Annotated in this window: 143 protein-coding genes and 2 pseudogenes (1 of these 145 cut by a window edge); 131 read left to right on the forward strand and 14 right to left on the reverse strand. The window is 42.3% G+C overall.

Going from position 1 to position 113,074, the window contains the following annotated elements; all coding sequences use genetic code 11:
* A protein-coding gene (gene sufB / locus NSQ91_RS08765) for a Fe-S cluster assembly protein SufB (protein ID WP_036684335.1) crosses the window boundary here: on the forward strand, positions 1–723 show its 3' portion. It extends 675 nt beyond the left edge of the window; only the last 723 of its 1,398 coding nucleotides appear in the window; its start codon lies off the left edge, out of view; it ends in the stop codon at positions 721–723.
* A 63-nt stretch (positions 724–786) separates the two neighbouring features.
* Here sufB and NSQ91_RS08770 read toward each other — a convergent pair whose 3' ends face one another.
* The 3 genes from NSQ91_RS08770 to NSQ91_RS08780 form a co-directional block, all read right to left on the reverse strand.
* Positions 787–1,935, reverse strand: a complete 1,149-nt coding sequence (locus NSQ91_RS08770) for a tyrosine-type recombinase/integrase (protein WP_076104490.1) — start codon at positions 1,933–1,935, stop codon at positions 787–789.
* A 13-nt stretch (positions 1,936–1,948) separates the two neighbouring features.
* Complete coding sequence (locus NSQ91_RS08775) at positions 1,949–2,833, reverse strand: ImmA/IrrE family metallo-endopeptidase (protein ID WP_076303882.1); 885 nt, start codon at positions 2,831–2,833, stop codon at positions 1,949–1,951.
* A 75-nt stretch (positions 2,834–2,908) separates the two neighbouring features.
* Complete coding sequence (locus tag NSQ91_RS08780) at positions 2,909–3,283, reverse strand: helix-turn-helix domain-containing protein (protein ID WP_081391804.1); 375 nt, start codon at positions 3,281–3,283, stop codon at positions 2,909–2,911.
* Between the two features lie 175 nt (positions 3,284–3,458).
* Here NSQ91_RS08780 and NSQ91_RS08785 point away from each other — a divergent pair, with 175 nt between their 5' ends.
* The 73 genes from NSQ91_RS08785 to NSQ91_RS09145 all read left to right on the forward strand — a co-directional run bounded on the left by NSQ91_RS08785 (position 3,459) and on the right by NSQ91_RS09145 (position 47,192).
* Complete coding sequence (locus NSQ91_RS08785) at positions 3,459–3,734, forward strand: helix-turn-helix transcriptional regulator (protein WP_218641820.1); 276 nt, start codon at positions 3,459–3,461, stop codon at positions 3,732–3,734.
* A gap of 1 nt (position 3,735) precedes the next feature.
* A complete protein-coding gene (locus NSQ91_RS08790; protein ID WP_036684541.1) occupies positions 3,736–4,002 on the forward strand; it encodes a group-specific protein in 267 nt (88 codons plus the stop codon).
* Between the two features lie 249 nt (positions 4,003–4,251).
* Positions 4,252–4,527 (forward strand): hypothetical protein, encoded by a 276-nt coding sequence (locus NSQ91_RS08795; RefSeq protein ID WP_076303885.1) that lies wholly within the window; start codon positions 4,252–4,254, stop codon positions 4,525–4,527.
* 6 nt (positions 4,528–4,533) lie between these two features.
* Entirely contained in the window at positions 4,534–5,229 is a 696-nt protein-coding gene (locus NSQ91_RS08800) for a Rha family transcriptional regulator (protein ID WP_076303886.1), read from the forward strand.
* 25 nt (positions 5,230–5,254) lie between these two features.
* Positions 5,255–5,563, forward strand: coding sequence for a hypothetical protein (locus NSQ91_RS08805; RefSeq protein WP_076303887.1), 309 nt, complete (start codon positions 5,255–5,257; stop codon positions 5,561–5,563).
* Positions 5,553–6,026, forward strand: a complete 474-nt coding sequence (locus tag NSQ91_RS08810; protein ID WP_076303888.1) for a hypothetical protein — start codon at positions 5,553–5,555, stop codon at positions 6,024–6,026. The genes NSQ91_RS08805 and NSQ91_RS08810 overlap by 11 nt, the downstream gene beginning before the upstream one ends.
* Entirely contained in the window at positions 6,016–6,414 is a 399-nt protein-coding gene (locus NSQ91_RS08815) for a hypothetical protein (RefSeq protein WP_036684313.1), read from the forward strand. The genes NSQ91_RS08810 and NSQ91_RS08815 overlap by 11 nt, the downstream gene beginning before the upstream one ends.
* On the forward strand, positions 6,414–6,764 hold the full coding sequence (locus NSQ91_RS08820) for a hypothetical protein (RefSeq protein WP_076144253.1): 351 nt from the start codon (positions 6,414–6,416) through the stop codon (positions 6,762–6,764). The genes NSQ91_RS08815 and NSQ91_RS08820 overlap by 1 nt, the downstream gene beginning before the upstream one ends.
* A gap of 18 nt (positions 6,765–6,782) precedes the next feature.
* The gene (locus NSQ91_RS08825) at positions 6,783–7,775 is read left to right on the forward strand and encodes a Lin1244/Lin1753 domain-containing protein (RefSeq protein ID WP_076303889.1); all 993 of its coding nucleotides are present in this window, start codon (positions 6,783–6,785) and stop codon (positions 7,773–7,775) included.
* A complete protein-coding gene (locus tag NSQ91_RS08830) occupies positions 7,772–7,939 on the forward strand; it encodes a hypothetical protein (RefSeq protein WP_155986576.1) in 168 nt (55 codons plus the stop codon). Before NSQ91_RS08825 ends, NSQ91_RS08830 begins: the two co-directional genes overlap by 4 nt.
* A 2-nt stretch (positions 7,940–7,941) precedes the next feature.
* On the forward strand, positions 7,942–8,202 hold the full coding sequence (locus NSQ91_RS08835; RefSeq protein ID WP_076303890.1) for a hypothetical protein: 261 nt from the start codon (positions 7,942–7,944) through the stop codon (positions 8,200–8,202).
* Positions 8,199–8,357 (forward strand): hypothetical protein, encoded by a 159-nt coding sequence (locus NSQ91_RS08840; protein ID WP_175618927.1) that lies wholly within the window; start codon positions 8,199–8,201, stop codon positions 8,355–8,357. Before NSQ91_RS08835 ends, NSQ91_RS08840 begins: the two co-directional genes overlap by 4 nt.
* Entirely contained in the window at positions 8,341–8,874 is a 534-nt protein-coding gene (locus tag NSQ91_RS08845) for a Holliday junction resolvase RecU (protein ID WP_076303891.1), read from the forward strand. Before NSQ91_RS08840 ends, NSQ91_RS08845 begins: the two co-directional genes overlap by 17 nt.
* Positions 8,867–9,169 (forward strand): hypothetical protein, encoded by a 303-nt coding sequence (locus tag NSQ91_RS08850; RefSeq protein ID WP_036684300.1) that lies wholly within the window; start codon positions 8,867–8,869, stop codon positions 9,167–9,169. The genes NSQ91_RS08845 and NSQ91_RS08850 overlap by 8 nt, the downstream gene beginning before the upstream one ends.
* 140 nt (positions 9,170–9,309) lie before the next feature.
* The gene (locus tag NSQ91_RS08855; protein ID WP_256716476.1) at positions 9,310–9,987 is read left to right on the forward strand and encodes an HNH endonuclease; all 678 of its coding nucleotides are present in this window, start codon (positions 9,310–9,312) and stop codon (positions 9,985–9,987) included.
* Positions 9,988–10,022: 35 nt separating this feature from the next.
* Positions 10,023–10,289: a hypothetical protein gene (locus NSQ91_RS08860; RefSeq protein WP_076219416.1), complete on the forward strand. Its 267-nt coding sequence runs from the start codon at positions 10,023–10,025 to the stop codon at positions 10,287–10,289.
* Positions 10,290–10,327: 38 nt separating this feature from the next.
* Positions 10,328–11,503, forward strand: a complete 1,176-nt coding sequence (locus NSQ91_RS08865) for a hypothetical protein (protein WP_081391805.1) — start codon at positions 10,328–10,330, stop codon at positions 11,501–11,503.
* A gap of 58 nt (positions 11,504–11,561) precedes the next feature.
* A complete protein-coding gene (locus NSQ91_RS08870; protein WP_076303892.1) occupies positions 11,562–12,161 on the forward strand; it encodes a dUTP diphosphatase in 600 nt (199 codons plus the stop codon).
* A 160-nt stretch (positions 12,162–12,321) separates the two neighbouring features.
* The gene (locus tag NSQ91_RS08875; RefSeq protein WP_076303893.1) at positions 12,322–12,858 is read left to right on the forward strand and encodes a hypothetical protein; all 537 of its coding nucleotides are present in this window, start codon (positions 12,322–12,324) and stop codon (positions 12,856–12,858) included.
* Positions 12,855–13,073: a hypothetical protein gene (locus NSQ91_RS08880; RefSeq protein WP_076303894.1), complete on the forward strand. Its 219-nt coding sequence runs from the start codon at positions 12,855–12,857 to the stop codon at positions 13,071–13,073. Before NSQ91_RS08875 ends, NSQ91_RS08880 begins: the two co-directional genes overlap by 4 nt.
* Positions 13,070–13,429 carry a hypothetical protein gene (locus NSQ91_RS08885; RefSeq protein WP_076303895.1) on the forward strand — a complete coding sequence of 120 codons (360 nt, stop codon included), beginning with the start codon at positions 13,070–13,072 and terminating at the stop codon, positions 13,427–13,429. The genes NSQ91_RS08880 and NSQ91_RS08885 overlap by 4 nt, the downstream gene beginning before the upstream one ends.
* 4 nt (positions 13,430–13,433) lie before the next feature.
* Positions 13,434–14,618: a phosphoadenosine phosphosulfate reductase domain-containing protein gene (locus tag NSQ91_RS08890; protein WP_076303896.1), complete on the forward strand. Its 1,185-nt coding sequence runs from the start codon at positions 13,434–13,436 to the stop codon at positions 14,616–14,618.
* Positions 14,615–15,766, forward strand: coding sequence for a DNA cytosine methyltransferase (locus NSQ91_RS08895; protein ID WP_076303897.1), 1,152 nt, complete (start codon positions 14,615–14,617; stop codon positions 15,764–15,766). The genes NSQ91_RS08890 and NSQ91_RS08895 overlap by 4 nt, the downstream gene beginning before the upstream one ends.
* Before the next feature lie 119 nt (positions 15,767–15,885).
* On the forward strand, positions 15,886–16,050 hold the full coding sequence (locus NSQ91_RS08900; protein WP_179088146.1) for a hypothetical protein: 165 nt from the start codon (positions 15,886–15,888) through the stop codon (positions 16,048–16,050).
* A 66-nt stretch (positions 16,051–16,116) separates the two neighbouring features.
* Complete coding sequence (locus NSQ91_RS08905) at positions 16,117–16,404, forward strand: hypothetical protein (protein ID WP_076303898.1); 288 nt, start codon at positions 16,117–16,119, stop codon at positions 16,402–16,404.
* Positions 16,401–16,736 (forward strand): hypothetical protein, encoded by a 336-nt coding sequence (locus NSQ91_RS08910; protein WP_076303899.1) that lies wholly within the window; start codon positions 16,401–16,403, stop codon positions 16,734–16,736. The genes NSQ91_RS08905 and NSQ91_RS08910 overlap by 4 nt, the downstream gene beginning before the upstream one ends.
* Positions 16,733–16,993 carry a hypothetical protein gene (locus NSQ91_RS08915; RefSeq protein ID WP_370510748.1) on the forward strand — a complete coding sequence of 87 codons (261 nt, stop codon included), beginning with the start codon at positions 16,733–16,735 and terminating at the stop codon, positions 16,991–16,993. Before NSQ91_RS08910 ends, NSQ91_RS08915 begins: the two co-directional genes overlap by 4 nt.
* Positions 16,990–17,268: a hypothetical protein gene (locus NSQ91_RS08920; protein ID WP_076303901.1), complete on the forward strand. Its 279-nt coding sequence runs from the start codon at positions 16,990–16,992 to the stop codon at positions 17,266–17,268. The genes NSQ91_RS08915 and NSQ91_RS08920 overlap by 4 nt, the downstream gene beginning before the upstream one ends.
* Complete coding sequence (locus tag NSQ91_RS08925; RefSeq protein WP_076303902.1) at positions 17,265–17,681, forward strand: hypothetical protein; 417 nt, start codon at positions 17,265–17,267, stop codon at positions 17,679–17,681. Before NSQ91_RS08920 ends, NSQ91_RS08925 begins: the two co-directional genes overlap by 4 nt.
* Before the next feature lie 245 nt (positions 17,682–17,926).
* Positions 17,927–18,340, forward strand: a complete 414-nt coding sequence (locus NSQ91_RS08930) for a YopX family protein (RefSeq protein WP_076303904.1) — start codon at positions 17,927–17,929, stop codon at positions 18,338–18,340.
* Positions 18,341–18,355: 15 nt separating this feature from the next.
* Positions 18,356–18,577, forward strand: coding sequence for a hypothetical protein (locus tag NSQ91_RS08935; protein WP_076303905.1), 222 nt, complete (start codon positions 18,356–18,358; stop codon positions 18,575–18,577).
* 44 nt (positions 18,578–18,621) lie between these two features.
* Entirely contained in the window at positions 18,622–19,143 is a 522-nt protein-coding gene (locus NSQ91_RS08940) for a sigma factor-like helix-turn-helix DNA-binding protein (RefSeq protein ID WP_305953685.1), read from the forward strand.
* Between the two features lie 154 nt (positions 19,144–19,297).
* Positions 19,298–19,519 carry a hypothetical protein gene (locus tag NSQ91_RS08945; protein WP_076104517.1) on the forward strand — a complete coding sequence of 74 codons (222 nt, stop codon included), beginning with the start codon at positions 19,298–19,300 and terminating at the stop codon, positions 19,517–19,519.
* 93 nt (positions 19,520–19,612) lie between these two features.
* Positions 19,613–19,822: a hypothetical protein gene (locus NSQ91_RS08950; protein WP_076303907.1), complete on the forward strand. Its 210-nt coding sequence runs from the start codon at positions 19,613–19,615 to the stop codon at positions 19,820–19,822.
* A gap of 172 nt (positions 19,823–19,994) precedes the next feature.
* Positions 19,995–20,342: a hypothetical protein gene (locus NSQ91_RS08955; protein WP_076303908.1), complete on the forward strand. Its 348-nt coding sequence runs from the start codon at positions 19,995–19,997 to the stop codon at positions 20,340–20,342.
* A gap of 53 nt (positions 20,343–20,395) precedes the next feature.
* Positions 20,396–20,893 carry a terminase small subunit gene (locus tag NSQ91_RS08960; protein WP_076303909.1) on the forward strand — a complete coding sequence of 166 codons (498 nt, stop codon included), beginning with the start codon at positions 20,396–20,398 and terminating at the stop codon, positions 20,891–20,893.
* Positions 20,886–22,142, forward strand: coding sequence for a PBSX family phage terminase large subunit (locus NSQ91_RS08965; protein ID WP_076303910.1), 1,257 nt, complete (start codon positions 20,886–20,888; stop codon positions 22,140–22,142). The genes NSQ91_RS08960 and NSQ91_RS08965 overlap by 8 nt, the downstream gene beginning before the upstream one ends.
* A 19-nt stretch (positions 22,143–22,161) precedes the next feature.
* The gene (locus NSQ91_RS08970) at positions 22,162–23,658 is read left to right on the forward strand and encodes a phage portal protein (RefSeq protein WP_076303911.1); all 1,497 of its coding nucleotides are present in this window, start codon (positions 22,162–22,164) and stop codon (positions 23,656–23,658) included.
* Positions 23,655–25,415: a minor capsid protein gene (locus tag NSQ91_RS08975; RefSeq protein WP_076303912.1), complete on the forward strand. Its 1,761-nt coding sequence runs from the start codon at positions 23,655–23,657 to the stop codon at positions 25,413–25,415. The genes NSQ91_RS08970 and NSQ91_RS08975 overlap by 4 nt, the downstream gene beginning before the upstream one ends.
* A 5-nt stretch (positions 25,416–25,420) precedes the next feature.
* The gene (locus tag NSQ91_RS08980; RefSeq protein WP_143763850.1) at positions 25,421–25,669 is read left to right on the forward strand and encodes a hypothetical protein; all 249 of its coding nucleotides are present in this window, start codon (positions 25,421–25,423) and stop codon (positions 25,667–25,669) included.
* 9 nt (positions 25,670–25,678) lie between these two features.
* The gene (locus NSQ91_RS08985) at positions 25,679–25,840 is read left to right on the forward strand and encodes a hypothetical protein (RefSeq protein ID WP_179088147.1); all 162 of its coding nucleotides are present in this window, start codon (positions 25,679–25,681) and stop codon (positions 25,838–25,840) included.
* 143 nt (positions 25,841–25,983) lie between these two features.
* Positions 25,984–26,598 carry a phage scaffolding protein gene (locus NSQ91_RS08990; protein WP_340917439.1) on the forward strand — a complete coding sequence of 205 codons (615 nt, stop codon included), beginning with the start codon at positions 25,984–25,986 and terminating at the stop codon, positions 26,596–26,598.
* Positions 26,595–26,951, forward strand: coding sequence for a hypothetical protein (locus NSQ91_RS08995; RefSeq protein WP_076303915.1), 357 nt, complete (start codon positions 26,595–26,597; stop codon positions 26,949–26,951). The genes NSQ91_RS08990 and NSQ91_RS08995 overlap by 4 nt, the downstream gene beginning before the upstream one ends.
* A gap of 26 nt (positions 26,952–26,977) precedes the next feature.
* Positions 26,978–27,970, forward strand: a complete 993-nt coding sequence (locus NSQ91_RS09000; protein WP_076303916.1) for a major capsid protein — start codon at positions 26,978–26,980, stop codon at positions 27,968–27,970.
* 19 nt (positions 27,971–27,989) lie between these two features.
* Positions 27,990–28,268, forward strand: a complete 279-nt coding sequence (locus NSQ91_RS09005) for a hypothetical protein (protein ID WP_076303917.1) — start codon at positions 27,990–27,992, stop codon at positions 28,266–28,268.
* Positions 28,252–28,620 carry a phage head-tail connector protein gene (locus NSQ91_RS09010; RefSeq protein WP_076303918.1) on the forward strand — a complete coding sequence of 123 codons (369 nt, stop codon included), beginning with the start codon at positions 28,252–28,254 and terminating at the stop codon, positions 28,618–28,620. The genes NSQ91_RS09005 and NSQ91_RS09010 overlap by 17 nt, the downstream gene beginning before the upstream one ends.
* Before the next feature lies 1 nt (position 28,621).
* Complete coding sequence (locus tag NSQ91_RS09015; RefSeq protein WP_076303919.1) at positions 28,622–28,996, forward strand: hypothetical protein; 375 nt, start codon at positions 28,622–28,624, stop codon at positions 28,994–28,996.
* Complete coding sequence (locus NSQ91_RS09020) at positions 28,993–29,397, forward strand: HK97 gp10 family phage protein (RefSeq protein WP_076303920.1); 405 nt, start codon at positions 28,993–28,995, stop codon at positions 29,395–29,397. Before NSQ91_RS09015 ends, NSQ91_RS09020 begins: the two co-directional genes overlap by 4 nt.
* 2 nt (positions 29,398–29,399) lie before the next feature.
* Positions 29,400–29,822 carry a phage tail terminator family protein gene (locus NSQ91_RS09025; RefSeq protein WP_076303921.1) on the forward strand — a complete coding sequence of 141 codons (423 nt, stop codon included), beginning with the start codon at positions 29,400–29,402 and terminating at the stop codon, positions 29,820–29,822.
* Entirely contained in the window at positions 29,819–30,013 is a 195-nt protein-coding gene (locus tag NSQ91_RS09030; protein WP_076303922.1) for a hypothetical protein, read from the forward strand. Before NSQ91_RS09025 ends, NSQ91_RS09030 begins: the two co-directional genes overlap by 4 nt.
* A gap of 3 nt (positions 30,014–30,016) precedes the next feature.
* Positions 30,017–31,333: a phage tail sheath family protein gene (locus NSQ91_RS09035; RefSeq protein WP_076303923.1), complete on the forward strand. Its 1,317-nt coding sequence runs from the start codon at positions 30,017–30,019 to the stop codon at positions 31,331–31,333.
* Position 31,334: 1 nt separating this feature from the next.
* On the forward strand, positions 31,335–31,796 hold the full coding sequence (locus NSQ91_RS09040; RefSeq protein ID WP_076104535.1) for a phage tail tube protein: 462 nt from the start codon (positions 31,335–31,337) through the stop codon (positions 31,794–31,796).
* Between the two features lie 26 nt (positions 31,797–31,822).
* A complete protein-coding gene (locus NSQ91_RS09045) occupies positions 31,823–32,245 on the forward strand; it encodes a phage tail assembly chaperone (RefSeq protein ID WP_036684221.1) in 423 nt (140 codons plus the stop codon).
* A 245-nt stretch (positions 32,246–32,490) separates the two neighbouring features.
* Positions 32,491–33,135, forward strand: coding sequence for a hypothetical protein (locus NSQ91_RS09050; protein ID WP_076303925.1), 645 nt, complete (start codon positions 32,491–32,493; stop codon positions 33,133–33,135).
* A gap of 61 nt (positions 33,136–33,196) precedes the next feature.
* A complete protein-coding gene (locus NSQ91_RS09055) occupies positions 33,197–35,635 on the forward strand; it encodes a tape measure protein (protein ID WP_179088149.1) in 2,439 nt (812 codons plus the stop codon).
* Positions 35,636–35,648: 13 nt separating this feature from the next.
* Positions 35,649–36,347, forward strand: coding sequence for a LysM peptidoglycan-binding domain-containing protein (locus tag NSQ91_RS09060; RefSeq protein WP_076303927.1), 699 nt, complete (start codon positions 35,649–35,651; stop codon positions 36,345–36,347).
* 6 nt (positions 36,348–36,353) lie between these two features.
* A complete protein-coding gene (locus NSQ91_RS09065; RefSeq protein ID WP_340917451.1) occupies positions 36,354–37,319 on the forward strand; it encodes an XkdQ/YqbQ family protein in 966 nt (321 codons plus the stop codon).
* 2 nt (positions 37,320–37,321) lie between these two features.
* On the forward strand, positions 37,322–37,615 hold the full coding sequence (locus NSQ91_RS09070; protein ID WP_076303929.1) for a DUF2577 domain-containing protein: 294 nt from the start codon (positions 37,322–37,324) through the stop codon (positions 37,613–37,615).
* Positions 37,612–38,025, forward strand: a complete 414-nt coding sequence (locus NSQ91_RS09075; protein WP_036684205.1) for a DUF2634 domain-containing protein — start codon at positions 37,612–37,614, stop codon at positions 38,023–38,025. Before NSQ91_RS09070 ends, NSQ91_RS09075 begins: the two co-directional genes overlap by 4 nt.
* The gene (locus NSQ91_RS09080; protein WP_305953686.1) at positions 38,012–39,076 is read left to right on the forward strand and encodes a baseplate J/gp47 family protein; all 1,065 of its coding nucleotides are present in this window, start codon (positions 38,012–38,014) and stop codon (positions 39,074–39,076) included. The genes NSQ91_RS09075 and NSQ91_RS09080 overlap by 14 nt, the downstream gene beginning before the upstream one ends.
* 1 nt (position 39,077) lies before the next feature.
* Positions 39,078–39,491, forward strand: coding sequence for a phosphoglucomutase (locus tag NSQ91_RS09085; RefSeq protein WP_076303931.1), 414 nt, complete (start codon positions 39,078–39,080; stop codon positions 39,489–39,491).
* A gap of 1 nt (position 39,492) precedes the next feature.
* Positions 39,493–40,515: a DUF2793 domain-containing protein gene (locus tag NSQ91_RS09090; protein ID WP_076303932.1), complete on the forward strand. Its 1,023-nt coding sequence runs from the start codon at positions 39,493–39,495 to the stop codon at positions 40,513–40,515.
* Positions 40,516–40,526: 11 nt separating this feature from the next.
* Positions 40,527–40,865: a hyaluronate lyase N-terminal domain-containing protein gene (locus tag NSQ91_RS09095; protein WP_076303933.1), complete on the forward strand. Its 339-nt coding sequence runs from the start codon at positions 40,527–40,529 to the stop codon at positions 40,863–40,865.
* A gap of 3 nt (positions 40,866–40,868) precedes the next feature.
* Positions 40,869–41,477 (forward strand): putative phage tail protein, encoded by a 609-nt coding sequence (locus tag NSQ91_RS09100; protein ID WP_076144338.1) that lies wholly within the window; start codon positions 40,869–40,871, stop codon positions 41,475–41,477.
* 11 nt (positions 41,478–41,488) lie between these two features.
* A complete protein-coding gene (locus tag NSQ91_RS09105; RefSeq protein WP_340917461.1) occupies positions 41,489–43,276 on the forward strand; it encodes a hypothetical protein in 1,788 nt (595 codons plus the stop codon).
* A gap of 12 nt (positions 43,277–43,288) precedes the next feature.
* A complete protein-coding gene (locus NSQ91_RS09110; RefSeq protein WP_076303935.1) occupies positions 43,289–43,774 on the forward strand; it encodes an XkdW family protein in 486 nt (161 codons plus the stop codon).
* A complete protein-coding gene (locus NSQ91_RS09115; protein WP_076138696.1) occupies positions 43,775–43,906 on the forward strand; it encodes an XkdX family protein in 132 nt (43 codons plus the stop codon). It begins immediately after the preceding gene.
* A gap of 78 nt (positions 43,907–43,984) precedes the next feature.
* Positions 43,985–44,383, forward strand: a complete 399-nt coding sequence (locus tag NSQ91_RS09120) for a hypothetical protein (protein WP_076297422.1) — start codon at positions 43,985–43,987, stop codon at positions 44,381–44,383.
* Between the two features lie 2 nt (positions 44,384–44,385).
* On the forward strand, positions 44,386–45,243 hold the full coding sequence (locus NSQ91_RS09125) for a M15 family metallopeptidase (protein ID WP_076303936.1): 858 nt from the start codon (positions 44,386–44,388) through the stop codon (positions 45,241–45,243).
* A gap of 3 nt (positions 45,244–45,246) precedes the next feature.
* Positions 45,247–45,525, forward strand: coding sequence for a holin (locus NSQ91_RS09130; protein WP_076303937.1), 279 nt, complete (start codon positions 45,247–45,249; stop codon positions 45,523–45,525).
* 319 nt (positions 45,526–45,844) lie between these two features.
* Positions 45,845–46,282: a hypothetical protein gene (locus tag NSQ91_RS09135; RefSeq protein WP_076303938.1), complete on the forward strand. Its 438-nt coding sequence runs from the start codon at positions 45,845–45,847 to the stop codon at positions 46,280–46,282.
* Positions 46,272–46,895 (forward strand): hypothetical protein, encoded by a 624-nt coding sequence (locus NSQ91_RS09140; protein WP_076303939.1) that lies wholly within the window; start codon positions 46,272–46,274, stop codon positions 46,893–46,895. Before NSQ91_RS09135 ends, NSQ91_RS09140 begins: the two co-directional genes overlap by 11 nt.
* Positions 46,896–46,901: 6 nt before the next feature.
* Entirely contained in the window at positions 46,902–47,192 is a 291-nt protein-coding gene (locus tag NSQ91_RS09145; protein WP_076303940.1) for a hypothetical protein, read from the forward strand.
* Positions 47,193–48,113: 921 nt separating this feature from the next.
* Here NSQ91_RS09145 and NSQ91_RS09150 read toward each other — a convergent pair.
* On the reverse strand, positions 48,114–48,479 hold the full coding sequence (locus tag NSQ91_RS09150) for a hypothetical protein (RefSeq protein ID WP_076220718.1): 366 nt from the start codon (positions 48,477–48,479) through the stop codon (positions 48,114–48,116).
* Between the two features lie 127 nt (positions 48,480–48,606).
* Between NSQ91_RS09150 and NSQ91_RS09155 the strand changes: the two genes are divergently transcribed.
* From NSQ91_RS09155 to NSQ91_RS09185, 7 genes are all read left to right on the forward strand, one after another.
* Entirely contained in the window at positions 48,607–49,404 is a 798-nt protein-coding gene (locus NSQ91_RS09155) for a hypothetical protein (RefSeq protein ID WP_076303942.1), read from the forward strand.
* Positions 49,405–49,717: 313 nt separating this feature from the next.
* Positions 49,718–49,909: a hypothetical protein gene (locus NSQ91_RS09160; protein WP_076303973.1), complete on the forward strand. Its 192-nt coding sequence runs from the start codon at positions 49,718–49,720 to the stop codon at positions 49,907–49,909.
* Positions 49,906–50,151 (forward strand): LexA family protein, encoded by a 246-nt coding sequence (locus tag NSQ91_RS09165; RefSeq protein WP_076303943.1) that lies wholly within the window; start codon positions 49,906–49,908, stop codon positions 50,149–50,151. Before NSQ91_RS09160 ends, NSQ91_RS09165 begins: the two co-directional genes overlap by 4 nt.
* Positions 50,132–50,476: a YolD-like family protein gene (locus NSQ91_RS09170; RefSeq protein ID WP_076303944.1), complete on the forward strand. Its 345-nt coding sequence runs from the start codon at positions 50,132–50,134 to the stop codon at positions 50,474–50,476. The genes NSQ91_RS09165 and NSQ91_RS09170 overlap by 20 nt, the downstream gene beginning before the upstream one ends.
* A 129-nt stretch (positions 50,477–50,605) precedes the next feature.
* Complete coding sequence (locus NSQ91_RS09175; protein WP_036684125.1) at positions 50,606–50,953, forward strand: RidA family protein; 348 nt, start codon at positions 50,606–50,608, stop codon at positions 50,951–50,953.
* 137 nt (positions 50,954–51,090) lie between these two features.
* Complete coding sequence (locus NSQ91_RS09180; RefSeq protein WP_036684122.1) at positions 51,091–51,540, forward strand: hypothetical protein; 450 nt, start codon at positions 51,091–51,093, stop codon at positions 51,538–51,540.
* Positions 51,541–51,780: 240 nt separating this feature from the next.
* A complete protein-coding gene (locus tag NSQ91_RS09185; protein ID WP_036684115.1) occupies positions 51,781–52,275 on the forward strand; it encodes a GNAT family N-acetyltransferase in 495 nt (164 codons plus the stop codon).
* A gap of 148 nt (positions 52,276–52,423) precedes the next feature.
* On the opposite strand, the gene NSQ91_RS09190 is transcribed toward NSQ91_RS09185, so the two are convergent.
* Both NSQ91_RS09190 and NSQ91_RS09195 read right to left on the reverse strand, forming a co-directional pair.
* Positions 52,424–52,630 (reverse strand): hypothetical protein, encoded by a 207-nt coding sequence (locus tag NSQ91_RS09190; protein WP_076303945.1) that lies wholly within the window; start codon positions 52,628–52,630, stop codon positions 52,424–52,426.
* A 208-nt stretch (positions 52,631–52,838) separates the two neighbouring features.
* Positions 52,839–53,066, reverse strand: coding sequence for a helix-turn-helix domain-containing protein (locus NSQ91_RS09195; RefSeq protein WP_076144367.1), 228 nt, complete (start codon positions 53,064–53,066; stop codon positions 52,839–52,841).
* A gap of 77 nt (positions 53,067–53,143) precedes the next feature.
* On the opposite strand from NSQ91_RS09195, the gene NSQ91_RS09200 reads away from it, so the two are divergent.
* Positions 53,144–53,380, forward strand: a complete 237-nt coding sequence (locus NSQ91_RS09200; RefSeq protein WP_076303946.1) for a hypothetical protein — start codon at positions 53,144–53,146, stop codon at positions 53,378–53,380.
* 263 nt (positions 53,381–53,643) lie between these two features.
* On the opposite strand, the gene NSQ91_RS09205 is transcribed toward NSQ91_RS09200, so the two are convergent.
* Positions 53,644–54,084, reverse strand: a complete 441-nt coding sequence (locus NSQ91_RS09205; protein WP_076191066.1) for a hypothetical protein — start codon at positions 54,082–54,084, stop codon at positions 53,644–53,646.
* 168 nt (positions 54,085–54,252) lie between these two features.
* On the reverse strand, positions 54,253–54,798 hold the full coding sequence (locus NSQ91_RS09210) for a hypothetical protein (RefSeq protein WP_076191068.1): 546 nt from the start codon (positions 54,796–54,798) through the stop codon (positions 54,253–54,255).
* A 452-nt stretch (positions 54,799–55,250) separates the two neighbouring features.
* Between NSQ91_RS09210 and NSQ91_RS09215 the strand changes: the two genes are divergently transcribed.
* The 3 genes from NSQ91_RS09215 to NSQ91_RS09225 all read left to right on the forward strand — a co-directional run bounded on the left by NSQ91_RS09215 (position 55,251) and on the right by NSQ91_RS09225 (position 59,178).
* Positions 55,251–57,011, forward strand: a complete 1,761-nt coding sequence (locus NSQ91_RS09215) for an ABC transporter ATP-binding protein (RefSeq protein ID WP_036684103.1) — start codon at positions 55,251–55,253, stop codon at positions 57,009–57,011.
* A gap of 26 nt (positions 57,012–57,037) precedes the next feature.
* Entirely contained in the window at positions 57,038–58,876 is a 1,839-nt protein-coding gene (locus tag NSQ91_RS09220; protein WP_172628886.1) for an ABC transporter ATP-binding protein, read from the forward strand.
* A 143-nt stretch (positions 58,877–59,019) separates the two neighbouring features.
* Positions 59,020–59,178, forward strand: coding sequence for a hypothetical protein (locus NSQ91_RS09225; RefSeq protein ID WP_340917478.1), 159 nt, complete (start codon positions 59,020–59,022; stop codon positions 59,176–59,178).
* A 29-nt stretch (positions 59,179–59,207) separates the two neighbouring features.
* Here NSQ91_RS09225 and NSQ91_RS09230 read toward each other — a convergent pair whose 3' ends face one another.
* The 3 genes from NSQ91_RS09230 to NSQ91_RS09240 all read right to left on the reverse strand — a co-directional run bounded on the left by NSQ91_RS09230 (position 59,208) and on the right by NSQ91_RS09240 (position 61,928).
* The gene (locus NSQ91_RS09230) at positions 59,208–59,456 is read right to left on the reverse strand and encodes a DUF7667 family protein (RefSeq protein WP_076124783.1); all 249 of its coding nucleotides are present in this window, start codon (positions 59,454–59,456) and stop codon (positions 59,208–59,210) included.
* 640 nt (positions 59,457–60,096) lie between these two features.
* A complete protein-coding gene (locus NSQ91_RS09235) occupies positions 60,097–61,137 on the reverse strand; it encodes an HD-GYP domain-containing protein (RefSeq protein WP_076219643.1) in 1,041 nt (346 codons plus the stop codon).
* 77 nt (positions 61,138–61,214) lie between these two features.
* A complete protein-coding gene (locus NSQ91_RS09240) occupies positions 61,215–61,928 on the reverse strand; it encodes a molybdenum cofactor biosynthesis protein (RefSeq protein WP_076303947.1) in 714 nt (237 codons plus the stop codon).
* Positions 61,929–62,065: 137 nt separating this feature from the next.
* On the opposite strand from NSQ91_RS09240, the gene NSQ91_RS09245 reads away from it, so the two are divergent.
* The 13 genes from NSQ91_RS09245 to NSQ91_RS09305 all read left to right on the forward strand — a co-directional run bounded on the left by NSQ91_RS09245 (position 62,066) and on the right by NSQ91_RS09305 (position 74,455).
* Positions 62,066–63,505 carry a bifunctional metallophosphatase/5'-nucleotidase gene (locus NSQ91_RS09245; RefSeq protein ID WP_076303948.1) on the forward strand — a complete coding sequence of 480 codons (1,440 nt, stop codon included), beginning with the start codon at positions 62,066–62,068 and terminating at the stop codon, positions 63,503–63,505.
* Between the two features lie 73 nt (positions 63,506–63,578).
* Positions 63,579–64,406: an undecaprenyl-diphosphate phosphatase gene (locus tag NSQ91_RS09250; RefSeq protein ID WP_340917484.1), complete on the forward strand. Its 828-nt coding sequence runs from the start codon at positions 63,579–63,581 to the stop codon at positions 64,404–64,406.
* Positions 64,407–64,550: 144 nt separating this feature from the next.
* Entirely contained in the window at positions 64,551–65,663 is a 1,113-nt protein-coding gene (locus NSQ91_RS09255) for an HD-GYP domain-containing protein (RefSeq protein ID WP_076187093.1), read from the forward strand.
* Between the two features lie 221 nt (positions 65,664–65,884).
* Positions 65,885–67,021, forward strand: coding sequence for a radical SAM/CxCxxxxC motif protein YfkAB (gene yfkAB, locus NSQ91_RS09260; protein WP_036684078.1), 1,137 nt, complete (start codon positions 65,885–65,887; stop codon positions 67,019–67,021).
* A gap of 20 nt (positions 67,022–67,041) precedes the next feature.
* Positions 67,042–68,400, forward strand: coding sequence for a hemolysin family protein (locus NSQ91_RS09265; protein WP_076187132.1), 1,359 nt, complete (start codon positions 67,042–67,044; stop codon positions 68,398–68,400).
* A gap of 164 nt (positions 68,401–68,564) precedes the next feature.
* A complete protein-coding gene (locus NSQ91_RS09270) occupies positions 68,565–69,245 on the forward strand; it encodes a response regulator transcription factor (protein WP_076191082.1) in 681 nt (226 codons plus the stop codon).
* The gene (locus NSQ91_RS09275; RefSeq protein ID WP_076124801.1) at positions 69,242–70,996 is read left to right on the forward strand and encodes a sensor histidine kinase; all 1,755 of its coding nucleotides are present in this window, start codon (positions 69,242–69,244) and stop codon (positions 70,994–70,996) included. Before NSQ91_RS09270 ends, NSQ91_RS09275 begins: the two co-directional genes overlap by 4 nt.
* Positions 70,997–71,038: 42 nt before the next feature.
* On the forward strand, positions 71,039–71,563 hold the full coding sequence (gene pssA, locus NSQ91_RS09280; RefSeq protein ID WP_036684073.1) for a CDP-diacylglycerol--serine O-phosphatidyltransferase: 525 nt from the start codon (positions 71,039–71,041) through the stop codon (positions 71,561–71,563).
* Between the two features lie 7 nt (positions 71,564–71,570).
* Positions 71,571–72,065, forward strand: a complete 495-nt coding sequence (locus NSQ91_RS09285; RefSeq protein WP_076100017.1) for a DedA family protein — start codon at positions 71,571–71,573, stop codon at positions 72,063–72,065.
* Positions 72,066–72,112: 47 nt separating this feature from the next.
* Positions 72,113–73,138: an AI-2E family transporter gene (locus tag NSQ91_RS09290; RefSeq protein WP_076303949.1), complete on the forward strand. Its 1,026-nt coding sequence runs from the start codon at positions 72,113–72,115 to the stop codon at positions 73,136–73,138.
* A gap of 208 nt (positions 73,139–73,346) precedes the next feature.
* Entirely contained in the window at positions 73,347–73,565 is a 219-nt protein-coding gene (locus NSQ91_RS09295; protein ID WP_036684070.1) for a spore coat associated protein CotJA, read from the forward strand.
* Positions 73,566–73,568: 3 nt separating this feature from the next.
* Positions 73,569–73,835, forward strand: coding sequence for a spore coat protein CotJB (locus tag NSQ91_RS09300; protein ID WP_036684069.1), 267 nt, complete (start codon positions 73,569–73,571; stop codon positions 73,833–73,835).
* A gap of 50 nt (positions 73,836–73,885) precedes the next feature.
* Entirely contained in the window at positions 73,886–74,455 is a 570-nt protein-coding gene (locus NSQ91_RS09305) for a manganese catalase family protein (RefSeq protein WP_036684067.1), read from the forward strand.
* Positions 74,456–74,516: 61 nt separating this feature from the next.
* Here the strand turns inward: NSQ91_RS09305 and NSQ91_RS09310 are convergent, their stop codons facing one another.
* The gene (locus tag NSQ91_RS09310; RefSeq protein WP_076279386.1) at positions 74,517–75,146 is read right to left on the reverse strand and encodes a LysE family translocator; all 630 of its coding nucleotides are present in this window, start codon (positions 75,144–75,146) and stop codon (positions 74,517–74,519) included.
* A 353-nt stretch (positions 75,147–75,499) separates the two neighbouring features.
* On the reverse strand, positions 75,500–75,835 hold the full coding sequence (locus NSQ91_RS09315; RefSeq protein WP_076124810.1) for a potassium channel family protein: 336 nt from the start codon (positions 75,833–75,835) through the stop codon (positions 75,500–75,502).
* 582 nt (positions 75,836–76,417) lie between these two features.
* Here NSQ91_RS09315 and essC point away from each other — a divergent pair.
* From essC to NSQ91_RS09465, 29 genes and pseudogenes are all read left to right on the forward strand, one after another.
* Positions 76,418–80,404, forward strand: coding sequence for a type VII secretion protein EssC (gene essC, locus NSQ91_RS09320; protein ID WP_076303950.1), 3,987 nt, complete (start codon positions 76,418–76,420; stop codon positions 80,402–80,404).
* 20 nt (positions 80,405–80,424) lie between these two features.
* Complete coding sequence (locus tag NSQ91_RS09325) at positions 80,425–81,132, forward strand: hypothetical protein (RefSeq protein ID WP_076303951.1); 708 nt, start codon at positions 80,425–80,427, stop codon at positions 81,130–81,132.
* A gap of 20 nt (positions 81,133–81,152) precedes the next feature.
* Positions 81,153–81,404, forward strand: a complete 252-nt coding sequence (locus NSQ91_RS09330) for a hypothetical protein (protein WP_076104573.1) — start codon at positions 81,153–81,155, stop codon at positions 81,402–81,404.
* Between the two features lie 27 nt (positions 81,405–81,431).
* Positions 81,432–82,892 carry a hypothetical protein gene (locus NSQ91_RS09335; protein ID WP_076303952.1) on the forward strand — a complete coding sequence of 487 codons (1,461 nt, stop codon included), beginning with the start codon at positions 81,432–81,434 and terminating at the stop codon, positions 82,890–82,892.
* A 21-nt stretch (positions 82,893–82,913) separates the two neighbouring features.
* A complete protein-coding gene (locus NSQ91_RS09340; protein WP_076279382.1) occupies positions 82,914–83,267 on the forward strand; it encodes a hypothetical protein in 354 nt (117 codons plus the stop codon).
* A 21-nt stretch (positions 83,268–83,288) separates the two neighbouring features.
* Positions 83,289–84,338 (forward strand): SAF domain-containing protein, encoded by a 1,050-nt coding sequence (locus tag NSQ91_RS09345; RefSeq protein WP_076219075.1) that lies wholly within the window; start codon positions 83,289–83,291, stop codon positions 84,336–84,338.
* Between the two features lie 5 nt (positions 84,339–84,343).
* A complete protein-coding gene (locus NSQ91_RS09350; protein WP_076303953.1) occupies positions 84,344–84,913 on the forward strand; it encodes a hypothetical protein in 570 nt (189 codons plus the stop codon).
* Between the two features lie 6 nt (positions 84,914–84,919).
* Complete coding sequence (locus NSQ91_RS09355) at positions 84,920–85,753, forward strand: hypothetical protein (protein ID WP_076219077.1); 834 nt, start codon at positions 84,920–84,922, stop codon at positions 85,751–85,753.
* A complete protein-coding gene (locus NSQ91_RS09360) occupies positions 85,746–87,593 on the forward strand; it encodes an ATPase, T2SS/T4P/T4SS family (RefSeq protein ID WP_081391808.1) in 1,848 nt (615 codons plus the stop codon). Before NSQ91_RS09355 ends, NSQ91_RS09360 begins: the two co-directional genes overlap by 8 nt.
* A complete protein-coding gene (locus NSQ91_RS09365) occupies positions 87,590–89,671 on the forward strand; it encodes a hypothetical protein (protein ID WP_076219078.1) in 2,082 nt (693 codons plus the stop codon). Before NSQ91_RS09360 ends, NSQ91_RS09365 begins: the two co-directional genes overlap by 4 nt.
* A 13-nt stretch (positions 89,672–89,684) precedes the next feature.
* The gene (locus NSQ91_RS09370; RefSeq protein WP_076303954.1) at positions 89,685–90,188 is read left to right on the forward strand and encodes a hypothetical protein; all 504 of its coding nucleotides are present in this window, start codon (positions 89,685–89,687) and stop codon (positions 90,186–90,188) included.
* A gap of 57 nt (positions 90,189–90,245) precedes the next feature.
* Positions 90,246–90,764: a hypothetical protein gene (locus NSQ91_RS09375; RefSeq protein ID WP_076303955.1), complete on the forward strand. Its 519-nt coding sequence runs from the start codon at positions 90,246–90,248 to the stop codon at positions 90,762–90,764.
* A gap of 27 nt (positions 90,765–90,791) precedes the next feature.
* A complete protein-coding gene (locus tag NSQ91_RS09380) occupies positions 90,792–91,334 on the forward strand; it encodes a hypothetical protein (protein ID WP_076219081.1) in 543 nt (180 codons plus the stop codon).
* Positions 91,331–91,693 carry a hypothetical protein gene (locus tag NSQ91_RS09385; RefSeq protein ID WP_076303956.1) on the forward strand — a complete coding sequence of 121 codons (363 nt, stop codon included), beginning with the start codon at positions 91,331–91,333 and terminating at the stop codon, positions 91,691–91,693. The genes NSQ91_RS09380 and NSQ91_RS09385 overlap by 4 nt, the downstream gene beginning before the upstream one ends.
* A gap of 14 nt (positions 91,694–91,707) precedes the next feature.
* Positions 91,708–92,259, forward strand: a complete 552-nt coding sequence (locus NSQ91_RS09390) for a hypothetical protein (RefSeq protein WP_076279374.1) — start codon at positions 91,708–91,710, stop codon at positions 92,257–92,259.
* The gene (locus NSQ91_RS09395) at positions 92,246–93,226 is read left to right on the forward strand and encodes a hypothetical protein (RefSeq protein WP_076303957.1); all 981 of its coding nucleotides are present in this window, start codon (positions 92,246–92,248) and stop codon (positions 93,224–93,226) included. The genes NSQ91_RS09390 and NSQ91_RS09395 overlap by 14 nt, the downstream gene beginning before the upstream one ends.
* An 81-nt stretch (positions 93,227–93,307) precedes the next feature.
* The gene (locus tag NSQ91_RS09400) at positions 93,308–94,477 is read left to right on the forward strand and encodes a copper amine oxidase N-terminal domain-containing protein (protein ID WP_179086858.1); all 1,170 of its coding nucleotides are present in this window, start codon (positions 93,308–93,310) and stop codon (positions 94,475–94,477) included.
* A gap of 303 nt (positions 94,478–94,780) precedes the next feature.
* Positions 94,781–97,801 carry a DUF5704 domain-containing protein gene (locus NSQ91_RS09405; protein ID WP_143763853.1) on the forward strand — a complete coding sequence of 1,007 codons (3,021 nt, stop codon included), beginning with the start codon at positions 94,781–94,783 and terminating at the stop codon, positions 97,799–97,801.
* Positions 97,802–97,998: 197 nt separating this feature from the next.
* Positions 97,999–98,295, forward strand: coding sequence for a WXG100 family type VII secretion target (locus tag NSQ91_RS09410; RefSeq protein WP_076135786.1), 297 nt, complete (start codon positions 97,999–98,001; stop codon positions 98,293–98,295).
* A 109-nt stretch (positions 98,296–98,404) separates the two neighbouring features.
* The gene (locus NSQ91_RS09415) at positions 98,405–100,462 is read left to right on the forward strand and encodes a hypothetical protein (RefSeq protein WP_340917505.1); all 2,058 of its coding nucleotides are present in this window, start codon (positions 98,405–98,407) and stop codon (positions 100,460–100,462) included.
* Between the two features lie 2 nt (positions 100,463–100,464).
* Complete coding sequence (locus NSQ91_RS09420; RefSeq protein WP_076305734.1) at positions 100,465–100,716, forward strand: hypothetical protein; 252 nt, start codon at positions 100,465–100,467, stop codon at positions 100,714–100,716.
* Between the two features lie 264 nt (positions 100,717–100,980).
* The gene (locus tag NSQ91_RS09425; protein WP_076305735.1) at positions 100,981–101,337 is read left to right on the forward strand and encodes a hypothetical protein; all 357 of its coding nucleotides are present in this window, start codon (positions 100,981–100,983) and stop codon (positions 101,335–101,337) included.
* Between the two features lie 283 nt (positions 101,338–101,620).
* Positions 101,621–101,806 carry a hypothetical protein gene (locus NSQ91_RS09430; protein WP_076305736.1) on the forward strand — a complete coding sequence of 62 codons (186 nt, stop codon included), beginning with the start codon at positions 101,621–101,623 and terminating at the stop codon, positions 101,804–101,806.
* Positions 101,807–102,426: 620 nt separating this feature from the next.
* The gene (locus tag NSQ91_RS09435) at positions 102,427–103,437 is read left to right on the forward strand and encodes a CdiA C-terminal domain-containing protein (RefSeq protein ID WP_340917510.1); all 1,011 of its coding nucleotides are present in this window, start codon (positions 102,427–102,429) and stop codon (positions 103,435–103,437) included.
* A 15-nt stretch (positions 103,438–103,452) separates the two neighbouring features.
* Positions 103,453–103,941, forward strand: a complete 489-nt coding sequence (locus NSQ91_RS09440) for a SitI3 family protein (protein ID WP_076220186.1) — start codon at positions 103,453–103,455, stop codon at positions 103,939–103,941.
* A gap of 667 nt (positions 103,942–104,608) precedes the next feature.
* Positions 104,609–105,072, forward strand: a pseudogene (locus NSQ91_RS31990) (SMI1/KNR4 family protein).
* 415 nt (positions 105,073–105,487) lie between these two features.
* Positions 105,488–107,605, forward strand: a complete 2,118-nt coding sequence (locus tag NSQ91_RS09455) for a hypothetical protein (RefSeq protein WP_339247545.1) — start codon at positions 105,488–105,490, stop codon at positions 107,603–107,605.
* A 30-nt stretch (positions 107,606–107,635) separates the two neighbouring features.
* Positions 107,636–108,151 (forward strand): SecY-interacting protein Syd, encoded by a 516-nt coding sequence (locus NSQ91_RS09460; protein WP_179087561.1) that lies wholly within the window; start codon positions 107,636–107,638, stop codon positions 108,149–108,151.
* A 567-nt stretch (positions 108,152–108,718) separates the two neighbouring features.
* Positions 108,719–109,579 carry a hypothetical protein gene (locus NSQ91_RS09465; RefSeq protein WP_076305702.1) on the forward strand — a complete coding sequence of 287 codons (861 nt, stop codon included), beginning with the start codon at positions 108,719–108,721 and terminating at the stop codon, positions 109,577–109,579.
* On the opposite strand, the gene NSQ91_RS09470 is transcribed toward NSQ91_RS09465, so the two are convergent.
* Positions 109,542–109,748 (reverse strand): helix-turn-helix domain-containing protein, encoded by a 207-nt coding sequence (locus NSQ91_RS09470; protein WP_076220189.1) that lies wholly within the window; start codon positions 109,746–109,748, stop codon positions 109,542–109,544. The genes NSQ91_RS09465 and NSQ91_RS09470 overlap by 38 nt on opposite strands.
* A 175-nt stretch (positions 109,749–109,923) precedes the next feature.
* Between NSQ91_RS09470 and NSQ91_RS09475 the strand changes: the two genes are divergently transcribed.
* The 4 genes and pseudogenes from NSQ91_RS09475 to NSQ91_RS09490 all read left to right on the forward strand — a co-directional run bounded on the left by NSQ91_RS09475 (position 109,924) and on the right by NSQ91_RS09490 (position 113,039).
* A complete protein-coding gene (locus NSQ91_RS09475) occupies positions 109,924–110,700 on the forward strand; it encodes a recombinase family protein (RefSeq protein ID WP_076305701.1) in 777 nt (258 codons plus the stop codon).
* 123 nt (positions 110,701–110,823) lie between these two features.
* A pseudogene (locus NSQ91_RS09480) lies at positions 110,824–112,075 on the forward strand (IS110 family transposase).
* A gap of 101 nt (positions 112,076–112,176) precedes the next feature.
* Positions 112,177–112,596: an EndoU domain-containing protein gene (locus tag NSQ91_RS09485; protein ID WP_076301170.1), complete on the forward strand. Its 420-nt coding sequence runs from the start codon at positions 112,177–112,179 to the stop codon at positions 112,594–112,596.
* A 29-nt stretch (positions 112,597–112,625) separates the two neighbouring features.
* Positions 112,626–113,039, forward strand: coding sequence for a hypothetical protein (locus tag NSQ91_RS09490; RefSeq protein WP_076305700.1), 414 nt, complete (start codon positions 112,626–112,628; stop codon positions 113,037–113,039).
* The last annotated feature ends 35 nt before the right edge of the window (positions 113,040–113,074 follow it).

Raw genomic sequence — 113,074 nt, forward strand, 5'->3', positions numbered from 1 at the left:
CACTACGTAGAAGGATGTACTGCTCCAATCTATAGCACGAACTCTCTGCACAGTGCGGTTGTTGAAATCTTGTGTATGAAGAACGCTCGCGTTCGTTATACCACAATCCAGAACTGGGCTCCAAACATCTACAACCTCGTTACGAAACGTGCGGTTGCAGAAGAGAATGCTACTATGGAATGGGTCGATGGTAACATCGGTTCCAAGCTGACCATGAAATACCCTGCGGTTGTTCTTAAAGGCCGTGGTGCTAAAGGTTCAGTACTATCCATCGCGGTAGCAGGTAAAGACCAGCATCAGGATGCGGGTGCCAAGATGATCCATTTGGCTCCAGATACAACATCCACCATTGTATCGAAATCCATCAGTAAACATGGCGGTAAAGTAACTTACCGTGGTCTAGCTTCCTTCGGCCGTCAAGCAGAAGGTGCGAAATCGAACATTAAATGTGATACGCTAATTTTGGATAATGAGTCCACTTCGGATACTATTCCTTACAATGAAATCATGAACGATAACATCGTTCTTGAGCATGAAGCAACCGTGTCTAAAGTTTCTGAGGAGCAACTGTTCTACCTGATGAGCCGTGGCCTCACAGAAGCAGAAGCGACTCAAATGATCATCATGGGCTTCATCGAGCCGTTCACAAAAGAACTGCCGATGGAATATGCGGTCGAAATGAACCGTCTGATCAAGTTCGAGATGGAGGGAAGCATAGGATAACCTTTATTTACAAGGGTTTTCTGGTTTAAAAGGTGGTGACCGCCCCCTTTTTGCCCCCTTTGCTTAATTTACGTAGTTTACGTAAAGAGTGAGAGCATCATCTTCAATTTTTTCAGTAATATGCAGATACGTGTCCGCTGTGATCTTGACACTCTTGTGTCCAAGACGAGCGGACACGTATTTTATTGTGGCCCCAGCTTCCAGTAGATGCACAGCGTGGGTATGCCGGAGGGCGTGAGGTGACAATATGGGTAGAGCGACACGTTTACATACAGCCTTAAAATAATCTCTCACAACATTTGTCCTAAGCCATCTACCGTCATGTTGCGAAAAGACTAAATTGTCTTTAGAGGCTTTGTAGTTTTCGTATCGAAGAACTACTTCTTTCTGGTTAATGCGGTGCCGCCTAAGAATTTTAATCGTAGGCTCGTCCAGCTTTATAAGCCGGTTGCTCGATTTAGATTTTGGTGTAGAGATGTACGGGTTAGTATTTAGGGGATAAACGAGAGTTTTACTAATAGATAAGGTTCGCATGTCCAGTTGAATGTCATCCCAAGTTAAAGCTAGTGCCTCGCCGATCCGGATTCCTGTCCGAGCAAGCAATGTAAACAGCGTTTCATATTGTCTCGATTCCTTATATTTTGAATTTTTGACTGGTCGAGCTGAAGTAAGGAACATATCTAATTGCTCCCGACTAAACCAACTCACTTTCTTCTTATCCTCAGTTTCTTTGGGTATTTTAATTTTTTGCAAAGGATTCTCACGGATAATATTAAATTCATGAACGGCATCGCTCATTGCACAATTCATGATACTGTGTATCCGCCGAACAGTCCCTTCGCTATAATGCCCCCGCAATTCGTTTATCCACTCCTGATACTCATTACGAGTGATTTCTTTGATTTTTAAATGACCCCAGCGAGGCAGAATATTCAAGCGTACATTTCGTTCCTGAACCGTGTACGTAATAGGTTTAACATTAGGCTTTTTATACACCTCAAGCCATTTTTCGAAGTATTTGTTCACAAGTTCATTGCCATCAGGCATAAATCCATAATATTCAACTTCCAGTTGCGCAGCAGCAGCAGCTAGCACTGCCTCTGGTTTGGTTTTGAACCCCCCTTTAGATGTTTCGTCCTGAGCACCTGTTTTACGATTTGTGAACTTAATTCGGTACTCCCAAGTTGAACCTCGTTTTCTGTAATAGGCCATCTACACAACCTCCTTACCATGATAACTTTCTAGTCATTATTTGATCGCGAGCGATCTTCATTTCTACATCGTGCATATGAATAACGTAACACCTTTTCTTTAAACCGTGTCTGTACAAGAGTTGGTGGACCTGTAATGTAACAATACCATCGAAACAAATAACGTCACTACTAAAGGTTGACATGCATTCAATTCGCTGCATTTCATCCAAATCAATCTCAGGAAGCCGCTCTCCGATGGGTAATTCAATTTCGCGGCAGTTTATTAATGTCCATTCATCCAGAGTGACTATAAGTTGGGAGGGGCCGTCAGTTGTTCCAGAAGGATCGTAATACACAGCAAACTCCACCTCGTCGTTCACGGTAGTATTCACCTCCTTTCGTGGCTGGATTGCATTCGAAATCTCAGCATTCATACCCCCTTCAAATTCCCTCCGTAAAATTTGTTCATACCTCTTTTGCGCTAATTCTAAGTTAACTGAGAAGACAATTGATAATTGCTCTATAGCTTGTCTGCGGTCTGGAGAGAGAATTATTTGATTAATCATGAAGAAAGGCATCAAAGCATAAATTTTAAATTGTTCTGTGTCGTCTTCCTGATATTTAACAAAGGATTTAGGTAGTAAATTTTGGTTGCCTGAACGCCTTAGGAGATGGCCTAACTCGTGAAGAAAGTCTTCTCTTTGTTCTTGTAATGTTTTTTGATCATTCAAAAAAATTAACAGTTTACCTTTTTTAGTTTGATGAGAAGTACTTCGCACCTTTACATAGGTTACAGTGACATTTAATTTTTTGGCGATAGCTGAGACTGCGATATCTCCTGGAAGATGAATACCATTATTTATATAAAGGTGCTTCACAAACTCTTCTAAGTGGGTTTCTTTGTAATATTTAAACATAAGAACCTCCTATCCAGATCGTATGTTCGTATTTATGGGTATGCAGAATCAACAAAATAGCTGATTCTACAGGATTTATTTATCATCAGATTCAGAAGCGCGTTTGATAATTTCCCATATTTGTCTTAGTTCCTTGATTCTCTCTTCTGGGGCATCCAATAGCTCTTTGAAAAATAAGTTGTTCTCGGGATCGTTAATAAATGATTCAAACTCGAATTGCTCCTTATTTTTGTCATCTGATGAGTTTTCGAGTAGAACATCCAAAGACACATCGAAATAATCAGCAATGATTCGTACTGCTTCCATTTTCGGATCAGTTAAATTATTTTCCCATCTAGAAACCATGCTCTTGCTGAAGGAAGTGGAATACCTGCTGTTAATTTCCTTTACGAACTGGTCTAAACTCAATTTTCTATCTGACCTTAGTTTTTTTAAGAGATCACCAAACATTGGAACGCCACTCCTTCTTAATATTACGTACATCTAATATAATACATATTTCGTTCCTATAATGCAACAGTGTGATAAAATATTATTCCTATTTAGGAACAAAAGGTGTTGACAGTGCAGATAAGTTGGTTTAATCTGAGGTTGTTCCTATTAAGGAACGAAAGGAGGGGCAACAATGGCAACAATGTCGCCTAATGCAAATCGCAGAAGACAGCCATACACGAAGATCAAAGTTTTTCTATATCAGAAGAACATCCCTCAGAATGAAGTGGGACAAGTGATCGGGAAAACTGTAAGTGCGATTAATCAAAAACTAAATGGAACGGGTGGTGATTTCTCTTTGGGAGAAGCAAGGATCCTTTGTGAGCACTTTGGTATACCGAAGGAATTTTTTTTTGAGGTGAGTGTTCCTTTAAAGGAACTCGCTAGTTCGGAGGTGACAAGTGAATAACATTCTTTCAGTAAACGTGAATAAAACAGAAGTCATGAAAATGTGTCGTGAACAGATTGAGTTGCTTGTTAAAGAAGTTGACTCGGAATATGTTTTTTGGGACACATCAGAACTTAAGCGTCGTACTTGTCTTTCTTGGAATACAATACAATCTCTTTTCTTCTTCGACCCTCGGTTCCCAAAAAGAAAGATTGGGGGGAAGTGGTTTTTTCCCGCAAGAGAAACACGGCGTTTTTTGGAAGAATGGCTTGAGGAACAACCGAGATGATCTATCAGCCATCATAGGGTTTTATACCTGAAAGGAGATACCCCATGAGCAATAAGAAAAGCAGGTACCCAGATCTGGCAACTATATTTCAAAACTGTTTGAATCGTGGTTGTACGACAGAGCAAATACAAGACTTCACAGACCGCACTCGTCGTAACTGGTTAGATAATCCAAGTATGTTAGCACTCATAGATGACTTAGAAGTAAGGTATATAACTTCTCTAGGTGAAGGTAAGGAGGTTTAGTTACGTGACAGTAATCATATGCAGCACAGTCAGATGCCCTTACCCCACTTGTGGTCATACAGGTGAAGTAATCACAGTTAATCATTGCCGCACAGCTCATAACATGGAGCGTAAAGAGTTGTTCGGAAAATACGGCAAGCCGCAAAGTATCGGATACGATCCTCAAGCCGCAAACAAGAATCTAGAAGGACACACGCCAATTCAGCGATTAAATATCGGATACCCTAGCGACTCCAATAACGCGAAAGATAGGAGATCAGCTAGGAGTAAAGGGAGGTAGGGATTTATGCATAAACAAATTGTTAAGGAGCCAGTTACAATTGACAGCCGTGAAGTAGCAGACATGATGGGTAAACGTCATGACCATCTTTTATCAGACATTCGGAGATATGCAGAGATTTTGGACTCCCAAGATCTCGGGAGTCATCAATTCTTCATTCCAAGCCATTATCTCAATGCACAGAACAAAGAACAGCCTAATTACCTCTTGACTCGTAAAGGTTGCGATATGGTAGCCAATAAAATGACAGGAGAAAAGGGTGTGCTCTTCACAGCTGCTTATGTGACTAAATTCGAAGCTATGGAAGAAAAGATCAAGAATCCATTCGCTGGGGCTAGTAAAGAATTACAAGCAATTCTGATGCTGGATATTCGAACTAAAGAAATGGAAGATCGGGTAGAGCATTTAGAAAACCGCACAACGATTGATTACGGGCAGCAACGAACACTAAAAAAGGCAGGGAACAAGCGAGTTTTAGAAATCGTGGGTGGAAAGAAATCAGCAGCCTATAAGGATAGCAGCCTTCGGACGCAAGTATATTCAGCGCTGTGGAATGAATTCACTGAGTTCTTTGAGATCAATTCATATAACAACACATTCATTAAAGATTACGATCGTGCGCTTCACTACGTTCCACATTGGAATCCACCCAACAACCTAATGAGACAGATTGAACAAGCAAATGGTCAAATGTTGTTTTGAACTCATCAAGAATAGGAGGGATCTTATGGACAAGCATACAATTGTTGCAGATCTTCGCGAAGAGGTTGCATTTTGGAAGACAGTTGAAGATGATGCGTTGTTACGAGGTGGCGAGATTGATTTCAGTATCTATTTATTTGCCGCTAGAATTCGGCGCGGATGTCAGGATCAGCTACTGAAAGTCTGGGATGAAATCGCCTTAGACAAGTTTCGAAATGGCCGATTAAATGAAAAACAGCCCACCGGGGTAGGAGCCGGAAGGCTAGACACGTGCACAACAAATTTAATTAAGGACAGTCTATCAGCATTTGGAGGAAAAAGCAATGCAAGCTAAAGATTGGAATTTACCAATGGTAGATGTAACTGGACGAAAATATGAGGTTACAATCCAATCTACAAGTTTATTTAATGCAGTTTTATCTATGCATAAGCGCCAACCCTATGCCGATCCCATCCTTGATGGGATGGATTTCACGGCTCAAGAACGTGCAGCAATAGATCACTCTAAATATGTAAAGGACATGCATGAAGAGTCGCTAGACCTTGTTTTAAAAACGATGAATTATCCGGAATGGATGAGAACTCCAGAACAAAGGAGAAGAGACTTTTTAGAGCGTCAGATACAGCGTGAGAAAGTAACTTCAGGCTGGACCAACGGTAATTTTAGCTGTCTAGCCTGCGAGACAGTAATTCCTGAAGGGCAGGTACATCTATTAGCCCATGGCGGTCATATCTGTAATTATCATTGCTTCGGCAACAAATTAATGAAAGATCGAGCTGAGTCAAATGGACATTGATATTAAGCAGTATATCAAGGACATCAGAAAATTGCGTGCTCAGGCTGACGCATACGATGACAATGCTCCTGGAGCAATCATGGAAAAAATACGCCTGCTTACAGCTGCTCACATGCTTATTGGACGAGTATCGGCTGTTAGAGACGGTGAGCATGCTCGTATCTATGCAGCCCGTAAAATAGCTTATGCCAAAGCTAGAAAGGAAGCAAAGCGCGGAGAGAAAGAGATAGCCGGCGATCTTGCTATTGAGGACTTGCGAATGGTTGAGGCTACAGCTCTTGAAGAAAAGATGATGTGGAAGAATGAGTTTTCTTCTCTCCGTGAGTACATTTATGAACTCAGATTAAGAGTACGGGTTGATATGAACACATTAGGAGGTGGGGATTAATGAAAGACGAATCTGCCATGAAGGTTTTAGAAGCAACGGCTATTAGGAGACGGTTGAGAACACTATACGCCGAACATAAAAAAGGTTCGAAGCTTACTCAGAAACGAAAAAATAAAATAGAAAAAGAAATTTTTGAGTTGCAACAAAAAATGAAATCTCTTAATAAAACCTACCAGCCTAAACTTAAGCTTCTTAATCCTAAAACTCTGCACAAACAAAGATCACTTGGAAATTGTATTAACCCTAAGTGTCGGAAAAAGATACCAATCGGACAAGCAGTTGTTAAATACGGTCATAAGGGGTTGTGCTGCGATTATAAGTGTCTGATTGGTGCGATGAATGGAAGCTAAGGAAAGGGGTCTGACATCATGGCAAGGCCATTAAAAGAAGGCCTAGACTATTTCCCATTGGATATTGATTTTGATCAGGATGATAAATTAGTTGTCCCAATAGCTAAATATGGAATGCAGGGACTCGGAGTTATCGTAAAAATTATGATGAATATTTATCGCAATGGATATTTTTATCCCTGGGAGGAGCGTGAACACTATGCCCTTTCCAGTAAGGTTAATGCTGACATTAACACTGTAAAAGAGATCGTAAATGAATGCATAAACTGGGGATTCTTCAATGAAAATGTATACAAAAATTACAAGGTGTTGACATCAAGAGGGTTCCAGAAAAGATATATTGAGGCAGCGAAAAGACGTAAAGAAGTAACTTTATTTGAAGGTCATTTACTCATTGATCCGTTAGAAGAAAGTAAGAAAGTATCACACTCAATCGTGATCGTCAGTGCTGAAAGTACACCAGTTAATGTTTACATTAATCCCGACAAACAAGGGAAAATGTCAGCAGAAAGTACACAAAGTAAAGTAAAGGAAAGTAAAGGAGAGGAAAGTAAAGAAAAAGAAAGTGAAATAAAACCAATAGAGATAGAGGTGCCTCTGCCAGTTAATCCGTTCCGGATGTTTGAAGCTGAAGGGTTTGGCACAATCAGTTCTGTGATATCTGATCAGCTTAATGACTTTATAAATGACTATGGCGAAAGATGGCTTTGCGAGGCTATGCGTACTTCGATAATTGCTGGCAAGCGAAATCTTAGTTATGTTCGTGCCATTCTAAAACGATGGAAATCCGAAGGCATAGACGAGCCATGGACAAAGGAGAAAGAACTACGAAGCAATCCTTCTACTAATAGTTATAGGAATGGGCGGGGTGGGCAAAGTGGGAAACCACAAATTGAAATTACTAAGAACCCCGTTGCTCCTCCTACACAAGAAGAAATCGAACTTCATGAGAAGTCCATGGCTGAGCTTCTTGATAAAAGAAAACGAGCTGAGGAGGAGAAAAGACGTTGAAATTTCTAAACTGGAAGACTGACACCGAGCTTCTGCAGATAATCAACAATGACTCTCTAGATTATGACATACGCATTCACGCCACCATGGAACTTATAGCCAGAGAAAAAATAAAAAAGCTCATAATGGTGCTCGTCGATCGTAGACGTTCAGAGGTGTGGTGATTATGACTGCTGCTGAACGCCGGGAGAAATACTTGCTAAATGAATTCGATAGAATCTTTGAATCCTTGGAATATCGACTTTTTGAACATTTGGCAGCAGCTGACCATATCGTAGCTAAAATTATTTCAGAGGCATCAACTGCAGGTGTTGGGTTATCAACTAGTCAAAAAGTTGTACGGGCAAAGATTGAGGACATGATTGACCAAATAGCTGAAAAACGTGAATTAGAATCCCCAAAAAGAGCGAGGAAAGATTCGAAATGACACATTACGAGGTTGGTAAGAAATATAAAAAGATCGTAACAGTTGCAAAAATGCATGAGGATGCCCCGAGCGTACTAATGATTGATGATATGCGTTATGTACTTGATCCGCCGCGGACTCCTAGAAAGGGTGGTAAAGATGGCTCAAGGAAATAGAGGTGCAGCTTTTGAAAACTTAATTAATTTCACAAATGAATCCTATGAACATAGAGAATTAGCCGTCATCAATAAGCGATCAACGCCAGTAAAGGTAACAAAGAGTAAAGGAACAAAAGTACTTGCTGGATTCTTTGAAGCTAAATCAACTGTTGATTACGATGGCATCTATCGTGGAAGAGCTGTTTTTTTCGAAGCTAAGTCAATCCAAGAGCTAGATCGATTTGACCTTAAAAACGTTGCAGATCATCAATACGAGCACTTAGAAAAATGTCATAAGTTTGGGGCTCTATGCTTCGTCCTAGTGGAGTTTAGAAAACAACGAAAGACGTACTTATTACCATTCACTGCGTTGAGAGCTTATAAGACTGAGGCAGCTCGTGGAGGCCGTAAGAGCATGACACTAGATAACATGGAGATAGATGCCTATGAAGTTAGTTCAGGACGAAGCATGCCACTAGATTATTTAGCTACAGTTGATAGAGTTTGGTTCGAGGACACTCAGAAGAATGCCTGATAGAAATGGCTGGCTGACCCGTAACGAAGCTGCAGAATGTGGTAAGCCACTTTATATCACAGGCGGTCCCGGATGGCGTCCAGAACGTCCCAAAGGTTGGGCAATCCTACCAAAATATCGATGTGCGCAACTTAAAGCTCATGTGGAAGCTACCGAACAGCCTATTGCTTATCTTCATGTACGAAATGCAATTCCACCTTATAGCTATGCTCCATTGTACGCTCGGGACAAGCAACAGATCGAAGTAAGCCAGCTTACGCCAGGCGAACTTGCAGAAGCGGAGAGAGGATCATGATTCTGGTATGTCTCCAGTGTGGATCAGATATGAGGGAAATTACCCTGGACTTATATCGTTGTACTGAATGTGAGTGGGAGGCAGAGCAATTATCTATAGAACAACCTACTAAACAAAATCAAAGAGAGATGAGGTGTAGCATGGTTCAAGAAACCCCTCATAAAACTTTCTGGAAACCGCAGAAACAAGAGAAACCCAAGAAGACAAGCAGCTTAGGGCAGCGGAAGAAGGAGAAGAAAGAGGTATCTCCTTTGAAGCAAAAGATATTCGCAGATCACAAGCCAGGTAAAAGTTCAAAACAGCGCTGTGAGTTTCCAGTGGCAGTAATTAAGGAATTGATTGCAGAGGCTGACGGTAAATGTTCACATTGTAAAACTGCCCCGGATACAACAACACATCATGTAATGCCACGAGGAAGAAAGGGCAGGGGAGTTAAGACAAATGGATTACGCCTTTGTGGGGTCTGCCATGACATTATCCAAACGGATGAAGAGCTCTTGCAGTACTGGATTTCAGTATTTTGGAATAAATACGGCGATTACTTTTGGTTTGATGAACAAGATTGGGACGAACACAATCACAAGCTAAATAAGCAGATGGAACTAGAGAAGGTAAAAGAAGAACGATTGCAGCAGATTGAACCTATAGCGGATCTAATCGCAACGGCAGCCGGTCGAGAGCTTCGAGCAAAGGAGCTTAGATTGCTGGAGTCGTTTGAAACTAAGGATTTGAATATCTTCACCGCGATGTTTACTGATGCTCTTAATGGCTATGCAGCACAGGGATCTTACCATCCTAATGATCGATTTGAAGATTAGTTAATTCATATAACAACGCGTAAAGGGTGGTATTGATGACAGAAACTGAACGTCGCAGACACTTCCAACGAATCAAATCTTTGAGTAACGATAAGTTTTGGCGCTACATGAATGTACTGCATACCCGAGCTTATACCAAGGCAGAAAACCATTATCAAGAGGCTATGGATATCGTATTAACACCAAAGCAGAAAGCAGCAGTAATTGCTAAGGCTAATGAGATTCGAGAGTTATGGGATGGCATGCCATCAATCACGTTAGATGCTACAGAGGATGCAGAAATGCGAGAGTTGGGAGTTTAATACAAATTCGGGTATAGGCCGTAAGGAGAGAGCGAGAAATGATCAATAAAGAAATGTATTTCGAAGACAATCTTGCTTCGCAGGGAACAAGTTTTTATCTAAGAGATGAATCAGATAATGCCTCGGCTGTTATGGGTCTTATTTTTGAAAAGATGAAACTGCGAGGATGGTTCATTCAGACAGATCAGCGTATTTTAAGAGATTACGCTTGTTTGGCAAAAGACCACTTTGAGGGGCATAAAGGCGATCTTAAGTTTAAGGCTGAAAAATACCGCATGGGATTCAAAATTGAATTTTTCCAAGAAATTAACACAGTCAATAGAAGCGGCGGTTACTATGATTTCGATAAATTAAAGCTCATGCCATACTTGCTTCGCTTGTCATTTCTAACTGAATTAAAACACATCAAAGAAACGTGCAAGGCAGATGGGTATCTGGATCAATCCAAGCCGGTTACAGTCAGGGCTTTTGATAAAGTGATGGACCACATTAAAAGCTCATGCCATTACAAAGAAGGTAAAGAATTACCGGAGTACGAGGTACCAAGTTACAACAGCAAAGATAAAGACGGGAAACGCATCCGGAATGGAGAAGTTAAGTATTTCAGAGATCGTAAAGGGTGTTTGCAGCGCGGCATTGTTTACCACAATATCAACAACATGTGGTGGGTCATACTGCATGAATATAACTACAGAAATATTGCGAGTTTTGAGTTCTTTGATTTAGACAGTGAGGAAAACCGGAAGCGAAAACTGATCAAGAAATCTGGTCATCACAAACCAGCAGCGCGCATTAAATTCAGCGAACCTGTGGCAGCCCAGATTAGCAAGGAATGCAAGAGTATAGGCAAAGAAGGACGTTTAGTGAAAGCAAATGAGATGCTCTCAAAGCTTTATAAATTTGATTGGACTTCAAGATTTTTCGCATTTGAATTAAAAGCCAACGGACGGTTGTCCCTAATAGAAATCGAAAGCAAGGCATGGGGGAACCACAAGGTACATGAGAGCCACATAAAGCTTAGTTTATATGGTCGAACGTTACCAATGTCCAGTACAGAAAGCTATTGGGTGAAGGCTCTGAGGGAATATGTGGTTCATGGCAAACGAACGATTACAGAATGGTTTTGTAAGGATAGTAATGGGCAGGGACCAGACGCGCATTACTGGCCGGAAGTTCGGAAGATAGCCTGGGAAATAGGTGCATTAGCATCTTAAATGACCAAAGAGAATTGAGGGTTAACCACCCTCTTTCCTATAAAGGAGACGATTGGCAATGGAAAATACGTTAACTCTTGAACAAATGTTTGAAATGCAAAAAGTACTGGATGCACGAATCATCAAAGAAAAGGGGCTTGAAGGCGTTGATCTGCTGCCTAATACAATATTAGCTCTTCAGGTAGAAATCGGAGAATTGGCAAATGAATGGCGCGGATTCAAGCATTGGAGCAAGAATCAGAAACCACGTACTCGTGCCGTGCGGAGCTTGGGCGTAGATGATATTGGTGTCGAGCGCGGAGAAGCTTACAATCCTCTACTAGAAGAATACGTAGACTGCCTACACTTCTTTCTGAGCATCGCTAGGCAGCTTAAACTTCCCGCAGATGATTTGTATGTTTGGGAAGATGTGGTTGAAGCAGAAACAGCAATCTTATTTACGGATTTATTGCACAATGTTGGGTTGATTCTCGGAGACAAGCTACTAGCAACACCTCCTAATGATAACGCTAAGTTTCAACGTGAGCATTTCCGGTCGGCGCTATTCGCTTTTTATAGCCTCGGGGAGCAACGACTAGGATTTACCTTCGAGCAGATTGCAGAAGCCTATGCAGCCAAGAACAAAGTAAACCATGATCGTCAATCCAATGGATATTAAGAGAGGGTGACATTATGACTGAACTTAAGAAATGCCCCGAATGTGGTCGGACACTTTGTCAACTCTGTGAGGAAAAACATTCTGAATTGGTCATGAAAAATAAGTTCAACGGCAAAGAACTGGAAGTTTGCAAGGAATGCCATAAGGAGGTATGGGGCAAATGAGTGAATCAGGAAAAGTTTCCTTACCGGAAATTGACTACACAAGATTACAATCCATCAGAGATAAGCACCTACGAATGGATAAGGAGATATTCTGGAACGAATTAGAGGTAAAACCCGGATCTCTTCATGGGGACAGGGCGTGCTTACTCGGAATTATTGATTATTATATGGCAGCTCTTGAAAAGGCAGAAAAGGAAAAAGACAAAGCTATAGACCTGCTTGGTGACAACCTGGACGACAAGGCTGCATTGATCGATAGATACGGCAAAGAGATTACGGAGCTGCGAGACAGGCTGTATGAGGCAAACCAAGATGCTGAAACTGAGCAAAAACTCAACGATATATTGCACGAAACGAATAAAGAATTGCGAAAGAAACTAGCAGAGGCACAGCAGACCATAGACCGACAACGAAAAGCACTGGAACGAATCTTGAATTGTACAGGAATCGGATATGAAAGAGCATGGCGTACATCCCTTTTGATCGCAAAAGAAGCGCTCGGGGGAAATAAGGAAGGGAGCGACAAGGCATGAGCTTCAGAACAGATGAAATAAAGACCTATCGAACAATAGTGATTTGCGACGATTGCGGAAAAGAAAAAGTTATAGCAGATAGTGACATTCCACTTGGATTTGATAACCGTATGAACGGTGCATTGAAGAACGGATATATGTTTAAGCAGGAAGGTAGCGTATTCAAAAACTATTGTTTTCAGTGCGAATCTAAGCGCAGGGAGGGTAAGTCATGACACAGGTAAAGGATATGATCGATGAAAAATTAGACTTTGCTCTTGCTGAGCAACTGGGATGGGTAAACGCATGGGATGGAGTAAGGCTCGTGTGGCTTGATGGGAAAACAAATGAGTTTCGCCGCAAAGTTACAGGCTGGCATCCTTCAACTGATCCTGCTGCCAGCCTAGAGGTACAGGCAAAGGCGCTTGAATTGAATTACAAGGCGTATATTGACCACTTGGATGAGTTCGTAAACACTGATGAACTCACGATATGTTCAGAACCAAGCTATAGAGCTATAGCAAGTTTGTTGCTCGCCAGCCCCCGAGAGAGGGCAGAGGCGGCATATATCACACTACAGCAAAAGGAGTGACACCATGGACTATAAACAGAAGACCTTCATAGCAACCGGGGAAGTGCTGAAGGCATATACCGACGAAACCAGACCTGGTCCATGGGTGCTGGCATGGAGTGGAGGCAAGGACAGCTCAGTCACAGCATCGATCGTATTCAATGCGATGTTGCTTTACCAGAAAAGTCATCCGGATGGACTGAACAGAGAAATTTATCTTACTACCGCACAAACGAATCTTGATTTTGTCACTGATCCACTCAAACAGAGTGAACTGATAAAGATTAAAAAGCTGATAGAAGAGCAGAAACTTCCCGTGAAAATAGTGGAAGTAGCAGCCCCGATAGAAAAGAGCTTCATGTATCTTGTGCTTGGCCGGGGGTATCCGTTACCAAAGAGCAGGATGAACCGATGGTGTACGGAACGCCTGAAGATTGAACCATCCCAAAAAGAACACAAGGCGATTAAACCAGCGCTCACTGTTACTGGGGTTCGTTTAAGCGAGTCGGCAGAGCGTCGAAACAATATCGAGAACAGACAGGTGTCAGAATACTTCAGTGCAAATGAATTTATGCCGATCGTCAATTTCACATTGGATGACGTTTGGAGCTACTTGGTACGTGAGGGCATGGCCTGGGGAGATGCTGAGGCGTTGGGTCAACTTTACAAAGAAGCCACTGGAGAATGCGGATTACGGCAGCGTAAGGCTGGTGCTGGAGAGAAAAACGATGATCCATGTGGCGCGCGTACTGGTTGTATCATCTGCCCAGTGGTAACCATCGATAAGAGCAGCCAAGAGTTTGCAAAGCACAATCCATGGTTACAGCCCTATGTAGGACTGAGAAACCTCATGATTCAAATGTACAAGGACCCACGCAACAAAGCCGGGCGTAAGCGTGATGGAACTGTACTGGAATATGGACACGGCACATTTACAGTAAAGGCAAGAATGAAGCTATATGAGTCTGTACGGCAGGCAGAACAAGAGAACGAGGAATTAGCACGGATGCATGGTGTAGAGCCGCAGAAGCTAATCTACTCCAAGGAGCTTGATGAACTGATCCGTAACCAATGGGAGGAAGATTTGAGAGAATGCCCTTGGGTGGAAGACGCAGACGAGGTGGGGTTGTTTTACGAGTCCAAGATCAAGGGACTAGTTAATGGCTATCAGTTGGTGTGGAACATCCACTATGCAGAGGTGACACTTTGAAGAAACTAAGCCTGTTCAGCGGCATCGGCGGAATTGATTTAGCAGCTGAGTGGGCCGGTATGCAGACGATAGCATTTTGCGAACGTGAACCATTCCCGCAGAAAGTATTAAAGAAGCACTGGCCGGATGTTCCTATATACGACGATGTATGCACGTTAACGAAAGCGAGGTTAGAAGCAGATGGAATCGACACTAGAGCAATTGGACTTATTTCCGCCGGATACCCTTGCCAGCCTTTTAGTAATGCCGGGAAGCGAGAAGGCGAAAATGACAACCGCCACCTCTGGCCAGAAGTTAAGCGCCTACTGGAAGAGATCAGACCCCGTTGGTTTATTGGCGAAAATGTTGCTGGACACGTCACTTTGGGCCTCGACGATGTGCTTTCTGACTTGGGAGACATCGGGTACGCCGCACAACCGATTGTTATTCCAGCTGCGGCCGTCGGCGCCCCGCACAGAAGAGATCGGGTCTTCATTGTGGGGTACACCGAGCGCGGCGGATGCGGTGGGGAGCCACGGGGGAGGGCAGAGCAAGAGCCTCCGAACGGATATTGCAAATTGGAAGAACGGGTTATGGTCAACTCCTCAAGCCCGGGATTATCGAAGTGGAGACAACCCGAATGGAACGAGAGCCAACAGGAAGCAGGAACAGGGTTGGAGTCAGAATCTGAACGATCAGGTGAAAATGTGGCCGACACCAACTGCATCCGAAACAACAGCTCGGGAGAATGTGGAATTGACTGCAACAGGCAGGAGGAGTTGCAAAAACGGGAACAGTCACAGCGTGGATTTGGCTACTTCGGTCAAAATGTGGCCGACTCCAGCAGCTCAAGACAGCAAGAATGCAACATTACCTCCATCTCAGATGGAGAGAGACACGGTTCCCGGGGCATTAATGAGAAACGGACAATCCGGTCAATTGAATCCGAATTGGGTAGAGTGCTTGATGGGGTTTCCAGAAGGCTGGACGGACATAGATGGCCTGCAGGACAAGGAGCAGAGCAATCTGACTGGGAGCCGCCAAGGGTAGCGACGGGCGTAAAGAACAGAGTTGGTCGTTTGAAGGGTCTTGGTAACGCAGTAGTTCCCTGGCAGATCTACCCAATCGTAGCAGCGATAAAAGCGATAGATGATTCACTAGGCCGATAGGCCCCCGTAACGACCGAATAGGCGCGAGCCGTAAGAGATCATTCAGATCATTAAGGGAGTAGGAGTATCCCTCCTCTCCCAAAGGCAGAGTAGACGCATAACGCGCAGGAGGGGAAAGCATGAATGTTACCATCCGAAAAGCAACGGAACAAACTTTTTGGTATGCGGATTGTATAGGGGAATCCTTCGCTGTATGTGAAATTCATGATGATCATGAACGAGGTCAATATACAGTTAATGACGGAGAATACAACAGAATTATTCTCAAAAGAGATTGTTGGTAAAGCACATTTCGAGATACAGGGACAGAGAGGGTTAATAGCCCTCCTCTCCCACAAGGAGGATATAACGTGGCATGTTCAGCATTTAACGGTTCTACGTGTTCGGTAAGCGGCAGCTCTTGCATGTTTGTATTTCCTGACAGCCAAGCTTGCGCTGAAATCTACAATGAAGGTCCTGACGCTCATGTCGATAAGTGCGAAGATTGCAGGTTCTTTTACACGAATGATGGTAAGCGTTGCTGTACAACGAGACCTTATTTTCCAGTATGGGAAGGAGATCCTCCTAAGACAGATTATTTAGAAGATGACTTAACGTCTTGTGGTGGATTTGAAGCAGCAGGGGAGGAAGCCCAATGACACAAAGGGACTGGCAAAAGGATATGGAGATGGCCCATACAGCCAGATATGAGTATGACATTAGCCACCTTAACAATGTGCTTGATTCACTGTTCTACTGGTTGGGGGCGTATGGCGGCTTAGAATCAGCATATGAGAAACAAATAGTTGAGGCTGGAAAATACTCAGAGCGTGCAGACGCAGCAGAGGCACGAGTAAAAGAACTGGAATCAATCATTAAGGCGGTAAACGATGAAAATGATTGGTTGATAAGCGGCGATGCCGATGAATTATATGGAGAGGCTATGTCCACCCTTTACCCAGATACCCCAGCACCCAAGGAGGGCGAATAGACATGCCGAAGTACAGAAAGAAACCTGTGGAGATAGAAGCAATCAAATTTGAAACAATCGGAGATGTGTATGACTTTACTGAAGGTAATATGACGCAACCGTTAAACGGAAAAGTAGGGATAATTACGCTTGAAGGAACAATATGGGCATCTCCTGGAGACTACATCATCAAAGGAGTAAAAGGCGAGTTCTACCCTTGTAAGCCAGATATATTCGCAGAAACCTATGAGGCGGTTGAGGAAGGAGATAACCAATGACACCAGAAACGCCAGAGCTCGCATTAACACCTGATCAATATAAAGCCATCATGCAAGAGATATGGAAGAACCACCGCTTTGCCCGTTCAGACTTCAAACATAGCAAATATATCAAGTACGTCCGTCCGAACTGGGACATGCGAGATGGGATGTGCTTCGCTATTAGTTTCGACCAGGACAAGAAGTCATTCAACTCAGGCTACGGGGAAACAGAACCAATGTATGACCGCATAATGAAATGGCTTAATGAACCATGGGAGGGATCGAACCAATGAGCTACGATTTGATGCCAAAGAATGATATTGAAGGGTTTCACATGGGCGCGTTCTCTTGGCCCGTCCTGTTGGAGGTTGTTGGATACCTGTTCCCGTTCCAGAGTAAGGGGGGCAGATGGGTGTACAACTGGGAAAGTGATAAGCGATTCAAGGAGGAGCATAACTACCCTATTATCATTTCGAATGACGGGTTTAAAATAACGTCCTCAGAAGCGAAAATCATGGCGAGAATGGCCCGGAATTATTGTTTAATACAGCGTAAATTAGATGATTTGCACTTTAATAATGACCTACCTATGTCAACACCGGATTGGGAGAAAAAGTGGCCCCAGAAAATACGAGAAGATTGGGTTAACAAGTTTGAAGAGTTTGCGGATTGGGCAGAGAAGTCCGGAGGATTCAAAGTGTATTGATTGGCCGTCAGGCCTCCGATTCGACCGCATTACATAGCGACAGCGGAGGCCGCAGGGCTGGATGAACTTATAAGGGGGCTGAGACACATGAAAAATGCGTGGGAAACGTTCAAAACTCTCTGTGCAATGTTGGTTATAGGTTTTGCAATACATGAATTGTTGATCGGCGTAGTGCATGCAGATCCGGTGTACTGGATTAATTGGTAATTTAGGGGGCTGAGACCCCAATCAAAGGAGACTAACGGATGAGTAGAGTGCCGAAATACAGAGCGTGGTACAAGCCATTAGGTGTCATGATTCAGCCGGAAAATCTGGTAATGATTAATTTTGATACTAAAGTATTGGGCGTTTACATGGAAATGAACGGGAAGGGATACCACGTTCTGAGGATGTCGGATTTCGAACTATTAGAGTACACCGGATTAAAGGACAAGAACGAACGGGAGATATATGACGGAGACATCATAGATGGAAGTTGGATTAATCCTATGTCTAAAGAAAAAGTGATACGGCATTATAGAGTCACTTTCAACAAAGGGAAGTACAATGCAGAACTTATCGGTCATCATCCATACGGATCTACTATGCTTTACTTCGAGAATGAAAAGGCTGAAATAATGGGCAACATCTACGATAATTCAGAACTACTAGAGGTATAAGGGGGAGAAGAGGATATGAAATACAGGGACACTCAAAATGCATTGAGAGCCGGCCATAGACAGTTTATCTTTATTGCAAGCCCTGGAGAGCCTGTAAATGTACTGGCGTGGGGTCCGAGCTGGGTTAGATTCAAAGATATGTATAACACATATCCTATCAGTACGAATATGAAGATGTTTTCTATGTTGGTGGAAGATATTTATATAGAAAAAAGCCCTGACGCATCAGGGCAATAGCAGCTTTTATCCTCGACCAAATTATACCACAAAGGGGAATGAGGATGAACATCGCCAATAGCAAGGCTCCTGTAGTGAAGGTAACGGACTTAGGTCCAGCAACTGCCCTAAACTATCAACTCTCCCTCAAAGGCGCGGAGCGAGCATACAGGAAGGCTGACGCTGATGATAAAAAGGTAATCTCCGGAATGGTGTCAGATTGTGAATTTGCTATAGAGTGGTTAAGCACTGGAAGAAGACCGGGAAATAAGAGAGGAATTGAACGTAGAGCTGGTTATGAGCGAGAAATACTACTTGATCCAATACGAATGCAGGCTTTCGCTAGTGACTCAAAAGCGGGAAGCCCCGCCAATCTTTCGGACGAACAACGGTTTCAACTAGAATTCGCACTAAATCAATTAAGCGAACGGGAACGAGAATGTTATACCCTAGCACATGGGCAGTGCATCCCACATTCTGAAATAGCCAAGATGCTCGGCATTACCTACGGCAGCGTTAGCGAATATATTCAACGAGCGCAGCGTAAGATTAGCGATACCGTAGAGAATTCCCTGTTTTTTGTCTAGTAAACGCCCACTATATATAGGAGGAACCTATTAACGGTTCGACTCTTATAATGAATGGTGTGTGAAAAACCCACGCCAGCCGATGAGCTCACGGTTAATTGAGCTCGACCATTTATGTTATTATAGATACAAATGATATTAGGAGGTTGGAAAGATGTACCTCGAAATAATACAGAAGGCAAAGGAAGTCTTTGGTGATGATTATGGTCTTATTGAGGAAAGGGCAAATGAGTATGCAATTTCTACTGTCAATAGAACAGTGGACATTCTCAATGTTCTCATTACAATAGCATTGCGAAGAGGCCCAGAGTTAGTAATTGGTGAAAGTAATATACGTGCCTTAATAAATGAAGAGGCATTGCACCAGCTTATCTGAATATATTAATTTTTAAGTTCGCCAATAGGCGGCTTTTTTGTTGCAGGTAAATACTTCCTAATGTCGAAATATGATTTCAGGGAGTGGATATATATGAGGAAACCGTTTAATTATGCTGTGCGTAAAACTTCGAAAGAAATCGCAAATGCATATGTAAAGAGTAGACAAAACAATGGACTTAACAAGATATCGGTCGATGAAGATAAGAAATATGACTTTTCAGAAGTGGGCGAAGGCGAATGGTTGATTTTAGGTTCCGCAATAGCACTTCTTATTGTCATACTTGCAGAATTACTTTTTTAGGTGAATAGTGCGTAGGGAGTCGCTGAAAAGCGGCTCTTTTTGTATTGTAAATAACCCATAATCTAAACCCCAAAAGCTGCAGAGGTGACGGCGAAGTAAGGTACATGGGTAAATAGTAGCAGGAAAATCCTTCCTTAGCGTCGAAATACGAAGTCGAAGGGAGATGGAAAAAATGGTAGATTGGATCAAAGACATGCAGGATCATATCACAGAGTATATTAACGAAAGGGATAAAATCACAAAAGAATTATCTCAACTCACAATGGAGCTAGACGAAAGAGGGTTTCCTTCTAGTTCGAAATTAACGGGTAGTGCTCCGTTGGAGTGGGAAGTGGGTGTCAGTGTTTCAGGCGTTGGTAGAATTAGTTTTGCAATCACTTATGACGAAATACTCGCAGATAGTAGTACTACCGATGATTACGGGCAGCTCATTCCAAAATTTCCAGATGATTTAAATACTGCTTTGAAAAGTTTGACTATCAAAAAATTCAAAGAGACATTAGTAATAAAAAACATTTAAGCACCTTCGGGTGCTTTTTTCATGCTTAAAATATTGGGGGTGGGTGATATGACATGAAATTAACTGACAAGCAGCAAAAATTTGTTGATGAGTACTTGATTGATTTGAACGCCACACAAGCGGCCATACGAGCAGGATATAGTGTGAAAACAGCAAAAGAGATAGGTGCTGAGAACCTTTCTAAACCTCACATTCGCGCGCGTATAGATGAGAGATTGGCAGTTTTGTCCAGAAGAACAGGTATTAATCAGGAGCGAATCATGCGTGAATTAGCCCGTATTGCTTTTCTTAACGCCCCGGACGTAGTGAATTTCAGTGATGCTACTATTCGGGATGATGCTTCAGAGGATGACACCGCCGCTATCGCTTCAGTCAAGGTAAAAACCATACCCGGACAGGATTCAGATGGTGTGGAAAGAGAAATCAAATTTGCAGATAAAATCAAAGCCTTGGAATTGCTTGGTAAGCGTTATGGCATGTGGGTGGATAAACAAATCACTGGGGAAATAGGCGTTCAAATCATCGATGATATAGGTTCAGACGATGATTAAGGTTCGCTTATCTGAAAAGATTACCCCACACTTTCATTCGTTCTGGAAAGCATCCAATTCACACCGCTATCTTAGACATGTCTTAAAGGGTGGTCGCGGATCTGCTAAGTCAACGCATATCGGGCTGAAGGTTATTAAGGACATGATGAAATACCCGGTTACGGCGCTGGTTATCCGCAAGGTTGCCAGAACACTGGAAGAGTCAGTGTTTGAGCAGCTTAAGGAAGCGATTGAAATACTTGGAGTGGAACAATATTGGCGTGTTGTGAAATCGCCGCTGCAGCTTATTTACTTGCCTCGTGGGAATAAAATCATATTCCGAGGCGCAGACGATCCGCTGAAAATTAAATCCATTAAAGTATCTAAGTTCCCAATAGCTATAATGTGGATCGAGGAATTAGCGGAATTCAAGACTGAAGAAGAGATTTCGACCATTGAAAATTCTGTGTTGCGTGCAGAATTGGAAGATGGTCTTTTTTATGCGTTCTATTACTCGTACAACCCACCTAAGCGGAAACAAAGTTGGGTGAACAAGAAGTATGAGTCACAATTCATTCCTGATAACACCTACGTTCATCATTCTACCTACCTGGATAACCCGTATATATCAAAAGCATTCGTCCAAGAAGCTGAAGAAGTTCGTAAAAAGAGTCAGCAGAAATATGACTGGGAATATGGCGGTAAAGCAATCGGGAGTGGGGTAGTTCCGTTCGATAATTTAGTATTCAGAACTATAACCGATGAGGAAGTTAATAGGTTCGATAATATACGGCAAGGCAATGACTGGGGGTACGGTGTCGATCCGGTAGCTTTTGTCCGCTGGCATTATGATAAGACACGCCGAACAATATACGCCATGGATGAGATATATGGCGTGAAGATTTCGAACAGAGAATTGGCAAAGGTAATAAAAAACAAAGGTTATCACACTACTATGACAACAGCAGACAGTGCAGAGCCAAAGTCTATTGATGAAATGCGTAATCAGCTTGATGTAAAGATGAGAGGTGCCAAGAAGGGCCCGGGATCAGTTGAATACGGCGAAAAATGGCTGGATGATCTGGAGGAAATCGTTATAGATCCGAAGCGAACACCAAACCTTGCTAGGGAGTTTGAAAATATCGATTATCAAACAGACCCAGATGGCAATCCTCGGGCGAAGTTGGAGGATAAGGACAATCATACTATTGATGCTACCCGTTACGCCTTTGAGGGCGATATGAAGGGCCCGTCATTTTCATTTGATTAATAGGAGAGGAGGAAACTAATTGAGCACAACGGAAGAAGTTATCCGGATCATCGAAAAAGGTGCACGATCAGCTATGACTGACGAAGAAATAATCAAGCAGGAAATCGATGACTGGATGTCTTCTCAAGAGCGGAAAGACATGATAATCGGAGAACGTTATTACCGGAATAAAAGCGACATCTTGGAGCGTAAACGGATGACTATTGGTAATGGTGGGGCGATGATTGAAGCCACTAACCTTGCAAATAATAAGATCGTTCATGGATTCTTGCGAAAGCTCGTTGATCAGAAAGCCGGTTATTTGCTGAGTAAGGAAATGAGCATCCAGACCAAAAACAAAGCTTATTCAGAACTGTTGACAGGGATTTTTGATAAAGGATTTAAACGACTCTTAAAAAGCCTGTTGAAGGAGAGCATAAAAAAAGGTCGCGCATGGTTGCATGTTTATTATGACGAAGAGGGCCGATTTCGATTTAAGAAACTTCCGTCTGAAGAAATCATTCCACTATGGAAAGACGCTGCTCATACAGAACTGGATGCGCTTATCCGTGTTTATGAGATAGATGCCTATGAAGGGAAAAAGAAAACAACTATCAAAAAGGTTGAATTCTGGCACTCTAAAGGTGTTAACCGTTATGTGATCGGAACAGGAAGTTTAACTGTACCGGCAACGAGCGGACTCATTAAGGATGTGGAATCGGGTGAATTTAGTAGTCATTTTGAAGCTATTGACGGAGTTAAAAAGGATGGATATGCACTAAACTGGGAGCACATCCCCTTCATATGTTTTAAATACAATGAGGATGAGATTCCGCTGATATCACTCCTGAAATCACTAATCGACGATTACGAGAAGAAAAAATCGGATAACAGTAACAACCTGGAGGACCTGCCTAATAGTATTTATAAACTTAAAGGCTATGATGGGACGGATCTTGGAGAGTTTCGCCGCAATCTTTCTCTTTTTCGTGCAATTAAGGTCTCAGCTGAAGATGGGGCTGATGTAGATACTCTAAATATCGATATCGAAACAGAAGCTTACAAACTTCATATGGATATGACCCGTAATGATATTTATGAGTTCGGGCGGGGGGTGGATTCGCAATCGGATGAATTTTCTACAGCACCGAGCGGAGAAGCATTGAAGTTCCTATATGAAGATTTGAATTTGGATGCCAATGATATCGAAAATGAATTCCAGGCTGCGCTTGAACAATTGCTTTGGTTTGTAAATAGCCACATCGAAAATACAACAGGCACTGATTTTTCCAATGAAACGGTTGAATTTATTTTTAACCGCGATATGGTTACAAACGAATCTGATATTATTGTAGATGCTAAAAACAGTGTTGGCATTATATCAAATGAGACAATAGTAGCAAATCATCCATGGGTAACAAATCTCAAGGAGGAACTGAAGCGTCTTAAGACCGAGGAAGCAGCGAACCTTGAGGAGGATCCATACAAACCGCCTAATAAGGATGATCCTCCACCGGTAGGGGCTGATGAAGAATGAAATCAGTTGCTTACTGGTCAAAACGGATGGAACAACTCAACGAGTCTCTATTAGATAAAGGTGTTCCATTTACGAAGGCGATGAATAAGGAATACCGGAAGGCTCAGATATCCATCCAGACAGATGTTAATAATTTCTATCAGCGTTTTGCAGATAATAACGGGATTGTGAGCTTATCCGCTGCTAAGCAAGTTCTCAAAGCAGGCGAGCTCAAAGAATTCAAATGGACCGTTGAGGATTACATTGCTCGCGGTAAAGAGAACGCCATAGATCAGCGTTGGATGAAGGAACTAGAGAATGCCAGTATAAGAGTGCGTGTTACCCGCTTAGAATCCATTCAGTTGCAGATGAAGCAACATGTCGAGGAATTATCTGTTAAGCGTCTATCAGGCACAACAGAGCTATTAGGTAACGTCTACAAGGATGGTTACTATCGAAGTATTTTTGAACTTGAAAAGGGTATCGGTATAGGAGCTTCATTTGCAAAGATCGATAAAAGGCAGTTGGAAGCTATCCTATCAGCACCTTGGGCACCAGATGGCAGCAGCTTTTCCCAACGTATATGGACTGATCGCGTCAGGCTGACTGGAACGCTTCGTAACATCTTTAGTCAGGGGCTTATTAGTGGTGATACCTCTAAGCAAATGATAGAGCAGCTTATGAAACGCTTCGATGTGTCACGGAAGAATGCAGAGCGGTTAATACTGACGGAATCAGCATACTTCGCTGGTCAGTCTCGTATAGCCGGCTACAAAGAACTTGGAGTAGAGCAATACCGCTACACTGCTACACTGGACAGCCGGACATCCATTACTTGCCGAGACCTAGACGGGAAAGTATTTGATATCGAAGATGCTCAGGTTAATGTCAATTATCCACCTATGCATGCTTATTGCCGATCAACCACCATACCGCACTATGAGGACAACATCAAAGAGCGGGTAGCTAGGGATGAAGATGGCAAAACGTATAAGGTTCCAGAGGATATCAACTACAATGACTGGGCTGAAAAGTACGCTCCCGAAGCTACTGAGACAGTTACTGTTGAAACCCCAACTAAGCAAGCGCCGGAGACTCCATTACCTACTATTGAGGTTCCAGGTGGGCCAACAAAGGATATTCCAATTCCTGAGAAAAGCATATATACCCTGGAACCAGAGAAATGGTATGATGAAACCGGAAAGACTGCACCACCGCTGATTAATCTCAGTAAGATGGATCTACCGAAGCTGCAGCCAGACATTCCGCGTAAACTAGGTAATATCGATCTATCTAAACCTGATATCGTCCGCAACTATGTAAAGGATGCGGAGCAAGCCATCAGGAATGCACCGGAAGAACATGCAATAGCTCTTACTAAAGAAGGTGAGGTTATCCATGTTAAGGGTGATAAAGCATCCGTTGATATCAACAAGATTACACCACCTGATGTACTTAAAAAGAGCATTGTTACCCATAATCACCCTACGATAGACGGTGAAGCAGGTGGATCATTTAGCCGTGACGATGTCCTAGCATTCATACAAAAGGGTATTAAGGAATTACGAGCTGTTGATTCCAGCAGTACGTACATTCTCAAGAAGTCAGCCCCAATAAACCTGAGTACAGATGAGATAAACCGTTTACTTGATAAAGCAGAAGATTCGTATCTTGCATTACTAACTATTGAGCAGGCACTCACAGGTTATGACGAAAAGCATCTAACCATGGAACAGCTAGTAATGCTACTTGAATCGCTACAATATACAAAGGAGTGATGATCTTGCGAACTAAAGAAGAGAATAGAGCGGCTATTGCTGAACAGTTTGCCCCGCAACGCGATAAGCTAGGCGAACGATTTGACGCTTTGGTAGACGAGATCAGCGCCGTTAGATATGAGTACCTTCAGAAGCGCGATGAGCTCTCGAAACAGCCAGTAGGTGTTCTGGACGCTAATGCTGCGGATGAACGGCGGTTAAATCGTGAAGAAGGTATGAAATGGGTACTAATCAAACAGAAATACGGGTTATGAGGTGGGCTAATGGACAAGGATAGGATTCGCGCTTTCTGTGAAGCTCTAATAGAAAGCTATCAAGTGTCTGAGAACATGGTTAATCATGATCGTGGTACTTATGAAGATGAAGTCGCTTTGGAAAAGGAAATTGAGAATTTGAGAAATGAATTGAATGAACTGTTGAAGTAGAAGCACTCTCCAATATGCGAGGGTGCTTTTTATATTGGGCCACGGTTGAGACTACCGCGGCCTATTTGCTCATGAACCGGAGCATATCGGTTCACTCCCTAAGCTGGAGAGCAGCTATACAAATCTATGGAGGTAGATGATATATGGATTGGTTGAAAGAGTTGTTGAAGAAGTTGGGCGTTGAAGATTCCAAGATTGACGGAGCTATTGCAGATGCTGGTAAAGAGATTCCGAAGCACTTTGTTCCGAAGAGTCAGTATAACGAAGTTTCTACGGCTAAACAGCAGGCTGAGAAGGATGTCGCTGATCGGGACAAGCAAATCGAGGATCTGAGTAAAGCTGCTGGACTGTCAGATGATCTGAAGAAGCAGATTGATCAGCTCAAGACTGATAACAAAACGGCAAAGGACAAATATGATGCCGACCTGCAACAGATCAAATTGGACAATGCCATTACTGCTGTACTCACTGGTAAGGTGCATAACGAGAAGGTGGTAACTGGTTTGATTGACAAGACCAGGCTGATATTTGGTGATGATGGGAATTTGGTCGGCTTGGATGAACAACTCACAGGCTTAAAAAGTACTGATGCATACCTGTTCAAGCCGGAAGCCGATCCACAGCAGCAACAGCCGGCTCCCTCATTCAGAGGGACAACACCGCTTGATGCAACAAAACCTGCTGGTACTACGCCTGAAGGGTACAACGCCGGGAAGTCTATTGCAGAACAAAGAAACCAAGGGAGTGAGAAAAAATGAATTTGAATCCAAGAGTTAAGGAATACGGATCACAAAAGGAAATTCTCTATACAGTTAAAGGATCTATCGAAAAAGTCGGGGGCATTACTCTGGATGGCACTAAATTCGCACTAAACACATTGATTCCAGCTGGTACAGCAGTTAGCATCCAGGCAAACAGATTGGCTAAACCTTGGGCAGATGCTGATACAGGTACACCATATCTGACAAACCACGATGTATTTACGGGCGAAGCTACTACTGTGAATGTGATTGTGGGTGCATGGGCTGAGGCGCTGGTTGTTGCAAGTAAACTCACTGGGGTTACAGCAGCATTTAAGACAGCTGCTGGCGGTCGTTATAGATACTACTAAAATAGAAAAGGAAGGGTGAATAAAGAATGGGAATTCTTTCACTGGATCAATTTAAACAACCTCAATTTATGGGATATGTAGAGAACCGGATTTTGCCAAAAAAATACCTGCTTGATGCTATCAGTGATCACGACACAGTATATGATCTGTCGTTCGATTATGACGTATTCACACAAACGTATGTACCATCGGCTTCTATTACCGGATGGAATGCAGGAGCTCCACTTCGTGATAAGCAAGGATTCAAAACACTCACTCAAGAAGTAGCAAAGATTCAGCACGGTGTACGGATTGATGAGCGTGAACAGCTTAAATTTATGAACCCGCGGGTGCAAGCTGAAAGGGAGCGCGCTATTCAAAAGGTTTATGATCAAACGGACCGATTGATCGAAGGCGTTAGAGATGTTGAAGAATGGTTGCGTGCTCAAGCCACTTATGGGGGAAGCATTGTGTACAAATCCGGGGATGACGTTCTGATTAATGTTAGTTTCGGAGTATCTGCTATCGTCCCTACAGCAACGGCATGGAGTAATCGCGCGACTTCTACACCATTAGATGATCTACGGGCAGCTGTACAAGCATATAAAGACGCAAACGGTGGCTTAGCGCCGGTATATATTGATATGTCCAGCAGCGTAATGCTTGATATCACACTCAATGAGCAAATAAGAGGGGCTATCTTTGGAGTAAATAGTTCGATGATTCCAAACCGTTCACAGGTTGAGGCTCTTTTGGCTCAAGCGGCTGACGCTACAATTCAAATCCGGATCAATGACGATCAAATCTCATTAGAAGGAGCGGCAGCATCTCGCTTGCTTCCTGTGAGAACTGTAGCGTTACTAGGAGCGCAACCAGTTATCACAGTTCACGGACCTACAGTAGAAAAGGGCTTTGAACCCGGCATTTATGTTGTTACAAAAAGCGATCTTGGTCCACCGCCACAAGATGAAATCTATGTAGGGGAATCGGCGTTTGTAGGTATCAAACAACCATCCCAAATCTACCGCCTGTCGGTCTAAGAGAGGAGCTATCATAAATATGACTAAATATAAAGTGCTGACCCCCGTCCTTCAAGGCGGGGTTATTGTTGCCTCTGGGGAAATTGAATTAGATGATAAACAGGCTTTGCGATTGCAAGAGTTGGGTGCTATCGGAGAGGAAATCCCTGAAGAATCTGTTCCTTTGGAAGAGATGAAGCTGCCTGCACTCAAGGTGTACGCTAAAGATCATAACATTGATCTCGGTGAGGCTACCAAAAGGGAGGACGTTCTTGCAGCTATCCTGAAAGCTGGTGAGTCTGATGGAGGAGTATCTTAAATATCTACCTAAGCTAAAACAATTGCTCTCAATCACAATAGAGGATACCTCCAAGGATCAAAGGTTACTGTTTGCTCTGGAGACCATTGTTCAGGAGATAAAGACCTATTGCAACATTTCTTCTATTCCTGAAGCGTTAGATAACGTGGTTCTTCATATAGCTGAGGATTACTACCGGACGAAGTACCCGACAGAATTCGAACAAACAGCACCAGCAGTTACTAGTATCAAACGTGGGGATGTTACAACAGCGTTCGGATCCGCTAAGGCTACGGTTACGGTCGGATCTGGAGCAGCTTTCGTGCGGAATTATGCGGCTCAGTTGCAAGCGTTCCGAAGATTGAGGTGGTAACATGGTCAGTTTCGGTAATATACCAGCAGAGCGGTTAGCTATTGAGAGCACCTATGAAGGCTTATGTACTGTTTTGGAAATGAGGGATGTAAAAGATCCAGTGAGCGGTAAAACACGACAGCAGCCTGTCATTATCTTGGCTAATGAGCCGTGTGCTCTCTCTCAGTCTTCCTTACCTGCTGCCACACAAACAGTGACAGCCGATCAGGTCAATTACGATGCTAAGCTATTTATCTCTCCTGATGTAACTATCAAGCCAGGGAGTCGAATCACGGTTCAGCAGAATGGCATGGAGTTCAAAGGAGAACAGGCGGGTAAGGCATTTAGATATGCTACTCATCAGGAGATTAAGCTAAAAGAGGTATTGAACGCATGAGCATGGGAAAGTTTGACTTCAAGGACGTTAAGAAGCTTCAGAAAAACCTGCAACGGATGCAAAATGAGTTTCCTCAGTTTATGGAGGAATGTATTCGCGAACTTGCCGGGAGGTTGCTAGCTAAAACCGTAGCACGTACCCCGGTCAAAACGGGAGACTTACGGCGAGGCTGGCAAATTGGTGATGTGGTTCGGCTCCCAGGAGGCGGTGTACACGTCGAGATCGTCAATAATGTAGAATATGCCCTCTATGTAGAGTACGGCCATGTTACCAGACTACGGACAGGTTGGGTTAACGGTAAATTCATGCTGACACTGTCTGAGCAGGAACTTAAGAGAGAGTTACCAGGGATCATGGAGCGGAAGCTGAAAAAATATATGGAGAAGCATATGGGGCGGTGAGTATGCAGGATATAAAAAACGCACTCATAAAAAAGCTATCGTTATTTACTCCGGAGTATCCGGTTTATGACGAAGCAGTGGAGCAGGGCATGCAGCAGCCGTGCTTTTTTGTGCTGTTATTGGAAAGTAGTCAGGTCCGAGGGGTTAACTGGCGCTATCAGCGTTTCAATCCCTTTGATATTCATTACTTCCCGAAACCGGAATCAGCGGCTCCCCGGGAAGAATGCGAGCTGATATCTGAACAATTGTATTCCGAGTTGGAATATGTAACTGGGCAAGATGGGCTCTACCGGGGAACAGGTATGAGGCATGAAATAGTAGATGGAGTTCTACATTTCTTTGTTGAGTACAATGTTCACCTGATCCGGGATAAAGCACCGGATATTAAAATGCAGACTATGAAGCAAGGAGGCGGTATTAAGTGAGTGTTAAAAATGAAAAGTCAGGTGTTGAAGCTCCTGAAGCTTCGTATACAAAGGAGCAGTTCTTGAACTCTACCAAATACTCATACCAGGATAAAGATGTCCTGTCGGCGCTGCTGGAGCCGGAGAAGTTGTATACGGCGTCTGAGGCACAGCAGGTCATCGAAGATTTTAAGAACAAGGAGGCTGAGTAGATTATGGCCGGTGGAACATGGACAACTCAAAATAAAGTAAGACCCGGTGTATATGTTAACGTGGAAACGTCTGGCGGGGCATTGGGCACGGTTGGCAGCAGGGGAATAACCTCTTTAGCGCTAACTCTCCCATGGGGAGCGGCTAAGGTCATCACACCGATTATAGCTGGTGAGGATACATTCAAAGCGCTTGGCTATGACATTACAGCCCCAGAGCTGTTGTTGGTGCGTGAGGCGCTTAAAAGAGCTCGGACAGTGTTGCTGTACAAACTCAATGACGGAACAAAGTCAACGGTCACAGTTGGGACCTTGGTAGCTACAGCAAGATATGGTGGCATTCGAGGTAATGCGCTGAAGGTTGTCGTACAAACCAACATTGATGATAGTAGCAAGTTTGATGTAAAAACACTGCTGGATAACGCAGTAGTGGACACACAGGTAGTCGCTAATATTGCGGCGCTCATCCCGAATGACTGGATTGTATGGAGCGGGACCGGCACACTAACAGCAAATGCAGGAGCTCCTTTGATTGGTGGTGCAAATGGCACTGTTACTAATGCGGATCATACTGCATATCTAGCTGCACTAGAGCTGTATGATTTCCAGACAGTGGCACTGACATCCACGGACAATGCGCTCAAAGCTGTCTATGCTGCCTTTGTACGGCGCTTGAGAGAGTCAGAGGGTAAAAAGATACAGGCAGCACTTGAGAACTACCCTGTAGCCGATTTTGAAGGTGTAATCAGCGTCAAGAATGGCGTGGTACTTTCAGACGGGGCCATACTTACAGCAGCCCAGGCTACTGCTTGGGTAGCAGGTGCTTCGGCAGCAGCTGAGATGAATGAGTCTCTTACTTATTCGGCATACGACGATGCTGTAGATGTGGCACCAAGGTATACAAGTACACAAATTGAAGCAGCTCTGAAAGCCGGAGAATTTGTCTTTACCCCTTCCGTTAATCGGGCTGTGATAGAACAGGATATTAATACGTTCCTCTCTTACACTCCAAAGAAGGGAAAACAACTTCAAAAAAACCGTGTGCTCCGAGTATTGGATGGTATTGCGAATGATCTGAAGCGTATCTTTGAATCATTTTACATCGGTAAGGTGTCAAATAATGTTGATGGTCGAGCTCTGTTTCGTAAAGAGGCAGTTATCTATTTGGATAGCTTGCAGGGGATTGATGCCATTCAAAATTTTGATGCTCAGACGGATATCACTGTATCTCCTGGCAATGATTCAGATGCTATATATGTCGAAGTTAATATCCAGCCAGTAGACAGTATCGAAAAAGTATATATGAAAGTGCAGGTGAGATAAAATGGGTTTCTTAAAGGCTAGCGAAACAATCAGTGGACAAGAGGGACGAGCCTACGCCACAATCAACGGTCAGGTGGAGGAAATGTTCTACATCAAGACTCTTGAAGCCTCTGTTGAAAAAGAAAAGGCTGAGGTGAAGACGTTGGGCCGCCGCGGCACGCAACATAAAACTACTGGATGGTCCGGTACCGGTAGTATGACGATCTACTATATGACTAGTCGGTTCCGTCAGTTGATGATCGATTATATCAAAACGGGTAGAGATACCAACTTTGATATTACGGTAACTAATGAAGATCCGGGATCTACCATTGGGTCTCAAACAATTACTCTACTAGGTGTGAACCTTGATAGTGTAGTTATGGTATCACTGGATACAGAATCTGATGCACTAGAAGAGGATATCGATTTTACCTTTGAGGATATTGATATGGGTCAAGCATTTAACCCACCAGCCAATTAAAATAAAATTCAGGAGGAATTAATAATATGAGTGATTTTTCAGCATTCTACGCACAAAACGCAGCGGTGGAAACTACAGAGGATTTCGTGGTCTCTCCTAGATTTAAAGATAAAGATGGAAAGGCGATTCCTTGGAAGCTACGTAGTATCACTGAAGAAGAAAATAAAGAACTTCGTAAGGCTGCCACGAAGCGAACCAAAGGTAAATACGGACAATTTACATCTGAAATGGATGCTAATGAATACATGGCAAAAATGGTGGTGGCTTCTGTATCTTATCCGGATCTCAAAAATGCAGAAATTCAAAAATCCTATGGAGTACTTGGTTCAGAAGTTCTGTTACGCAAAATGCTACTTCCTGGCGAATTCTCAGCCCTCAGCGAACGGGTACAGACACTAAATGGTTTTGATCAAGATATCAATGAGCAGATAGAAGAAGTAAAAAACTAATAGAGGAGGGTGACGGTGAGGCTAACTTAGCTTACTACGCCCTCCATGAGCTTCACATTTTACCGCATGACCTTATGGCGATGGGACAGAGGGAACGAGCCGCTATATATGCGATGATTTCTCTCCGGGTGGATAAGGAAAAGAAACAAGCGTCTAAGACCAGTTCTAAAGGACGCAAAAAGTAATAGACCGTTCATTCCCTGTTTGGTATATTGTTAGTAAATATTACCTCTAGGAGTGGAGATATGAAAGCATTCCGCAACATTTTGTCGGGAATTATGTTTATTTTATCGGTATTATTTCTAATATTTACAATACTTACTTTCGCCGTTCCGGAAACGGATGGAAAAGGCGTTGCAATTGTAATGACTTTAATTTGTTTCTTTCTTGGGTTTGTAATTAAAACTCAGTCAAAGCAGGCAGAAGAGATTAAACAAAAGAATGAAGAACTCGGAATCAAAGCTACAGCATTATTGCATCATGTCGAGGGACTTCCAATAAGCGAAAAGACACAATGTAAGGTAGCGGTTACTCGTGATGGTATCTCTATTATAGGAGGGGGCACTGAATTTAATATTACTAATTCTCAAATTCGTGCAGCCGAGGTTAAAACTGATACGGAAATAGCGAATATCGTTCACAGTAGTGCAGCTAAAGGGATTGCAGGCGGATTGTTATTTGGACCGATTGGCCTTGTCGTTGGATCGAGGGCTAAGAGTAAGGAAAAACGAACAAGCACCTATTATCTGATAATAAACTACACAAATACAGCTGGTGAAGTTGCCGCACTAATGTTTGATGAAGGAACTACATCATTTGCTTCACAGAAGATAGTTAGTAAACTTAAACCTATGATAGTTAACAATCCTATACATTCAGTTCAACTCTAATATTCCGAAGCACTCCAAGATGGAGTGCTTTTTTATGTTGTTTAGAAAGGAGGAAGCCATATTGCCAAGCATTGCAGCGAGTCTTGCATTGAATGATGTCTTTAGTCAGCGCTTGAATCAGGTTAACGCTTCATTAGCAGCGACTATCCAGTTAATGGCACGGTTGCAATCTCAAATGCAGAATCCAATGGTATTAAGAATCAGCGCTTTTGATGTGATCAGTAATTTAGATATGATAAAACAGCAGATTGCAGCTCTAGGAACAGGTAGCCTGATACGAATAAACATTAACACTACAGAAATATTACAGCAATTAGCAGTAATCAGGCAGCGGTTAGGTGGTGAAGAATCGTTAATTAAAATAAAAATCAATACCGCTGATATTTCCTCGCAAATTGCAATTATAAAAAGACAGATTGAATCTGAATTAAGTAGTGTCGTTGCGCAGATTCGAATTGAGCTACCTCGGTCTTTGGAGGCTATGTTTACAAATCTCCAACGCTTGGTGTCTCAACTCATTAGATCAACACGACAATTAAGAACACGCAGTGCAGACGCAGGTGAATTGCAAAGAGCTCTAGAACGTATCGCTAGGTTAGAACGGCAAATTGCCGACCTACAATCTAGGGTTAACGGACAAATTAATAATGCAACGAAAAACACATCTAATTGGTTAAGTAGCCTCAAAAATGTAGTCGCAGCTTATCTATCTATTGCTGCAGCTAAAAAACTTTTGGAAACATCAGATGATGTGGCGTTGACTAACGCTAGATTAGCAATGGTTAATGATGGACTTCGAACACAACTAGAGTTACAACGCCAGGTAATGGACGCGGCGAATGATACTCGGGCAAACTACCAAGCTACAGCGGATATGGTCACTAAACTCGCTATGAGTACTCAGGGTATTTTTAAAACAGATGACGATATTATTAAATTCACGAAGAGCTTCAACAAAGCTTTGGTAATCTCAGGTGCAGGAGCCCAAGAAACGACTGCCTCTATATTGCAAATGGGGCAAGCGCTCGGGAGTGGGGTTTTACAAGGGGATGAATTGAGGTCCCTTAGTGAAAATGCTCCAGCGGTGATGAGCTTATTAGCGGAGGGGCTAGGTGTAGCACGCGGGGAACTTAAAGCAATGGGAGCTGATGGTAAACTAACATCTGCGATGATTGTTAAAGCTTTTGAAAAGCAAAGCGGAAAAATCGATAAGATGTTTAGTCAAATGCCTATGACTTTTGGTTCGGCAATGACAATTATGAAGAATAAAGTAGCTGAGTGGATTGGAACAATCAATGGGGCAGAAGGTCCTCTTAGTAGGATTACTAAGATGCTACAGGATCTAACTGCATGGTTAAGTACGAGTGACGGAGAACAATTCTTGAGTGGTTTAAGCGAAGGCATTACCACAACTGTCGATATTGTTGTCTCGTTAGGCGATGCTGCTGCACAGGTTTATAGCTATATTACTACGAATTGGACAACTATTGAGCCAATCGTTTGGGGGATTGCAGCGGCTTTAACGGCGTGGAAACTCGCATCTATGGCTGTTGGTTCTGCCTCTATTTTTGCTTCACTTGGAACAGGAATAATGACAGCGGCAGTGTTTCTTCAAACAGCTGCTACAGGTGGTTTGGCTCTTGCTTGGCGAGGACTAAACGCAGCCATGAAAGCCAATATATTTATTTTAGTGGCAACTCTTCTGGCAGGTTTGATTATGTGGTTAATAAAACTATGGAATACGAATGATGCGTTTGCAGCGGGGTTCCTTAGGGTTTGGTACGGAATATTAAACTTTATTGATCAAGTTGCAATTAAATTCACAAGCGTAGGGTATGCAATAGCCGATGCGTTCGGATGGGCGAAAACAAAGTCACTAATTTTCATGGAGGATTTAGCAAATGGTGCAATAGATCGCATTAATGATTTGATTAATACATTGAACAAACTGCCATTTGTTGAACTTGAGACTATTAGTCACATAGAATTAGCTGCTGGAAAAGCAGCAGAAGAAGAAGCTGCGAAGCAACAGAGGGCAGCAAACTTAGCTGCAATGGAGAATAGTGCAGCAACAAAGGCTAAAGAACGTGAGGCTAAAGTCCAAAAAATGTTAGATGAGCGTGCAACGAAACGTGAATCTGAAGCAGCTGCTGAGAACGCTAAAAATGCAAAATCAGGAAAAGATGATAAGGTGGCTGGAATGGGGTTTTCTGCTGGCGGTGGTGCCGCAGCTGCTGCAGCTCCAAAAACTGATAAGTTAAAAAAAGTCGATAAGGTCGGCAAAGTAGAGAAGCCTATTGATATCTCTAAAGAAGACCTGAAGATTATGCGCGATGTCGCGGAAATGAAGAACATTCAAAACTTTGTGACATTGACACCGACTATCCAGGTCAAGACAGGACCAGTAACCAATGAGGCTAATGTCGATTCCATTGTTAAGAAGATTGAAACTAAACTTAACGAAGATATAGCTAGTACTGCAAAGGGTCTCTATAGCTAAAGGAGGCGATAGCGTGGCTAATGACTACAGCATCGAACTGAGTTTTAACAACCGCGCAATATGGTTTGAAATCCCCGTCCTTCCGGAAGAAATAGAGATCGGCGGGGAAGGTGACGGAGAGACTTATGATATAACGGATCTTGGTGAAATTAATGTAATCAAGGCCGCTAAGCTGAAAGAGATTAGCTTTAGTAGTTTTTTTCCGGCTATCGCAGTCGGTGGTACTGTACCAAGCTATGTATCATCAAAAAACTGGGGGCAACCTGCGGACTACATCCAATTAATTGAAACCTGGATGAACAAGCGCAAGCCGATCCGGTTTATTTTTACGTCAACGGGTCTCAAAATAAATATTGCTGCCAGTATCGAAGAATTTAATTATAAAGAGGTTGCCGGGAACCCGGGCGATTTTGAATATGAAATCAGCCTGAAGGAGTATGTATTTTACGCCGCTAAAAAGGTGACGTTGAAGACAAATACAACACCAGCTGGTACAACCACCACCACCACTAAGAAAGAGCCAGCGAAACGCGCAGATGAACGTACCAAGTCTAAAACGGTTACCATCAAATCCGGGGACACCCTGATGAAGATAGCTAAAAGAGAACTCGGTGACGGTAGCCGGTGGAAAGAAATTCAGAAGTTAAACGGCTTAACAGATGCGCAGCTGAAGACACTCAAAATCGGCTCTGTTCTGAAGCTACCGGGGTGATGATACATGGAATTATTGATCGATAATAAAAATGGCGCCGTCTGGGATGTTTCCAGCATCGTTACTGATATATCTTGGAAGACGATCCGTATAGGTAAGGCGGCATCCTTGGAATTCACCCTTGTAGACCATGGCCCATGGCAAGATAAAAAATTCCAACTGAATAATGGCGATGTGGTTAGGTACACAGATGAGGGACATAAGGTTTTCTATGGATATATTTTCAGTATAGAAACTGGTAAGACGGAAGAAATAAGCATCCTTGCTTATGATCAGATCCGGTATCTGATGAATAGCGGAACTTATGTATTTACGAAACAGACAGCAACCCAGGTAGTTCAAAAGATCGCTCAAGACATGCAGCTCAAGACCGGAACGCTGGAAGATACAAAATACATTATTCCTTCCCAGATCCGCGACGATAAAACGTTTATCGATATGATCTGCATGGCGTTAGATGAGACTCTGATTAACTACGGGACCAACTTCGTATTCTTTGACGATTTTGGGAGCTTGACGATACGTAATGCTTCAAATATGCGCTTTCCTTTTGTGGTGGGTGATGATTCACTCATGACGGATTATTCTTACAGCCGCAACATTGACGATGAGACATATAATCAAATTGTATTGTACAGAGACAACAAGGAGACTGGTAAGCGGGAAACTTACGTTACCAAGGATAGCGCCAGCATTGCTAAGTGGGGAATGCTACAACTCTACGAGTCAGTAGATGAGAATCTGAATCAGGCTCAAATTACTGAGCAACTAACTCAGCAACTGTTTATGAAAAATCGAGAGAAGCGGACGCTTAGTATAGAGGCCCTTGGAGATTACCGGATGCGTGCAGGATGCTACGTTAATTTATATATCAACGTAATGAACATAAATAAATTCTTCCTAGTCGATGAATGTACTCATAAGAAAGAAGGCGGAGTGCATACCATGGACTTAGAGCTAAGGTTGGTGTGATCATGATAGATGCGATAAAACGCGCTGCCACTGAAGCGGTGAATGCTGCTGGTCCAGTTCTGGTACAGCTAGGAATTGTAGAAAAAATTAATCCTCTTGTAGTGTTGGTCGATAATCGGCTTTCACTTACGGAGGATTTTTTAATTGTTCCGGAAACCTTATCTGAACAGAAAATAACAATAGGAATCCAAGAATACTTAATTCGTAAGCCGTTAGCTACTGGAGATAAACTTTTACTTATCCGCATGCAGGGCGGTCAACGCTACGTAATCATGGATAGGGTGGTGAGTGTTTGATACCACAGAGCGATAACGTGCTGCTGAATGAGGATATGGAGGATACACCCCAACCAAGTCTTACTTATAAATTAGACCTTGTAAATGGACGTATAGGATCCGTGGTAGTGGATGGATTGGATGCCGTAAAACAGGCAGTTATAAAAATACTCTCGACAATCCGATTTGAAAACCTGATTTACAGTGACAATTACGGTAGTGAGGCAGATGTTGGAGCGGTGCGGGGTCGGGCGGTGTTTGAAACCGAAGTGGAACGCTGGACTAGGGAAGCATTACTTCAGGATGATCGTATCGTTTCCGTAACCAACTTTAGATTTAACTATGATGGCGATGCGGTACTCGTCTTGTTTGACGTAGAGAGTGATTATGGAAACTATACAGACCGATTGGAGGTGAATGGCGGTGTATGAAAATCAAACGTTTGAAACGATCTTAGAACGGATGTTAGACCGGGTACCAGATGGGCTGGACAAGCGAGAAGGTAGCATTATTTATGATGCTATGGCTCCAGCAGCAATGGAATTAGCTCAGATGTATGTCGAGTTGGATATCAACGCAAATTTAATATTTGCTGATGCAGCTAGTGGTGATTATCTGGATCGATCGATTGCGTGGTCTGGTGTTACCCGCAAGAAGGCAACAAAAGCCCAATTAAGAGGGCTTTTTTATAATGCTTCTAACACCTTAATGGATATTCCAGTTGGTAGTCGCTTCGCTATTGGTGCAATCAACTATAAAGTAATCTCTCGACTCTCATTAGGGGAGTATCGCCTTGAGGCAGAGGTTGAAGGAGTTACGGGTAATCAGCACTTCGGAGCCTTAATTCCTATCGATTTTATTAATAATCTAGCAAGGGCTGAATTGACGGAGTTACTTATCCCTGGGTCTGATAGAGAGACAGATGATGCATTACGGCAGCGGTACCTCGATTCTGCCAGACGGCCAGCAACCAGCGGGAATAAATATCATTATATTGAATGGGCTCTTGAAGTTTCCGGAGTGGGCGGCGCTCGTGTATTCCCATTATGGTCAGGTCCGAAGACCGTAAAAGTTGTGATTGTAAATACAGAAGGTGCCCCAGCCTCAAGCGTTCTTGTGAATCAAGTACAAGACTATATTGATCCAGCTGCTGGGAAAGGTGAAGGACAAGCACCTATTGGGGCAGTAGCCACAGTTACTTCAGCAATCGGTAAGACGATCAATATATCAGCTAAGGTAACTTTAGCGCCTGGTTATAGCTTGCAGGGTGTAAAGAATTCCTTTTTGGAGCGATTGGAGACTTGGCATAAGTCAGCGTCTTTTGTATCTACTTATGTAAGTCAGGCCGTAATTGGATCAATCCTTTTAGGGACTGACGGTGTTATTGATTATCTTGGGTTGCTACTTAATGGAGCTGCTGGGAACATTGTTCTTGCGGAAGAAGAGGTGCCATTGATCGGTATTGTGGAATTGGGGGTGTAACATGGCCTACCCGAGTAAAGTTGATGTATTTCAGGAGAAGTTGAATAAAAACCCAACGGGAAACAATTATGTCATTGAGGAACGGATAACACTTGTAGCAGGCGTTTATGAGGGGTTACTGAATCACGATAATATCAATAACGCTACTGTCCAAGTCTATAGTGGTAATAAATTGACGGGTGATAAATTGACAAACTGGACGTTAACCATTCCGAGTGATACACCATGGCGCAGGTTAATTAAGATATTTAGTGGAGCTGCTGAAGTTTACGTAACCTATGAAACACCAGGGGACACGGTAGAGGCTGACGATATTAATGTGCTACAAAAGTCTGTAACAGCCACACAAACAGAGGTAGAGCGGTATAAATCGAGTGGACTTATAGACGGTGGTTCATTTACGAGAGGGGTATAAGATGGCACAGACGATACAAATAAAACGTGGTACTAAAGCTCAACTTAGCACGTATGGTGCATTACTCATTGGCGAAATGGGCTTTTGTACAGACACAAAAGAAATATATATCGGAGACGGTACAACGAACTCAATGGTTGGTAGAGCTTTATCAGGTGCTGAGGCTTCGCGTCCGGTGGCCGCATCTGTTGGACGTTTGTTTTACGAAACGAGTGGGGCAAATAGTGGATATCTTTATTTTGATGATGGGGCAGCTTGGAGGCGAGTGAACGCCCAAGCGCTCAGTGATTTAACAGGGTCGCTTGACAATATAGCGGATGGTGCTACTTATGCAAAGATATTAAAGGCGGATGTTAGTGCAGGACATATCAATAAGGTGTCAGATGGCACGAATACTAAAACTGCAGCTGAGATTAAAAGCCATATTGATGATATAGCTAAACACCGAGTCATTAATGATTCAGGTACAGCCATTACCGACATCTGGTCCGCACAAAAAATCAAAAATGAAATCGAATTAGCAAAACATAATATCGAACCACAAGCATCTGTAAAAGACCAACATTTATTAGCCCCACCGGCAAGCCCAGCAGAAGCCGACCGTTATATTATTCCAGCATCAGCGACAGGGGCATGGGCAGGTAAGACAAACCAGATAGCAGAGTATCAGTCTGGAGCCTGGGCTTACTATACCCCTGCTGTAGGATGGACTGCTTATGTGGATGACGAACAAAAAATTTACAGCTGGAATGGAACGGCATGGGTTAGGACTGGTGGAGCCCTACAGACGATCACAGCGGGCAACGGACTAACTGGCGGTGGTCAATCAGATTCCGTTACATTGACGGTTGGAGCCGGGAACGGGGTTGTTGTAGATTCTACAACCGTTGCAGCCAAGGCAGGCAAAGGTATTGTTGTGAATGCGACAGGGATTGAGGCTAATATTGATAGTTCCAGCATCGTCTACGATTCAGCTAATGGCAATAAACTTACGGTGGCTACGATCGATGGCGGTACGTTCTAGGAGGCGAGGCAATGGCTAGAAAAGTAATGATCCAGATCCGACGAGGTTTGGAAAGTGCCATCGGAACACTAGCTATCGGTGAACTTGGCTATTGTACCGATACAAGCAAACTCTACATTGGTACAACAAATGGCAATGTGTTGTTGGTGGCTGCTCAAAGCGCAGGGGATATGCTTAAAAGTATTTATGATACGAACAATGACGGAAAAGTGGATTATGCAGCCAACGCTGATACAGTCCCTTGGTCCGGTGTAGCTGGGAAACCAGCAACGTATCCACCATCAACACATACGCACTCCGAATATATGAGTAAGGGTCCCGTAACATGGAACCAATTAAAGGGGGTGTGATGTTTGAGCTATGGAGAATCTTTATATAGCACTCTTCTTTTCACGGCTAATGAATTAGAGGATATTGACGATGTAAATACGGTTGATCTTATGAAATACCTACCGACATATTACAAGGGTGTTCAAGAAATAGAAGAACTGCAGCAATCATTAGGCATTGAAATATATGGCTTAACTACGAGGGTTCAAGAGGTGCTAGATCAGGCATATGTTGAAACTGCAACATGGAGCCTTGCGCGTTGGGAGGCTGAACTTGGATTAAGCTCGGATCCATCAAAGTCTTATGTCAATAGACGTGAAATGGTCAAAGCTAAAAGACGAGGAACAGGCACAACGACACCTGAAATGATTCAACGAACAGCATCGGCTTTTGCTGGTGGGGAAGTATCGGTAGAAGAAGTTCCAGGGGAATATCGATTTATCGTCCGATTCATAGGCATTCTAGGCATTCCACCGAATATGGCTGGGCTAATTCAGATACTGGATGAAATCAAGCCAGCACACTTGGCCTATGAGTTTGCTTATACGTACACATATTGGGATTCGCTTAAAGCTATAACTTGGAATAATGCCAACGCTGGAACGTGGAACGACTTAAGAACTTTTGGATAGGAGAGTGACACATGCAAACCACAGGGAATTTGGGCTTAAAGAAGCCCGAGGGGACAGATATCGTTGATATTGCCGATTTGAACGGAAATATGGATATCTTAGATACGACTGTTAATAACAAGGTTGATAAGGTCACAGGTAAACAGTTATCCACCAATGATTACACAGCAGCCGAGAAAACAAAGCTGGCGGGTATCGCAACAGGAGCAAATAACTACGCACATCCTAATCATACGGGGGATGTAACCAGTAACGGAGATGGAGTAACAGCTATTGCTCCAGGCGTGATCGTGGATGCTGATGTAAGTGCCTCCGCTGCCATTGCGTGGAGCAAACTCAATAAAACAGGTGCATCCCTGGCGGATCTGCCCACACGTTCAGCCGCAGACCTTAACAGCGGCACACTCCCAGCAGCAAGACTCCCGGCGATCTCCGGTGATATTACAATGGCAGCTGGTACGAGTTCAGCGGCAATAACTGCTGGAGTAATTGTGAATGCGGACGTAAACGCCAATGCTGCAATTGCTTTTAGTAAGATAAACTCCGCGGATTCAATCATGGATAGTGATATCTCTTCAGAAGCGTATATTAATATGAAGAAAATTGGTGCCGGTCTGGTAGATAATACGAAGCTTGGTTATCTATCAGGTGTAACTTCCGACATTCAAACGCAACTAAATAACAAAGCTTCTTTAGTTACCACACCGCAACAAACAACAGCAGATATTACCTACTACGTAAGTACAGTAGGTAATGATTCTGCCACAGGACTATCTCCAGGGACTGCATTTAAAACAATTGCTAAAGCTATTAGTATGATACCTACAGTTGTTAACCACACAGTCACTATCATGGTAACTGCGGGGACATACACTGGAGATATATACGTTGCCGGATTTTGTGGTCAGGGCACAGTAGCAATCTCAGGAGCAGCTTCTGCTGCAACTACCCACACAATAACTGGAAGTGCAATTGTAACTAGATGCTCATGTCGCGTCACTGTGATAGGCATAAATAGTACGGTAACAACTAATAAAGCTTTTGTTGCCTATAACGCAAATGAAGTGCTATTTCAGTATTGTAGGACGGATGTGTCCACTGCCCAAAGTGCTTTCTGGATTGACCATGCAAAGGCGTATGTAGTCAACTGCATAATAGTTGGTAAAACAGATACAGCTATAACTGCCTATGTTAATAGCGAGGTTCTTGTGCAGGACTGTACCGGATCAGCTAACAGGGTAGGACATAGAGCCGCATATGGCGGTAGGCTTCAGATAAGTGGTTCCTTTATCGGCTCGTCTATTAAAATGGAAACAAATGAAGGTGGGATTGTTACTGACAGCATTGGCGTTATTAACCCATGGGGAGATAATACAATGTATGCTCGAAGTGTTATGAGGGCCTCTATGGGTAGTGCAGCAACTATTGCACCGAATGCTTTCTCAAAGTTGCCGTTTAATGTAATGCATCAAGATTTTTCAAATGAATTTAATACAACTTTAAATAGATTCACAGCGAAAAAAACCGGTTGGTATTTGGTTTCTGGTTCTGTTAGTCTTGGTCCAATCGCTCCGGGGAATGCTATAAGTCTGAGTGTTTTTGTTAATGGGAATAGGGAATTGGATATCGGATCATTTTCTCCTAGTGGTGTTGCCGGTCCAGGTACAGCAACTCAGGGCGCGGCCTGCTTATACTTACCAGCCGGCGCCTTCGTAGAACTGTTCTGTTACCCCAGTATAGCAGTAACAACTTATGCTGGCTCAACACATACCCACTTCACAGTTACACAGATAGCATAAGGAGGCGACATAATGAATATTGCAGATGCTATTATTTTCATTTATCCAGAGACGATACCTTTACGAGATTTTGTTATTCAAAACAACGGTCCAGAACCTGTATTACGTCCTGGGGCAGAAGAAAAGGGACGTGTTCTCTACGAGATCAAGCCGCCAGAAAAAGGAGAGCAGCCCGTTGAGGGAATACACTACTGTTACGGCATCGACTATAATCTGCTTACCGAGGGCGAGGATTACGACCTTGTAGAGCGTGGGCCGTATATCGCCGTCTGGAATCTGGACGAGCCGCAGCCAACAGAGGAAGAGTTACAGGCCGCATGGGCGGCATATCTGGAAGCCGAGGCTAATAAACCGCCCGAATTGACGGAAACTGAGCAACTACGCGCTGATAACGCAGCTTTATTACTGGAGCTAGTGCAGACGCAGGCTAGGCAAGATCAAGCAGAACAAGATCAGGCAGCCTTACTCCTGAGCCTCGTGGAAGGAGGTGTGCTATAAATGAACTGGTACGCACTGGTTAAGCGATACTTTGACGCAGGGTTGTATACGGGAGAGCAGGTACAGGTATTTGTCACAGCAAAAAAAATCACTGCCGAACAAGCTACAGAGATTACAACCAACGCCGAATAGCAGGCGTTTTTATTTTGCCCTCGGATCTGATCTGGGGGCTATTTATATTGATCAATAGATAGAGAGGGGAGTTGTTTTATGTCAATTGGGGGAGCCAACCAAGGAGGAGGGGGCGGTGATGTAATGCCGATGCACCGATTGGAAGATGTGGAAAAGGGCTTACTCGGTCTTTCCAGTGAATTTGCACGAATATCCGCAGACCTAGCCAATACTAATGCAAAAATGAACTTACTTGAAGCAGCCGGTCTGAGACACGAAGAGAGCATTTTACAAATGGAGAAATCCACAATAAAAATGGAAGTTAAGTTTGGTGAGATCATGGGGAAATTTGATTCTCTTGAAAATAAGATATTCATGCTATTGCAGCAAGCTAATAAGGATAGTGGATCAGAGCGTAAAATGTGGCTTGATTTTGTTAAGTACATCATTGGTATTACCATTGGCGTGATTGTGGCTAACCAATTTTTAGGGAGGTAAAAATGCTTACACTAGATCAAGTAAAGAGTAAATCATCTACGAGATTGATTGGGTTGCATCCGGTAGTATTGGCTGCTGCAACAGCATTAATTGAACGCTGTTACGCTCGGGGAGTGCCTATCTTGATAACTCAAGGGTTACGTACAATTGCCGAACAAGACGCTTTATATGCACAGGGGCGCACTAAGCCTGGAAACATCGTGACCAACGCCAAGGGTGGGTCCAGTTATCATAACTTTGGACTAGCTATCGACTTCGCGTTGTTACTATCAGATGGGAAACAGGTATCATGGGATTTAAAACGTGACGGTGATGGTGACAAGGTAGATGATTGGACGGAGGTAGTTCAGGAGGCTAAAGCTCTTGGTTTTGAATGGGGTGGTGATTTTGTCTCGATTAAGGATGCACCACATTTTCAAATCACTTTTGGAATGACAACCTCACAACTACGTGCGGGTGCTAAGCCGTCAGAGATCGCTATGGCAAAAGCGACGGCTATTATAGATCGACTAAAAGGGGAGGCAGAAGAAGATATGAGTAGAATTGCAGAACTTGAAGAACAAGTGAAGGAACTATCGAAAGTCGTAACAGGCTTGACCAATAGCAAAGATGTTCTTAAAGAACAGTCTCTTAAGCAGGCGGCGGAGATTAAGGAACTGAGCACTATACTGTTGGAATTGACAAATACCAACCCTCCTGTATGGTCCAAGGAGGCTTTAGAGGCTTTTGCATGTACGCCGTCCGTCCTCAATGGCAAGCCAGTTATTGATACACCGGGATCAGCAACATATTCGGAAGCGCGGATAATTACAATTCTGTATCGGCTTGGGCTGGCAGCACAACAAAAGGGGGACAAGTAAAGTATGGACAATCAAAACTTAACGGATGTACTGGCGTTCGCTTCGGTGATCGCCGTTTTTGTGTTGGCAGGAGTGCAGTTTGTAAAGACTTTGTTTAACGTGCCTAAAAATATATTGCCCTTGATTGGATTAGTCATCGGCCTGTTGATCGGCGCAGCTGCTTATCCGTTTACAGAGTTAGGCTTAGTGCTTCGATTATGGGCAGGTGGTCTAGCTGGACTATCGGCAACGGGATTGTTTGAACTAGCGTTTAGTAAGAGGGATGGGACTACAAAAGAATAAAGTAAAATTTGAGCCAAGCTTCATACTGCTTTAAGCTAAGAGGATTATAGTAATCACATAACCCCCTTATAATATAGACCTTGACCCTACTAGACGTTGGTGGGGTCACTTTTTGCCCACTGGATTTGGAGGGCATCCCTAAAACAGCCTAAAATCATCCCTAATAACTACATTAAAACTGCTTCATACCATGAAAGAGAGTGTAATGTTAACCGAGAGGTTCGAAATTTATTTTTAAAATCTATTGTATCAAGACCAATTTTTTGAGATATTATTCCTATCTCATAGAAAATTGGAATATGTATTGGAGGATATGATAGTGCCTAGAATTTCAACTTTTGTCTACAGCGACAGTGTCAACAATGAAACAGCACCAAATGGTAATCGTTTAGTTAGTATACAAAATCCGATGTTAGTATTTAGACCGGTCTTTATCCCGAGTTTGTTTTCATTTGCAGTTACTGTCGGGATTGTTGGCGTCGGCCATTCGGAGACACACACTATTAGATTCACATTTGGTAAGATAGGGGGCGAAGAATTACTTATTGATACAGGTGTAATGCCATTACCAGCTAACTTAGAGTTAGATGAAAATGGTGCGTTACCGGTAGATCACAGGGGTTTTTTGTTTAACATGGATTTTAGAAATGTTGTATTTCATTCAGAGGGTGAATATGAATCAAATACATATTTTGACGGCGTTCTTCTGGGAACCCACCCCGTTTATGTAAAGGGTGCTGAAAGTCGTGGAATATAAAAAAGAACCTGATTATGAGCTGGTTCAGTTCAACGAAGATGTTATTCAGGGACATTTTGATTTTAGCATTAACGAAGAACATGTGAAAGTAGCTCCTTTGAATAGTTCACCTCTCGTAAGTTTTCCTATCGCTAAAACCTTAGTAACTGGAGCAATATGTACTATGGTTTTCTTTAGTGGTAGTAATAATGTGCAGAATGGGACTAATGCCTCATCAATATCAAGCTCATCCTTGGCTCCAACCTTTACAAATGGATCAAATAATTCTTCTTGGGTTTCCAGAAATAGGAAAAACGATCTAGATATTTTTATGAATTTTATCTACACTGGTAGTACAGACGGGAAAGATTTTTTGACTATAGATAAAGATGCGGCATATATTGTAGAGGGGTCCGAAGATATAGGGAGGGCGGAACAAATGCTGCAAAAGATAATTGAGAACCGTGAAATTGTTGAGAAACAAGGTATCTATGCAGGAAGTATTTTGAGTTTGCTTCTTATTTTCATGACGTTGGTAGTTCCTTCAATTACATGGAATGCCACTATTCCCGGAACCATACTTTCAATCTCTTTAACCGGGTTCATGTACTTGAGACGCTTTTCGAGGAGGTAATTGAATTTGGACCCTCAAATTATCAGTGCTGCAGCTAATATAGGGAATTCAGATACTACTAAGATTATATTTAAGCGTCTTTGGCCCACGATGATTTTCTTGGTTGTGATGTCACTTATAACTTGCGGTGCTATTTATCTATTCAATAGAAATAACGAAGTTTCTAAGTTAGTAGCTTTCTGGATTTGGTTCATTGTTCAAATTGTAGTTACTTCTTTTGGATTAAAAGCGTTTATGGCTGATGCAAGGATTTTATCAGCAAGTGACAGAATGCAAAGTCAATCATTAACAGAATAATTATATTATGAAAGAATCTCATACAATTTTGGAGAGTAACCCAGACTTTTTGTCGGCAGCATTGGTGCAGTCAATGGTATCTGTACGGTTTAGACTAGATCCCGATCCAATAGAACATTTAATGGACAAAGGCGGACTGGATGAATCGATTAAGTTATTAGGCAGTCGTTTTATTGGGAAACGGTTTGAATTTAAAGCATACATAAAGTAACCTCGCAACCTTAATTGGTTTGCGGGTTTTTTTGATTTCAAGAGAACTATCCTCACCAGTGATATAGAGCACATATACATAATGTTCCAAATCATTTATATTAATTATTCAGAGGTCGGTAAAAGCATTTTTTGGATATTAAATTAAAAATATAGGAGGATTAATCTTAATGGGGAAAAATTCGAAATTGCTTTATTGTATTTTGGGTAGTGTTATACTCGCTTTATTAAATAATCCTATCCTTAGTTACGCTAAACTTGGAATGTTCGAGAGTGGTTATGGAACAAGCAGATTTGGTGTGTTGTTAGTTTTTATTACTAATATAATTTCGTTAGTAGGATTTATACTATTAATTCTATTCTCCATTATATTAATAATCAAAAACATAAATTTTAAAGAAAAATGAAGAGATTACGTAAAAACTGGCTGGCAGATATTTATACCTAGTTGCGGACGTTCCAGTCCAGAAATGGAGCCGAGTTAGCGTTAAGGCTAATGATGCTTATTACATGAGAAGTGAATTTGAATTTAGGATAGTTTTGGCTTAAGTATGTATAACAAATACCCCGTCAACCTAAAGTGGTTGGCGGGGTATTTGTTGATCTGCTCATTAATTTACTTGAAAACGATTTCGGAGTTTCTATTACTGCTCTAAGCCTAGGTTTACATCGAACGGCACGAGTGAACATTGTGATATATCTCATAAAAGTTTAATTTTTCTTTAATTGTACGATTTCTTCATTACTATTGTTCCACTTAATTATAAGTTTTACCGAAGATTCTTCGTGTTCCATATTTTTCTCTGAAGTTGATTGAATTTGAAATGAAGTTGGATAAGTTTTATCATCGTACAGCCCTTTAGCTGTTATAACTTGCCCTGCAAACTGATAAGAGATAGCAGTTAATTCTTTCTCTTCTCCGATATATTTAATAGTGAAGTTAGTTAGTTCTGAACTTTTTTCGTTTTTTATTGTAGCGGTCCAATTAGCACTTTGTCCTTCCCAACTGAGAGTTTTATCAGAGCAACCAATCAAAAATAATAATGGCAAAAGACTTAATAAAAATAGTTTTTTCATGATGGACACCTACTTTTAATGTATTTTAATCTACTAAAATAATACAATAAATATGGAAAATATACTAGTAATACTATTTTAATGTGGTATAGTGTCTATATATCACATTAAAAGGAGGAATTTGGAAATGTTGAAAAAAAGAATTAAATTTGGAATTGTAACGCTTATTTTTTCATTGTCTTTGACTAGTGTAGGTGGTATTGTGTCAGCTAAAAGCGTAGAGAATGTTGATAATGATTTTATTCCGGAAGGCTTTATAGTAACCAAAGCTTACGATGAGACGGATTTAGATTACAATGTGAGTGAACAGAAGGCTGCTCGTTTTTTTGATAACAGTAATGAGAAGGCTTTCCTACTGTCTACGGATGGTGAAACGGAAAGTTCATTAGAAACTGAAATCCTCAAAAATGAAACACACAAGATCCGTGATATTAAAAACCTTGAAACAGGTGAAGAAAGAACACAGTATAAAACTGATGTTAGTTTGAGAGCCTTTAAGGGAGATAATAAATGGGATCCTTCCGGAGGTGTGAATCTATCCATAACGATCTATTCTAGTACCTATTATAATGACATGTATACTGGAATGGATAAAGCCTATGTCCGTTGGGACAAAGAAGATTCTACGATTTCATCTATGACTGCAGACTCGACTATCATACAGGTCGGTCCTGGAAAAAACGGAGCCGTCACGAATCAAAATTATACAAATGAGGGCAATCACCCCGGAAATCCTTGGAATATAATATCTGGAAATACATATTTATTTGAAGTCCAAAATTATAATTGGGAACCCGTATTAACTAGTGGATTAGGCACTCAAATTGGAGTGAAATTCACAACGCAACTTAAAAGAGGAAGCACGACTTGGAAATATACTTTTGGGGTAATGGTTTTAGGAACTTTCCCACAATGGCCAGAATAATGAGATTTTAATAAATGAGATTTTAATAAATGAGATTTTAAAAATTGAATGATGAACAAAAACACACTACGCTTATTAAGCTCGTAGTGTGTTTTTATATTCAAGAAGTTAACTGTGAGGTTAGACAAAACAAATTCAAAGGTTGGTCTAGAAATGACAATAACGAAAACCTCTAAGAAAAAGTAATCAAATTAATTGAATACACAAAGAAGCCCGGAGAATAATCGTGGCTCTTTTTTACATTGATTTTCGAACGTATGTTTGGTTATAATACAAACAAACGTTCTTATTTTGGAAGGCTATCAACTTGCAAATGCAGATTGGTCAAACCGTTGAAATTGTTTACTTAGATAAAGTCGGCAAGATTACTCAGCGCAAAATTGAAGTTAAAAGCATGAATGACGGCAAGATTCGCGCAACATGCTTAAATACAGGAGCGCCAAGAGTGTTTCTAATGGTAAACATATTAGCTTGGCAGCCAAGTGATAAAGGAGCAATTGCATGAAGCCATTAACGAATAAAGAAAAAGAAGTCCTTGAAGCGTTGATTAAGATGATCAAAGTCAATCACTTTCCACCTACTTTGCGGGAGCTTGCCAAGGAGGTAGGATTGTCATCTACAGCGGTAATACATGCGCACATGGAGCGCTTAGAGATCAAGGGGTACATACAGAAAGGTAAGAACATGCCACGAGCGTTGAGAGTTATTAAGGGAGTCGACGAAGACAATGAAATCACAACAGCGTAAGAAACTTGAAGGTAATGGACTATGGGAGGGAAGTCGGTTGATAATACCTGAGCATAAAAATAGGATTCTGGATGATTCGCTGAAAGAAGAGGTGCGATCAAAGCCTGATTTAGATCCCCAAGCATTAGCTGAAATCTCACAGGTATTAGCTCAATCTTTAGAGGATTGCAGTCCGATCACGATTACATTGTTTGGGGAATATGAGGACAGATCCATCCATGGAATAGTCATGAGAGTCGATCGGCAGTTGAAACAGATTAAGTTCCATCATGATGACGAGTGGGAATGGATTAAACTAGAGGAAGTTATTGAGGCAATCACTTAATCGAGTGTCGCTTTATCTCGTATTAAGCTAACGGGCAGGATTGCGTGGAGAGCCAACAAGTAAATATTTACATTTAAAACGTATGTTCTAAAATATATTATGGAACTTAATACATAGGAGGCCATGTATATGATAAATCGAATTTCAACACCATTTAGTTATTCATCTGCTGTTGCGGCTGGTGACTATGTGTTTCTCGGATTACATCGGGGTTTTGGACAGAGCTTTACAGAACAGATTCACAATACTTTCTCACACTTAAAAGAGACTCTTAATCAACTTGATGTACCACTGGATAATGTTGTTAAGGTGAATGTATACCTAAAGTACATTAAGGACTTACCTGAAATGGAACAGGTTTTTTGTGAGTATTTTGAAAAGGATAAATTCCCTGCTAGAATGACATCTACGACAGAGTTTTTTGACTCTGATTGTCTTATGATGATTGACGGAATAGCATACAAAGGATTGAACTAACGAGAAACTTTTGTTCAACGCACGAAGAAGCAGCACGCGATCCGCAGTGCTTCTTTTTCATTAAGATATAGGGCAGGATTGATTCATTGCTTCGCGAATAACTTAACTAAGGAACTAGCCCAATATGGGAGGATTAAATGAGTATAGAAGATTATAAAAATAATGATGATTTACAACTGTATGATTCAGTTATAAAAAAACTAATAGTAGACCACGAAAACAAATCGATTGAGGTTCACTTTTTAAAGGTAGTTGAGCGTGTTGACCGAGGTGAACATAATTTCACATATAAGGTTAGGGAAGCAATTTTAACTTTCTCAGGTGTCGTTTACGCTAACTTGCCTTATTGTATGGAATTTGATGAATGGAGCGAATTTTATCGTTCTGCAATTGTTAAATCCTCAAGGATGCTTGAAAGAGTCCCTGAGCGAGCAAAATCAAACAAACTACTTCAACATATTTATTTAGGAATTGATAACGGAAACGAATATAACCAACAGGATATAGTCTGTTCAAGTTATTCAATGGAATTAGGACCAAACGAATATATTCTACATGATGATTTTGAATGGTTGTACGAAGAATAAGACGAATTGCTCGTTCAACTAACGAGAAACGATAGCGTAAAGAGCAGACTGCTAATGCAATCTGCTTTTTATATTGAAGTAACGGGCAGGATAGCTCAATCGTTTCTCGAATTCTTTTTGAGATGGAGTATTTACGAACTTCGTGATTAACGTTATGCGACATACAAGCTAAAATATTTTGAAAATATATGGACGAGAAATTAATATTATACATCTAAGCAAAGAAAAGGAGATTATTTTATGAGTATTAAATTTAGAAAAGTAAGTGATTTTAACCGTGGTTTAATCTTTGAATTGTTGACAGATGCTTACTTATTTGATTGTAGATATGAACAAAATTGTAGTGCGGATTGGCAGAAATTTGATAATTTCTTCTTTGATAATTTACAGATTGCAGATGAATGTGGGTTTATTACTACATTAAACGGTGAAGCAATTGGTTTTGTTTCATGGGACCCAAGAAATGTACCTGATTATGTGGAAATCGGACATAATTGTATTGCTACAAAACAAAAAAGCAATGGTTATGGTAAAATGCAGCTTCAAGAAGCTGTTAATAGAATCATAAAAAATGATGTTAGGAAAATTGTTGTAACTACTAATATCGACTTTATACCTGCTCAAAAAATGTATGAGAGTGTTGGATTCAAAATACATAAAAAAAGAAAAGTTGAGGGTTTTGTTAGAGAACATATAGATTATGTATATTCTTTAGAAGGTAGGAACTACAAATAACACCATAATCACGCATCGGAACATTCGGTAAAATTCATTACGCTAACGGGAAACGATAGCTCAATAAAGACAATAAGACCCTAAAACAATTATCTAATTAAAATGCCTCATCAGTATAATCACTGATGAGGCATTTTAATTAGATAATTTATACCTCCATTTCTTCCCATCCTGGTGGTAATGGATCCTCAGGTGCAGGTTCCAGATATTCAGGTAGTTCACTAATAAGTAATGGCTCGCCAATATCGAGCAAGACAGTTTGTGTTCCTTTAGCTATAACAATACCGATCTTGCCAATATGGAAACCGTCTTTGACACGTACGCGAAGTCCAAGCGTTAACTCTTCGATTTTCACTTCTTCCATCCCCTAAGGCAAATTTTCCTTACTTCGTAGTATTAATTGTCGTTGTTATATGAATATGGTCTTAACTGTTAAAGTCTGTATTTAATTACCGATAGACGTTTCGACATATAGCGACAGTAAATTCCAATAAACGGCTTTAAAATGATTTAGGAGCAATATGCTCCCAATTGAAGTAGGGAAGTGCGGATTTCCGCACAGCCTACTCCTTGTTGTCTTGTACAACAATCCATTCGTGTAAATCTTCCATTCTGCAATCAAATATGAGAGATGCTGCATACTCATCTTCTGGCTTCATCACTCTCTCATTATTGCAAAAATGGGAGATGATACGTTTGGGCCGACCGGATCGTTTGGCGTACTCTGCTTGAGTCCAGCCTTTACTGTCGATCCAATCTTGGAGTAGACACCTTCCGCGAGTTACGCGCAAGCTGCCATGACTCCTTTCAGTTTAGGTTGCTGTTCGAGCGAATTATACCACAATACATAATGAGAGGAGTAATGAAATTGGTTAAAACTGTTTGTGCAATTGATATCTATGCTTTAGGGAAGATTAAAGCGGACACTGCTTTTGTTCTTTGGCAACTTCAGACAGACAATACTTATTCAAATGAAAGCGCGGCGAGTGATATCGAGAATATTGTCAGAGAGATTATTGAATTTGAATTCAACCTCAATGAAAAATTTCTATTTGAGTCCAAAAATAATGAACTAATTCCTGCCCCTTTTTTGCCCCCTCGATAATGAAATGATATGAATCTGCATGACATGACGTCTGCTATTTATAATAGAAGAAACACGATTTGAATAGATGTGAAAGCCAAAAATAATTAAGTTCGAGATGGAAGGTTCTATCGGTTAATTAGAGCGCTTATGAATGGAGGCTTGTCCTCCCAACGCTTATATTTCTTCAAAGCATCCGTAGATATTTTTCTACGGATGCTTTTTTATTGGCACAATTGAAAAAATCCCCGAATGCTCCGGGGACACACCTTTAATATTTTCAATTATCCATTTCCGGCAACGGCAATTCCACTGAAGGATCTGGCTCCCAGAGATGCCGTTCTAATCGCTGATGCTACAATGGTGTATTGGATCTGGCCGGTAAGCACATCGGTTGAAGGCGGATAGTCGACAGCGGTGATTCCAACCATTTCATATTGGGTCGTTGTATTATTAATGTTTCCGGGGTAAGTTGTACTAAAAATTAATATATTATTGCGGTAAATACTAAAAGTAACATCATTCTGAACTATAATGCTGACATCAACACTAAGTCTGGCAAAAGCATTCAATGTGACTCTCACTAAGCCTGCATTTGCAGGTGTAACATTTACTGTCTGAAGTCCAATGTCACCGAAAATTGCACTTGAACGAACTAAATTAAGACTTTGTGCATCCATAGTGCTGCCCTGTGAAATTCGCATATCAAGAAACTGTATACTCATCCTATTCACCTAACCTCTCATTGTAGATTTTATATTTTATGAGAGAAAAAATAGAATGGTGTGTAAGATACAAACAGATAGCGGGTTGATTATATGAAACGCTGCTAAAACCCAATTATAAACAGAACCCCCGCCAATCACTTGGCGGGGGTTTTTATATGGTATAGGCTACTGTTTTGCCAGATCATTCACTTCTTTACTAAAAGCCTCTGAATATTGATTAAATTTACCTGCATCAAGTTTTAAGCTGTTATCGTTTGCTTTTGGAGGTGTCTCCTGGATCTGTTTATATAAAAGATCAATTTCTGGGGAAAGCTTGGCCCATATTTTTTTTATAGAATCATACTTAGTATCTAACTCGTTCATATATGTATCGTATTCTTTTTTCTCTTCCATGGCTTTGCCAAGCTGTTCGATCGTAAAGTCAATGTCCATGCTCGCTCCTGTACTGCTTGTACCACTTCTAGTGTATGAGATAACATCTACAAACCCAACATTCCAAATGTCAGCAATAACAAAATTGCTTATTTCTCTTAGCATTTTTTCAGGTGAGGGTGCTGTATCAGTTTTTGAGGAGATTTCCCCGAAATTAAACAAGTTTTTAGATTCGTTGATCGCTGTGTTTGCGTCCGTAGGGTTATTGTTATTTGTATTGCTACACCCTGAAAGAAGGATAATGGCGATAATACAAGATAAAACAAGCTGCTTTTTCAATATAGTTCCCCTCCATAATATAAGTAAAAAGTGTTGTATTACTATATTACGGTAAATTGTGGTAAAAGTTTTACATCTGAAGCAAATTTAAGACGGCGAAAAAGTGAACTCTTCGTATCCCGGAATAAATTCCAATAATTATGCAAAAAACCGAATAAAGGTCCTCCTAATATTACACGATGATTACAATAATCCTGTAGATTCTTAATTCATCAGGATTAAGGAGGAAACACGAGCATTTTAAGATAACGAGGGTCCTTTATATCATGTAGATGCTGCTTTTTTCCGAAATAACCGCAAAAACGCGCAATTCTCCCCTTTGCCGCATTAAATTATGGATGATACACTGCTTAAAGTCACTAAATTGTAAGCGCTAAAAAAAGCTAGCTTACGATGTAACATTTGCTTTATACAAAAAAATGCTTACTAAGTAAGCCTTAAGGAGGAGAGATATGGATGTTCTCAGGCAACTGCGCGGTTATTATCGGGAGAAGCTGCATTTTCTGATTCTTTCGATTATATGTTTGGCCGCTGCAACTGCAGTGGGGCTGATTACCCCCAATTTGTTAAGAAAGCTGATCGATGATGTTATTGTGCCACTTAAGTTTACAGAGGTGCCAGTGCTCGCATTGAGCGTGTTAGCTGTAGTAATAGTAAAAGCATGCCTGCAGTTTGCACATGGATTTTTTGGAGGACGGCTAGGTAACTTTCTTGCATACCGGCTGCGTAATGCTTGTTATGAGAAGCTGCAATTCCTATCTTTCCGTTATTATGATACCGCGAAAACGGGAGATTTGATGTCCCGGCTAACCGGAGATTTGGAAGCGATTCGTAACTTTATCGGTTTCGGTTTTGCTCAGCTGCTGAATGTCTTTTTTATGGTCATTTTTGGTTCGATTATGATGTTCTCACTCAATTGGCAGCTTACTCTAGTAACTTTGATTACGATGCCAATCCTGGCGTTTATTGCGCTAAAATTCGAGTCTAAGATTCACCCGGCCTTTCAAGAGATGCGTCTTGCACTCAGTTCTCTGACAACGGCTGTACAGGAGAATATCACGGGTGTGCGCACCGTCAAATCATTTGCGAGAGAGGCTCATGAAGTAGAGAAATTCTCACACCGCAACGAACGTTATAAGAATAACCAGATTTTTGCCGCTGAGCTCTGGAGTAAGTTTTTTCCGGCGATGGAGTTTTTAGCATCGATCAGTGCAGCTATTCTGCTTGGAGTAGGCGGAACGTTAGTTATTAAGGGGAAAATGTCACTAGGCGAACTGGTTGCTTTTTTCAGCTTAATTTGGTACATCATTGGACCGATTTGGGGTCTTGGATTCCATATTAATAACTATACACAGTCCAAAGCATCGGGAGAACGTGTATTGGAAGTACTTAATCAGAATATTGATGTGAAGGATAAAGAGAACGCCCGTGAACTGGTACCTTCTGAGGTTAAGGGAGATGTAGCGTTTAATCACGTCACATTTGCTTATGGGAACAAAATGCCTGCGGTTACAGACATTGATTTTGAGGCCAAATCTGGTGCGGTTATAGGGTTCCTTGGAGGTACGGGCTCTGGTAAATCGACCATTACACAGCTGATGATGCGTGCTTATGACGTTAATGAAGGCAGCATCACACTGGATGGGATGGACATCAGAGAATACAATGTTCGCAGCTTGCGTTCACAGATCGCGACGGTCTTTCAGGAGACCTTCCTGTTCTCCTCCTCAATTCGCAACAACATCTCCTATGGGTTGAAGAATGTAAGCATGGAAGAAATTATCCGAGCTGCACAACTTGCCAAAGCCCATGATTTCATCATGGAGATGGAAGACGGTTATGACACTGTGGTGGGTGAGCGCGGAATGGGTCTTTCCGGTGGACAAAAGCAACGGATTGCCATCGCTAGAGCGCTGCTTAAGAATCCGCGGATTCTTATCCTCGATGATGCGACCAGTGCAGTCGATATGGAGACGGAGCACGAGATTCAAGCCGGATTCCAAGAGGTCATGAAGGGGCGCACTACACTTATTATTGCCCATCGGATCTCCTCCTTGCGCCATGCGGATCAGATTATCGTCATGAACGAAGGTCATGTGCAGCAGCGTGGTACCCATAAAGAGCTAATTGAAGTGCCGGGTCCTTATCAGGATGTATACCGGATACAGTATGCTGATTATCTGGCCAGAGCGACCGGAAGAGGGGAGGAGTGAGGCATATGAAACTTGAAGCCAAACCAATGACCGCTACGGGAGCAAAAAATAAAGCAGCCGAGCAGCAAGAACTGGATGAACGTTTTGTATATAAAGATGATGATGTCATCGATAAGGCTTTTGACTGGAAGCAATTCACCAGACTGTTCGGGTACATGAAGCCTTATGCAAAGCAGATGCTTCCATTGGTGTCCATCATGATGATTCTGGGAACCATCACGAAGTTGACCGTCCCGTTCCTAACAAGTTTAGCCATTGACCGTGCAATTGCGCCAAAGGTAGGGAATCCCAGCTTATCACTGCTTTATTCGCTTACAGCAGGGGTAATCGTCTTATATCTGATTCAATGGATTGCGGGAGTATACCGGATTAAATACACGAACATCATAGGCCAAAGAGTGATTTATGATTTGCGCTCAGATTTGTTCAAGCATATTCAGAAGCTCTCCTTTAACTTCTTTGATAAACGTCCGGCAGGCTCGGTATTAGTACGGGTAACCAATGATATCAACTCTCTGCAGGATCTGTTCACAAACGGGGTTGTCAATCTGATGATTGACTGCGTGCAGCTTATGGGGATTACCATTATTCTGCTAGTGATTAACTGGAAGCTAGGTCTTGCAGTAATGGTTACGGTTCCGATTATGTTCTTTGTTTCAACTAAGCTGCGCCAAAAGATTCGGATCGCTTGGCAGGATGTGCGGATGAAGAACTCCAGAATTAATTCTCATTTAAATGAATCGATTCAGGGAATCAGAGTCACACAAGCCTACACCCAAGAACAAGAAAATATGAATTATTTCGATGTTATGAATACCGACAGCAAAAAATCCTGGAACAAAGCCTCTGCGATGAACCAGGCGTTCGGTCCGATTATTGAGGTCACAGGTGGTTTTGGAACAATGATCCTCTTTTGGCTGGGGGCTTATCTGATCCAATCTGGAGAACTCACAGTAGGTATGCTGGTAGCATTCAGTTCTTATGTCAGCAACTTCTGGGACCCGATTAATCGCCTTGGGCAGATGTACAATCAGCTGCTTGTGGCAATGGCTTCCTCGGAACGGATCTTTGAATATTTGGATGAGCAACCGGCGGTGCAAGATAATCCTGGTGCTAAGCCAATGGGAACGATTCGTGGGGATATTAACTTTGAAAAGGTCATTTTTGAATATGAAAAAGGCCGGGCTGCACTAAAAGGTATTGATCTGGATGTTCAAGCAGGACAGTCGATCGCGCTCGTAGGTCATACAGGTTCTGGTAAAAGTACGATCATTAACCTGATTGGCCGGTTCTATGATATTAAGAGCGGCCGAATCACGATAGACGGTGAAGATATCCGCGGGGTTACGTTAGACAGCCTGCGAAGGCAGATCGGAATCGTACTGCAAGATACCTTTATTTTCTCGGGAACGATTCGGGATAATATCCGTTTTGGCCGTCTGGAGGCTACAGATGAAGAAGTGGAAAATGCCGCAAAAGCCGTGGATGCCCATGACTTTATTATGAAGCTGCCCGGAGGGTATGAGACTGAGGTGGAAGAGCGCGGTAGCGCATTGTCGATGGGACAACGTCAGCTGCTCTCCTTCGCCCGGGCGCTTTTGGCAAATCCGCGGATACTAATCCTGGATGAGGCAACTGCCAGCATTGATACGGAGACGGAGCTGAAGATCCAGGAGGCACTCAAAATCCTGCTTCAAGGCCGAACCTCCTTTATCGTAGCGCACAGACTCTCTACCATCCGTCATGCGGATAAAATAGTCGTCCTCGATCACGGAGAGATTAAAGAAGAAGGAAACCATCATGAGTTGACATCCCGTGATGGGGTATACAACGGTCTGATCGAAGCGCAATTCCGTTTCCTATAGACCGACAGAACAGAACATAGCGGAACAGAACACAACACAACAAAACAGAACAGAACAGAACAACAGCTCATTCCAGTTGCTTAGGCAACTGCGGGGTGGGCTGTTTTTTATAGGGATATAGTGATTAAGGTGGTCGGGGCTTGGTGGATCAGAGTAGAGTGGAATATGGCAGAGGTATTACGGAACAAGGCAACCGAAGAACGGAAGAACGGAAGAACGGAAGAACATCAGAAAGGAAGAACAGCAGAATGGAAGAACAGCAGAACGGAAGCACGGAAGCACGGCAGAACGGAAGAACATAATGCAGCAGGGTAAGATTTCTATGATTCAGTTACTTGGGGCGTTTGGATACCCTGCCCGTCACACGCAGCTCAAACATTTGTGCACAAATATCTTGATGCCATTGTAGATCAGCTGTCTGTTCCGCTAATAGGATTTCATTTTGTAATCGGGCCATCTCATAGCAGTAGGTAGCATTAATTTGCAGGCACTGCTGTTGCTCCGTTTCCTCAGCAGCAGTAAGCTGCCGTCTACGGCTCAGGGTGAACAACTCGGCAAGGCGTTCATGGACAGGAAGCATGCTTTTTTCCTCCTATAGCAATTTAAAACCACATATTAGTCTCGCCATTAGAAGAGGAATTCAAACGTTACGTTAGATAATTAAATTGAGGGGCCTTACTATGTTGAGGGTAGGAGGAACTATCTTCGAAGTCAGAAGGAAACAATAGAGGTGAGAGAGGTGAGAGAGGTGAAAATCGAGGAATGTTGAGGAGTAATCTGGAAACCAATCTTTAGTTGCAGTTTGTACAATAGAAACCATCATTCTCGTTATAAAAATACTGTTAATTGCACTTTGTGCAGCTATTTTCGAGAAATGTGCTTATAAAGAGCATTTTCCTTAATTCTAGTTGCACAAAGTACAACTAAATCAGAATTTGGCTTGCTAGACGTGGATTTAGTTGCACAAAGTACAACTAAATCAGAATTCAGCTCGCAAGACGTGGATTTTGTTGCACAAATTACAACTAAATCACCATTCAGCTCGTTAGACGTGGATTCTGCTGCACAAAGTACAACTAAATCACCATTCAGCTCGCTAGACATGGATTCTGTTGCACAAAGTACAACTAAAAAATCCCCCGTAGTTAAACCGGGGGATTTAGTGTACAAACAGCAGCTCTGAACCTTCTGCTAAGCAACGCAGGACCTCAAGTAACGCCCTAGTCCATGTAGATTTCCACAATCGTAACGTTACGTTCGCGGGCTAGATCGACAAATAATCCATCGATCTTTACCAGCGGACGGAAAATATCAACTGGATTGTTCATGATAATCACACCTGTATCCCCCGTGTTCAGTAACACACGCTTGCCGATAAAGTTGGGCATTAAATGTTGTATAAAGGCTTGAACCGTTCTGCCGTTCAGCTTACCAAAGCTGAGGTCATTTAGTTCACGTAGGACAGAAATAAGCTCTTGCTTGGACTGATAGACGCGTTTAGAAGTCATCGCACTATAGATGTCAGCTACAGCAGCAATTTGCGCATAAGGATGAATCTCGGATTTGGTTAGCTTATTAGGATAGCCAGAGCCGTCCTCACGTTCATGATGCTGTAGGGCTGCCAAAGCTGTATGTGAGTCATCCATCGAATTGCGGATAATTTCGTAGCCGTACTTAGTATGTAGTTTAACTTCTTCGAATTCTTCCGCGGTTAATTTTCCAGGCTTATTTAATAGAGCAGGTGAGATTCTACATTTTCCAATATCAATTAAATATCCAGCTCGTCCAATCTCATAGCATTCTTGTTTGGAATACCCAAGCCAGATTGCAATATAATAAGAGAGCATACCTACCTGCAAAGAGTGGTTGTAGGTATAATTATCTTCGCGATCGAGCAGAAGCAGCAGGGAGACTACATCCTTTTGCTTGTCCAACGATTGAAGCGAAGGCTGAAGAATGTCGTTAACCACGGATTGGTTAAAGCTTCCTTTTAATAGTGCTTCCATATAAAGATTCTCAAAGCCGTCAATCATGGTATCAAAACTAGTGGTCACCGTCTGAATAATTGAAGGTCTGCTTAATGGGGCAGGTTCTTCCACTAACGTCTGGATATCAACATAATCAACTCCATGCTGCATCAGCTTGGCGATATCATCTATCTGGAGCAGCGATCCCTTTGGTAATACATGCAGACCTCTTGAACTATAAGCGTCTGAGTTGAGGTGATTACCAGGTTTTAGATCCGAGACGTGTACTCTCAATGCCTATGCCACCTTTTATCCGATTTTATCCAGAATATCAACAAAGTGCAGATTTTTCAATGAAAAAGGAGTGAAGATTAATTGTAGAGGGAATCGGCAGCCTTTTGTTCAGAGCCTACCCAGTGCTGGCCTGATTCATTGATGTCTTTTTTCCAGATAGGGACGGTCTGTTTCAGCAGTTCAATGGCCAAACGACTAGCCTCGTAACAGGTATCGCGATGAGGGGTGGAGACAGCAATGATAACGCTTGCTTCCTTAAGACCAACAAGCCCAATGCGGTGGGAAATCGCGCAGCGTGCATTCCAGCGATTTTGTACCTCATCACCAATTTCTTTCAGCTTATTTAAGGCCATAGGAATATAGGCTTCATAGTCTAATGCTGTTGTGCGTTGTTCTCCGGTCATTTCGCGTGTAGTTCCTACAAATAATAGGGATGCTCCATGATTGGCATCGAGGACGGCATCCAGAAGCTTCTCAGCATTTAATGGCAGATCCGTTATGCTATAGAGGCCGTCAGGAGTGCTCTCATATAAAGAACCATTCTCTCCCCCGGAAACGGGAGGGATTAATGCAACTTCGGCAGACTCGGTGATGAGGGATTCATCAGGTGCATATTCCCGGTCAATAGCGACCAAAGAAGTTCCAATTAGGGATGCTGCATCCGGATAAGAGGTTGTAAGGAGTTCTTTTAACTTCCCAGCGGTTAAGGGATTCTCCGTCGCATGAAAGGTCAGAGAAGATGAACCGATAATCTCAGCCAAACCCGCGAACAGGCGGATTGTGATATGCATACTTATTCACCTCTGAAATATGTTGTAATGTCTACAATATACCATAATGAGCCTGAAAATGTTATGCTAGGCTCTATAAGATCATGCATCGGCTGCTTCATTAAAGAGCGGCTCAACAGGTAGGAGGAATGTTGCTAATGGGGCATGTGCCGCAAAGACTGACCATACTTCATACCAATGATATACATAGCCATTTCGAAATGGTGAGTCCATTGGCAGCAGAAATCGGGAGACAAAGAGCTGCAGCGGGAGAAGCGCCTGTGCTGCTGCTGGATATTGGCGATCATATGGATCGTGCAGCCGTCGAGACAGAAGGAACTATGGGTCAGGCTAACATTGATGTACTTAATTTAACAGGATATGATGCTGTAACCATCGGTAATAATGAGGGGTTAACATTCTCACAGGAGATGTTATCCTCTATTTTCTCCGGGTTACAGTGTCCAGTGGTATGCTGTAATTTTGTGGAGACTGCAACAGGGGAACCTCCCCACTGGATGAAGCGTCATGCCATCTTGGAGAAGGACGGAATCAGAATAGGAGTGACTGGAGCGACAGCGGCATTTACTTCGTTTTATTCCTTGCTGGGCTGGGATGCTCTGGATCCCGAGACAACCCTTCGGGAACAATGCCTTCTTCTAGCTCCTCAGGTGGACATTCTAATCATCCTTTCTCATTTGGGGCTTCCCGCAGATCGAATTCTGGCAGAGCGGCTGGAAGGTGTGCATGCTATTCTAGGTGGACATACACATCATATGCTGGAAGAACCGCTCATGATTAACGGAACAGCTGTATGTGGAGCCGGGAAATTCGGGCGTTACCTCGGGCGGCTTCAATTTGAGCGGAGAGAGGGACAACCTGGATTTAGCCTGGTGGCGGGTGAATGTATTCCGATTGACCCAGGACTGAAGGAAGAGATTGTAGGTCCTGCCGCTACTATTCATTTGGAGCGTGGTCGTGAGGCTCTTCAGCAGACCGTTGCGATCACAGATCGTGAGCTTCCTTTGAATTTGCAGGGAGAATCCCCTTTTGGCAATCTTTTAGCCCAAGCTGTACGTAGATTTACAAGCACCAGTTTGTCGATAGTTAACACAGGTCAGCTTCTAGGACCTTTGCCTGAAGGGGAGGTTACAGCGGGAATGCTGCACGCCCTATGTCCTTCTCCCATTAACACCTGCGTAATCAAGCTGAAAGGCCTAGATATTCGCATAGCTTTGGAGCAGAGTCTTACTGAAGAATTTTATAATAAGGTGATTTTTGGGTATGGCTTTCGCGGGAATTATCTGGGCAGCTTAGCAGTAGATGGGATAAAAATCTTGTACGATCCGCAGAAGATACCGTATGATAACAATATTGCAGTTTTTGTCGAAGGAAACCCGCTGGAGGATGATAAAGAGTATAATGTTGGTACGCTGGACATGTTTACTTTCCGTGCAGGCTATGAGACGATCGCCAATGGGAAGGATCCTGTATTTTTGCTGCCTCATTTTTTACGCGACCTGCTTGGGATGGAATTGCAGCGTCCGGACAGTCTTGATGAATGTATGCTCACTCGGTGGGAGATCAAGTCTGAGTAAACCTGCAGCTCACAAGATATACTTTTTGATTCCATTTAAACAGTGCTAGATTCCCGAAAAATAGGAGGAGATTATGGACACGATTACAGCTATTATTTTAGCAATTGTCGAAGGGATCACTGAATTTATTCCTGTTTCTTCTACAGGACACATGATCTTGACCTCGAAGCTTCTGGGCTTTGATGAGCAGGATTCGATTATGAAGACTTATGAAATCGTTATTCAGCTAGGGGCAATATTGGCGATTGCGCTTGTTTACCGCGAGCGTGTGCTTAATTTGCTGGGCATTGGGCGTAAGAACTCAGGAAGAGGCGGTGTGATGCCGGCGTCTCGTTTGAACTTAATCCATGTAATACTTGGGATTGCCCCAGCACTAGCTGTGGCATTTTTTGCCCGCGATTTTATAAAAGGTCTCTTTGGAGCCACGACTGTTCTTTGGGCGCTTGTCGCCGGCGGGATTCTAATGATTATCGCAGAATGGGTAAACAGACGCAAAATTAGAATTACAGCGCATGAGCTGGACGATCTTTCTTACGGACAGGCGCTGGCTATCGGGATGTATCAGATTATTTCAGTGCTGTGGCCAGGATTTTCCCGTTCGGGATCTACGATCTCCGGAGGGATGTTAAGTGGGGTTAGTTATAAAGCGTCTGCGGATTTCTCCTTCCTTATAGCCATTCCTATTATGTGTGCGGCTTCCGGATATGAAATGTTGGATTCTTATAAGAACTTCACTAGTGAGACGATTGGCTATTTTGTAATTGGATTTCTGATTTCCTTTGTAGTGGCTTATGTAGTGGTTATTTTGTTTATGAAATTGATTCAAAAGATTAGATTGACGCATTTCGCGATCTACAGATTTATTCTTGCTGCTATATTCTGGTTGTTTATTATGCGTTAATGCCCATAGGCAAAGACCTAGACACACCCGATGTTCTTCATGGTGCACCTGTCTGATCTCTACATAAACGGTATAGACAAAGCGTGTGACCCAAGGATTTCAAAACAGAATAGCATTTTACCGTTAAAGGCAGGAGTGAGCTAAGTGCGTTTAGTATCCGTGAATCAGCTTCAAGCAGGCATGAAATTAGGTAAAAAAATATATAATGATGAAGGTCTAACTCTCCTCGCGGATGGGGTGGAGCTTACTGATGCATTGATCAAGAGGCTTTCAAGAATTGACATCGGTTATATTTACATAGAGGACTCTGTCACGGACGATGTTGAAATTATAGGTATGCTTCAAGATGAGACACGTAATCAGGCACTGAAGGTGATTCGTAATCAGTTTCAGCAAATGACAGGCGCTTCAGGAATAAGCAAGGGATTCTACCATCTGGATAAAAAATTCTCAAAGATCATGGATAGCATCCTGGATGATTTGTCTTTACAAGAAGATCCGATGATCATGCTGCTTGATATGCACACCGCTGATAACTACTTGTACGTCCATTCCCTGAATGTCTGCTTGTACACTTTGGTGCTTGGCATTGCGCATGGGTACAGCAAAGAGGAGCTTCGAGTGATTGGTCTGGGTGCGCTGCTGCATGATATTGGCAAGACCCAAGTCCCGATAAAAATCATTCAAAAACCTGGTAAGCTCAGTGAAGATGAATTTCGCCATATGCAGGCACACACCGAGATCGGGTATCAGATTCTCAAGGAAGAACCGAATATTCCGCTGCTCGCGGCTCATTGTGCGCTTCAGCATCATGAACGCATTGACGGATCCGGATATCCGCGGGGATTAAAAGGACCTCAAATTCATGAATATGCCAAATGGTTGGGCGTGGCTGATTCCTACGATGCCATGACCTCCAACCGGGTCTACAAAAAGGCTATGCTGCCACATCAAGCCGTTGAGGCGCTTTATGTAGGTTCTGGTACATTGTATGAGCAGAAGCAGCTAGAGTTATTTAGAGATCGTGTGGCTATCTATCCTCTTGGTCTTACGGTGAAGCTCAGTACGGGTGAAAGTGGAGTTGTTGTCAAAATAGACCCAAGTACGCCTCACAGACCGATTGTACGTGTGCTTACAGGGCCTGAAGGAGAGAAAGTCGTACCGTTCGAAAGGGATCTAGGAAAAGCCCTCTCCGTTGTTATCGTTGACGTCGCAGATCAAGGCGATTCTGTGGGAACGCCAAAATATTTATCATAGCAGCGAAGAGAGAAGATTAGGCTTGTCCGCATAACTCGCGGAAGCCTATTTTTCGTCTCGCTGCTATTATTTTTTACAGTGAAAAAGCTTGTAAGGACAGTCTGAAAGACATCCGAAGTGCAGTTTTTCTGACTAACGTGGTATGATATAGGATAAGACACCGTTCAATCTTCATGATTATGGGTTAATAATAGGAATAAGATTTAAAGGAGCTAGTACAAATGAATGTTTTAAGACCATTAACATCTTCACCGAAGGAGCTGTCGCCAAGCTACGATCCGTGGGATCCCATTACTTCTTTACGTAAGCATGGACGCCATGTGCTAACGAGTGTGGAATTCACAGTAACCAATTTATGTAATATGCGGTGTGAACACTGTGCGGTAGGTGATAGTTTAACCTCTAGAGAAGGGGATATGCTGCCGCTTAAAAATATGTTGGACCGTTTAGATGAAGTAGAGCATCTGGAGACGATTAGTATTACCGGCGGAGAGCCTATGTTCTTGGCTGGAACGGTGGATAATATCATAGTGCCGCTCTTAAAGTATGCCAAAGAGCGGGGGATTAGATCGCAAATTAATTCCAATCTGACGATGCCGTATGCTCGATATGAAAAGCTGCTTCCGTATTTGGACGTTATGCATATTTCTTTTAATTATGTGAACGGAGACGATTTTCATGAAGTTGGTTTTGCCAACAGCGGGCATGCAGTTTCAAAAGAAAGTGCATATCGGTTATATAATGCAATGATTGAGAATTCTCGACGGCTAAGTGAGGATGGTATGCTAATTTCTGCGGAAACTATGATTAATTACCGTACACATACTAAGCTGCCTGAAATTCATAAGTTGATTCTCGATATGGGCGCCAAACGGCATGAGGTACATCCTATGTACAACTCCAGTTTTGCTTCGGCTTTGCCAGTGTTGTCCTTGAATGAAATGCGGACGGCAATCCATAAACTACTGGATACCCGTGATCCGGAGATTTGGATGCTGTTTGGGACCCTTCCGTTTTTTGCTTGCAGCTTCCTGGAAGAAGATCAGAAGCTGATAAGCAGAATGCGCGCCGAGAAGAATGTTACCCTTCGCAATGATCCGGATGGCCGGAACCGAGTGAACGTAAACATGTTTACTGGCGATGTTTTTGTTACAGATTTCGCTGATATCGCAGCCTTTGGCAACATCGAGAACCAAAAGCTGGATGATATATTTATCGATTGGCAGACTAAACACCCGCTGAACCAAAAGGTGAACTGCCACTGCGATGCAGCAGGCTGCTGCGGACCTAATCTGTTAGTGGCTGATATGTATTATCCGGAAGTTGACTTCAAAACTAGAAAAGCGATCAATCTGTAGAAATGAGGCGTTGTTAAGTGGTGCATACGGAATTTGAAGTAGGGAGATTATTGCTTAATCTTTTGCTGGTTCTGGTGCTCGTATTATTGAACGGTATTTTTGTAGCAGCGGAATTTTCATTAGTTAAGGTCAGGCAGTCCCGCCTGACCCAACTTGTCAGTGAAGGTAATAAAATGGCTGGATATGCTCTGAAAGTAAATAAGAGACTGGATTCCTATTTATCCGCCACTCAGTTTGGGATAACACTTGCGTCGCTGGGCTTAGGTTGGGTTGGAGAGCCCGCGATTTCTGAGCTGTTGGTCGAACCTTTAATGTACCAGATGGGGATCACCGATCATACCCTGATTTCTACCGTATCTGTGATTATTGGATTTTCGATCATTACATTTTTACATATTGTACTTGGGGAGCTTGCTCCTAAATCGCTCGCGATTCAAAGAACAGAAGGTTCGGCACTGTTGTTATCTGCACCCCTGATGTTCTTCTATAATGTGTTCATGCCTTTTATCTGGGTGCTGAACGCTTCAGCCAACGCGTTGCTTCGGTTGGTCGGTGTGGAGCCTGCAAATGAAAGTGAAGCAGCACACTCGGAAGAGGAAATACGTATTCTGATGAATCAGAGCGCCAAGAGTGGTGTCATTGACAAAGATGAAATGAAACTAATGGATAATATCTTTGAATTCTCAGATCTGCTTGCACGTGAAGTCATGCTGCCTCGTACAGATATGGATGTGCTTTACAGCAATCTTTCGTTAGAAGAAAATATGAAGATTATTACCGAAACGAGACATTCGCGTTATCCGGTTGCTCTGGAAGATAAGGACCGTATTATCGGTTTTATTCATATTACCGACCTGTTGTTTGCTCCACCGGAGCAACAGAATGATCTTACAACTCTGGTTCGGCCTATCCTTAACGTTCCGGAATCGATGGAAATCAGCCATACTCTTCGTTTTATGCAGAAGAATAAGGCTCAGCTGACGTTAGTTGTCGATGAATATGGCGGCACGGCAGGTTTGCTGACAGCAGAAGAGATTCTGGAAGAAATCGTAGGCGATCTGCATGACGAGTTCGAAGATGAGCGTCCAAGTGTGGAACATAACGGGGAGTACATCTCTGTTGAGGGCCGGATGCTGATTGAGGATGTCAACGATCTTACGGGTGTCGTGATTGAAGACGATGAGGTGGATTCTATCGGCGGCTGGTTGTTTAAGGAGCTGGAGGGTAATCCAACCAAAGGAAAACGTGTCAAAGTAGAAGATGTTATTTTTGAAGTCGAGGAATCGACAAGATTGCGTATCACTAGAATTAATATCCACCGGGAACCACGTGTGGAGGACGAAGAAACCTCATCAGAACCCAATGAGGATAAAGAATAACCTATTAAAAATTATAACGTATTGTTCCGGTTGATCAGGGATATAATGAACTCCTCCTGCAAGAGCTGTATGGCTCATGAAAGGGGGAGTTTTTTGTGGACACATAAAGGACATAACGCTCGTCTATGCTAATGTTTATTAATTGTTTGAAAGCGGGGTCTAGATTGAAAAAGAAACTTCTTCTCGTTGAGGATGAAATTCGTATTCGTGAACTGGTATCTGATTATTTCTTACAGAATGATTGGGAGGTACTTGAAGCGGATAATGGAAAAGATGCATTGGTTTGGTTTGATTCACTGCTGCCGGATCTGCTGATTCTGGATATCATGATGCCTGCTATGAATGGCTTCGAAGTGTGCCGTGAAGTTCGTGAGAAATCAGCGGTACCCATCATTTTGTTAACGGCCAAGTCTACAGATGACGACAAAATCTACGGTTTTGAATTAGGAGCCGATGATTATGTTACAAAACCATTTAGTCCAAAGGTGCTAGTAGCCCGGGCAAATGCACTTATGAAACGGGTTGAAGGCACCCATCAGCCTGAGTCTAGCATAATAAAATTTGGTTCCGCGATGTTCAATCCCTTGGCTCATCGGTTGGAGGTAGAAGATGCGGAAGTGGAGCTTACCCCTAAGGAATATGATCTTTTATGGCTTTTAATACGAAATAAAGGGATTGTTATTTCAAGGGATACGATCCTCAGTCGGATCTGGGGAATTGAATTTGAAGGAGATTCCAGAGTTGTGGACAGTCATATCAAAAAGCTGCGAAGTAAATTGGGTTATGAATCACGTTTTATTCGTACGGTAATTGGCACAGGATACATGTTCGAGGAAGAGGCATGAGAAGACGGGGAATTACTTTTAAACTGTTTGTGATGACCGTTATCTTTTTCCTTTGCTTCTATGGCATGGTGATTCTAAGCCAATTGCTGTTGTTTGACAATTTCTATCAGAAGCAAAAAGAGCACCGTGTGGAGAAACACCTTAAGAGTTTTGCGGCAAGATATATTAGCGAACCATGGGGAAGCACTAGAACCTCTCAGGAGCTTGTCCGGTTTATGCTGCGGAATAAAACACAAATGGTTATTTTGAAGCTGGATGGAAGGATGAATTCAGAAGATCCATTTCATATAAAGCTAATCGATGATGACGGGAAGAGTATGGTTGTTTCTTTATCCCTATTCATGAATCAGTACGGAGATTCACTGAGAGCAGCTAACATTAAAGTAGATGATCAGTTGAGCGTGGAAGGCGAACTTCTGGATGAAGACAGTGCTTCACCCGTTATACTCTACCCCATAAGCATTACAAAAAAAGGGGGCGGAACCATAGGGGAGACGGGAGAGACTGGGACGATTCATGCATCTGGTACTGTTGCAGAAGTTGTACTGCCTGATTTAAAAATATGGAATCCCCGCCAGGGAATATTGTTTGAGGCTCTTGAGGAATGGTTTCCTTTGACACCAGCGCAGATAGAAGACTTTAAAAATTTGAAAATACAGAAGCAAGACTGGGTTGCTCCCTGGAGTGGGAGTCGCAATTCTGTGGTTATTCTGCCCCTGAAGCAAAGTAACGGAGAAATTGAATTACTATTCACAGTCACTTCATTACAGGAAGTTAAGGATTCGAACGATGCCTTACGTTGGTTCTTTTTATATCTGGGAATGGGTGGCTTTGTCCTGATTCTGGTGCTTTCTCTCTTTTTCTCGAAAATGGTAACGCGTCCGCTAATTAAGTTAAACAAGATAGCAAAACGGATGGTTTCTCTGGACTTTACAGGGGACACATCGATTCGGCAGAAGGATGAGCTAGGCAGCCTTTCTAACAGCATGTTCACCTTATCACTAAGTCTGGACTCTGCTTTAGGGGAGTTAAGAGAGGCCAATCAGCAGCTAGTTGAGGATATGGAACAGAAGCAAAGAATGGAGATCATGCAGCAGGACTTTTTTGCCAACGCCTCCCATGAATTGAAGACACCCCTCAGTATTATCAAAGGTTTTGCTGAAGGTTTGGAAGACGGCGTTAGTGCCGGCAAGCAGGATCACTACATTAAGGTGATTATTGAGGAAGCCGATAAAATGGAGTTTCTTGTTAAAAATATGCTAGATCTAGCGCGGTTGGAGTCGGGCACGATTAAACTACGGAAATCTTCCTTTATGTTAAGTGAACTGACGGAAAAGGTGACAGACAAGCTGGTCCACTTGCTGAGTGAAAAACATTTGGAGGTCATCATTATTCCTGCGAATGAATTACCGGTCTATGCGGATGTGAACTGGATCGAACAAGTTATGCTAAATTTTATGACCAATGCTATCAGGCATGCGGAAGAAAGAAGTTCTATCACTGTCAATATTGAGAGTCATGCCCAGACTATTGTATTCACTATTCAAAATATAGGAGAATCAATCCCTGAAGATCAGCTGGAGCAGATCTGGGAACGGTTCTATCGGTCGGAGCCATCCCGCAGTCGAATGACAGGCGGTACGGGTCTGGGGCTTTCCATTGCAAAGCGAATACTAGATATGCACGCTTGTCTTTATACAGTGAAAAATACGGAGAACGGTGTCAGCTTTACTGTGACCTTTGAAGGTTAAACCGAATTAACAGAAATACTGCTATGAAAGGGGTGAAATTGTATGAAATTGAACTGGTTGCCTTCAACGTGCACACTCGGAAACTTGGGACTAGGATCACTATCCTTGTATTTTACGATTCAAGAACGATATAGCCTAGCTTTATTAATGATATTGCTCGCGGCAATATGCGATGTACTGGATGGATTACTGGCAAGAATATTGCAATGTACTAGTGAATTCGGTAAACAATTGGACTCATTGGCGGATATTATATCATTTGGTTTAGCGCCTACCTTCCTTATCTTGTTGTATAGGTTAGAAGATGCCCACTGGATTGGACCTGCAGCTGCAGTTTTCTTTTTGATCTGTGGCGCACTTCGTTTGGCCAGATTTAATCTGTCGGCGCCTTCCAAAGGGTTCGTGGGGATGCCCATTACTGCTGCTGGAGTCATTCTTTCGATGATTTCTTTACTAGATGAACGGATGAAACCAGGACTGGTCATCGGATTAATGGCATTGCTGTCCGTAATGATGATCAGCCGTATCCCATTTCCGTCCCTTAAAAAATCCTTCAACAGGAAGTGATACACCCATGCCTTGGATTATAGAGTTCATTTCACAATACGGATATTTAGCCATATTTGGCCTTATGGCACTTGGGATTATCGGACTTCCTGTGCCTGATGAGGTGTTAATGCTGTTTGTAGGCTATTTATCCTCCGTTATGGTTTTGGATTTTTCACTTTCCGTATTGGTTTGTTTTATGGGATCCATCACAGGAATGCTTATCAGCTATACCATTGGTTTAAGGCTAGGACAACCTGTGGTAGCAAAATTCGGCAAGTGGGTTGGCCTTACACCCAAGCGTTTTGCCAGTATGAAAAGATGGTTTTTGCGGTTCGGAAACTGGGCGATTTTCATTGCTTATTTTATTCCAGGTCTGAGGCATGTATCGAGCTATATCTCTGGAATCAGTGCTATGTCTTTCAAAAAATATATACTCATAACGACTGCAGGAGCGCTAACCTGGTCACTCCTTTTTGTTTCCATCGGCTTTTTTGTGGGGGCTAAGTTTTCCTTTTTATAGCCATTGAAGTTTAACATTATTAATCGCAATTGAATGGAGCAAGATCAATGAATGTATTCAAGCGATTCTACGTGAATAGTACTACCAGACGCTTTTTTATTCTCGCACTTATCGGGTTGCTGCTGTACATGGTTCGAGGGATGCTTAATCTGGTACTGCTGACGGTTCTGATTGCTTTTGTCATGAACAGCTTTCAGATTGTGCTCAGTAAACGAATTGGTAAATTCATGAAGGTCAACAGTAAGGTGATTATTGTCATTTTATACCTTGCTTTAATCGCATTGATTGTACTGGCCCTTGCAAAATATCTCCCTAAAGTATTGGAGCAGATTAAGCAATTAGCCATCTTCCTCACCAATCTCAAGTCAGAGGACCTTCCGCAGAACAAGATTACATTATATTTGTATGATATGCTCAGGGACCTTAACTATCAGTCCTATATCAAAAGAGGCATCGATTATGTGCTGCAGGTTAGCAACTGGGGTGCAACTTTCGTTCTATCAACCATTTTAAGCTTTGTGTTTATTCTGGAGAAGAACCGGGTCGTCAGTTTCACTTCTAGGATGAGAGAGAGCAGGATTGCCTGGTTTTATATAGATCTGGAGTATTTCAGCCGAAAATTCATCGTTTCCTTTGGGAAAGTAATTGAAGCGCAAATTCTCATTGCCATGTTCAATACCTGTCTTACTGTTATTGGCTTGTGGCTGCTTAACTTCCCGTATTTATTTGCCCTAGCGATTTTGATTTTTCTGCTCAGTCTCATTCCGGTGGTTGGTTTTTTGATTTCGCTCATTCCGCTTTTAATTATTGGTTACAACATCGGCGGTCTGATAACAGTTACATATGTGCTGGCGATTATTGCGGTGTTGCATTTTATCGAAGGCTATTTCTTGAATCCTAAGTTGATGTCCACAAAAATGAATTTGCCGATGTTTTTCACCTTTAGCGTGTTGTTGTTCTCTGAGCATTATATGGGTGTCTGGGGACTTATTCTTGGTATTCCTATCTTTGTATTTATGTTGGATATCCTTGAGATTACCCACGAAGATTCGTTCAAAAGAGCGAAGCCCTAAGCTGAATACTAAAAAACCCAAGTTATAAGCTGTTTTCGGTACTTTTCCGGAGACAGCTTATTTGTCATGCACATTGCACAAAAAAAATTGCTAATGGGCTTTTTTTGTGAATAACGTTTTATATTGTGTCCTGCTGTCATAAGTTAGCTAAGGGAGTAATGTTCAGAGTCTTTAAAGAAGGAACAGGAACAAAGGAGGTACAAAAAAGATGGAATCACAGCTGCGGAGGTATACCCCCTTTAGGGGCCCGTTTGATCCTTGCCCACCGGTGCCGTTCAAGACGTATGTAGTTCCACCCAATCAATTTATCACCTTTCAGCCGCCCGATTTGCCACAGTTTAGTTTGCAGGAGGCTCTGAAGTATGGAACGCTCTGGCCAGCACTATTTAGTCCGTATGAATCCAAGTGCAAAGGAGGAGGGAAATAGACTATGGAGGCAAATCCTTGCGACCAACGTTATTATGAATTGCTTGAACAGTTGCAGACCCTTGATTTTGCCTTAGTGGAGTTGAACTTATACCTAAATACGCATCCTGACGATCTGAGAAGTATTGAACAATTTAATCAGCTTACGCTGGAACGAACTAAGCTAGCGAATCATTTTCAGGAGTTATATGGTCCGCTGCAGAATTTTGGCCGCGCTTATTCTAAATGTCCATGGGAATGGAATCAACCCCCTTGGCCTTGGCAGGTGTAAGAGGAGTATAACCGTAAGGAACTATTTTTCTAGAGGAGGGAAGTTCCCGAATGTGGATATACGAAAAAAAACTGCAATATCCGGTACGGGTGGGTAAATGTGATGTCCGGATGGCGCGTTATTTGAGTGAGCAATACGGAGGCGCAGATGGCGAGCTCGCCGCTGCACTACGCTATATGAATCAAAGATACACGATTCCAGATAAAGTTATTGGCGTGTTGAACGATATTTCTACAGAAGAGTTCGCTCACCTTGAGATGATTGCCACGATGATCTACAAGCTGACGAAGGATGCTTCGGTATGTGAATTAGAGGAAGCGGGATTAGGGCCACATTTTGTAGCGCATGATCATGCCCTGTTCTACACGGATGCTAGCGGAGTTCCATTCACCGCAGCCTATATTCAAGCTAAGGGAGACCCTTTGGCAGACCTTTATGAAGACATTGCGGCTGAGGAAAAAGCCCGGGCTACATATCAGTGGCTGATTGACATGACGGATGACGTGGATCTGCAGGATAGCCTTAAGTTCCTGCGGGAGCGGGAGATTGTGCATGCATTACGGTTTAAGGAAGCGGTGCAGATTATTATTGATGATCGGAATCAGAAGCGGGTGTTCTAAGGATTTCTGTGAAAAAGACATTTAAAGCCGTTCTCTTTTAAAAGAGAACGGCTTTTTTACGTTAAAAAATATGGAGGCTCCGCAGGAATTGATAGAAGAAATACCCGCCAAAGCCGATTAATACAACACCTGCGCTGATAGTCACCCATTTAATAGCCGTCCGGTTCATTGCTTTTCGTGTGGTGGATACAATCGTCATCAGGCCAATATCATGGAGCAGGATACCAATCAGGATACCTAATCCCACTAGCAAAAAGCTGCCCGTATTAGTACGGTCAAAGGAGTCGGACAATACGGTACCAAAGACACTAACCCAAAATACCAGGTTTCCTGGTGAGATCGCCACTAGCAAACCATTTTTGTAAGAAGAGAACAGCGATTTGGACGTCTTCTCTCCTCCAAGGGAAATATCATGATCTGCATTCTTGATGCTGTCATATCCAACGTAGCATAGGAAGAAAGCTCCAACTAACCACATGATTACTTGTATGATAGGCATGGAAAGAATAGAGGCTAGACCCAGGTATAAGCCTAGAATTAGGAAGAGGTCGATAGTCATTCCCCCGAGGCCAACAATCCAACCATGCATAAAGCCATTTTTTAAGCCTTGTTTGGTCATTTCAATGGTAATGGTACCTACAGGTAGAGCGATGGAAAAGCCGAGCAAAACGTATGTAAGAAATAAAGTCATTAAAATTTAAAGCCCCCTTTATCAAATTAAACGAAAGTATATTTTACACCATGAAGTAATAGGGGGCAATTCTTTTGAGTGAATTTATCTATTACAAATTTGCTCTAAAATTTTCGACCGCTCTAATAGAGACGGTCTTTTTTATTTATTTGAGGATCGCCAGAGATGAATATTAATGGTCTCGATTTTCTTTACCGATGAATTATTGCTCGAAAATTAAAGGGTGACATGAGATGAAAAATGTGATTTAGTTAGGTGAAAGTTAGTATATAAGCGATTATTTGAAAAAAAAGAGCCTCATTAGCTTCGGCTAACAAGGATCTTGATACTGTCACGAGTTTGGATTCCATTATTTAATTGTTATCTTTATCGGTTTGCTTGATCAGTTCATAAGCGATATACCCGATCATTCCCAAGAACAACCCTGTGCCTGCAATAATGTAAACGATCGTAAATATTTTTCCGAGTGCTGTCTGGGGAACAAATGTTGGATGACCTAATGTACTAAGCGTTGCAACGCAGAAATAAATAGCATCCAGGACAGACAAACCTTCCTGTTTGACATAAAAAATGGTTCCGGACAACAGTGTCATCAAAACTAATAAGAATAATGCTTGGAAATTTTTACGTTTGAGCGCTTTCCATAAGCCCGAGAATAAACGTTTTAAAGTTAGTAAAAATGATAACATGCAGCTCCACCCTTCATTTATATTAGAGCATACATAACAAATCGTAGTCAAACTATTGAAACCAAGCAGCCTCTTATGAGGTTGCTTATTTGTTTTGAGAAATAGTTAGAGTCAGCAGCAACTTCCTGGTTCTCTCCCAAGTTAAATTCCTTCTAAGAACATAAGTTTCCTTCAATTTGATAGAAATATTCTGATTCATAGGATCTATTATGGAATGTTGATTTCAAAGTAAAGCTTTGAAATCTTCTATTTAGCAATGGAAGCGGATAGGAGTAATGAACAACCTTGAAAAAGTAAATGTGCCAAATGTCTTAAATTGAACTAAAAGAAAAGTACGATGAGGTGACCTTAGAACTGGATCTATATACACTAGTAATTTTACTATTATGAAAATAATGGTTATTTATTGGGGATATTTGAACCATTTTAGCAAAAAATGTTATGGAAAATATAAACTATTCAGTCTTCAAACCGATAATGCAGTATGTATATCCTGAAATGGAAAAAAATTTATATTTTATTTAAAATTTACACTAATGATTCTTGTTAATCCAAAATTCCTATCCAGTGGTGATGAAAAAGATGAGTGCTCAAGAAATGCTAACCAATCAGGTACAAAGAACCCCTCGAATTAAACCAAATTACCCGGAAGGTGAATTGGTTTTGGAGGATCCTGCCCGGCCATCGGGAAAACCAACCTTCTCATGGTTGACGATTATAGTCCCCCCCATCGGGATGTTAGTCATCTCTATATTTATGTCAACATTGACCAGGTCATTTACCATGCTGATATCAACCATGGGTATGACTCTTCTGACGGTCATGGTTTCAATTTTAAATTATAAATCTAGTGTGAAAAAACATCATGAACAGAACAAAAAACTTGAAAAGAAATATCTCAACTACTTATTTCAGGTTCGTAATGATTTACAAAGTGCCGCGAGTACGCAGCGAGAAGCCTATACATATATCCATCCAAGTATTCAATCTTGTGTTGAAATCGTACGGGGGAGAAGCAAGCAGCTGTGGGAAAAAACAGGAATTGAAGATGATTTTCTGAATCTCCGGGTTGGTGCTGGAATCCAGCCGATTGCTCTGGTGCCAACATATAGCTCAAAAGCGAAAGCAATTGATGACGACAACCCACTTGAAGAAATCGCCAGTAAAATATGCGAAGAGATGTATTTTGTACGAGACATTCCAGTCTACATACCGTTAAGGAATATTAATACGCTCGGAATATACGGCAAACAGCAGGAGGTTCGTGATTTCCTCAATGCTGTCCTGGTGCATTTAACAACACACCAAGGGTACGATGATGTAAGGGTAATATGCGTGATGCAGCCTGATGATCTGGAACACTGGGAATGGTTAAAATGGCTGCCCCATACATGGAATAAAGATCGAAGCCAAAGAAGTTTGGCTACAACATCCTTTGATGCCTCTAATATTGCGGATGAATTACTTCCGGAGCTTAGAAAAAGAGAAGAAAACAGCAAGAATGGTTATGGACTACAGCCAATGCAGGCCCCATATTATGTTTTTCTGGTTTTTGCTCCTGAACTGTGGGACAGCACGGATATGATGAAGTATTTGCTCTCGGGCAATGCTTCACTTGGAGTGACCAGCATTTTTACATCAGAGAAGATTGATGTTGCGCTGCCGCTGAATTGCCAGGCTATTCTGGAAATTAAGGGCGGTAAGGGGATGGTTCGCAAAGATACTAATCAGCTGTTAAGTCATTTAGCTGATTATTTTTCTGCCGATTCTCTGGATAAAAAAAATTCGGAGTTTTTTGCCCGTTCTTTGTCTCCGCTCAGAATTAAAGAAGGTCAAAATAACAGCTATATCCCGCCAATGGTTACTTTTCTGGAGAGCTTTGAGGTTGAGCAGGTAGAGTCTCTAAACGTAATGGAGCGCTGGTCAAAAAACCAGGCTAACCGTACCATGTCCATTCCTCTGGGGCTCGGGGCAGGTGGTAAATTTCTTTTGTTCGATATGCACGAAAAAAGCTATGGCCCACATGGTCTAGTAGCCGGCACCACCGGATCGGGGAAAAGTGAGCTGCTTCAGTCCCTACTTTTGGGTCTGGCGGTAAATTATCATCCGCATGAGATTGCTTTTGTACTGATTGACTATAAGGGTGGAGGGATGGCTAACGCTTTTCTTGGGCTTCCACATCTGGTGGGAACAATCACCAATCTTGGTGGTAATCAGATCAATCGGGCTCTTGCCTCCATCAAAAGTGAGCTTTTGCGGAGACAGCGACTGTTCAGTGAAGCCGGAGTGACCAGCATTGATAATTACATCGTTCTTTACCGCAATAAGGAAGTTAACCTTCCCTTGCCGCATTTGATCATAGTGGTGGATGAGTTCGCAGAACTTAAATCAGATCAACCGGAATTTATGAAAGAGCTGGTCAGTGCGGCACGGGTCGGAAGAAGCTTGGGGATTCACTTAATATTGGCAACACAAAAACCTTCTGGCGTAGTTGATGACCAGATCTGGAGTAACTCCAGATTCAAATTATGCCTGAAGGTCCAGACACCTTCGGATAGTCAGGAGATGCTAAAACGCACGGAGGCAGCAGAGATCAAAGAAAAAGGCCGTGGGTATTTGCAAGTTGGTAATAATGAAGTATTCACTTTGTTCCAATCCTCCTGGAGCGGAGCGCCTTATCAAGCTGGGGAGACAGATCAGGATGGAAGTCCCAAGATGGATATCGTTTCACTAAGTGGTGAACGCAGAGCCCTGATTCCGAAGGGGAAAAACAGTGATGATGTCTCAAAACTGAGTGAGCTGCAGGCTGTGGTTAATCATATAGCTGCCATTTCTGCTGAGCAATCGATCGGAGAGGCCTTTCAGCTGTGGCTGCCTCCACTTCCGGAGACCATGACTTTAGCAGATGTTATGGATCAGAATCAGATCTGGGATGGGCAATCATGGAAGCAGCCAGATCAGAATCTTATTGCCACCGTTGGACGAATTGATAATCCGTCAGATCAGGAGCAATACAATCTGGATATTAATTTTAATCAGGACGGACATTTACTGGTTTATGGAGCACCGAGCAGTGGTAAGACAACACTGTTAAAGACAATTATCATGTCCCTCGCCTTGAAATATGAACCTGATTACGTTCATTTCTATATATTGGATTTTGGTACACGTACCTTGGGAGTATTCCACGAGCTTCCACATGTAGGGGATATTATTTTTCCAGAGGATGAACAGAAGCTTGGAAAACTGATCAGTTGGTTGTTGTCCCAACTGGATGAACGCAAACGTAAGTTTTCTCAGCTTGGAATCAGCAATTTGGTCTCTTACAGTGCGGCCACTGGAGAGAAGGTTCCTTACATTGTTATTCTGCTCGATAATTACACAGGATTCTCAGAAGCATATGATGACTTTATCTTAGAGCTTTCCAAGTTGGTGCGTGAAGGCGGTAATTACGGGATATACTTCGTGTTCGCTGCCAATGCTGTAAACTCTTATCCTTACCGAATCAGCCAGAATATTAAGCAGGCTCTAGTATATCAAATGTCTGATAGATTGGATTATTCCAGTATTCTGGGCAGAACAGAAGGGATGGAGCCAACGAATACCGTAGGCCGCGGACTGCTCAAAGATAACCGGATTCTGGAATTTCATACCGCACTTCCTGTGGATGGAAGCTCGGATGATCAGATTGCTGCCTCTCTCCGCCGGATTAGTTCGGAGATGAAAGCAGTGGCAGGAGTGAATAACCCTATGGGGATTTCAGTGATCCCGGACAAGCTTTCACTGGCAGAGCTTTTGGAACGTGTGCCTAAGGAACAACCGCAGGGCAATTATCTGGTACCGCTCGGGCTGGATTGGGATACTACACTTCCGGTAGAGATTAATGTAAAGCAGGTTAGCAATTTTGTAGTGTCTTATACTACTCAAAAGCATGTGGACTTTAGATTTAACGCCTTAATACAAGCTCTTGATAAATCGGCAGGCGAAATAAACATGGAATTCCATCTGTTTGACAGTGGTGCTGTCAGTATACCGAGCCTGAAAGCTAGTTCAACGATTACGCGCTATATGAGTACAGCTGAAGAGTTTTTACAGCTCACACAATCCTTGGTGGATCAGCTGCAACTAAGGAAAAATGATGCCCGGCAAGCTTTTGCAGATGCCCAAAATCGTGAAGAATTTGACGAGGCTGAGTATATTCTGTCTAAGTACCCGCTTCTTGTCATTGTAATGCCTCATCTTAAGTCTGCTTTTGATCTGATGGAGAATGATTCACTGGATCATTTGGAGCGGATAGCAAGGTTTGGAGGTGGACTTGGTGTAATGCTGCTGGTCGGCAGCGATTCGTTTGAACTGAATCAAATGCATTTGGTCACTGATTTTGCGGGTGAACTGATTAACAGTGGACATGCATTGTTGTCCGATGGAAGACCCAACGATCATTTGTCTTATGCATCACTACTCGAGGGTTTGGAATACCATGAGCTGAACGAGGTGTTGGACAATACTGAAGCGATGCTGCTAACAGAGGGATCCATTTCACGCCTCAAAATGATTACAGAACTATAGATAAGCAGGTGAAGAAAGCGATGAAGCCGGCTCGTGAAATATTTGAATTGCATCCTTTAGAAATTATCTATTTAACTGCTTTAATAGGAGGAACCAGTTTTCCAGGTCTGGAAATCGATCTTAAAGGTGAATCGGAGCGCAATTTACGCTCCCTAATGGATACACAGATGAGGTCGCTGGAAGTGAAGGGATATTTAGAGGTTGATTTTGTGGGGCTCGCCAAAGTGAATGAAGTGCTTCATAGAGGTATCGCTGTTGCATCCAGTTGCAAATCTTATTATTGCCAGCTTATGCATACAAATCAGCAGACTTGCAAGGTCTTCTATTTTGTTCAGGATGAAGTTTGGTTTGAACTTGAGCATCAGCCGGAAAGTAACACCTATAAGCTTCAGGAGATTTATGCACTACATGAGCTGATGTATCAGGTCATTGAAAGAATCCCTTTAGTGTGGGAATTGAGCGATAAAGAAAAATTACAAAAAGCGATAAATAAAGAAGTAGATCTTGAAACGTGGGTGGGGAAATCTCTTCAAGCAGGTGCATTCATAACTTCCTTGGCAGAAATCCAATGCATTACTGAGGAGGCACAGGTGATTCGCGAACTGAACCTGTTGATTCATGAAGAACAAATGTGGCTGCTGCGTGGGGTGGAAGAAGACGTCAGTCAAACCACGCAATCCTTGCCTGCAGTAGTTAATGAGTTATGTAATTGGCTGCAAGAAGCTTAACAAATCTGGGGGATCAGACTATGTCAACTGCACTGACTACTTTTGTATTTAAAGGTGAAAGAGAGAAGTATTTGGATTTGGAAGTCTCTCTTTCTATTTCTACAGGGCAATGTATCGAGCTACTTAAGCAAGCCAACTGGCTTCCGGATAACTGGGAATTTAAATGTGAAGCCAGCCGTACGGGCGAAGAATGGATGGAGTTGGGGCCGCATGCTGTTCTCGCAGAGATTATACAAGGGGACGGAGCCATAGTTCGTATTTTACCCTATTGAGCTGGGAGATCGTAAAGGAGGATTCCTATGAAAAGCGTACACTTAGTCTGCTCGCCTGAACTTATAATGCTGCTATCCAGGTCACTGGAGCATGAGGGTTATGTAATTTCCGGTAAACATTCTACATTACATAGTTTTATAAGTGGTTTCAGTAGCAAGGAAGTCGATCCTTCATCCATTGTAATTATGGAGGGCGGCGCGGGTCTGGGCACACCGGTCAAGGCTGCGGATATTATCAGTTTCATGACACTGATCCGCAAATATCTTAAACATACGCGGCTGATTGTTCAGTTAGACCCGGTGCTGCAAACGGATATTGAATTTATACGGACCCTTGTAAATATGAATATACATGATCTTCAGTTCACTACGGAATTCCAGGGCGATGATCTTCTAAACTGGATCAAAGAGAAAAAAACTACAAGGGATTATTATCATATCCTGGGGAAAAAGAAAGGCCTTTTTGCATCGTTTAAAGGCTCATCATCAAGAGCAGCTTCTGACGCGGCAGTGGAAGAGGCACCGTCTGCTCCTCCGAGACCGGTGGAGTCGCTTACCCGTCCACAGTCAGTGGCGGCCGGTTCCAGAACTGTAGCAGATTCCGCCAACAGGAGACCTTCCGTTGCTCCTCGCTCTTCGGCAGGATCAACCCCGCCTAGACTGGGGCCTCCGGCCAGAAAGGAGACCCTGTCATTAGCCGAAGCGGAAACGCTGGAGAGTCTGGAACAATCTATTCCGGTAGAAGAAGAGTCGATACCAGCAGCAAGTACGAGAATTCTGGGCAGCAATGTACCACTTGTCATCGGAGTTTGTGGTGTCGGAGGGGAAGAAGATGTAGGTGCGGCGGCATTTCTGCTGGCTGCGGGTCTGGCAGAACTGGGCTGGAAGCCTCTGGTATGCGGAGATGACAGGCCCGAAATCAGTTCGCTTGAACAGATTGTTTTTAAGGGGGAGAAAGAAGATTCGGTTTCTACCATGTTCGAATATGAAGGAGTCACTTTCTACCGCAGAGGGTATTCGTGGGATATTTCGGAGCTTTTGGCCAGTGAGTTCACGCATATCATTCTATGGGTGGATATCCATCGGGAGCGGAAGGGCACCAGCGGACTCGAGCTGTGGTGGAACTCGCAAATTCCTATTTTGATAGGCAACGGGGCTATGTGGAAGTATGAACTGCTGAAAGAGAAGCTGAACACCCTTAATCCTTACGAGCGCAAGCGGTGCAGGTTACTGCTGGAAAATGGACATCAGGAAGTATTACAAATGTTGAAAAAGGATTTTTCAGAAATTCAAACGACTCTGATGCCTGCACATCAAGATCCTTTGTATCCAGATAAAGCGGCTGTTGAATGGGTAATGAAGCTGCTGACCGTTCAGAAAAAGCTCTTTCGCAAGCAAACGTTGCTCTGGGGAATTGTTGGGATGGTCTTGTTTGTGACCTTGTTATTAATAGGCATAGGATTTTCATTCGTTCCGGAGAGCCGGTAATTATAAATCAGGAGGCTGGGTATGAATTCAGGTATGGTTAGGGGCATTGCTTTTGATTGCCATCGACTTCTCTCCCCTGCCCAGGAGTGCAGCGATAAGATGAGAGCGGCAATCACAGGAGTGTCTGGTTATTGGGTAGATTTGGGTGGGGAAGAGTTTAAGCAGCATTGTGAGGAATGGATTAAGAAAATGAACGAATTTAAAGCTGCCATAGCCCAAATTGAAGCAAATATGATGAACTATGCAGATAAATTGCAGGTGGAGGAAGAGAGAGCAGAGGCAGCCAGAATTAAGGAAGCTGAAAGACAAGCCTCCGAACGGGCAGCAGCGGCAGCGGCGGCCGCAGCCGCAAAATCTACAGGGAAAATTAAATAGGGATGGAAATGAGGTCTTGAAGTGGCAATACGTAAGCGGAAAAAAATACTGAGATATACGATCCTATCAGGTTGTCTTGTTGCCGTTGCCACATCCGGGGTATGGTTTGCAACTTATCGCCATTATAACGCTAAGCTGATCGATGAGCGGGCAGCTTACGAAGAACAGCTGAATGATAAAGATGAAGTCTTGCAGCGCTATATGGACCAATCCCAGACAGCCTATGTATTGATATCTCCAAAGCTAGCTGGAGAGGTGATTACTGCTGAGGATGTAATGGAAGAGAAGCTACCCAAATTCTCCTCACCGGATAATCTGATCAGCGAGTCTAAAGCAATTGTTGGTAAGTACTTGAAGATTGATGCATTATCAGGCACAGCGGTAACTACTGAAATGATACGTGATGAAGCGAGATTGGAGCCTTCAGAACGAAAAGAAGAGACTGAATATATTAAACTGCCGCTTCGGTTAACGAAAAAAGATGTCGTAGATATTCGGATAGTTTTTCCAAATGGCGAGGATTACATAGTAGTAGGAAAGAAGTCGCTGAAGGACGTAGATTTAGCGAATCAATATACATTTTTTAATGACAATGAAGAAGAAGCACAGCTCCTGCAAGCTGCCCTGGTGGATGCATACATAAATAACGCAGAGCTGTATATGAAACAGTACGTAGAACCGGAGCTTCAGCCTGAACCTGTAGTCAATTATGTCCCTAATCTGGATGTACTTGGAGTAATTAAGGATAATCCTTTCATTATAGATCAGGCCAAGTGGAGTCTTGCTGCCAATCTTCGTAAGGAACTGGAGAAACGGCTCGAAGTTATGGAGGATGAAGATAGAATTCGTGTGGGAGCACAGGCACCAAGCGGCAGTGGTGTGATCCAGAGAAAGGCTGTGCAGGGAGCGGCGGCAGCAGAGGAGGCTGCAAAAGTTGATGACAGCCAATCCGTGAACGGAGTGATAGATCGGACCAATCAAGCGCCGATCGATTCAAGTGCAGACCAGAGTTCAACGGGTGTGACGAATAAAGAAGCAGCCACAGATGACAGTCTGCTGGAAGGAGAGTGACCGATTTGCACATTGTTGTTGCAGGGGATTGCGAGAAGCATGATTTCATACTGGCAGCGGCTATTCTGTTGAGAAGTTATTTCAACAACGATGTCATGATTATTTCGGATAACAGCAGGAATTATCAGTATTTTGAAGGCGAAGTGTCTGGTATAAAGATTGCAGATTCAACCGTAGCTGACAAACCGGATATCGTTCTGTATGACTGGCATCATGGGTATCCTGAGGGTCTTAAGGAGGAGATTATTGTCTTCGCGACTACCTATGACCGTCAGTCTATGGAGAACGTAGATAAGTTGCTGGATCAGAAACGGATGCCTACTGTACTGCTTGTCATAGAAGAAGAATGCGGACTTGGGCTGAAGTATGTGGATAAATATTATCCAGTGATTACTTCGAAAATCAGTTACATCAGTAGTCCGGAGCGAAGAATTAATTGGGTCCATGATGGAAGGGTGGATCTTAAGGTAGATAAGGATTTTGCCGAAGCTGTAAATGACTTTTTGATTGAAATTTGCGATGTTCCAAAGCAAGACATCAAGAAGCTGTGGCAGTATGCAAGGAAACGGGGGTAGGTAATTGTGCTAGTGGCTTTCTGGGGACCTGCTCAAGGGCAGGGGAGAACAACTTCGAATATGGCAGCTGTTGCGGCTACCATAGCGCTAGATCATCATATCCGCGTGTTAATGACACATACGCATTTGGAGCAAGGTGTGCTTGAGCATTTGTTCTCACAGACAAGAACAACGCTTCAATCTGCGAAGACCACAGGTGGAATGGATGCGATTGAGAGATTAGTGCAGTGTGGAATGCTTACACCTGAAGGAATTAGAGATCATGCGGAGTCCATTCTTAAAGATCGGTTGGAACTGCTTAGTGGATCTATGAGTGCTGAGAAACATGAGACAAAGCTCTTGCTTCCGCATATCTTCAAGGATTATCGCAGGTTTTATGATTTGTTATTTGTGGACCTCTCCTCCGAAGATGATCCGGAGGTCGTATCTCTGGTTATGGAACAGGCAGATTTGATTGTGGTTAACCTAAATCAGAATCAGGTAAGTCTGGATTCCTATTTTTTGAACAAAAACAAAGCTCCTGTGCCGAGTCATAAGTCAGTCCTCTATTGTATTGGGGCTTATGAGCGCAGCTCCAGGTTCAATAAAGAGAGAATTATTAAGCTGTATGAATTGAAGAAAAAAGCAGTAGGTGTTATCCCACATCATATTGGTTATATGGATGCTCAAAATGAACGGCGTTTTGTTCAGTTTCTATTGAAGGCAAGAGAAGCTAAATCCCGTTTTCTGGAGTTTAGTGAGGACGGAAACTTCACTGAGGCGGTACGACATATGGGACAGCTTATTCTCCGGATGCTGGAGATTTCTCCAGTATCGGAAGTGGATGCTGCGAATGATTAATCTGATTCTGATCTTTGTAGTCCTGATAGCTATTGGAGTGTTCCTGTACTTATGGCTGGGCAGACGTAAGGATGCTGCTCCACCTTCCGTCCAACTGAAATATGATATGAATGAAATCGTGCAGTTTCTGAGAAGGGCTTTTGAGGAGATTATAGCGGCGTCTCTTTATGAAGGTAGCCCAAGTGAGGAGGAATACAACCGTCGGAAGGCGCGGAGAAGGGAATTGCAGAAAGCGCTCCGAAGTTGCATGCACGGTGATCTTTCCGCTAAGAAATATGTGAAGCTTTATATGAAGGATCTATTAGTTCAGACCTACGGTCTGGATGAAGGAAATGTAGATAAGATTATCAGCTTCGGCCATACGAATCGATTGACTTCACAGGATTGCTTCGATATCTTGCTTTATGTTTTCAAAAAAGATCATGGTCAGAATTCATTTAATGTAATAGTAAGCAAATATAGCCTGGACACATTGCAAAAGCTGCCTGATGGATCTAAGGGGTATAAGATCACCGAAGAACAGATTCGCCATATCTATCAGTCAGAGCAGCCGAGATTGTCCATCCAGGACAAGATTGAAATTATTGTTCAGAGAGCTTATCAAATTTATAAGGGGCTCGGCGTTATTGATGAGCTTCGAGATCAGAACATTGACGGAGTTAATGGAGGAACAAGTGGCATGCCTCCTGATGTCGTGCAGACTACAGATTTTCTGGAATATACGAAGCAGCAGCATTTTATTCCACAATCCTATGATGCGGTATGGACGTTCTACCGCGGAAAGTCGCTTCACCTGGAATTCTTAAGTTTTGGTTCTGAGAAGGAGCTTAAGCGGGTTTGCCAAAATATCTATGGGTTTGGTAATCCTGGGCAATTAAATGAATCCAAGGGTTATATCATCAACGATATGGCTGATGGCAGCCGGGTCGTGGTTGTGCGGCCCAAAATGGCTGAAAGCTGGGCTTTTTTTGTCCGCAAATTTAACGATTCGCTCGTGGAATTGGATCAGCAGATCCAAGATCAAGGGGCACAGCTTGCGATTGATATGCTTATTTTTCTCATCTTGGGCCATCAGGTCACCGCCATCACTGGCAGACAGGGCTCGGGGAAAACAACGCTGCTTAAGGCACTGATCAAATATATTGATGCGAAGAATATCCGGATTCAGGAGACTTCCTTCGAGATCTGGGCGAGAAAAATGTATCCGGGTAAAAATATTTTATCCTTTAGAGAAACCCCCTCCGTTAGTGGGCAGGATGGGCTGGATGTGCAGAAAAAAACGGATGGCGCTGTGAATATCGTCGGTGAGGCGGCTACTCATAGTGTGGTCAGTTATGTGATTCAGGCAGCCCAGGTAGCTTCTGAATATACATTGTTTACACACCACGGCAAAACACTGCCCAATTTGGTCAGCGCTTTGCGCAACAGTCTTATTGCATCGGGAGCTTTCAGTAATGAGAAAATTGCTGAGGTTCAGGTTGTTGAGGCGCTTGGTTTCAACGTTCATCTGGTACTACGTGCTGGGAAAAGATATATCGAACGGATTACAGAGATTATCCCGGCAGATCCCCAGTTCGAATATCCTCAGAACTACAAGGATCCTGAGAATATTACGGACAAGCTGGATGCTTTTATGGATACCGTGACCGAATATTTTGGCCGGATGACAGATCGACGTTCCTATGATTATAAGGATGTCATTGTGTGGGAAGCCGGAGAATACGTGACCAAACATCCGATCAGCAGCCGTAAAATCGATGAGATGCGCAAAAATATGGATGAAGAGGATGCACTAGAATTCACTGCATTTCTTGAGAAGTATTGGGGGCAATCCGCATGAATCTGCAAAACCTATTGTTGATTATTTTGGGAACCTCAGGAGTGCTATTGGTTGTCCTGCTTGTACTGCTTAATATAGTGCAGCGTAAATTGAAGGGAACACAATATCAAGAGCAAAGGCGGCTAAAGGCTCTGCTGCCAACGAGAACTAAGGAAAAAAGATGGTTGGAGCAGGCCCATAAAACTTATCCGGTACTTGATGAACTGCCATTAGTGAAGAAACTTCTTCACCGGATGCGCTCGCGTCTGACCTTGGTTCATGCAGGCAATGAAATTATGATCAGAAGTCGTGCGGCTGCGCTGACGCTAATGATTGTTGCTTGTATTCTGATCATTTCGTTGAGTTCATTCCTCTGGACTTCATCGTGGGTAAGCCGTGCGACTATTATGCTAGTCTCAGTTTATCTTGGAGGTGTCCTTAGCGATCTCTTCATTGGGCGTTTAGTGAAGCAGATGTTATATGACCAATCGTCCATGATTCTGGATATTCGCCATGAATATCATCAGTCACATATGGTGCAAGTCAGCTTAGAGAATTCTGCGGAACGGTCGAAACCAATGGTAGCCGTGCATGCTCGGCAGATTGCTGGAATTCTGGCAGCGGTGGACCCGGAAGATGAACTGCAGAAATATTATGAGATTGCACCTAACCGTTATATGAAGCAACTAGCTGGAGTGAGTTACAAAATAGGTGAATATGGCGATGCGGATATCCATAAAGGGGACCGTTCGATTTATCTATCGATGCTTGGCAATATTAGAGAAGAGATTCATATGGATATTAATCGGCGTGAGCGAATCGATCGTTTGTTATACGGTATTGTTTTTGTAGCCATTTCGCCGGTATTCATGCTGGATCCAATCCGCAATTGGGCGGAGGGAATGTTTCCTATTGTATCTAATTACTACAATTCGGCCTGGGGGTTATATTCTTTAATCTTACTTTATATCACTTTCATAATATCGTTTATTGCCTTGCGGATTCTCAAGGGTGTGGATGAAGACACTCAATCTATCAAAGATGAGGGTAAGTGGTTAAATCGGATCCTGAAGAAAAAATGGATTTTCAAACTGGTGGATCGGATCACACCGGCAGAACATGAGCCTCTTCATTTCAAGGTAGCCGGCAAATTGAAGGATGCTAACTCCGGATTGTCGCAACATGCCTTCTTTCTGCAGAAAACACTAGCGGCAGTCGTGATCTTTGTGCTGATCGTATCGCTTCAATTCTCGATCCATGCCAGTATCAAGCATAACATCCTGTATCCCAATAAGCAGATCATCACAGGCGGCAATCAGACAGAATCTCAGAAGCTGCTGAGCGAGGAACGGTACGCTTTTGAGCAGACTTTAATTGGAGAACTGGTAGCGAAGGATATTACACCGGATCAGATGTTGCCCTACATTCAGGAGAAAGCGGAGAATAAGTCTTTCCTTCAGAACAATTTGAACCAGAATGCCTATGCTGCACAGTTAATGAACAGGGTAGAGCAATATCATGAGGAGTACTACAAATGGTATGAACTTTTGCTGGCTTTTGGGCTGGCAGTGGCAGGGTTTTATCTTCCGGATGCTTACTTAATCATTCGTACTCAGCTGCGAAAGTGGGAAATGCAGAATGAGGTGGATGGCTTCAATACACTTTCCATGATGCTGTCTCAATTTCCGAATATCAGCGTGTACGAAATGATAGAGTGGCTGCATCGTTACAGCTATATTTTTGAGCGGCAGCTGCTGCGCTGCATGCTGGATTATGAGGCTGGAGGCTGGAGTGCCATTGAGAATCTGAAGGAGGACGCACGTTTCGTTCCCCTCGAACGGCTCGCAGACCGCTTGCAGGTTGCAGCCGATCTGATCCCGGTGAAGAAGGCGTTTGATGATATGGATGCGGAGAGGGCATTCGCGATGGATCAACGCAAGGAGCACTATGAGAAGGTCATCAGCAGGAAAAGTACACTGGGTAAAATGTTTGGGTTCTTGCCGATGCAGGCAACGTTCACCTTATATTTACTGCTTCCCTTCGTCTATATGGCCTTCCAGCAGCTGGGTGACCTGACTGTTGTAACTGGCAAAATGTGAAGGAGATACAGGCATGGAGAATATAGCAAGCTTTTTGAAAACAACAATATCGATTCTGATCACACTGGCCATTATATCATCCGGTCTGTTCTTGTGGGGGAAGACACAGCCAGTTGTCGAATTGGCGAATAGCCAGGCGGCGGCACAGGCCAGGGAGCTTTCGGAGCAGCAATATTCCGCATTTGACAATCAGATTGTCAGCGGCTCCCAGATTCTCACAGCTTATCGGAGGTACGAGTCGCAGCAAGGCTTCTGCCTATACGTTGAGAAACCATATGCTAATGGTCAGAATGAGGTAGAAAGAAGATTTAGCATGAATCCAAGTGGAGAAGGTTATTGCCGTGCGTTTGATTATTCCGGAGCGAAGTTCAAGGAGGGAAGCGAAAGTGGTGTAGAGGAAGAAGAAATCTCGAATGCTTCAGGACAATATTATATCAGTCCACAAGCTAGATATAGGGCGAGGCTGATAAAAGATAATAATGAGCGCATTGCAGCTATTTTTTTCGTAGCGGAGTAGATGCGTTAAGAGCAATAAAATAAAAATTAGCTCCAAATAAGGTGAGGAGGAAACATCATGGAGAATATCTCGACCGGACTTAAATGGGTGATTGGCATTATTGTTACCATTCTGATTATTGCCGCAGGCGTAAGTATTTATCTGGTTATCAACAACTACTTCATCCGCGCACAGGAACAGACTCTGGCCCAAACCCAAATGATTAATCAAGCGGAGTTCAACAGCTATGATAACAAGGATGTATCCGGCCAGGATGTGATTAATGCGGCAATGCGGTATAAGGGACGTCCGCAGTTCGCGATTTTGATTAAAACAGGGGAAAACAAGACAGGATTCTATGCGGAGAATACTTATAAATCTAATTACGAAGAACCTAAAGATACGTCTAATCCGGTAGTTGATTTATCTAAGGACAACGGAACAACTAGTGTCAGTGTTTCGACGATGCTTGATCAGACAAATTCAGATTCATATAACAGTGATAATTATTTAGTAAATACACTCTCCGTCTTTAAAGCGGTTGTTTATAAGGACAGCAATGAGGAGGTTCGCTTAATAGTTTTTACCCAGAAATAAAAACGATATCGAAAAGGGTGGGTATAGATGGAGAATATTTCTACGGGACTTAAATGGGTGATTGGCATTATTGTCACCATTCTGATTATTGCCGCAGGTGTCAGTATATATCTTGTCATTAATAATTATTTCATCCGTGCCCAGGAGCAGACCTTGGCCCAGACTCAGATGATCAATCAAGCGGAGTTCAATTCTTATGATAACAAGGATGTATCTGGTCAGGATGTTATTAACGCGGCAATGAGATATAAGGGACGTCCGCAATTTTCTATTCTGATAAAGACTGGAGTAAATAAAACTGGTTTTTATGCGAAAAACACATATGAAACTTATTATGAGCCTGCGAAAGCGGCCAGTGGCGGAAACCCGGCATCAGAGCTTGATCTTGGAGACAAGAACAGTGGTGCTGATAACTTTAGTGTATCAGCAATGCTCGACCAGAGCTCTGACCAAGATAACAGTAAAAACTGTAATGTCAATACGCTTTCTATTTTTAGAGCTACCTTACATAAGGACAAAAATGATGAGGTTCGAATTATTGAATTTAATCAGAATCCGGATCATAAATGAAAACTAGCACTCAATTTCTACTAACCCTCTTTGCTTGGATCTTGTTTGCTGTCGGCGGATTTACGTTTTTGCGGCTGGAGATGGAGAGTTCTGTTCCAAACAGGCACTATGAGCTGCCGACAGTTGCATCGGCACCTTACAAAGGGATAGGTGATTTGAACAAAATTAGCGGTGAGCAGGTCATTGGTATGATCTCTCCAGCACTGGAGGGGGAATTTATTTTATATATCGATGGCATTGCAATTAATGAGGAAACGGACCTTACAGCAGTGGATTTGCGTGGAGTGCCTGATGCTGCTTATCAGTTAAGAGTCACGCGAACCGATGAGATGATTACGCAAATCTCCGCCATCCGCTAGAAAGGAGGAGCCGCATGGCAGACGCGCTGAAAGGTGTAATTATTATTATTTTGCTGGCATTTGTGTTCGGAGTCTATCCGGCATTCCGTCAATCCGAAGTTGTAGAAAGGAATACTAAGCTCGCCGCCAATGCGGCTGTGGTGGAATTCGTGGATACCGTTCGTGCTAAAGGATACTTGGATACTTCCGATTATGAGCTGTTTCTTCATTCGTTGGATGCTTCATATGGTGTTTTCAAAGTGCAAATGGAGTATTACAAAAAGAATTTACAGCCCTTATATACGAATCCTGATGATTATTCTACATTCCAGAACAGCTTTAGTGTCCGATATGACGGATATTTCAGCAAGGATATTTTGGAAATCTTATATCCGCATTCAGGAACTTTACTGGCTGCAGATGATCCAGGTAGAAGGTTTACCATGCATGTAGGCGATCTGTTCAATGTCCGGTTAGAATCTGAAGGGACGACACTTGCCTCACGGATGCGATCGCTCTTGTTTCATAGTGAAATGATTCCGGTCAATTTGAAGTATGGGGGGATGGTCCGAAGTGAAGCCCCTTAGTGTTGTGCTTGTTTTTCTAATTCTGGTTATTCCTCTTGTTCTTATGAGCGACACTCGAGAAGATCTTCAGGTCTTCAATCAGGACATGTATAAACGCTATTCGGATGATTTTCAAGCCGCAGTGGATGATGCTGGTGATTATCTGTCACGACTGGAACAGCAGCCTACTACCACAGCAGTGCACTATGGGCGGGAACGCCAACTGCAACTGGATCAGGATGTGCTAAGTGTTTTTTACAGTGATTTAGCTTTGAAATTTGGGCTGGAGAACAACCAGACTGAAATGAACAATTTAAAAATGCATATACCCGCACTGGTGATGTTTGGATATAGCGGCTATACGTTGGTTACTTTGGACGACACGGCTAGTAATAGCGGGAAGGATGAACTTGAGCCTGTGAGTTGGCCTGAGCGTCCCTATTATTACAAGCTTCAGAACGGCAATTTGCTTTATTTCACTTTGGATGATAATGCGCGGGTGTATGATACTACCTCTAATGAATTCTATGAGGGGGAGTATACAACCCTAGCGGTTGAGACCAATCTTAATCCTCTGACCTCTATAGAACTATTTCACGAAATCCGGCAGAGTACGATCACATCACTCGTTGAAAAAGACTTGGCAACAGCCATTAACAGACATTTGGAGCTAGTGAAACGAATGGGCCTGTCGATTCAGTTCACCCTTCCCCGCGGCTTGCAGGAGCAATCCATACAGGATGTAGGGATTATGGCTTTTATTCAAGGTTATCCACTTCCTGGGGGAGAACTGCTGGATGCATATTCCTTAGGTAGTGGGGCAGTAATGCGACGAAAGGTTCTGATAGGTACCCGGAATTCAGCAGGGAGACATATTGCTTATGGAGAAAGCTGTGTACCCCCGGGGGGTACTGTTATAGAAAGTCTGTTCGATCCAGAGGAGGCTGCGCGAAAAGGGTATTTTATTGAGGATTGTGCGGTTAGGTGATAGATGTGGGAGTAAAAGATTTGGTATGGAGAAATAGGGTCATCGGATTAAAAAAAAGTTTCATTGTGGAGGAGTGAGAACATGAGGAATTTTAAGTTTAATAGTCTATCAGCAATTATTAGATCAAAGAAGGCAAGAAGAGGCATGACTATAGTCATTTGTGTGTTCGCAAGCTTAGTGTTGTTAATTACTACAGCGGGAGCGGCAGGAACAGCTGCCAAAGCAGTGAACGTCATCATGGACGGCATTAAATATCCACTGACAAAGGGACATCCTTATTCAGAAAATGGGACGACAATGATCCCATTCCGCATGATTTCAGGAAAACTCGGCACACAAGCTAACTGGAATGCAGCAAACAAAACGTTAACTCTGCAGCAAAAAGAAAACAAAATTGTACTGACAGTAGGTTCTTCTTTTGCGAAAGTGAACGGGCAACCAGTAGCGCTTGGTGCTATGGTTGTACAAAAAGATGGAATGACGATGATTCCATTAACCGTTGTCTCTGATCTGTTATCCGCAGAAGTGGAGGTGGACGAATTTTCTCAAAGTGTGCACATTCACACGCCGGGTAAAGATTTAGGGGAACTTGATTATTTTGGAAGGAAAATACGTACGACAAACCTACCTAAGAACTATAAAGATTATCCATATATTCTGGAAGACATCCCGAATGAAATGTACGAAATGAGGCATACCATAAACTACTATGCTGGGGATGCTAAGACCGGAGCACAGATGTTTATTACTAAGGTAACTAGTGAAGATATGGCCAAAATCATCAAACGTATGAAGATTGGGTATGATCTACGGTTGAATGTAGATTACAAAACGATTGACCCGGCAAGTTATGCAAAAGAAGTTTTTAATTTGGAGAATCAATCGGTATCCATCCGGGAGAATGAAATTAAAGAATACGCTGAATGGGTGAAGAAAAATAAAATTCAAATTGAAGGGGCGATTGATCCTGAACCGTCTGTTCTCTATTATCCGGGCACTGGTGATTACCGCATTCGATCCAAGTTTCGTTTCAAAATTAATAATTTTATAGAATATAAAGACATATTACTCGATGAGTACTTTATAGCTCACTTCAGACGTTCTGGTGAATTGAAAAAAGGAGTCTGGTATGAGGGTTATGCTGATATATCTGTTTCTACGAACTACTATAATGGTACTCCAGGCGAAACTAAGAATTTAGATTCACTCTCAAGTTTGTTTGAAAATGCTACCTTGCATGAAATGAAGTGATGAAAGATGCGGTGTAAATGTCTATATTGTCTAATGGTCATATTTATAAATTCTTTATTACTTTCACCTTTTGTAGGTGTTGTAGACGCTTCTTTTTTGGCCAGGTTTGAAGACGGGGCATTTCTTTATACAACAACTTCCAATGAAGCCTCTTCGAGTATAAGATTCCAGACGGTAGGTTGGTATATTCATACCCAACCAACGTGTGCATCCTCTGGAGCCTATGGAGGTGAAGTGCAATGCGACCCTACCTCATTGCCTTCTAATCAACGTATTAAATTACAAGATAATGGCGGAGGGCATGTGAAATCAGAAACTATTGTAGATGGGATAGTGACTACAAACTTCGAATGGACTAAAGCAGAAGTGCTCGCTGCTATTGGACAAGCTAAGGCGGAACAAGTCATCTCTGAAGGCACTCCATTATACGCTAGCGCCATAATGCGAGTAGTGACGGGGTCCAGAACGAACCCAATCCAAGTTTCCGGACCCTATCATACGTTGTATGATATTAAACACGCAGAAAGTTGGGCTCATCCAGAAGATTTGAGACAATATTTCGATGTCACAGTTCCCTTTCAGGGGGAAAATTATCCGGTTAATATGATTCTTAAACTTTCGAACGGAATCGTGGTGAGCGATCAATTAATTGGTAATTATAAGGCTGGTTATAACATTGTAAAGTCTTTTCCCCTGACCGTTCAATACGAGGGAGAGGAATATCAAATTAACCAATCTTGGCTTTCTCCGATTCTGAGGCCAAGCGATCAATTATATATTCAAAGCAAAGCTTCGAATGATCCCAGCTTAGTTCAGCGTAATTTTAAGGTTTATGTAGGTGGAGTCAAAATGGTGGCCAGTTACAAAAAAGTTGGTAGCCCTCCCACCGAGGGAGAAGGCTCAGGCGAATGTAAGTATACTATTGATCCTCCAAACAAGATCGCTGCTCCGCAAACATCATTTATGGAACCGGATGCGAACGGGGCAATTCTAGGTGATGATACAGCAAATGGACGCCATTTTGATGCACCGGTGGGAATCCCCACCTCTGAGAATTTATTTTCCAATGTGTGGGGAAAGAACTATTTGTTTGAACATACCTTCGCCAATATGGCAGGTCAGATTCGTTATTCCTGCAGTGTTAAAGTTACATATCCGACGAAGTGGGAGGAAGCGCAGCCGAATCTTCCAGGACCAAATGGAACATCGATTCCTCAAGCTCCGCTTCCTAAAACAGGGAAATTTGATAAGACCTATACCTTTGACTTGACTCCAAAAGAATATGCGTACTGGCAGGTAGATCAGTTAGCTGTTTATCAAATCGATCGTGCCCAGATGGAGAACTATGCGCTGCCTGGAGGAGAAGTCACTCTATATCCTAATAATTATGGTTCGCCGACGCTTGAGCTTACCAATAGTACAGAAGTAGAAGACCATGTTGTTCCCCAAGATACGGGAGGGATAGAATTCAAGCCAGAAGTGGTAGATGGTGGAGACCACGAACCGGGTCCTGAAGATGTTGATGATACAGACGTGCTCACAGACCTTGCGGAAATGCAGACCAAAGATCCTGAGGTGCAGAATGACCGACTAGTATTTAACGGGGAAACGATTATGGATGATACCGTTGCTAACAAGACCGGGCCTACCCCAGGGAGGATTCCTGATCCGCAAATCATCGGAGACGAGGTGCTTTACGAGGGCCAGTTAATGATCAATAGCGGTTTACTCAATCGGCAGAATACAACCAGCACGGGTACCATTTATTATACAATGCTGTCGGAGAACGTAGAGGGAAACGGAGATCAGGAATTTTTGATCTCTCCGATTAACTCCGTTACCGTGCACACACCGGTCGTCAACTACTCGCTACTTCCAGACGATAACCGCCCATTCGATCAACGTATGACACCGGATATGACTAGGGTGGTGCTGATCTTGGATCGGCCGTTCACCATACATTTTACGGAGAGTGGCCAGCATCTCAATATCCCTGGGTACGGCAACCGGGATTATGCCAAATACACGAAAAACAAGCGGATTCAATTTCCGTTTGGTGTGTTTCAAGGCAGCCAGTATTACCCAGAGAATACCTGGATCTACATCCCTGTTGGAACACCGTCCATGACCTTTACTATGCCAACCTGGGTGAATGAAGGCGACTATACCATTTATACGCAGTCTTGGGCTATAAACGCCCCGTCAGATGGATCGGATCTTTGCGAGGAGAACTTGAACGGTAATTTGACGAATTACTGCGCTTCGGAGAGTTTTAATATTGGGGTCGTCGGTCGACTGTTCGATTTTCGGATTTGGGACATCGGTGATTTTCGGTTTGAAAAGGTGTTTCGAACTGGCGTGGGGACACTTGAGCATAGCAACACGATGTACTATACGGGAGGGAATGATGAGAATGGCATACCGACCGCTTTAAGCGGACAACCACAGTGGCAGCTGCCGATCCGCAAGGGTTCTCATCCTACGGAGCAACGGACGGTACCGCATAACGGCTATTCCTTCTTGTTTGACTTCCGGACCATCGGGAACCTGTGGCAGCCGGGCGAGGGTATCCGGATCGAGCCAAGCTTCTATTTTATTCCGAAAAACGGAGGTACAGCGACACCTGTCGATCTGTACTATGATATCTCCGGTTCGAATAATAAAATGATCGGAGTCGGCTCTTCCAAGGATAAGCTGAGTTATTCTCGGACCTACCGCTTGGCGGATGGCTTGCGAAATATATCGAGTGGTGAATTATCGACGGCAGCAAGCTATGAGTACAATTACATACTGTCCGAGGCGGAGCGGGAAAAGACCTCTTGGCTGAAGTTCTATCAGCAATATACAAAGCGCAAAACTAAAATCGCTACAGGCTATAACCTAGAGCTTCTACCTTATAAATCGAGAACCTTAGTAGGTCCGACCGATATCCCTAATGGAGTGAATCCGATAGCGGCGGTTCGGAGCGTTCAACACTGGTACGGAGAATACAACCTGCCGATAGCCCCTTACATCCTGCCTAAAGGAACAGACATTGTCACCCTGGCGAATCATTATGGAGGGGCACTAGATGGGCATGAGCAGGAGTTTATCACTGGCGGCTATATCCTGGTGAATTTCGAAATTTATACGGTTAAAAATGGGGATGCCGACACTCGTATTTTAGGCTACAAGGCACCTATTGCTAACATGTGGGCGATTGAAGGTCAGATGACTGGGAGCACAGATGAAATGGGGCAAACGTTCTCTTTTTCCTCTGGGGATATCATTCTGTTTGAATCAGATTACTCTGTACGAAATGATTATCAGGGGCAGGCAAAATAAACTTTAGAAAAAAATAACTTAAATGTTTTATTTATCTTTAAATGGATTTAAATATAAACTTTATATCATTGAAGACCGATAATTATATAAAGGAAACCGGAGCTATAATAATGAACTTGAAAGATCTTTTGGGGTGTTAAAAAGTATTTTTTAAGTTCATTTTTATATAAAAAAATCACTTAAAGGAGAGGTTAATAATGGCAACAACCAAAGTTACATTGAGTTATGATGGATTAGCTGGACAGGCGAAAATAATTAAAAATTACGGTACGGAAGTAGACGGTTTAATTAGAAAAGTTATGACTACGATGAAAAATCTTAACAGTGTTTGGGAAGATGATGCAGCAAAAGATTTTACAGATAAGGTGGAAAAATTGAAGCCGACATTTGATAAATTTGCAGAGTCGCTTCAGGATCTTGGAGATCATATGAATAATGTATCTATAAAGTATAAAGATCTTTCCGCTGCGGTTAAGAATTCGCAAAAATTCTAATATAGTTTTAAGTAAATCAAACTTCATGAGCCCCACTACATAAGAATTGTAATTAGCTATGCAGAGTGCTGCATAGCTAATTTTATTAGAAGCAAGCAGGGGGAATCACATGGCGTCAACGAAGCTTACATTTAACGTAGATGAAGTCGAGCGCCTGCAGACGAAAATAAGACAGGTAAGCCAGGACACCAACCGGCTGTACCTCCAGTTCAAAGGTCAAGCTAGTAACTGGAGTGGCGTCCCATTAGGATCAAACCAGGTGCAGGCGCAGATAATCATCAACGAACTGACGGTAGAAGCGGAAAAATTGGAAGACATCATTCGAGGCGCGATAAAAGGTGTTCAAGGCGCACAGGATGAGAATAAGCGGCAGGCAAATCAACTTTTTCAGCAGCTCGGTGTTCTTGGGGGGATGTTCGAAAGGTTTGGGAGCGGAAGTGCAATTGGGCAGTCTTCTATTCCGACGACGGCTCAGAAAGCGGTCACGAATCTGATCACCTCAATTGCTACTCTGATGGGTTGGGATGAGTTGAATAGTGATCCTATGGTGCAGAAGCTCCAGGCAACTGTTAAAAAGTCAGGATTGGGAACGATCGACTCTATAGCCGCGCAAAGTAAACTGAAGGATATCTACCTGGCGCGGGATCAGATCGCGAAGGCGCAGACAGCCTATGAGGTATATCAGGCGTTTGGAAATCAGACTCAAATGGACGCAATGCATAAGCTAGCGGAAGACGCACGCAAGAAGCTGAAATCCTTGGGTATAGACGAGGTCCAGTACCAGGCGGGTAAGGATCTAAGCACTTATTTTAAGAAACCAGCGGTTAAAGCATGTGATTATGATCCGTCGATTACCAGTAGAAGCATACCACTAGTGCAGAATGAAACGTATCAGTTGCTACTACGGACGGCAATGGAAAAAGGGGAGAAGGGAGCCTGGGCAAAAGGGCAGCTGGAAGGCGTTCAAACCACCATGGAACAGATGATTGCTACTGGAGTAAGTTTGGGTGTACATGTGATGACAAACCAAGGTGGAAAGGCTTGGGGAGATGTTATAAAATTGACTTCATCAGTCGCCCAACTGGATTCCTATAATCTGTTTAGAAAGAATAAAACGGAGGAACAAGCAAAACCCGAGGATTCTAAAAATGCCTTTTATAAATCGATAGACAGTTTTAAAGAGATTGGAACGGGTTTTGTAGGGACATTAAGAACTCGTGCGGATAAGGCGACAGACTCCCCCTATGACTTTTTTAACTGGTTAACATTAGGGATAACAGGAGATATTCCGGTCGGGATATATGAAGCAGCCAAAGATCGATCAGAGCATATGTTTGATTCAAAGGAGAAGTTTGCGGATTGGTTAACACTGGGAACAGTGGAGATGGCGAAAGGAGCATTTAATCCAGACGAAGCATGGTCAGCGGATCATTGGCTCAATAGTCTGGGAATGGTAACGTTGTTGTATGGTCCGGCAGAAAAATCTTTGCTTCCTACAGGAGGCGGAGGTCTAAAGCCTCCAAAAGGGTTAGATTCTGTAAAAGGTATTGAGGTACAAAAACCGTTGCCGGCATTTAGCACAAATGAAGGTTTTCAATTCAAGATAAATAATCTAGATATAGATACGCCGGCACTTCCACAGACCCCGATGCAAATCAATTTCCAGAATGAAATGGACCGGATTTTAAGAGAGAAGATGGAAGGGAAGAGTGACAGTAATCATTCAATAAAGGATGTAGAAGTGAAGGCGGTTGAGGGGACGGGTAATGCTCAGACAGGTGGGAGAGAACTTTCAGTTGATGAATATCTAAAGCGTCTTGATATTTCTGATGCAATGTATGAATCCTTTAGGAAATCGAATGTAGATGTTCAGAGTATTGCGAAAAATACAGGTATGTCCGAGAATAGAATTCAAAGAATAAAAGACCATTTATTTTTTAAAGAACATATTAAAGAACATGGTGTTGGACGCTTTGAAGCAGATTATGAAATTGCACAAGCATGGGATAGACTTCAAAAAGGGAGATTTAAACAACAAGATATTGACTTATTGAATCATGAACTTTTTGAATCTAAATTTGAAGGTATTTTTAAAACAGACTATAGGACTGCACACGATAAAACAGTTGATTCTGGTCGTCCGTGGTATCCACCTGAGGAGGAGTAAATTTGGCTTCGTACGTATTGCTTCTAAAAGAACAAGAAGATGATGAATCAGTTGTTTACAGATTTGGACCAAATGAAGATGTTATGGGTAAAATTGAATTGAATAAGATAACTAAGATGTTTTCTGAGTTAGAGTCTATACCTGACCCTAGTATTCCTAGCAAATTTTATTTTGATAGAGCTGCTCAAAGACTGGTGGTTTGCTTGGTTAGAGAGGGGGGGGAGTTCCCAGAAAGAACTGCATTTGAATCATGATTATCCTAGTCTTCAAGTGAAGGGTTTTACAAGTTGTGGGGGCTACCCAGTGCCGAGTGAATTCTTTATTAAACCAGTAACCAGAATTGGGAAGCGAGAATCGCCGATGAGATTAAAGCATACACTATTGAAATTGAAGAGGCTAAAAGGTTAGGACTGGATAATGTTGCAGAAAAACTTCAAAAGAACTTTGAAGCTGAGCAGCAATATATTATTGATAGATATGGTCCTATAGACGAATAAATTTTATGAAGGGAATATATTATGGCCTCAATAGTTGAATTAGCAGAAGAAATTAAGGCTGATACAATAAAAAATGAAGATTTAATAGTATGCTTGGAAGCTAAGAATTTAAGGGTTGTTGCTATGGCAACGTTTAAATTGATTGAGAGAAATTACTGTGATATAGGAATTGTAGAGAGGCTTGCTGAACTAGGAAAACTCCTAACAGATAGTAAGTTTATTGGACCATGGCAATTCGGACATATTGCAATAGCTACACTATCCCTTTTAAGTCATAAGGATGCAAAGATTAAGTTTAACGAGCTTTTTGAGGGACTTAGTGAGTCTGATAAATTTTTAGTGGATAATTTTATTAAATCAGAATCTTATAAAGCTTAGGGAATATGTTTAGAATTGTAAGATTGGAGTTTACAATTCCAACAACCAGATCGTACAATACAAACCAAACACTAACTGATTCAAACACTTGATAAACTTTCAAAGCTCTTTCCAACTTGTTTTATGAGTAGGAATGAGCTTTTTTACATGCTCAAAATCAAAATCAAAGGAGAAATGAGAAAATGGCAAAACAAGTACAGGCAGTAGGAAACAAAACAAAACTGCGTTTTATTACTCAGGCACAAGCAGTGTATCAGGCAATCGTAAAGGAAATGAGAGGTTAATGCCAGAAAGCACGAGAGTTACGGCATCAGGTGAGTTGAGATACTCTAGCAGTTCCGATCCGCAAGTAGCAACAGAAATAAGTAAGCTACTGGAACAGGCTAATTATTATAACCATCTAGCAGATCAGAAGGACGAACAGCCCAGATTGGAAATTCTTCATCGCATAGTTAGCTTGGAAAGTTAAGAATCTAGATTATGGGGGAATGTCCAGCAAAATGAAAAATGTGTTAGCTCGTCAATAAATGGAACTGGAAGAAACAGAACGAGAAGCTGTATTAATGGTAACCCGAGCAAAGGGGAAAATACGGGAAACGGAACAGTATTGGAATGATAACGAACAAAGTTGACAGAATTGGAGGAGAATAGAGTTGAGTAGGAAGTTTATAAAAGAAATTGAACCATTAGAGGAAATTATTAAGCCGGTAAACGAAGATGGATTTAAAGATGGAGGGCTAGACGAATGGCGCAACTAAACCCGAAAGCATTAGAAGCAAGCCATAAGTAAGAAAGAGAGTTCGGAACAGGCGGCAAATGAGTTCATACAACCAAAGAGATTTTACCGCAGTAGGACGGAACCACGAGAGCAAACAAATACGAAAGCCACAGGAGAAAATAGCATAATGACGAAACATGAAGAGTTCTTATGGGAACTGGTGATTTACGAGATCGAAACTATAGCAGAGCTAATACTGATAACCTGTGATAACTAATCGTTATCACTCAAATAGGAAGTATTTCAGTTGCAGCAGCAGCAGAGGGGCAGAGAGTAGAAATTAGAAAGGAGCAATCAGCAGTTCGGTGTTCTTGGATGCGGATAAGGCGACAGACTCCCCCTATGACTTTTTTAACTGGTTAACATTAGGGATAACAGGAGATATTCCGGTCGGGATATATGAAGCAGCCAAAGATCGATCAGAGCATATGTTTGATTCAAAGGAGAAGTTTGCGGATTGGTTAACACTGGGAACAGTGGAGATGGCGAAAGGAGCATTTAATCCAGACGAAGCATGGTCAGCGGATCATTGGCTCAATAGTCTGGGAATGGTAACGTTGTTGTATGGTCCGGCAGAAAAATCTTTGCTTCCTACAGGAGGCGGAGGTCTAAAGCCTCCAAAAGGGTTAGATTCTGTAAAAGGTATTGAGGTACAAAAACCGTTGCCGGCATTTAGCACAAATGAAGGTTTTCAATTCAAGATAAATAATCTAGATATAGATACGCCGGCACTTCCACAGACCCCGATGCAAATCAATTTTAAGAATGAAATGGACCGGATTTTAAGAGAGAAGATGGAAGGGAAGGGTGACAGTAATCATTCAATAAAGGATGTAGAAGTGAAGGCGGTTGAGGGGACGGGTAATGGAGGTTCGGGTGGTAGAACAAATCCTAGTGGTATTCTTGATCCCAATGCGAGTCCCTCTGGTACTAAAACTAAGGTGAATTACAACGATCCAGACCCAGATAACATACGAGCTTTGGAACGTGAAAATGAAGCCGCAGAGATTTTGGCTAAAAATGGATACCACGTAGAGCAAAATCCGAATGTACCGAGTACAATAAAAAATCCAGACTATAGGATTGAGGGAGAAATTTTTGACTGTTACTCTCCAAAACCAAAAACCTCTCCAAGAAATATAGGTTCAAGTATACAAGCTAAGGTAGAAGCAGGTCAGACAGATAGAGTTGTTTTAAATCTCTCTGATTGGACAGGTGATATGAACGCATTGAAGAAACAATTAGCAGATTGGCCGATTACTGGACTAAAAGAATTAATTGCAATTGATGGTAGCGGTAATGCTATTCATCTATTACCATAATAAAGGAGTGGTCAAGTGGCTATTGAGTATTCTCTCAAAACAGAACAAAAAATATCTGAATCCTGTTTATTGCAAGAACTTGTATCAATGGGCTATACAGATATTGATGCAATAGACTTTCCAAAAGGAATTAGAATTAGTCAATTTGAAAAATCACTTGGTTTGACTGTTTACTTAACGGAGTCTGGCGAATATCCGTATAACGCTTATGACACTCAGTTTTTGAGAAGTGAGTTTGTGTATGAAAGTACATTAAGTATTCGCTTTATAAACAATTTATACAATGATGAATCCATTAAGTTTGTGCTATCTCTAGTGTTCAATTTGATGAAAAACAATAATTTAAATGCTTTATTTTTATCGAATGGTGATAATGAATTATCTTTCTTTACCAAAGGACATGTATATTTGGATAATTCATCACATGTCTGGGATAATGGTTGTTTTACTGAAATTCTTAAGGGACATAGATATAGTTATTATGAGGGGAGCTTTTTAGAATAAAGAAGGCACTACCCCTTACCGAATGAATTCATCAATCAACCAATAACACTTATAACCCATGTAAACTGCCACAATGCGAGCTAGCCGCCCGTGTTGTGGCAGTTTTTTGCTCATGGCACTGTCGCGGCGGCTATTTGGTACAGACCCCACCCATTGCCGAATGAACCCATCATTCAACCAATAACACATATAACCCATATAATACCCGTATAAAGATTTCGCCATTTCGTTTGTACGCACATAAATGCTTTAATTTTATCACCCAAATAACGCTATTCCGTTACATAAAACAGGTCGATTATGGTCAGATACCACCATGATTGGCCTGTTTTTTGTTGTCTTCGTTTTCTTGCGGTTTTTCAAAATTTACGCAACTGTAAAATGCGCCGCCCCGATAGAGAGGATGAAAAGGCAAAGCATCTTTTGGAGTAGTTAGCCCGACTATTAATGTTGTCAGGACTTATCTGCATATTGTCCACAACGAACAACGAATGGACTACTTGCCGGGATGGTTGTCGTGAATAAACAAATCTGGTGACGACCAGTTGACATAGACAGGTAAGGAGACGTTTCGGGCTGAGGATACCCAAAGACAAGTGAATCTTTTAATTGAATTAAAACCTTTATTTCAATCATAATCATAAAGTGAAAATTGAGGGGGGATAAAATGAAGGTTGATCCAAACACAATAATACTACCCTTACCAACGGAAGATCTGTTTAGAAGAAAAGAAGGATTCTGGAGAATTAAGTTACCAAATGATTTTGTTTCATTTTTAGAAGTGAATAACGGTGGTAGACCAATAAATAGTAGTTTTAAATGTAATAATCATGACTATGCTATAGACAGATTTCTATGCTTATTAAAAACACCCAGAGATAATCATATGATATTGATGTAACACTAACTCAAATTGAAGATAGGCTTACCGATAATGAGGATTTGATTGGAGTTGATATTTTACCAATAGCGATTCTATTTGCTGGTGATTTTCTATGTTTAGATTTTTGTGAATCTAGAAATAATCCAAAGGTTTGTGTGTGGGATCATGAAAATTCTGGTGAACTTGATCCAATCAGCTATCATGTGGCAGACAGTTTCGAGGGATTTCTAACAATGTTATCTGAATAGAAAGCATGAAGGGCTATCAAGAAGTGTCGAATAAACCTATGATTTAACCAGTAACAACACATAAAACCCATGTAATACTTCTATAAAGATTTAGGCATTTCGTTTGTTCGTGCAGTAATGCTCGAAAAGTATAACGTAAATAACGCTATAGCGTTCAGTTAACAGGTGATTATAGGGAGCTACTACTATAATCAACCTGTTTTTTTGCTGTCTACTTATTCGTACAGCAGTGATTAGAATTAAAAAATAAAAAAGAAAGGATTTAAAGTAAAATAATGGGAAGTTACGCCGATATATAGGTTAGGTGTGCGCTCCAAATACTTAAGTTTTTAAATATGAAGTAGTACATAAAGACCTGAGGGGTCGAAAAAAGTAGTGCATTGGATGGTCTAAGTGTAAGAACTGGAGGTCATAAATGGCATTGGACAAAATGGTATTTAAAGAAGATGAAGTCGAGCGCCTGCAGACGAAAATAAGACTGGTAAGCCAAGATACTAACCGGCTGTACTTGCAGCTGAGAGGTCAGACCAATAACTGGGGTGGGATTCCGCTGGGTTCAGATTTGATACGAGCTCAGACGCTTATCAACGAACTGACGGTAGAAGCGGAAAAATTGGAAGACATCATTCGAGGCGCGATAAAAGGTGTTCAAGGCGCACAGGATGAGAATAAGCGGCAGGCAAATCAACTTTTTCAGCAGCTCGGTGTTCTTGGGGGGATGTTCGAAAGGTTTGGGAGCGGAAGTGCAATTGGGCAGTCTTCTATTCCGACGACGGCTCAGAAAGCGGTCACGAATCTGATCACCTCAATTGCTACTCTGATGGGTTGGGATGAGTTGAATAGTGATCCTATGGTGCAGAAGCTCGAGGCAACTGTTAAAAAGTCAGGATTGGGAACGATCGACTCTATAGCCGCGCAAAGTAAACTGAAGGATATCTACCTGGCGCGGGATCAGATCGCGAAGGCGCAGACAGCCTATGAGGTATATCAGGCGTTTGGAAATCAGACTCAAATGGACGCAATGCATAAGCTAGCGGAAGACGCACGCAAGAAGCTGAAATCCTTGGGTATAGACGAGGTCCAGTACCAGGCGGGTAAGGATCTAAGCACTTATTTTAAGAAACCAGCGGTTAAGGCATGTGATTATGATCCGTCGATTACCAGTAGAAGCATACCACTAGTGCAGAATGAAACGTATCAGTTGCTACTACGGACGGCAATGGAAAAAGGGGAGAAGGGAGCCTGGGCAAAAGGGCAACTGGAAGGCGTTCAAACCACCATGGAACAGATGATTGCTACTGGAGTAAGTTTGGGTGTACACGTGATGACAAACCAAGGTGGAAAGGCTTGGGGAGATGTTATAAAATTGACTTCATCAGTCGCCCAACTGGATTCCTATAATCTGTTTAGAAAGAATAAAACGGAGGAACAAGCAAAACCCGAGGATTCTAAAAATGCCTTTTATAAATCGATAGACAGTTTTAAAGAGATTGGAACGGGTTTTGTAGGGACATTAAGAACTCGTGCGGATAAGGCGACAGACTCCCCCTATGACTTTTTTAACTGGTTAACATTAGGGATAACAGGAGATATTCCGGTCGGGATATATGAAGCAGCCAAAGATCGATCAGAGCATATGTTTGATTCAAAGGAGAAGTTTGCGGATTGGTTAACACTGGGAACAGTGGAGATGGCGAAAGGAGCATTTAATCCAGACGAAGCATGGTCAGCGGATCATTGGCTCAATAGTCTGGGAATGGTAACGTTGTTGTATGGTCCGGCAGAAAAATCTTTGCTTCCTACAGGAGGCGGAGGTCTAAAGCCTCCAAAAGGGTTAGATTCTGTAAAAGGTATTGAGGTACAAAAACCGTTGCCGGCATTTAGCACAAATGAAGGTTTTCAATTCAAGATAAATAATCTAGATATAGATACGCCGGCACTTCCACAGACCCCGATGCAAATCAATTTTAAGAATGAAATGGACCGGATTTTAAGAGAGAAGATGGAAGGGAAGGGTGACAGTAACCATTCAATAAAGGATGTAGAAGTGAAGGCGGTTGAGGGGATGGGTAATGTTGACCATCCAATTAGAACATATCGGAATGCTGATCTAAGTAAACTCGAGGCTAAATATGCCGCTGACCCTAAATTGACAGTGGAAATGCCATATGTAGGTAAGGGAAAGAATGGTACAAATTCAGAAGGATGGTTACGAGATAAAGATTATTACTGGAAAGAGGTAATGGAAAAATATCCTGAAAGTATAAGTAAAGCCAATAAACAAAAAATTGAATTAGGTTTTTCACCAATTAATGATAAGCAGTTCAGAGAACACTTCCCACAGTTTAATATTAAAGAACTGAATAATGACACTCTTATTCACCATCATATTGGGGGCGGTGGTCAAGCTGTTGCAGTACCATCAAAATTACATCCTGGGTCAGGTGGAATACACAATGCTGAAAAAGAAGCAGGAATTTGGGGTAGTGATAGCCAATATGCTGAATTACTAGAAAAATTCTTAAACAAGTAGAGGGTGATATGTTTGTCTATAAAGGAAGCTATGAATCAATATTTTTCATTAAGGAAAGAAATTGCTGAGGAAGGATTGGACTTTTTATTTAAAACACCATTCGATGAAGATGTTGAATCTCTTATTTACATTGGGGAGGTTGACGAGGATGAGTACATCTCATGGCAACCTGTCGAAAAAGACTTTTATGATTTCAATTCACTAGAAGAGGACTTAGGTGTCAGGATTCATCCGTCTGTTATAGAATATTTTAATTCATATTATTTTGCCGATTTAGATGGATTTATTAAAGACCATTATATAAAACTAGAATCGGTACTACAAAAGGCAGATATTGATTCTTATAGTAACACGCTTAAAGGATACAAGAATAACCACGACAACAAACTTGAGAATATTCCATTAGGGATAGAAGGCAACGGGCTTAACGTAGTGGTTGACAACGAAGATGGTTCTGTGAAACTCGAGGACTTCGAAAGAAATTCATTCGAAGTGATTTCAGAGAGTATTGAGCTATTAATTACTAGTTTACGGCTAAAAAGATAATATCATTGGATAGAACTCTTTGTGATGACGTAGAATTTCCATTCCTCTAATGTATCATGTGGGGACTACCCAGTGCCGAATGAATTCTTTATTCAACCAGTAACATACTTAACCCTTGTAATACCACAATAAAGATTTCTTCAATTCGCTTGTACGCACAGTAATGCTCGAAAAGTATAACCTAATTATCGCTAAAGCGTTACAAAAAACAGGTCGATTATGGTCAGATACCACCATGATTGACCTGTTTTTTGTTACCTTTGTTATCTTGCGGTTTTTTCAAAATTTACTAGCAACTGTAGATTACCATATAACGATAGTGAGGGTGAGAAAGACATGAATCACAACTTTCAAGATGGATAGCACGACAACTATAGTAAAGGTGTTATGAAAAAAATAGGACGCTGTCCGCAACGTAACTGACACTTGCAACGATGATTACGGTACAGGAAAGAAATCTGGTGACGACCAGTCAACATATACAGGTAAGGCAACGTTGTAAGGCTAGCCACCTTGCCCTCTAATATAGTCCGAAATTCGTTAAAAAATTTCGGTTGGGGGCTGAACATGGAAGGGGTACAAGTTTCAATTGACCGTATTGTAGTAGAGTTTACGGATGTATATTGGGATTTCTTTAATCCTTTTCAATTACGTCTTCGAGAGTATTTAAATGCTAACCTTCGTTTGAAAGAAAAGGGGTTTAAGTATCATTTACATGTCAGAGATAGTGGGCATTACCTACACATCTCCTATCAACTTACCTTTGTTCCTAAGTCAAGAAAGAATACGCTAAGAATTGAGTGCCATCCCGATAGTTTAGTTCATTTCTATTCATGGCTAAAGCCAATAAAGGATTACGCCAGAGAAATCCTTTTTGTACGATGTGATGTGGCGTTTGACATTCCGTTACCTATATCAGAGTTGTTCACTTTATCACTTACAGGGCGGAATATGCACACTTGGCAAGGTACTCGCTACTCCAATAAAAAGCATCAAAGACAAGTAGCAGGTTATAGCAGAGTTTACGATAAGAAGTGTCAGTTGATGAGTCGGCATAGAAAGGTCATCGAGGGGGAGTTAACGAGGTTCGAAATTGTATATGCACCTGATGAGAAGATACCACTTGAAGCTATCATACAGTTTCCGCCCAAGTTCAACAGGTTTTATCTGTGCACCCATCTGACTCATCCAGAACATTTAAAGCCCAAACAACGGGAAAGAGTGAGTGGGCTAATGAGCGGAGAACTGCAACAAAAGGATGTGTCGGGCTATTACCGAAGGTTGATTGTAGAGGAAATGCGAGAGCGACCTACATTGAATTTCGATGAGGTAGCAGCGGCACAGTGGAAGGAAGCCATAACACTTCCATGTGCGGTTCTATGTGGTCAGATTAATCATCTTCCAGTACAAGTAAGTCATGCAGGTTGATGTTAAGAGTTCGGCATATCTGTTCCAATGTATCGAAGTAAGCCGAGTTAACATTATCGGAGCAGAGATGACTTATCGTGTTTGGGCGGATGTTCATTAAACGAGCTAATTCCCGTTGAGACATCCCCCGTTCATCCAATATGGCTTGTAATCGTACTCGAATAGGCATTTATTTTCCCTCCACCAATATGCATCGCATTACCGTTACGATGTTATTCTAAGTATTTCTTTGAATATATCATTGTAACCCTATTTACTGCAACGGTAATGCGATATATAATGTGATTGTATCGTATTAGCGTTACAATAATCCTGATTTCTGTAACGGTGGGGGAGGAAACAGCATGAATGTCATCGGTTATGTAAGAGTTTCTACACAAGGTCAAGCCAAAGATGGCTACAGTTTAGCGTACCAACAAGATGAAATCCGCTCTTATTGTCAGGAGCAAGGATGGAACTTGAAGAACATATATAGCGATGAAGGTATCAGTGGGGCTAAAGTCAATGAAGATGCGCTTGAGGTGGATAGAATTGGCTTTCAGAGCATGTTGAATGCCCTATCCACTCAATCTATTGATACAGTTATCGTTCTCAACACAAGCCGTTTATGGCGGTCTGACATCGTGAAAGTATTGGTACATCGAGAGTTTAAGAAGCATGGAGTTGATGTTCGGAGTATTGAACAACCGACATACAGTATCCACAAGAAAGACCCGAATGACTTTCTGATAAATGGTCTGATGGAATTGCTTGACCAGTACCAACGATTGGAGATTGCGTTGAAACTAGGCAGAGGTCGTAACCAGAAAGCCCAAGAGGGTGGCTATGCAGGTGGAAGAGCAACATTTGGCTACAAGGCAAAGAAAGGTCAGAAGTGCATCCAAATAGATGAGAAGCAAGCACAAATTGTCCGTAGAGTGTTTGAATTAAAAGAACAGCATCCAACATGGACTTTGACTCGAATAGCAGAATCATTGAATGAAGAAGGCTTTACAACTCAACAAGGCAGTTTATTTACGAAAGTACAAGTGAAACGAATCTTAGACAAACGAGATTTTTATAGCGGAACATACCGCTATGGAGATATAGAAGCCATTGGTTTACATGAAGCTATATTGTGACAATTAGGCATGGAATAGAGAGGCTTGCGTCCCATTGCGAACCGAAAGGATAACGCTCACATTGAGGTTGCCCCTATTCTTTACCCAAGTCACGACAGAATCCGTATACAGAGGTGAATCCTTTTGACACATTACAAGCAGAAACATATTTATGTTGGTTTGGATTTACATAAAGCTCACCATACAGCGGTTATCGTCAATTGTTGGAACGATAAACTAGGCGAAATCCAGATTGAGAACAAGCCAACAGCCTTCGATGAATTGATGAAGTTCGTTAAGAAGCAATGTACAAAAGGCTTGACCCCTGTGTATGGGTTAGAAGATACGGGCGGCAATGGTAGATCCTTAGCCGTTCACTTAGTCGAAAACAAGCAAGTCGTTAAAGAAGTCAATTCTGCTTTATCCTACAATGAACGAATGAGCAATGCGACTACTCAAAAGAGAGATAGTTGGGATGCGTTCTGCATCGCCAAAGTGTTGCTTGCAAGGCTAGATGAATTACCAGATGCAAATCCACAGGACATTTATTGGACAATCGGGCAAATGGTTGCAAGACGTAATTCTATCGTTAAGCATGCCAGTGGCTTAAAGAATCAAATGCACCTACAACTAAGCTATCACTATCCGTCTTATAAGAAGTTCTTCTGTGACATAGATGGTAAAGCCACCCTTGCTTTCTGGGAGAAGTATCTTGCACCTCATCAAGCATTAACGGTGGGGGTCGAAGAACTAGCGGAGCATTTACGTAAAGCGAGTAACAATACTTGTTCTACCCGTAAAGCAGAAGAAATACTTGAACTGGTCAGGCAGGATGGGGAGACGAAGCGAAACTTCCAAGAATATAGAGACTTCCTAGTCGTTAACATGGTTCATGACATGAGGAGAAGCAGAGAACTAATCAAGCAGACAGAGGAACAGCTACGTCAGGTATTAGCCCAAACCGATTACAAGCTAGAGTCGATGGACGGTATTAATGTGGTTACAGCGTCAGAACTGGTTGCTGAAATTGGAGATATTCATCGCTTCTCTAGTGCAGATAAGCTAGCCCGATTCGCAGGAATCGCACCGATACGCTTTAGTTCGGGTGGCAAAGGCAAAGACCAAGCAAGCGGTCAAGGTAATAGAGTTCTGAACAGTATCTTCCACAACCTTGCCGTACAGCAAATACAAGTAGCCAAAGGGAAGAATAAGAGACAGCGTAATCCCTTGTTCTACGAGTTCTATCAACGGAAGCTAGCAGAAGGTAAGACGGAAGAAGCAAGCCCTCATATGCGTCATGAGAAGGCTTGTGAACATCATATACAGCATGATGAAGAACAAAACAGAATACAGGGCGGTGAGTCCTCTAACGGAACTAAAAAGCCGGATGATATAATGGTGGTAATTGGTAAAACAGTTATCACCTTTCCTTTAGTAGAGTTTAAGATTACTACTTAGGGGACGGGAAATGTTCGTTCTTCTGTAATTAGTTCAGAAATGGAAAAGAAAATATTAGATGGGCAAAGAAAACTTCCTACGAAGAATGAGTTGATCGGTGGTCATTCTCCGCAAATCAACAATGTAAATCCTAATTATGCAGTTCAAGAAATAACAGTTAATGCAGATGGAACAAGAAAAGTTAAGTTTACTACTCAATTTCCTGATGGTAATTTATCTAATATTAAAACGAGCACTTTATTCCCGGATTCATGGAGTGATTCGCAAATTATTAATGGTATAAAAGATACTGGTAATACAGCATCCATTGGAGTTCGTGCCTCGGATGGTGCAACTCTTCATAGAGGAACTGTTAATGGTGTTCAAGTTGAAGTTATTAAAATAGGTGACAATGTTGTATCGGGCTATCCAACAGGTGGGGGAGCTACACAACTTCTAAGTGGTTTTACAGCACCTTAACTTGTAATCTGATCCAAAGGAGTTTTTTAATGTTTACAGAATTTGATGACTATCTTTCAGGATATTTCTCAGATGATTATTGGTATGATGAAGGTTTTTCAATTGCACAGGCGATGCTGTTAAAATTCTCCCCACGGGATTGGGAAGAATTATCAAACGGAGTGTTAAATAAGCCAATAGAGTGGCAAAGAAAATTAGCATATTGTTTGCATAATGAATCTAGCATGGATGAATTGAATATGTTGTTAAAACTGCTAAGTACTGAAGATGAAGAGTTATTCGAAATATGTATTGATGCATTAAGAAGTTTTACTAGTACTGAAAGCAAAAAACGGATATTAAAAAATCCTTCAATTCTACAGAGGATTTATGAGTTAATCCCAAATTCGGGGGACGCGACAAAAAAAGTATTTGAAGCTTTTCTGGAGAAGATACAAAGCTGACGATATTATTGGTGGGGGCTACCCAGTGCCGAAAG

The organism is Paenibacillus sp. FSL R7-0048 (assembly GCF_038004505.1).
Lineage (GTDB): Bacteria > Bacillota > Bacilli > Paenibacillales > Paenibacillaceae > Paenibacillus_AQ > Paenibacillus_AQ odorifer.

Bases quoted from the DNA above. Each gene is read 5' to 3' on its own strand.
- NSQ91_RS08770 (WP_076104490.1), bottom strand. From the start codon at position 1,935: ATGGCCTATTACAGAAAACGAGGTTCAACTTGGGAGTACCGAATTAAG.
- NSQ91_RS08775 (WP_076303882.1), bottom strand. From the start codon at position 2,833: ATGTTTAAATATTACAAAGAAACCCACTTAGAAGAGTTTGTGAAGCAC.
- NSQ91_RS08780 (WP_081391804.1), bottom strand. From the start codon at position 3,283: ATGTTTGGTGATCTCTTAAAAAAACTAAGGTCAGATAGAAAATTGAGT.
- NSQ91_RS08785 (WP_218641820.1), top strand. From the start codon at position 3,459: ATGGCAACAATGTCGCCTAATGCAAATCGCAGAAGACAGCCATACACG.
- NSQ91_RS08800 (WP_076303886.1), top strand. From the start codon at position 4,534: ATGCATAAACAAATTGTTAAGGAGCCAGTTACAATTGACAGCCGTGAA.
- NSQ91_RS08805 (WP_076303887.1), top strand. From the start codon at position 5,255: ATGGACAAGCATACAATTGTTGCAGATCTTCGCGAAGAGGTTGCATTT.
- NSQ91_RS08810 (WP_076303888.1), top strand. From the start codon at position 5,553: ATGCAAGCTAAAGATTGGAATTTACCAATGGTAGATGTAACTGGACGA.
- NSQ91_RS08815 (WP_036684313.1), top strand. From the start codon at position 6,016: ATGGACATTGATATTAAGCAGTATATCAAGGACATCAGAAAATTGCGT.
- NSQ91_RS08820 (WP_076144253.1), top strand. From the start codon at position 6,414: ATGAAAGACGAATCTGCCATGAAGGTTTTAGAAGCAACGGCTATTAGG.
- NSQ91_RS08825 (WP_076303889.1), top strand. From the start codon at position 6,783: ATGGCAAGGCCATTAAAAGAAGGCCTAGACTATTTCCCATTGGATATT.
- NSQ91_RS08835 (WP_076303890.1), top strand. From the start codon at position 7,942: ATGACTGCTGCTGAACGCCGGGAGAAATACTTGCTAAATGAATTCGAT.
- NSQ91_RS08840 (WP_175618927.1), top strand. From the start codon at position 8,199: ATGACACATTACGAGGTTGGTAAGAAATATAAAAAGATCGTAACAGTT.
- NSQ91_RS08845 (WP_076303891.1), top strand. From the start codon at position 8,341: ATGGCTCAAGGAAATAGAGGTGCAGCTTTTGAAAACTTAATTAATTTC.
- NSQ91_RS08850 (WP_036684300.1), top strand. From the start codon at position 8,867: ATGCCTGATAGAAATGGCTGGCTGACCCGTAACGAAGCTGCAGAATGT.
- NSQ91_RS08855 (WP_256716476.1), top strand. From the start codon at position 9,310: ATGGTTCAAGAAACCCCTCATAAAACTTTCTGGAAACCGCAGAAACAA.
- NSQ91_RS08860 (WP_076219416.1), top strand. From the start codon at position 10,023: ATGACAGAAACTGAACGTCGCAGACACTTCCAACGAATCAAATCTTTG.
- NSQ91_RS08865 (WP_081391805.1), top strand. From the start codon at position 10,328: ATGATCAATAAAGAAATGTATTTCGAAGACAATCTTGCTTCGCAGGGA.
- NSQ91_RS08870 (WP_076303892.1), top strand. From the start codon at position 11,562: ATGGAAAATACGTTAACTCTTGAACAAATGTTTGAAATGCAAAAAGTA.
- NSQ91_RS08875 (WP_076303893.1), top strand. From the start codon at position 12,322: ATGAGTGAATCAGGAAAAGTTTCCTTACCGGAAATTGACTACACAAGA.
- NSQ91_RS08880 (WP_076303894.1), top strand. From the start codon at position 12,855: ATGAGCTTCAGAACAGATGAAATAAAGACCTATCGAACAATAGTGATT.
- NSQ91_RS08885 (WP_076303895.1), top strand. From the start codon at position 13,070: ATGACACAGGTAAAGGATATGATCGATGAAAAATTAGACTTTGCTCTT.
- NSQ91_RS08890 (WP_076303896.1), top strand. From the start codon at position 13,434: ATGGACTATAAACAGAAGACCTTCATAGCAACCGGGGAAGTGCTGAAG.
- NSQ91_RS08900 (WP_179088146.1), top strand. From the start codon at position 15,886: ATGAATGTTACCATCCGAAAAGCAACGGAACAAACTTTTTGGTATGCG.
- NSQ91_RS08910 (WP_076303899.1), top strand. From the start codon at position 16,401: ATGACACAAAGGGACTGGCAAAAGGATATGGAGATGGCCCATACAGCC.
- NSQ91_RS08920 (WP_076303901.1), top strand. From the start codon at position 16,990: ATGACACCAGAAACGCCAGAGCTCGCATTAACACCTGATCAATATAAA.
- NSQ91_RS08925 (WP_076303902.1), top strand. From the start codon at position 17,265: ATGAGCTACGATTTGATGCCAAAGAATGATATTGAAGGGTTTCACATG.
- NSQ91_RS08930 (WP_076303904.1), top strand. From the start codon at position 17,927: ATGAGTAGAGTGCCGAAATACAGAGCGTGGTACAAGCCATTAGGTGTC.
- NSQ91_RS08935 (WP_076303905.1), top strand. From the start codon at position 18,356: ATGAAATACAGGGACACTCAAAATGCATTGAGAGCCGGCCATAGACAG.
- NSQ91_RS08940 (WP_305953685.1), top strand. From the start codon at position 18,622: ATGAACATCGCCAATAGCAAGGCTCCTGTAGTGAAGGTAACGGACTTA.
- NSQ91_RS08945 (WP_076104517.1), top strand. From the start codon at position 19,298: ATGTACCTCGAAATAATACAGAAGGCAAAGGAAGTCTTTGGTGATGAT.
- NSQ91_RS08950 (WP_076303907.1), top strand. From the start codon at position 19,613: ATGAGGAAACCGTTTAATTATGCTGTGCGTAAAACTTCGAAAGAAATC.
- NSQ91_RS08955 (WP_076303908.1), top strand. From the start codon at position 19,995: ATGGTAGATTGGATCAAAGACATGCAGGATCATATCACAGAGTATATT.
- NSQ91_RS08960 (WP_076303909.1), top strand. From the start codon at position 20,396: ATGAAATTAACTGACAAGCAGCAAAAATTTGTTGATGAGTACTTGATT.
- NSQ91_RS08965 (WP_076303910.1), top strand. From the start codon at position 20,886: ATGATTAAGGTTCGCTTATCTGAAAAGATTACCCCACACTTTCATTCG.
- NSQ91_RS08975 (WP_076303912.1), top strand. From the start codon at position 23,655: ATGAAATCAGTTGCTTACTGGTCAAAACGGATGGAACAACTCAACGAG.
- NSQ91_RS08985 (WP_179088147.1), top strand. From the start codon at position 25,679: ATGGACAAGGATAGGATTCGCGCTTTCTGTGAAGCTCTAATAGAAAGC.
- NSQ91_RS08990 (WP_340917439.1), top strand. From the start codon at position 25,984: ATGGATTGGTTGAAAGAGTTGTTGAAGAAGTTGGGCGTTGAAGATTCC.
- NSQ91_RS08995 (WP_076303915.1), top strand. From the start codon at position 26,595: ATGAATTTGAATCCAAGAGTTAAGGAATACGGATCACAAAAGGAAATT.
- NSQ91_RS09000 (WP_076303916.1), top strand. From the start codon at position 26,978: ATGGGAATTCTTTCACTGGATCAATTTAAACAACCTCAATTTATGGGA.
- NSQ91_RS09005 (WP_076303917.1), top strand. From the start codon at position 27,990: ATGACTAAATATAAAGTGCTGACCCCCGTCCTTCAAGGCGGGGTTATT.
- NSQ91_RS09010 (WP_076303918.1), top strand. From the start codon at position 28,252: ATGGAGGAGTATCTTAAATATCTACCTAAGCTAAAACAATTGCTCTCA.
- NSQ91_RS09015 (WP_076303919.1), top strand. From the start codon at position 28,622: ATGGTCAGTTTCGGTAATATACCAGCAGAGCGGTTAGCTATTGAGAGC.
- NSQ91_RS09020 (WP_076303920.1), top strand. From the start codon at position 28,993: ATGAGCATGGGAAAGTTTGACTTCAAGGACGTTAAGAAGCTTCAGAAA.
- NSQ91_RS09025 (WP_076303921.1), top strand. From the start codon at position 29,400: ATGCAGGATATAAAAAACGCACTCATAAAAAAGCTATCGTTATTTACT.
- NSQ91_RS09035 (WP_076303923.1), top strand. From the start codon at position 30,017: ATGGCCGGTGGAACATGGACAACTCAAAATAAAGTAAGACCCGGTGTA.
- NSQ91_RS09040 (WP_076104535.1), top strand. From the start codon at position 31,335: ATGGGTTTCTTAAAGGCTAGCGAAACAATCAGTGGACAAGAGGGACGA.
- NSQ91_RS09045 (WP_036684221.1), top strand. From the start codon at position 31,823: ATGAGTGATTTTTCAGCATTCTACGCACAAAACGCAGCGGTGGAAACT.
- NSQ91_RS09050 (WP_076303925.1), top strand. From the start codon at position 32,491: ATGAAAGCATTCCGCAACATTTTGTCGGGAATTATGTTTATTTTATCG.
- NSQ91_RS09065 (WP_340917451.1), top strand. From the start codon at position 36,354: ATGGAATTATTGATCGATAATAAAAATGGCGCCGTCTGGGATGTTTCC.
- NSQ91_RS09070 (WP_076303929.1), top strand. From the start codon at position 37,322: ATGATAGATGCGATAAAACGCGCTGCCACTGAAGCGGTGAATGCTGCT.
- NSQ91_RS09080 (WP_305953686.1), top strand. From the start codon at position 38,012: ATGGCGGTGTATGAAAATCAAACGTTTGAAACGATCTTAGAACGGATG.
- NSQ91_RS09085 (WP_076303931.1), top strand. From the start codon at position 39,078: ATGGCCTACCCGAGTAAAGTTGATGTATTTCAGGAGAAGTTGAATAAA.
- NSQ91_RS09090 (WP_076303932.1), top strand. From the start codon at position 39,493: ATGGCACAGACGATACAAATAAAACGTGGTACTAAAGCTCAACTTAGC.
- NSQ91_RS09095 (WP_076303933.1), top strand. From the start codon at position 40,527: ATGGCTAGAAAAGTAATGATCCAGATCCGACGAGGTTTGGAAAGTGCC.
- NSQ91_RS09105 (WP_340917461.1), top strand. From the start codon at position 41,489: ATGCAAACCACAGGGAATTTGGGCTTAAAGAAGCCCGAGGGGACAGAT.
- NSQ91_RS09110 (WP_076303935.1), top strand. From the start codon at position 43,289: ATGAATATTGCAGATGCTATTATTTTCATTTATCCAGAGACGATACCT.
- NSQ91_RS09115 (WP_076138696.1), top strand. From the start codon at position 43,775: ATGAACTGGTACGCACTGGTTAAGCGATACTTTGACGCAGGGTTGTAT.
- NSQ91_RS09120 (WP_076297422.1), top strand. From the start codon at position 43,985: ATGTCAATTGGGGGAGCCAACCAAGGAGGAGGGGGCGGTGATGTAATG.
- NSQ91_RS09125 (WP_076303936.1), top strand. From the start codon at position 44,386: ATGCTTACACTAGATCAAGTAAAGAGTAAATCATCTACGAGATTGATT.
- NSQ91_RS09130 (WP_076303937.1), top strand. From the start codon at position 45,247: ATGGACAATCAAAACTTAACGGATGTACTGGCGTTCGCTTCGGTGATC.
- NSQ91_RS09150 (WP_076220718.1), bottom strand. From the start codon at position 48,479: ATGAAAAAACTATTTTTATTAAGTCTTTTGCCATTATTATTTTTGATT.
- NSQ91_RS09155 (WP_076303942.1), top strand. From the start codon at position 48,607: ATGTTGAAAAAAAGAATTAAATTTGGAATTGTAACGCTTATTTTTTCA.
- NSQ91_RS09160 (WP_076303973.1), top strand. From the start codon at position 49,718: ATGCAGATTGGTCAAACCGTTGAAATTGTTTACTTAGATAAAGTCGGC.
- NSQ91_RS09165 (WP_076303943.1), top strand. From the start codon at position 49,906: ATGAAGCCATTAACGAATAAAGAAAAAGAAGTCCTTGAAGCGTTGATT.
- NSQ91_RS09170 (WP_076303944.1), top strand. From the start codon at position 50,132: ATGAAATCACAACAGCGTAAGAAACTTGAAGGTAATGGACTATGGGAG.
- NSQ91_RS09175 (WP_036684125.1), top strand. From the start codon at position 50,606: ATGATAAATCGAATTTCAACACCATTTAGTTATTCATCTGCTGTTGCG.
- NSQ91_RS09180 (WP_036684122.1), top strand. From the start codon at position 51,091: ATGAGTATAGAAGATTATAAAAATAATGATGATTTACAACTGTATGAT.
- NSQ91_RS09185 (WP_036684115.1), top strand. From the start codon at position 51,781: ATGAGTATTAAATTTAGAAAAGTAAGTGATTTTAACCGTGGTTTAATC.
- NSQ91_RS09205 (WP_076191066.1), bottom strand. From the start codon at position 54,084: ATGAGTATACAGTTTCTTGATATGCGAATTTCACAGGGCAGCACTATG.
- NSQ91_RS09215 (WP_036684103.1), top strand. From the start codon at position 55,251: ATGGATGTTCTCAGGCAACTGCGCGGTTATTATCGGGAGAAGCTGCAT.
- NSQ91_RS09220 (WP_172628886.1), top strand. From the start codon at position 57,038: ATGACCGCTACGGGAGCAAAAAATAAAGCAGCCGAGCAGCAAGAACTG.
- NSQ91_RS09230 (WP_076124783.1), bottom strand. From the start codon at position 59,456: ATGCTTCCTGTCCATGAACGCCTTGCCGAGTTGTTCACCCTGAGCCGT.
- NSQ91_RS09240 (WP_076303947.1), bottom strand. From the start codon at position 61,928: ATGCATATCACAATCCGCCTGTTCGCGGGTTTGGCTGAGATTATCGGT.
- NSQ91_RS09245 (WP_076303948.1), top strand. From the start codon at position 62,066: ATGGGGCATGTGCCGCAAAGACTGACCATACTTCATACCAATGATATA.
- NSQ91_RS09250 (WP_340917484.1), top strand. From the start codon at position 63,579: ATGGACACGATTACAGCTATTATTTTAGCAATTGTCGAAGGGATCACT.
- yfkAB (WP_036684078.1), top strand. From the start codon at position 65,885: ATGAATGTTTTAAGACCATTAACATCTTCACCGAAGGAGCTGTCGCCA.
- NSQ91_RS09275 (WP_076124801.1), top strand. From the start codon at position 69,242: ATGAGAAGACGGGGAATTACTTTTAAACTGTTTGTGATGACCGTTATC.
- pssA (WP_036684073.1), top strand. From the start codon at position 71,039: ATGAAATTGAACTGGTTGCCTTCAACGTGCACACTCGGAAACTTGGGA.
- NSQ91_RS09285 (WP_076100017.1), top strand. From the start codon at position 71,571: ATGCCTTGGATTATAGAGTTCATTTCACAATACGGATATTTAGCCATA.
- NSQ91_RS09290 (WP_076303949.1), top strand. From the start codon at position 72,113: ATGAATGTATTCAAGCGATTCTACGTGAATAGTACTACCAGACGCTTT.
- NSQ91_RS09295 (WP_036684070.1), top strand. From the start codon at position 73,347: ATGGAATCACAGCTGCGGAGGTATACCCCCTTTAGGGGCCCGTTTGAT.
- NSQ91_RS09300 (WP_036684069.1), top strand. From the start codon at position 73,569: ATGGAGGCAAATCCTTGCGACCAACGTTATTATGAATTGCTTGAACAG.
- NSQ91_RS09305 (WP_036684067.1), top strand. From the start codon at position 73,886: ATGTGGATATACGAAAAAAAACTGCAATATCCGGTACGGGTGGGTAAA.
- NSQ91_RS09310 (WP_076279386.1), bottom strand. From the start codon at position 75,146: ATGACTTTATTTCTTACATACGTTTTGCTCGGCTTTTCCATCGCTCTA.
- NSQ91_RS09315 (WP_076124810.1), bottom strand. From the start codon at position 75,835: ATGTTATCATTTTTACTAACTTTAAAACGTTTATTCTCGGGCTTATGG.
- essC (WP_076303950.1), top strand. From the start codon at position 76,418: ATGAGTGCTCAAGAAATGCTAACCAATCAGGTACAAAGAACCCCTCGA.
- NSQ91_RS09325 (WP_076303951.1), top strand. From the start codon at position 80,425: ATGAAGCCGGCTCGTGAAATATTTGAATTGCATCCTTTAGAAATTATC.
- NSQ91_RS09330 (WP_076104573.1), top strand. From the start codon at position 81,153: ATGTCAACTGCACTGACTACTTTTGTATTTAAAGGTGAAAGAGAGAAG.
- NSQ91_RS09335 (WP_076303952.1), top strand. From the start codon at position 81,432: ATGAAAAGCGTACACTTAGTCTGCTCGCCTGAACTTATAATGCTGCTA.
- NSQ91_RS09340 (WP_076279382.1), top strand. From the start codon at position 82,914: ATGAATTCAGGTATGGTTAGGGGCATTGCTTTTGATTGCCATCGACTT.
- NSQ91_RS09360 (WP_081391808.1), top strand. From the start codon at position 85,746: ATGATTAATCTGATTCTGATCTTTGTAGTCCTGATAGCTATTGGAGTG.
- NSQ91_RS09365 (WP_076219078.1), top strand. From the start codon at position 87,590: ATGAATCTGCAAAACCTATTGTTGATTATTTTGGGAACCTCAGGAGTG.
- NSQ91_RS09370 (WP_076303954.1), top strand. From the start codon at position 89,685: ATGGAGAATATAGCAAGCTTTTTGAAAACAACAATATCGATTCTGATC.
- NSQ91_RS09375 (WP_076303955.1), top strand. From the start codon at position 90,246: ATGGAGAATATCTCGACCGGACTTAAATGGGTGATTGGCATTATTGTT.
- NSQ91_RS09380 (WP_076219081.1), top strand. From the start codon at position 90,792: ATGGAGAATATTTCTACGGGACTTAAATGGGTGATTGGCATTATTGTC.
- NSQ91_RS09385 (WP_076303956.1), top strand. From the start codon at position 91,331: ATGAAAACTAGCACTCAATTTCTACTAACCCTCTTTGCTTGGATCTTG.
- NSQ91_RS09390 (WP_076279374.1), top strand. From the start codon at position 91,708: ATGGCAGACGCGCTGAAAGGTGTAATTATTATTATTTTGCTGGCATTT.
- NSQ91_RS09400 (WP_179086858.1), top strand. From the start codon at position 93,308: ATGAGGAATTTTAAGTTTAATAGTCTATCAGCAATTATTAGATCAAAG.
- NSQ91_RS09410 (WP_076135786.1), top strand. From the start codon at position 97,999: ATGGCAACAACCAAAGTTACATTGAGTTATGATGGATTAGCTGGACAG.
- NSQ91_RS09415 (WP_340917505.1), top strand. From the start codon at position 98,405: ATGGCGTCAACGAAGCTTACATTTAACGTAGATGAAGTCGAGCGCCTG.
- NSQ91_RS09425 (WP_076305735.1), top strand. From the start codon at position 100,981: ATGGCCTCAATAGTTGAATTAGCAGAAGAAATTAAGGCTGATACAATA.
- NSQ91_RS09430 (WP_076305736.1), top strand. From the start codon at position 101,621: ATGCCAGAAAGCACGAGAGTTACGGCATCAGGTGAGTTGAGATACTCT.
- NSQ91_RS09455 (WP_339247545.1), top strand. From the start codon at position 105,488: ATGGCATTGGACAAAATGGTATTTAAAGAAGATGAAGTCGAGCGCCTG.
- NSQ91_RS09460 (WP_179087561.1), top strand. From the start codon at position 107,636: ATGAATCAATATTTTTCATTAAGGAAAGAAATTGCTGAGGAAGGATTG.
- NSQ91_RS09465 (WP_076305702.1), top strand. From the start codon at position 108,719: ATGGAAGGGGTACAAGTTTCAATTGACCGTATTGTAGTAGAGTTTACG.
- NSQ91_RS09470 (WP_076220189.1), bottom strand. From the start codon at position 109,748: ATGCCTATTCGAGTACGATTACAAGCCATATTGGATGAACGGGGGATG.
- NSQ91_RS09475 (WP_076305701.1), top strand. From the start codon at position 109,924: ATGAATGTCATCGGTTATGTAAGAGTTTCTACACAAGGTCAAGCCAAA.
- NSQ91_RS09485 (WP_076301170.1), top strand. From the start codon at position 112,177: ATGGAAAAGAAAATATTAGATGGGCAAAGAAAACTTCCTACGAAGAAT.
- NSQ91_RS09490 (WP_076305700.1), top strand. From the start codon at position 112,626: ATGTTTACAGAATTTGATGACTATCTTTCAGGATATTTCTCAGATGAT.